This is a genomic window from Chelatococcus sp. YT9 (genome assembly GCF_018398315.1).
Lineage (GTDB): Bacteria > Pseudomonadota > Alphaproteobacteria > Rhizobiales > Beijerinckiaceae > Chelatococcus.
The window spans coordinates 2985451-3100214 of sequence record NZ_JAHBRW010000001.1; the positions used below are offsets into that span (position 1 = coordinate 2985451).

Below are 114764 nucleotides of genomic sequence, written 5' to 3' on the forward strand. Positions count from 1 at the left end.
AAGCGAATGTTCGAGCTTGGCGTCAAGGTCGCCCTCGATCTGGGATGACAGCTCCAGCAGCACATACCAGGGGTGCGGCTCGGCGAACGGATCACGCGCCCCGGGGGCGTGCCGCACCACGAGTTCGATGCCGATGCGCGGCATGATCTCGAAAGTCGTCAGGCTGGAACCGATCTCGGATTTCACCCGTGCGAGCAGCTGCACGGCGGCCTCGGGGGAGGGGATCGCACAGAACACGGTGATGCGCTGACGTGGCCGTGGGAACAGCTTGAGCACAGCGCCGGTGACGATGCCGAGGCTGCCTTCCGACCCGATGAAGAGGTTCTTCAAGTCGTAACCGGTGTTGTCCTTGCGCAACTTGCCGAGGGTATTGAGGATGCGCCCATCGGCCAGCACCACCTCGAGCCCCAGCACGAGGTCACGCGTATTGCCATAGGCGAGCACCGCCGTGCCCCCCGCGTTGGACGCAATGTTGCCGCCGATGGTGCAGGAGCCTTCCGAGGCAAGCGACAGGGGAAAGAGCCTGTCCGCCGCTTCAGCCGCTTCTTGCACCCTGAGCAACGTGACCCCGCCGTCCACCGTGATCGTATCGGTGAGGGCATCCACCTCGCGGATGCGATCGAGCCGCTGCAATGACAGCACGATTGCTGGACGCTTCGCGTCCGGCGTCTGGCCACCGACGAGGCCGGTGTTGCCGCCTTGTGGCACGACCGCGAGGCCGAGATCATTGGCGAGCCGCATGACGGCGGCGACTTCAGTCGTCGAGGCCGGTTTGACGACCGCGCGCGCCGTGCCGTGGAAGAGTCCCCGGGGTTCGTGGAGGAACGGGGCCATGTCCTCAGGCGCTGTCAGCACATAGGATGCGCCGACAACCGCCGTCAAAGCCTCGATCACACTCGCGTTGTCCATCCGCTACAGCCTCTGTTCAGCGTTTCAGCACTCCGACGATTTCCATATGCGAAGAATATCGAAACTGGTCCAGCGGTATCACACGTTGAAGGGAGAAACCTGCGGCGATCAGGGTGGACATATCCCGCGCGAAGGTCTGCGTATCGCAGGAGACGGCGATCACATGCTTCACCTTGCTGGCCGCGATTTCCCGAACCTGCGCTTCCGCACCGGCGCGGGGCGGGTCGAAGACCACTGCGTCGAAGCGGTTGAGCTCCAGCGGCAGCAGCGGGCGGCGGAAAAGGTCCCGGGCCTCCGTGGTGACGGGGCGCAGACCCTGGGCGCCACGAACCGCCTTGTCGAGCGCTTGGAGCGCGGGCGCAAACGATTCGACCGCATGGACGGTGCTGCGCTCGGCCAAGCGTAGCGCGAAGGGACCGCACCCTGCAAAGAGGTCGGCGACGCGCTTCCGGCCCTGGCAGGCTTCGCTGACGAGCCGCCCCAGTGTCTCCTCGCCCTTCGCGGTCGCTTGGAGAAAGCTGCCGGGTGGCGGCACCACGAGCGCGCGCCCCATCGCGACGCCGGGCGGCCGGCGTTCGACGATAAGCTCTCCATGCAACGCCAACCGGGCGAGATCGAGGTGCCCCGCGAGCGTGGCGAGCGCTAAGCGCTCTTTATCGCGCGCCGGCCCGAGCCCGCGCATGTCAACATCGAGTCCGCCGCTTGTTGCCGTGAGCTGGATATCGAGAGGTTTCCGGACGCCGACCGCTGCCGCGAGCGCTCTGGCGACAGCCGGGGCGCGCGCGAGGCCCGGCATGAGCACGGGACAATGGTCGATCGCGACAAGCGTATGGCTGCGTGCTGCCATGAACCCCACGGCCGCCTTGCCATCCACGAGCCGCGCATGGAATGTGACGCGCCGCCGGCCCTCTCCATGGGCGTCGATGAGGTCCTCGACCGGTGTCTCTATCCCGGCCCGTGCCAGCGCCGCGAGCAGAAGCTCTCGCTTCCATTGGCGGTAGAGTGTCTCGTCCATATGCTGGGTCGCGCAGCCGCCACAATGGGTGAAATAGGTGCATTCGGGCATGCGCCGCGCGGGCGAAGTCTCGTTCACCGCGGCCACTTCGGCGCGATCGCCGTCAATCGTGACGGACACGGATTCGCCCGGCAGCGCAAAAGGGACATGCACCGGGGCGTTCTCATGCAGGGCGACGCCGTCGCCGCGCCGCCCCAGGCGAACGATGGTGAGGCTCGTCGTCATGGCTATCTCCGGCGCGCGCCGATAAGGAATTCACGGTTGCCATCGCCGCCGGCGATCGGCGAGGGGATCAGCCCCAATACATCGAAGCCGAGCCCGCTGACAAAATCCGCGATGTCGTCACAGACGCGCGCATGGATGGCGGGATCACGCACAATGCCCTTCGCCACATGGGCGCGGCCGGCCTCGAACTGCGGTTTGACCAACGCGACGAGCGCTGCGTCATCGGCGAGAAGGGGCAGGACGGGCGGCAGCACGAGCCGGAGCGAGATGAAGCTGACGTCGGCGACAATGAAGCCGATGGAATCAGGAATCTCCGCAGGTGTGAGGCCGCGCGCATCGGTTCCTTCCAGGGAGACGACACGCGGATCTGCCGCCACGCTCGCATGTAGCTGGCCGTGACCCACGTCGACGGCATAGACCTTCAAGGCGTCCCTGCCGAGAAGGACTTCCGTGAAACCACCCGTCGAAGCGCCGATGTCGAGGCAGATCTTCCCGGTCGGCGAAAGGGCGAAGGCTTCCAGTCCCGCCTCGAGCTTCACGCCGCCCCGCGATACATAGGGATGCGGCGCGCTCGCGGTGATCGCTGCATCCGGCGCGAGGCTGTCTGAGGACTTCCGCACGGTGACGCCATCGGCGGTGACCAGGCCCGCGGCGATGGCGGCTTGGGCTCTCGCCCGCGTCTCGAAGAAGCCTCGTTCCACCAAGAGCTTGTCGGCTCTTGTCTTCTCACCGCCCATGATTGTCGCCTGTCATGATCGCTCAGGCGCGTCCTGGCGCCATGCCCGCCGTCTCGCTGGTTGGGAAGGCTCGCATCATCCACAGGAGCAGTGCAAGGCCAGGCAGGGCGGCCGCGGTCGAGATCAGGAAATAAGTCGTCCAGTCCACCTGATCGGCGAGCCAACCGCCGCCTGAGGCGAAGATGGTGCGCGTGAAGGCCATGAAGGAACTGACAAGCGCATATTGTGTCGCCGTATAGGCAACATTGCAGAGTGAGGAGAGATAGGCAACGAAGGCCGCCGTTCCCATGCCGCCGGCCAGGTTCTCGACGCTCATCGTCACGATGAAGACCGAGAGATTGGCGCCGACCATGGCCTGGACGACGAAAACGAGGTTGCTGGCCGCCTGCAGGATGCCGCAGATCAGAAGCGCGCGCATGATCCCGAGCCGCGCGACGACGACGCCCCCGATGAGGCCGCCGGCAATCGTCATGATGACGCCATAGGACTTCGAGACGAGCCCGATCTCCGCCTTGGTGAAGCCCACCGCGAGATAAAACGGGTTGGCCATCACGCCGATCAGCGCGTCGCCGTATTTGTAGAGCGCGATGAAGAGGAGGATCGCGAGCCAATGCGGCCGCTGCGCGAAATCGGCGAGCGGTGCGACGACGGCGCTGCGAATCCACCCCAGCGGATCGGCCGATAGGGAGGTTTCCTCGACGTCCGGGCGCGCCGGCTCCCGGCTTAAGAGGACGGTGATCACGCCGATCCCCATCAAGGCCGCCATCGCCGCATAGGCGGTGAACCAGCCGAAGAGCTCCGCCAGCACCAGCGCACCGCCGCCGGAGACGATCATGCCGAGGCGGTAGCCGAGCACGATATTGCCGGCGCCGGCGCCAAGTTCCTTCTCCTTCAGGCTCTCGACCCGGTAGGCGTCGATGACGATGTCCTGCGTCGCGGAGGCAAAGGCCAGCGCCACGGCCCAGCCGGCGGTTGCGAGGAGATTGTGCGCGGGATCGCTGGAGCCAAGCCCGATCATGCACAGCGCCGTCAGCGCCTGCGCGACAATCATCCAGGCGCGGCGCTGGCCGAGCAGGCCGGTGAGCACAGGAATCGGCAGACGGTCCACCAGTGGCGACCACAGCCATTTGAAGCCGTAGGCCGTCGAGGCCCAGGAGAACAAGCCGATCATGGTCATCGACACGCCGGCCTCTGCCAACCAGGCGGACAGCGTGCCGTAGACGAGCGAGAGCGGCAGGCCCGACGAGAAGCCGAGGAATAGTATCGCGATGATGCGCGGGTCCGTATAGACCGCGAGGGAGCGGAGCCACGCGTTCATGGTGTCTCGTTCATGATGGGCCATCGGGCCGTTGCGGTGCGGTTCAGAACCATTCGTTCGATCGCGCCACTATCCGCGAATATGCTTATCAGTCCGTAAGCGCGGAGCGCACATCCGTCTGTGCGAAATCATTGCCATTGTAAAGCAAGAGGGCATTGAGGGATATGGCGAGGGCGTATGACGCGCAGTCTGCCAGATTGAGCTTCGCGGGGCTGCCGGAGCCACGGCCGAAACGCGCGTAAGCCTGACTGGTTATGTCGGCCTAGCGTTCGTCGAATGCATGCTGCCTCAGTTCCGCTATGGAGAGCAAGTTCTCAAATGGATCGAGGTATCGGCGGTCAGCGCGACGCAAAAGCACCGTCCGCGTCTCATAGATCGTGACCGAGGGCGCAATCTTTTGCGATGCAGTGTGAAGTAACCCCGCGATCTGTTCCGCGTCGGGCTCGCCCAGCAGTATCGAGAGAAAGGCCGAACTATCGACGACGATCAGCATCGTTGTCTTCGTCGAGTTCGCCCCAGAGCTCGTCAAAATCGCGCTTGGTGATTTTCGGAATTGGGCCAAGCTTCCGCACGCGCTCCTGAATCTCCCGGATCGCCTGCATCTTGCGCTCGATCTCGGCCTTGCGTGCGGAACGTGCCTCCTCCTGCAGCAACAGAAGGCCTTTGCGCACCGCTTCCGTGATCGTATCGCCCGTCAGAGCCGCTACCTCGCGGGCCAGCCGCTCGGTTTCAGCAGATTTGATATTGAGGGCCATGGTTTTCTTCCTCGCGCCGGAGAGGAAGAATGGGGATCGAGGCAAGATATTTGCAAGCTAGGATGATGCGAACGCCATGAGGTTGATCGCCATCACCGCATTCTCACGCGCTGCGCGCCACCTCGGCCTGCCCAAGCGCGGCGAAGACCTGGGCGACGATGCCTGCGGCATCAAGGCCGGCATCCGCATACATCGCTTCCGGCTTGCCGTGGTCGATATAGATGTCCGGCAGCGTGAGGGTGCGTACCTTCAAGCCGCGGTCGAGCGCGCCTTCGCTGGCAAGGCTCTGCAGCACGAAGGCACCAAAGCCGCCGACCGACCCTTCCTCGATGGTAACGAGGCATTCATGTGAGCGTGCGAGCCGGCGTATCAGCTCCAGATCGAGCGGCTTTGCGAAACGCGCGTCGGCGACGGTGGTGGAGATGCCGCGCGCCTCGAGAATCTCGGCTGCCTTCAGGGAATCGGCGAGCCGCGTGCCCAGCGACAACAGCGCGACGCGCGTGCCCTCGCGCAGAACGCGCCCCTTGCCGATCGGTAGCGGGACGCCTCTGTCCGGCATATCGACGCCCACGCCGTCACCGCGCGGATAGCGGAAGGCGATCGGTCCTTCGTCATAGGCAGCGGCGGTTGCGACCATATGCACGAGTTCCGCCTCATCGGCAGCTGCCATCACCACCATGTCAGGCAGGCAGCCGAGGAAGGCGATGTCGAAGGAGCCGGCGTGGGTCGCGCCATCGGCCCCCACGAGCCCGGCGCGGTCGATAGCGAAGCGCACCGGCAGCTTCTGGATGGAGACGTCGTGGACCACCTGGTCATAGGCGCGCTGCAGGAAGGTCGAATAAATGGCGCAGAACGGCTTGTAGCCTTCCGTAGCAAGGCCCGCCGCGAAGGTCACGGCATGCTGCTCCGCGATGCCAACGTCGAAGGTCCGCGTCGGGAAGACCTGTCCGAACAGGTCGAGCCCGGTGCCTGACGGCATTGCGGCGGTAACGGCGACGATCTTCTCATCCGCGCGGGCCGCAGCAACCAGGCTCTCCGCGAAGACTTTGGTATAGGCGGGCGCGTTGCTCTTGGGCTTCGCCTGGACACCGGTGACGACGTCGAAGGTTCCGACCCCATGGTACTTGTCAGCCGAGGCCTCAGCTGGCGCGTAGCCCTTGCCCTTTTGGGTGACCACATGGACGAGAATTGGCCCGGAGGTCGCGTCGCGGGCGTTGCGCAGCACCGGCAGGAGATGGTCGAGGTTATGGCCGTCGATCGGGCCGACATAGTAAAAGCCGAGTTCTTCGAAAAGCGTGCCGCCGGTCCAGAATCCGCGTGCGAATTCCTCGGCGCGTTGCGCCTTCTCGTAGAGGAACTTCGGGAGGTGGCGGGCAAGTTGCTTGCCCACTTCACGGATGGAACGGTAAGTGCCGCCGGAGACGAGGCGCGCGAGATAGGCCGACATGGCACCGGCCGGCGGCGCGATCGACATGTCATTGTCGTTGAGGATGACGATGAGCCGCGCGTTCATAGCGCCGGCGTTGTTCATCGCTTCATAGGCCATCCCCGCTGACATGGCCCCGTCGCCTATGACGGCCACAACGTTCCGCGGCTTGCCCCCTGCCTCATTGCCGGCGGCATGGTCGAGCGTCTGGGCAACGGCCATGCCGAGACCGGCGGAAATCGAGGTCGAGGAATGGGCGGCCCCGAAGGGGTCGTATTCGCTCTCCGAGCGGCGCGTGAAGCCGGAAAGACCGCCTGGCTTGCGCAAAGTGCGGATCCGGTCGCGCCGGCCGGTCAGAATCTTGTGCGGATAGGCCTGATGGCCGACGTCCCAGATGATGCGGTCGCGCGGCGTGTCGAATACGTGATGGAGCGCGACGGTCAGTTCGACGACGCCTAATCCCGCACCGAGATGGCCGCCGGTGATCGAGACGGCGCTGATGGTTTCCTGCCGCAGCTCATCGGCGAGCTGGCGCAGCGCCGCGTCGGGCAGGCGCCTGAGGTCCTCGGGCAGGTCGATCGTGTCCAGAAGTGGGGTAGCTGCCGGCACGGCGATGGTCCTCACGCAAAAAAGAGATCGACCCGCCCGGCTGGAATGGAGGGCGATCCGGTCGGGCGGCTTTTTATGTCTCGATGTCGAGCGGCTCTGTCCCGACCGCCCGACCATCGGACGACAGGGTTATTTTCTCGATGCGCTGCTCGGCGCGCCTCAGCAAAGCCTCGCAGTGAGCCTTCAGAGCCTCGCCGCGCTCATAGATGGCGAGCGATTCCTCAAGTGCCACATCGCCGCGTTCGAGACGCGCGACGATCTGCTCTAACTCAGCCAGCGCCCGCTCGAAGGGGAGAGCGGCCAGGTCGGGCTGGTTCGCAGCGCGAGGAGATGGGTCCTTAGAAACTTCTTTGGTCATGGTGCGCGTTATCGCCCGTTTACCCCCCAAGTTGCAAGCTTGGAGCCCTTCCACCTTGTCGCCGTTCCACGCGGCATTATTGCGGCGGCGTGGGCGGCTCTGTCCTTGGCACGGGGATGTGAGGCCTGGTCCTCAGGAGAAGCTTTTGATAGGCAAGGCCGATGCCGACCAGAACAAGCCCCAGTCCGATGAAGGACAATGCCCGGAGCGCGCCTTCGAGGTTCGCCATGTCGACAAGGAACACCTTCAGCACGGCAGCAAGGATATAGGCCCCGGACAGGAGCCGGGCGAGACGAAGCCGCCACAAAAGCCCGATAGCGAGCAACAGTACGCCCATCGCGAGAAGCGCCAGCGAATAGACCCAGAGCTCCGTTTCGCTGGTCACCCGCCAAATACTGAGCACGGGGCCCTGGAACAACCGGCGGATTTCCAGCAGCATATAAAGCAGATGCAGAAAGAGGCCGAGCCCTGCCGCGGTATATACGTACCACATTGGTCGGCTCGGCCGCGCATACCAGGCCACTGCAAAGGCGGCGATCGCCGGGATGAGATAACCGAGAAGAAGCCCGTTGAAGATCGCGCCACCCGGAACGGCATCGCCCGAAAAGGCTGGGTTGTCGATGAAAGCCAGGGAACCGAAGGATATGGCCAGCGAGAAGGCGCCGAAAGCCAGCGAAGCGATGCGATAGACCGGATCTCTCCGGCGCGTATCGAAGCGCACCATCACGAGTGAAAACAGGAGGCTCGAAGTCACCATCAGCCCCGCCTCGATCAGGCTGGAGGATTCCCGCAGGATGTCACCGCCACTGAGCGCATGGCGGATCTGGAAGAAAACGAGTAGCGCCGCGAAGACGATCGAGAGGCTTTCGCAGAGCTGCGTGATGGCGTCCCGGCGATGCCTCGCTAGGATAACCGCCGCGAGGCCAAAGCTGACCGCCGGCACACCATAGCCCCAGAGCAGCCAGTTCAGGATCGGCGTGGTGCCGAGATCGCTGCCTGCGATGGCAGGGTCCCAGATGACGCGGCCGAGGACAAGGGCGCCGATCGCGCCGACGACGTAGCGCAGGGCTGGGATCCGGCAGAGCCAGCCAACCCAGGCCGTGCCCAGCGCCGCGAGCGCGAAGCTGACTGTCAGCATGCCCTTGTCGAGCGCGAAAGTGAGGCCGAGCGCAAGCGCCGCGACGGCGGCGGAAGCGAAAGCGCCTGTGCCGAGCGCCAGGACCGGCGCTTCCCCCTCCCGCGTGCGCGTCAGGCGCGCGGCATATGTGGCGGCAAGACCAAGGGCTGCCGCGACGAGCGCGAAAGGAATGCTCTTGTCGAAACCGGCGACACGCCAATAGGCGACGACGAGAAGGGCGAGCGGCCCGACAGTCGCAGCGCCCGCATAGCAGGCGATTGTCAAGAAAGGCAGGCGTGCTCCACGAAGGATACGCCAGAGGCTCGCCAGCGCCACGGCCGCGCCACTGCCGACGGCGAAGGTGAGATAAAGGCTCAAGGTCTCTGGCATGGGCACGCTGCCCGCGCCGCCCGGCAGCACGTTCTGCGGTTCGGCGAGGGCTTCCCTGGCAACAGGCCAGAAGAAGAGCCCGGCGCCGGCGATGGCCGCGGCGAGCGCGGCGGCGCCGGCGGCCGGCGCGATCCGGACCGCGGTCGCCATGTAAAGGGCGACCATGATCCCACCGAAGAGCGCGCGGGTGCCGCTGTCGAGCGACACCGTCATCGCAAGCCCCGACAAACCCGCGAAGACGATCAGCACCCCGAGGCCAAGCTTATCTGGGTAGGCGCTCTCGTCTTCCACCCCGCGGTTCGGATCCGCGACGAGAAGCAAGACGGCAAGCAAGGCTTGGAGGATGATATGCGTCAGGAGGGCCGGCGCGTGCCCGGCCGAGAAGACGAGCACGAGGAAGGCGCCCCAGAGCGCAGCGCCTAGCGTGGCCGAGACCGCGAGCCACTTCCACAGGCGCAGACGCGCAAGAGCGTACGAGGCGGCAACCGGGAAGAGGAGGTAAATCACCAGCGCCCACGGCTTGGGCTCGTCCGTGGAGACGAGCAGCGGCGATACGAGAGCCGCAAGAAGCCCGAGAGCCGCCAGCGCCGGCCCATGCAGCACCGAGGCTGTCAGCGTCGCCAGCGATACGAGGCCGAGCAGCACGAATGCGGTCGCAGGACTAATGAAGTCGTAGAGCGCATAGGATGCATAGACCGTGGCGAACGCCGACGCGGTCCCGGCGGCGGTCAGCACGCTGGGTACATGGGCCGAGGGAATACCCGCAAAGCCCTCCGCGCGTTCACGCCTGCGGAACCATTCGCCGACCGCGATCAGCGCGAGCGCGAGAAGGGCGGCTCCCGTGACGCGGACGCCCGGGCCGAAATAGCCCTGTTCGACGGAGAAACGCACAAGCAGGAAGCCACCGAGCGCCAGTGCGATGCCGCCAACCCACACAGCCCAGCGCGAGCCGAGCCGCTCCTCCAGGCCGGGCTGCGGTGGCGCCGGCACGGAGCCGGCCGTGTCGGCGGCGTCCGCACGGGCGGCCTGTGGCCATTCCGGCCCCTCAGGCTCAAGGGCGGGCTCAGGCGGGACCGCATCCGCCACCTCGTCCGGCGCCTGGGCTATTTCGTCGGCGGGCCGCTCCGGCTCTTCCGGCGTCGAGCCGGGCGATAGGGGCGCCTGCGCAGGCCCTTCGCCGAGAGCCAGAGCCTGCTCCAGGCCCTGGACCTTCTCCTCGAGCAGGCGCGTGCGCTGCTTGAGGTTCAAGGCCATTATAAAACTGGCGATCGTCATGATCGGCAAGGCCAGTATCAGGAGCGCGAGCAGTACCCATTCCATGGCTTCGTTCTACCTTTAACCCGCGATCTCGATCATGCTGTCCTGCCCCGGGTTAGCCTCGCCCGCCGAGACGTAGGCCGAGAGAAGGCCTTTCCTGCAGCACTTCGCGGCGGAAGCGGAACACGGCGGCAGGGCGCCCGGCTGTGGGTGCCATATCGCCCGTGGGCTCGACGAGCGCGGTGCCTTCCACGAAGCGTCGGAAGTTCTGCTTGTGGAGATGCCGCCCGGCAATGGCCTCCACGGTGCGCTGCAAGGCGGTAAGCGTGAAAGTCGGGGGCATCAGCTCGAAAATGAGCGGTCGGTACTTCAGCTTGGCGCGCAGCCGGCTGATGGCGGTGGCGAGAATCCGGCGGTGGTCGAAGCGCATCATCTCGCCGGCCGGCGGCAAGCTCTGGCGCGCTTCGGCGCTCGGCCGCCCGTCGCGCAACGCCTCGCCGACGAGGCCTGCCTCGTAAAGCAGTTCATAGCGGTCGAGCGCCTTTTCCTCGTCCCAGGGGATGCTCGCCGTGCCGAAGCTGAGTTTGAGCCGTTCGCGGCGGGACAAGCCGCGCCGTTCGATGTCTTCCCTGTCGGCAATGACATCGGCAGCCCATTCGTCGAGAGCGGGCAGGATCGCGGCGAGGCATTCGGGCTTGCCGCTACGCCAGTCCTCCCATGGAAAGAAGTGGTACCAGGGCAGGAGACGTGCGGTCGTTGGCACCTCACTCGCCTCCGCGCCAAGCCGGGTCAGCGCCAGATAGCCCACCGACACCTCGTGCGGCTCGCCGTCGCCGCGCCGGGCATGCCGGCCACGATCACCGAAGGTGTAGAGTTGTTCCACATAGCCCAGGCTGAAGCCGGTCTGCTCTTTCACCCAGGCCCTGAGCCCGATTTCGAAGGTGCGATGCGCCAATGGATCGAAGACGCCGAACGGCAGGCCCGGCGTCGCGTCGCCGCCGCGCGCGACGAGGATCTGTGGCACATCGCCCTTGACCACAACGATCGCGGCCGCGAGACCGATCTCGATGGCTGTTGGTGGTGACTGGGCGGCCGGCTCCATGCCTCGCTTCGCTTAGGCGTTATGCAGCGGGAGGGCGAAAGGCTCGCCCTCGAAGGCGTCGCAGCCGCGACCGATGGCATGGGTGGCGGCGACAAGCTGTCCTTCGTAGCCGAGCCGCGCGTCGGCCACCTCGATGAAGCGGATATTGGGCGTCGCGGAAGGCGAGGCGAGACGCAAGACGTTGGCTGCCTCCGCGGCATCTTGATTCGCGTTCAGGGCACAGAACGATACAAGCGCCGCCGCTGTGGAGCGGCTGATCCCCGCGAAGCAATGAATGACGAGCGGGTGTTCGCGTGGCCAGTTGTGGACGAAGGCAAGCAATGCATCCACGTGCTCGACATCCGGGAGCACGTGGCCATCAAGTGGCGCGACGATGTCACTCATGCGGATGCTGAGATGATGGTCCGCGGCGATGGCGTCCGGTGTCGCCGTGGTGATATCGCCGCTCGTCAGCGAAATGAGATGACTGGCAGAGGAGGCTGCCACGGTCTCCGAGAGGCGAGACAAGGGGCAAACGTGGATGGCAGGCATGGGTCGATCCAAACTGGTCACATTCTAAGCATGTCAGGGTGCGACCATAAGGCGATTCGTGTGTGCGGTCAGATCTCTAGAAGGAATTGATTTAGCACCATGGGGTTAAGAGGCGATGCACGCTTCTATAAAGCCGCGCTTTCGTTTCAATCAGAAGTCGCGACGCTCCCGCTATGGGGCGAGAGGCGGCTCGTTGCGCTCACGGCCTCGAAACGTGTGAGGAAACGCGCCTTCGCCTCGTCGGCGCTCCAGGGCGTGAGATAGGAGAAGACGGACTGGGGCAAGGCTGCGGGCCGGCCGAAGAATTTCAATGCTTCAGCGCGATCGAAGCCTGCAAGCTGTGTCGCTTCGAGAAAGGCCGCCTGCTGGTCGGCCCGCTTGGTGAGATCGCGCACGTCAGAGCGCAGGGTCGCAGGTAGCCCGAAGCGGAGGTGAACAGCGGCCATGAGGCGTGCTTCCACTTCGCGATAGGTGCCGCCCATGACCGTCTTGAAGGGCGAGATCATATCCCCGATGACATATTCGGCGGCATCGTGCAGCAGCACGCCGAGCTGCCACTGCGCCGCAGCGGCTGTCTTGGGCGAAACCATATGGCAGGCGATGGCCTCCACCAGGAGCGAGTGCTGGGCGACGGAATAGATATGTGGCCCGCTGGTTTGGCCGTTCCAGCGGGCAACGCGCGCGAGCCCGTGCGCGATGTCCTCGATCTCGATATCGAGGGGTGACGGGTCGAGGAGGTCGAGCCGCCTGCCGGACAGCATCCGCTGCCAGGCGCGGGTCGCCTTGCTGCCTGTCCTGTTCATGACGAGGAGCCCATAGTGGCCACTAACGGAAGCCCTCGGGCATCTGGTCGGCAAGGGCTGCACACTCGGCGTGGCGATAGCAGCCCACCAAATGGTCATTGACCATCCCGACCGCCTGCATGAAGGCATAGGTTATGGTGGGACCACAAAAGGTGAAGCCCGCCGCCTTCAGGGCTTTTGACATCCGGCGCGAGGTCTCCGTCTCCGCCTGCACCTCGTCGCGCGAGCGCAAATTGCTCTGGTGTGGCCGACCCCCGGCGATATCCCACAGAAAGCGCGCAAAACCACCGTTTTCCATGATGTCGAGCCAGGCCCGCGCGCTCTTCACCGTGCCCTCGATCTTGGCCCGGTTGCGGATGATGCGAGTGTCCGCCATCAGCGCGGCGCGCTTGGCTTCGTCGAAGCGAACGATCACCTCCGGCTCAAAGCCCGCGAAGGCCTCGCGGAAGCCCTCGCGGCGCCGGAGGATCGTGATCCATGACAATCCTGCCTGAAAGCCGTCAAGAATAAGCTTCTCGAACAGCGCCCGGTCGTCGAACTCGGGCACCCCCCATTCGGTATCATGGTAGGTGACATAAAGGGGGTCGAACCCCGGCCACCAGCAGCGCCGCTTGCCGTCAGGATGGTCGACGAGACCAATGGGCACCGTCGTGTTCGTGCTGTGATTCATGACGGCGTCCCCCCGTTTGCGGCAGTCGTGGGGAAGGACACGCGGGCGTAGGCCGGCAACGCCACCGTCAGCGGCCGTCCGTCCGCCAGCAGCGGCAGGCCAGCCGCTTGTGCGTCGACCACCCGGTCGAGCCTGAGCATCGCGAGCGCGACAGGACCCGCATGCGACCCGAGATGGCCGACCAGCTTGCCGCCCGCTTCCACCGAGGTTTGCCCCGCTGGCGCTTCGCCGTCCGCAAAGGTCGCAACCACGATGCGCGTCCGCGCGATCCCCCGATGATGCATCCGCGAAACGACTTCCTGGCCGATATAACAGCCTTTGTCGAAAACCACGCCGCCCATCTGGTCCATCATTGCCTCGTGGGGGAAGGCATCGCCGAACGCGAAATCCTGCCCGCCTTCCGGGACACCGGTGGCGATTCGATGGGCATGATAAGCAGCGGCGTCTGGAAGACCCGCGTTCCTGTAAGCCTCGCGCTCGCCGATGAAGCGGCGGCCGAGACCAGGCGCCCGGGTGTCATCGTAGGCGATCAGAGTGCCGACCGGCTCCTCCGCGCTATCCCAGCCGGCCGCGACGGCGAGCGTCTCCGAAAGATCTTCGAGGAGAACCTTGCTACGCAGTTTGTAAAGCGTGAGGCGCTTGAGGAAATCGGCGATTCCAGCCTGCGCCGTATCGAGGAAGAAGCCGCCCTCTGGAGCTGGCGTAAACAGGCCGTCAAACAGAATCTTGCCCTGGGGAGAGAGCAGAGCCCCGAGTCGGCCGACGTTTGGCTCGAGATCGTCCAAACGGCAGGTCAGGATATTCTGCAGGAAATCGAGAGCATCGGCGCCGGAGATGCGGATGACGCCGCGATCCGCCAGAAGGGCTGACGGCATGATGAACTCCTTCCGCGACTGCGCTTGACCGACGAGCACCACCCGGTGAACCGGCATGGTCGCTGACACATAGGTCTAGCGATCGGCAACCTCAAGCTTCGGAAGAAGGCGTTCTACTTCCCCGCAGCCTCTAGTGCCTCAAGCCGCTCGTGAACCCGCCGCCACGGATCCGGGTTGGCAGATTCTCTGCGAATCGGGCAACGGCTTCTTCGCCGTAAGTCGTGACCAGCTCGTGGAACGCCGTGAACAGGGCAGCGTGCGCCACGCAGTCACCGTCGAGACCGTCGAGCTGCGCCTCCGCAAAGGCCTCGCTGAGATAAGCCAGGGCAGCCCGCTTTTCCTCGCTCGTGTCCGTCATATCGAGATGGGGCTGAGAATCGTCCATGCGTAAACCGATGGGTCCTGAAGAGGGAAAAACGCAACGGATTCGAGATTACGCAGGAAGCGCTGCCGGCGCCAGCCAGTTGTTGCGAGGCAGTTAACGACACACAGGAAATCGGCGGGCGCGCCGCAAACATGTTTACCCTGATGCAGAAAAACGACAGTCGGGCAGCTTTGGGACCGGAAAAATGACGTCTTTCAGCCGCCAAAACGCGAGCTGATCGTCGTCGCAAGGCGCGCTCCCTCGTCCAGGAAACGCGTGATGGCCGCCTGTGCTGACGCGTTGCAGCGCCGGTATGTGAGGGCGTAACCGTTGAAGCCGCGGTTGTATGATCCGGCTAAGCGTTCACGCTCTGCGGCCGTGCTCGCCTCGGCGTCAATCAGCGCGCGCATCTTCTCATACCATTGCGGGGCATCATTGGCGCCGCACAGATTGCGTAGAAAGGAGAGGGCACCCAGCACCTCGGCCAGCCGCAGCATCTGCCCCTCGTAGAGAGGTCGCTCCTCCGGTGAGGACGTGGGGGTCTCTGCCGGGGCTGAGGACGCGCCGCTCTTGCCAGCGCCCTGGTCCTGCGCGTTCTTGTCCCGTGCGGCGGGAGCACTGTTGGCGGCAAGCGCGGATTCTGGCTTGGCCGTGCTGAACAACGGACCGTCATTCCGGCTTATCGCCAGGGCGGCAGGCGTCGGCAGAGCGATGAGAAGGGCTGTCGCGACAACTGCAGCAGGGCGATAGCTGCCCGATCTGCCTTGGAGCCGGGGCATCAGCTGAAGAAAGGATGGCGCATGACGTCCGTGCACTCGATCTAGCCTCGAACCTGGCGTTTCAAAGGGACTCGTCACGACGCGCCGCAAGCGGTGCGCCACGTTCAATAATGAGAGCGGCGCGAGCCACGATGTCGGGCAGCCCGGGCGTGACCGCCCGTTTCCCGAGATCATACGGATTAACCCATTCCACCGCAGCGACTTCCGCAATCGCGGCGGCTTCACCGCTCAGCCAGCTTGCCGCAAAGGCCGCCACGACGAAATGGCGTTTCACGCCCGCGCTATCGCGCTCAATGACCTCGGCATGGCCCGCAAAGCCGAGAATTGTAGCCGTAATGCCGACTTCCTCCGCAAGCTCCCGCAGCGCGGCGGCCTCCAGGGTTTCGCCAAGTTCCACGTGACCGCCCGGCAGGCTCCAGACGTCTGCCATTGGCGGATATCGCCGCGAAGCGAGCAAGACCTTGCCGCCGCGGAATACGGCAACGCTCGCCGCGAGCCGGGGAGCGGCTGGATAAAGCCGCCCGTTGCCCCGGCCTGAACCTGGATCACCGAGGGATGCGGTCATCGCGCGATCCCTTGCATGGACAGCCCGTCCTCAGACGTGCTGGCCGCCGTTGATGTGCAATTCAGCGCCGGCCACATAGGACGATGCCTCCGTACACAGAAAATAGATGGCTTTGGCCACTTCGTCCGGCGTGCCGAGCCGGCGCATCGGAATTTGACCGATGAGTTTCTCGGTGCCCGGCGACAGGATCGACGTGTCTATTTCCCCGGGCGATATTGCGTTGACACGAATGCCGAGGGGGCCGAAGTCGGCCGCCATTTCCCGCGTCAGCGCCGCGAGGGCCGCCTTTGATGTCGCGTAGGCTGAACCCGCGAACGGGTGAACACGGCTGCCCGCGATCGACGTGACGTTCACGACCGACCCGCGGGCGCGGGCCAGTTCATCGGCGAGCCCGCGTGCCAGCATGATCGGAGCAAAGAAATTCACCCGAAAAACCCGCTGCCAATCGCCGATTGAAGTTTCGAGAGCACCAAGCCGGCTGCCGCCTTCGCCCTTGGGCGAGATCGCCGCGTTGTTGACGAGAGCGTGCAGAACACCGCCCTCGGCTTTGAGACGGTTACGGATCTCGGCGATCGCGGCGGCAGTATTGTCGACATCGGCAAGATCGACCTGAATGTGATCCTCAGGTCCCATTTCCCAAGGGCATTGCTCGGGAAAGCCGTGGCGCGAGCAGGTGATGACACGCCACCCGGCGGCCGAGAAGCGCTTGACGGTAGCGTGACCGATGCCGCGACTGGCGCCGGTCAGCAGCATGATGCGCCGCGTTTGGTTGGACATCTGGGACATCGCTCTTTGCTCGCCTGCCGGCCGTGGCGGCCGCTGCTAGTCTGCTCAATCATAGAATGCGCGATATCGGCAGCGGAGGCCACCGTCAGACCATGAGGCCTTCCGCCTCAGGACCTGCATAGCGCGGCCCGGCGGTGTGTCGCCGCCGCGGCTCAGGGATAAAGCCGGTCCTTGGCCCAAGGCGCGTCTTTGGTGCTGCGGGAAAACCGGATGCGGTCATGCAGGCGGAACGGCCGATCGTGCCAGAATTCGATGGCGGTGGGCACAATCCGGAAGCCATGCCAGTGAGGAGGCCGGGGAACCGCGCCAAGGCCGAATTTTGCCGTAAAGCTCGCGACGGCCTTTTCAAGCGCGAAGCGGCTTTCAAGGGGTTGAGACTGCTTCGACGCCCAGGCGCCGATTTGGCTGCCGCGGGGCCTCGATGCGAAATATTCGTCCGACTCAGCATCCGAGACGACCTCCACGGGGCCGCGCACACGCACTTGGCGCCGCAGGCTTTTCCAGTGGAAGAGCAGCGCCGCGCGCGGATTGGCCGTGAGCTCGCGGCCCTTGGCACTCTCCTCGTTGGTGTAAAAGACAAAACCGTTGTCGTCGTGACCCTTCAACAGCACCATCCTGAGATCAGGCAAACCGTCGCTGTCAACGGTCGCAAGCGCCATTGCGTTGGGATCATTCGGCTCGCCTGCTTCCGCGTCCCTCAGCCAGGATGAAAAGAGCTGGAAAGGGTCGTTGTCGCCTGAAAAGTCACGGCTAATTAACGGTTCCAAAGCCTAAATTCCTTTGGATGTGAAGTGCGTGGAAGGGCGCGTTATGCGCAGTCTGTCAGTGCTGGATTATAAGGACAATAGCAAGCGCAGTGACGCAAGGCAGACTATAAGGCGTTCTGTACTGGTGTTCGGTGCCATCGCTTTTTCATTGATCGCCGGCGGCTGCAGCCTGTCCTTCCCCGTCGCTGGTCTGATGGACGATGATGACGTGACAGCCTCCGTGCCCACTGTAGCCCAGCAACCGTCGCCCCTGTCGCCGGAACTCACCGCGGAGGACTGGCGCCGCGCGAAGAGCGCGATGGGCGTTGCGCTCGACCCGATCGGCAACGGTGAGGAGGCACCCTGGAGCAATCCGGAGACCGCCCTGTCTGGCAGCTTTGTACCCGCGGGCCAGCCCTATGTGCACGGCGACGACGTCTGCCGCGATTTTTTTGCCGATCTCGTCTTGCAGACCGGTACGCGAAAGCTGCAAGGTAAGGCGTGCCGTCCATCGGGAGGAGAATGGTCGGTCGTTGAGGCCGGGCCCGCAAAAAAGCGGACATAAAGCCATTCGGGCGCGTAAGACGCGTTGCATTTGTGCAACAATCGCCCCATATGGGGGCCGGTGCCAGCCTTTCAGGTTGCACGGCAGTGAGGACCCATGCGCGACCCTTATGATATTCTCGGGCTCAGCAAATCGGCGACCGAGGCAGACATAAAGAAGGCGTTTCGGCGCCTGGCGAAGACGTATCATCCTGATCGCAACAAGAGCGACCCGAAGGCGCAGGAGAAATTCTCCGAACTCACGGCGGCTTACGATCTCTTGAGCGACAGCGAGAAGCGTGCGCAGTTCGACCGTGGCGAGATCGACGCCGAGGGCAAGCCCCGCTTCCAGGGCTTCGAAGGGTTCGGCGCGGGACCGCATGACGGTGGCTTCGAGAACTTCAATTTCTCGACCGGCGGCGGTCATGGATTCCGGCGCTCGACCGGTGGCTTCGATCCGCAGGATATCTTTGCGGATCTGTTTGGGGAGGCTGCGCGCTCCGGCGCGACTGGCGGTCAGCGGACACGCCGCCCGCCACGCGGCCAGGACGTCGCCGCAAGCCTGACTGTGTCGCTGGAAGATGCTGTATCCGGCGCCAAGCGCCGCATCCTCCTTCCGCCGAGCCGCGAAATCGAGGTCACAATTCCCAAGGGCATTACGGACGGCAAGGTCATTCGCCTGAAGGGCCTCGGCGAGCAGAGCCCGTTCGGTGGCGAGCCGGGCGATGCGTTGCTGACCGTCCATATTGCGCCCCATGAGCGCTTCAAGGTGGATGGGACGACCCTGCGCACGCGCCTGCCGGTCACGCTGGAGGACGCGGTGCTGGGGGCGACGGTGCGCGTGCCCACCCTGCAGGGCGCTGTCGACATGACGATCCCGCCGCGTTCGAGCGGAGGGCGTAACTTCCGCCTGCGCGGCAAGGGCCTTCCGACAAAGGATGGAGCGGGCGATCTGATCGTCACGATCGACATCGAGCTGCCGAAGGAGCCGGATCTTGAGCTCGAGAGCCTGATGCGCAAGCGCCGCGCCGCCGCAGAGCAGGCGGCCGATTGAGCGGACGCTCCTGTCTCCATCTGATGTGAGAAGGCTGCTGTTTCTCCCTCTCCCCGGCGGGGAGAGGTGAGCGCGCCGGAACGTACCCCGAACTGACCGTCGACGCCTAGAGTGGCACCTGGACACCCACTTCCAGGGTGCGTCCTGTCGGGATCTGGAAGAAGTCTGTCGCATCGGCGGCATTGCGCGCCAGATGAATGAAGAGGGCGGCCTGCCAGCGCGGGAGTTTTGACTGCGGTCCCCGGCGCAATGAGCGCCGTGACAGGAAGAACGATGTCGACATGATGTCTGTGCGCCAACCGCACGTGCGGGCGATGGCAAGGCCTTGAGGCACGTTTGGCGTTTCCGCGTAACCGAAGGTCATGGTGACCTGCGTGAAGTCGTCGTTGACGGGGGTAATCGCGATGCGTTCCGCATCCGGAACACGCGGGCGATCCGACGTCGTCACCGTCAGGATGACGTTCTTCTCATGCAGGACCTTATTATGCTTGAGATTGTGCAACAAGGCGCGAGGGGCCGTGTCCGGCTCGCCGGTCAGGAACACCGCGGTGCCCTTGACGCGATGCGGATGGCTGAGTTCGAGGAGCCGCGCCAGCTCTTCCATCGATACTTCGGAATGACGGGTCTTTTCAGAGACGACCCTCACGCCGCGCCGCCAGGTCAGCATCACGATGATGAGGCCAGCGCTGACGACGAGCGGGAAAAGACCGCCGTGGCCCATCTTGCTGAGATTGGCCGAGAGGAAGGTGACGTCCAGCACGAACAACGGTGAGAACAGGGCGACCGTGGCGAGGAAGCTCCAGCGCCAGACCCGCCACACGACGAGGAAGGCGAGCAGGGTGGTGACAACCATCGTGCCGGTCACGGCAATGCCGTAGGCGGATGCGAGGCCTGCCGAGGAGCGGAAGGCGAACACCGCGCAGAGCACGCCGACGAGCAGCATCATATTGATCCGCGGCATGTAGATCTGTCCGGCATGGCTGTCGGAGGTGTGGCTGATGGTCAGACGGGGAAGAAGGCCGAGCTGGATGGCTTGCCGGCTGAGGGAAAAGGCGCCTGTTATCACCGCTTGCGATGCGATGACGGTGGCGCCCGTCGCCATCACCACGACCGGGATGAGGGCCCACTCTGGAAAAAGAAGGAAAAACGGATCAGACGCTGCGCTTGGATCGTCCAGGACGACGGCGGCCTGCCCGAGGTAGTTGAGCGCGAGGGCTGGGAAGACAAGCCCGAGCCAGGTCAGCCGGATGGGTGCTCGGCCGAAGTGCCCGAGATCCGCATAGAGCGCTTCCGCGCCGGTGACGGCCAGGAAAACCGCGCCGAGCGTGACGAAGCCGATCGACCCGTGATCTGCCAGGAAGGCGATGCCAAAGCGCGGATCGAGCGCGGCCAGCACATCCGGATTTGAGACGAGCCCGCCAAGCCCTCCCAGCGCCAGGATCAGGAACCAGACGACCATGATCGGGCCGAACAGCGCGGCGACGCGTGCCGTACCCCGATATTGAATGGCGAAGATTGCAATCAGGAGGACGACAGTCAGCGGTAGAATATAAGGCTCAAATACCGGGGTGATGAGCTTAAGACCTTCCACGGCCGAAAGCACGGAAATCGCCGGCGTGATCACGGCGTCGCCATAGAACAGTGCCGCGCCTGTGATCCCGAGCAGGATTACGAAACCGCTGCGGGTGCCCTTCGCATGCTGCAGCAGCGCGACGAGGGACAGCGTCCCGCCTTCACCGTTGTTGTCTGCCCGCAGCAGGACGATCACGTATTTCACGGTGACGACGAGGGCGAGCGTCCACAGGATAAGCGAGAGCACGCCGAGCACCTTGCTCTCGAGGGCGCCCGGGCCGGCATGGGCCAAGGCTTCCCGAAAAGCATAAAGGGGGCTCGTGCCGATATCGCCGTAGACGACGCCCGCAGTTCCCAGCGCGAGCGCAATGAGCGACTGGGGCGACGCGCCAGCCTGGTGCGTCGGAGCGGTGCCGGCGTTGGACGTCCGACCGGCTACGGCATGAGACATGGTTGAGATACGCGATGTTGCATTGCACAATTATTATGGCGCGGGCTTATAGCATCCTCGCGGTCGACGTCCTCTGCAATAGGCGCATGACAGGTCCGAGGCCAAGCCCCTTGATTATGAACAAATCCTTGTTGCCGAGATGATGCATGACAATGGACGGTGAATGGGAGGGGAGGGCGCTCGGTGCGAATTTGTGATCGACTGTTGCAGATGGTGGCACGCTGTGAACGGCGGAGCTACCGCTAAGGCTTCCGTCGCCGACATCCCTCAGCTAATGATGCCTTGCGTTTCTGTCGACGATCGTTGATTCCTCGCCCTCCGTATCCACAACGTTTCATGGCCATGGCTGATAACACCCAAAGCACTTCGTCCATCCTTTCCGGCAAGCGCGGATTGATCATGGGGGTTGCCAACAACCGCTCGATTGCCTGGGGTATTGCCAGGGCCGCCCGTGCCCATGGTGCAGAACTTGCCCTTACGTACCAGGGTGATGCTCTGAAGAAGCGCGTGGAGCCGCTGGCGGCGGAACTCGGGGCCTTCGTTGCCGGCCATTGCGATGTCACCGATGGCGCGACCATCGACGCGGTTTTCGCAGCGATCGAGAAGGAATGGGGCAAGCTCGATTTCATCGTCCATGCCATCGCCTTCTCCGACAAGGACGAGCTGACCGGACGCTACCTGGACACCAGCGAGGAGAATTTCACAAAGTCGCTGCTCATCTCCTGCTACTCGCTGACGGCCGTGGCCCAGCGGGCAGAGAAGCTGATGACGGACGGTGGCTCCATCCTGACGCTGACCTATTACGGCGCTGAGAAGTGGATGCCCCATTATAATGTGATGGGTGTGGCCAAGGCGGCGCTCGAAGCCAGCGTCCGTTACCTCGCGGCCGATCTCGGCCCGCAGAACATCCGCGTCAACGCCATATCCGCCGGTCCGATCAAGACGCTCGCCGCCTCGGGAATTGGCGACTTCCGCTATATCCTGAAGTGGAACGAGTACAACTCACCGCTGAGACGCACGGTGACCATCGAGGAGGTCGGCGAAAGTGCCGCCTTCCTGCTCTCCGACATGGGGCGTGGCATCACCGGCGAGGTGACGCACGTGGATGCAGGATATCACGTCGTCGGCATGAAGAACCCCGACGCGCCCGATATCGTGCTCGGCAAGGATTGAGGCGTGGCTCCGACGATCTACTTCGTCCGCCATGGCGAGACGGACTGGAATGCGGAAGGACGCCTCCAGGGGCAGCGTGATACGTCGCTGAATGACCGCGGACGCCGCCAGGCGGACGAGGTCGGTCGTTTCCTGCCGGATCGGATCCCCGGGTTTGCCGAACTCGACTATGTCGCTAGTCCCCTGTCGCGCACCCGTGAGACGATGGAGCGCCTGCGGGTGGCAGCCGGGCTTTCCGCCAACGATTTCCGGAGGGACGAGCGGCTGCGGGAAGTCTCCTTCGGCATCTGGGAAGGGATGACCTGGAAGGAGGTTCGCTCCCGTGACAACGTCGGCGCTGCCGCGCGGGACAAGGACCGCTTCGGCTATGTGCCACGCAATGGCGAGAGCTACGTTATGGCGGTCGAGCGGCTGACGCCCTTCATCGCGGAGATCAAGCGGGACACCCTGGTGGTCTCACATGGCGGTGTCGCTCGCGCGCTCCTGACGATGCTGACCGATCTTTCTACCGCGGAGGCGCCCACGGTGCCGATTTGGCAGGGCCGTATCCTCGTCTTCCAGGACGGCGCTGCCCGTTGGACGCCGGAAAGCTGACCGGCGGCGAGACAGACTTCTAGAGTTGTGATGATGAAGCAGGCCGCGCCACTTTCCGCGGCCTTTTTGCTGCGCCAAGATGAACGGCGGGGATCGACTTCGTTCATGCAGTGTTCAGCCGGCCGAGCTCAAGAATGATGCACGAGCTGGTTGTATTGATCAGTCCGTATGGGTGCCCGTCACGATTCGTGATGGGTCGACTGATGTGAGGTGATGGCGCCGCCGACGCGAAGTTATCGGCAATCCCGAGAGTTTGGAAACCAGTATTCGCGTTCGCTTCCAGCGATCGGGACGCGCATTCGCGCGCCTAATCTCCGAAAAGGCCAAGTGCTATGAACAATATGTCGCCCAGCCATGCACCTGAAATAAAGGCTGAAGTCATCGATCTCCCGAGTTCGTGTCTTTTTGGAGACGAACGACCGGAATTCCTGCGCGACGAGACGCTGAGCGACATTTTTACCGGTACGGCGCGCTTGCGCGGCTATCGCATCGCCATCATCGATGGTGCAGAGGTGTGGAGCTATGGCCGCGTGGAGGCGGCCGCCAACGCGATCGCTCATGGCTTGGTGGCGCGTGGCTGCGGTCCAGGTGATGTGGTGGGTCTCTGGATGCCGCGCGGGGCCGAACTGCTCGTGGCGCAGATCGCCATCACGAAAGCGGGGGCTGCTTGGCTGCCGTTCGATGCCGATGCGCCTGTCGAGCGCATCGCGGTATGCCTCGCGGACGCGAGGGCGAAAGGCGTCCTGACCTCAGCAGATTGGAACTCGCGCCTCAAAGCGCTGGATTGCGCCGTCTGGGAGGCGGCAACAATCGCAGACACCGCAAATGCCGCGCCGCCAGAGCCGCGCCGTCGCGGCCTGACGCCCGATCATCCTGCCTATCTTATCTACACGTCCGGCTCGACGGGGACACCCAAGGGCATTGTCATAACCCACCGGAACATCTGCCATTTCCTCCGCTCGGCCAGCGACGTCTACGGAATAAATGCGGACGACGTCGTCTTCCAAGGCGCCTCCGTTGCCTTCGACCTCAGCATGGAGGAGATCTGGGTTCCCTATCTCGTCGGCGCGACCCTCTTCGTCGCGACCCGCGCGATCATGGACGATCCCGAGCGGCTTCCGGACGTGATGGCCGAGAACGGCGTCACGGTGCTCGACACCGTGCCCACGCTCCTGTCGATGCTCAGCCGCGATATTCCGAGCCTCAGGCTGATCATTCTCGGGGGTGAAGCCTGCCCGCCGTCGGTCGCAACCCGCTGGTCCGCGCCCGGCCGGCGCATCGTCAACAGTTATGGCCCGACCGAAGCGACGGTGGTGGCGACGCTCGCCGACGTCCACCCGGGTGAGGTGGTCACGATCGGCCGACCGTTGCCGAACTACAGCTGCTATATCGTCGACGAGGAGCTCAATCTGCTGCCGGTGGGCCTGCCCGGCGAGCTCCTGATCGGTGGTCCCGGTGTCGCGCAAGGATATCTTGCGCGCCCGGACCTGACAGCGCAGAAGTTCATCGCGAACCCTTTTGTCGGCAAGGACCCGGTCCTTTACCGCTCGGGCGACGCCGCGAGCATCGACGAGATGGGCCGCATTCACTTTCATGGCCGGATCGACGATCAGGTCAAGATCCGCGGCTTCCGTGTGGAGCTTGGCGAGATCGAGGCGCGGCTGGTGGCCGAACCGGGAGTGGCCCGGGCCGCGGTCGTGCTGCGGACCGATGATGATATCGAGCGCCTTGTCGGGTTTGTCGTGCAGCAGCCCGACGCTGTCATGACTGGCGCCGGTCTCCGCCTCGCGCTCGGCGCAAGCCTTCCCTCCTACATGGTGCCCTCCCATATAGAGATGGTCGGGGAATTACCGACGATGTCGTCCGGCAAGATCGACCGCAAGGTCCTGCGCGCCATGCCGCTGGCGGCCCCGACCGAGCAGCGCGACGACGTGCCGCAGAGCGAGACCGAGGCCACGCTCATGGCGGCGGCAAAGCGGGTCTTCCCGAACTCGGCGATCCCGCTTGATGCCGACTTCTTCATGGAGCTCGGCGGCCATTCCCTGATCGCTGCCCGTTTCGTGTCGGCGGTGCGCGAGACCCCCGCACTAGCTGGGCTCACCCTCAACGACGTGTATGGGCAACGTACGCTGCGCGCGATGGCGGCGGCCCTTGATATGCGCCACGGGCCGGCGGGTCCGTCCCCAACACCAGAGGACTTCAGCTTCACCCCGCCACCCCTTCTGCGCCGTTTCCTCTGTGGCCTCGCTCAGGCGGTCGTCCTGCCGTTTATTCTCGCCTTGATGACTGCGCAGTGGCTCGGTGTGTTCGTGAGCTACATGCTGATAACGGCGGCGGATGCGCCTTTCCTGGTCGATGCCTCGACATTCCTTGGCGTCTATGTGGCGATTAATATTGCCACGGTGGTGATCGTCATCACCGGCAAGTGGCTGGTGATGGGCCGCACCAAACCCGGCCATTATCCGCTGTGGGGAATCTATTATTTCCGCTGGTGGCTGACCCAGCGCCTTCTTTCGCTCGTTCACATGAAGTGGTTCCAAGGTTCGCCGATCATGCGGGTCTACCTGAGGGCGCTCGGCGCGAAAATCGGGGACGATGCGCTGATCAGCGAGTTCGAAGTTGGCGCCGTCGATCTCCTGTCGATTGGTGCCGGAGCGTCCACGGGCGGCAAGGTCAAATTTGCGAATGCAGAGGTTGTCGGCAACGAACTGATCATTGGTGAGATCACCATCGGCGAGCGGGCTTATATCGGCACCTCCTGCGTGCTCAGCCGGAATGTCCATGTAGGCGCGGGCGCTGAATTGGCCGATTTGTCATCCGTGGGCGAAGATACCGTCATCCCCGCTAATGAAAGCTGGGACGGATCTCCGGCCAGACAGATCGGAGCGGTCGATCCAGCTGCGTTGAGCAAGCCGCCGACCGCGAGTGCTTTCCGCCGTCAAGCCAATAGTGTTGCGCATCTCATCGCGCTTCTCGTCCTGCCACCCATCAGTCTCTTGCCGATCTTTCCGGCCTTCTATCTGTTCGACCGGCTGGACGAGATCTTCGGTGCGGCCGTACATGTGAACTATCTCTACTACGTGCCTCTCCTGGCCTGGCCAACGGCGATGGCGCTCATAGGCGTGACGGTGATGCTGATCGTCGCGCTTAGGTGGATCGTGCTGCCCCGTGTCACCCCGGGCACCTACTCCATCCACAGCGGCTTTTACCTCCGCAAATGGACCGTGGCGCTGGCCGCCGAGGTCACGCTGGAGACGCTCTCCTCGCTCTACGCCACCGTCTATATGCGTGGCTGGTACCGGCTCATGGGGGCGAAAATCGGCAAGGACGCGGAGATTTCGACAAATCTCGCGGGCCGTTACGACCTCACGGAGATCGGCGAAAAATGTTTTATCGCCGATGAGGTTGTGCTGGGCGATGAGGATATTCGGGACGGATGGATGACCTTGCGTCCCATCAAGACCGGCTCGCGTGTCTTTGTGGGCAACGACGCCGTGGTCCCACCCGGCGCGGTCATTCCGGAAGGCGCGTTGATCGGCATCAAGTCCAAGCCGCCGGCAAACGCGGCGATGTCGGCGGGTGATACCTGGTTCGGCAGTCCGCCGATCCGGCTCCCGGTTCGCCAGACCTTTGGTGACGTTGGCGCGACGTGGACCTATGAGCCTTCGCGCTGGCGCCGCCTCGGCCGGGGAATGTTCGAGGCGTTCCACCTCTCGTTACCGATGGCGTTGTTCATCACCTTCGGCACCTATGCGGTCGAAGTGCTCGGACCGGCAGCGCTGGAAGGACGTTACGGCACGGCGGTGATCCTTTTCGTAGCGTCGAGCGTGATGATCTCCTGCGCGATGATGCTCGTTGTCGCCGGCGTCAAATGGGCGCTGATGGGCACCTACCGTCCGGTCGTTAAACCCATGTGGTCATGGTGGGCCATGCGCACCGAGGCGACCGCCGTGATGTACTGGGGCCTCGCCGGAAAGGTGCTGCTCGATCATCTGCGCGGAACGCCATTCCTGCCGTGGGTGTTGCGCCTGTTCGGCTGCAAGATCGGCAAAGGTGTGTTCATGGACACCACCGATGTGACCGAGTTCGATTGTGTGCACGTCGGGGATTTCACCGCGATCAACGGGCTATCTGCTCTCCAGACTCATCTTTATGAGGATCGCGTGATGAAGGTGGGCTGTGTTCGCATCGGGACGGGCGTCAGCATCGGCGCGGGCTCGACGGTGCTCTACGCCACGACGGTGGGGGATTTTGCTCGGCTCGGCCCGCTTACCTTGGTCATGAAGGGCGAGGCTATCCCCGCCCACAGCGCATGGTGCGGGGCCCCGGCGGAGCCGAAGTTGGCGGCGGGGGCGCCAGCCCTGGCACAACGTCATCAGGCCGCTCTCGCGGCCTGATCCAGGTCACTTGCTTTCTCGAGACTCACGTCATTGGCAAACGTGGCGCTTGCCGTCGTAGCCAAGATACGTTCCGCTCGCCGGGTCGAATGAGCGGTATTTGGACGAGCAATAGGCAATCCAGTCCGCGTCGCCCCGAACGGTTGGCGCGGCTTGCTGCGAGGCGATCGCTCCGCCGATCAGCGCGCCAGCCGCGAGACCAGCGGCACCGGCTGCTGCAGCCGCGCCTGCGTTGTAGCCAGGTCCGTAGTAATAACCGGGCGCCGGGTAGGGGCGACCGTAATAGCGCGGCGGGGGCCCATAGCGGCGCCCGTAGTACCGCCCTGGAGGCGGTGGCCGATAGCGGGCTCCAGGAGGAGCGAAACGTGGCCCACCAGGACGCGGCCCGACATGGGGCCCACGTGGACCTCTCGGTCCGCCATGGCCGCGCCATTGGACTTCCGTAGGTGACACATCCGATGGCGCTTGCACCGGCTTGATGAACTGCGCCTGCGCCGGGGTGATGCTCGCGATGGTCCCGGCCGTAAAGGTTCCAGCGCCCACGAAGGCGCCAACGCCGATAGCCGCGAGAGCCCGCGCCAATCCTATCCGCATGCCTGTTTCCTCCTCGCGGTTGCCAAAGCCGGGTCCCTTCGGAAATGCCAGCTCCGACATGAGTGGGTATCAAGTCACCGATCTTCAACACGTTTGGCCATGATCGGCATGTGGAATGTATCGCCTGGGGTCGGCTTATTGTTCCGAAATCCCTTGGCCGCTCCCCAATTTGTTATGCGCCAAATGCACATGCGGTTTGCGGAAACACGCTTGCGATGGCTGCAAGGCACGCTTAAGTCAACGCTAGTTGATCTCGCCGCGATCTCTAGCGGCAGATGCGTGTTTGTAGTTGGGGGAATAAGTGAAAAGCTGGATGATTGCGCCGTTGCTGATCGCTGCAGCGATGGCCCCGCTCGCCGCGGTAGCCGCTGAGAAACGCGGCACCGTTCCGGCTGGCAAGACGACCACTGTGGATGCAGTCTTCGTGTTTTACGAGCAGGTCTGCCTCGGCGGCGCGGTTCCTGAGGCGCGCCTCACCAAAGCGCCCGCGCATGGCAAGGTCGCGTTCACGGTGGGCAACCGTGGTTTCAGGGATCCGAAGCACCCCTGTTATGGCAAGTCCTATCCGGGTCTCGTCGTGCAGTACACGCCCGACAAGGGTTTCCGTGGCGAGGATAGCTTTTCCTATCGCTACACCTATGATTCCGATGACGGCGGCGGCAAGAGCGGTGGCGGCAGCGAATTCTTCCTCACCGTGAAGTAAGCGTGGCTTTGGCCTCCATTTGACCCGCCGGCCCCTGCTTCGCTATGAAGCGGGGATCGAGAGGGCTCCATGTCTCACAACAGCTTCGGCCATCTGTTTCGTGTCACGACGTTCGGCGAGAGCCATGGAGCGGCTATCGGCTGCGTGGTGGACGGTTGCCCGCCACGCATCCCTCTGACCGAAGCGGATATCCAGGCGGAGCTCGATCGTCGCCGCCCGGGACAATCACGCTTCACGACGCAGCGTCGCGAACCGGATACGGTCAAGATTCTCTCCGGTGTCTTTCCTGACGAGGCCACAGGCGAACTAGTCACGACGGGTACCTCGATCGGCCTTCTCATCGAGAATGTCGACCAGCGTTCCAAGGACTATGGCGAGATCAAGGATCGCTATCGGCCTGGCCACGCCGATTTCACCTATGACGTCAAATATGGCATTCGCGACTATCGCGGCGGGGGGCGCTCCTCGGCGCGCGAGACGGCGATGCGCGTCGCGGCCGGGGCTATCGCACGGCGGGTCGTTCCCGGGCTCATAGTGCGCGGCGCGCTTGTGCAGATAGGCCCGCACCAGATCGACCGCAGCCGCTGGGACTGGGACGAGATCGGTCGTAATCCCTTCTTCTGCCCAGATGCGGACGCAGCCGCGCGTTTCGCCGACTTTCTCGATGATGTGCGCAAACGTGGCTCATCCGTGGGGGCCGTGATCGAGATTGTGGCTGAAGGCGTACCTCCAGGGCTGGGCGCGCCGATCTATGGGAAGCTCGATAGTGATCTCGCGGCGGCCTTGATGAGCATCAATGCCGTCAAGGGCGTTGAGATCGGTGATGGCTTCGCGGCAGCCGCTCTATCTGGCGAGGAGAACGCGGACGAGATGCGCGCGGGCAACGACGGGCCTGCGTTTCTGTCCAATCACGCCGGTGGCATTCTCGGCGGCATTTCAACCGGCCAGCCCGTGGTCGCCCGATTTGCGGTGAAGCCAACATCCTCAATCCTCAACGAGCGCCAGTCCGTCGATCGGTTCGGGCGCGAGGTCGACGTCATGACCAAAGGGCGGCACGATCCTTGTGTCGGCATCCGCGCGGTGCCGGTGGGCGAGGCCATGGTTGCCTGCGTGCTGGCTGACCATTTTCTGCGCCACCGCGGCCAGGTGGGGGCTACGCCCGCGTGGCCGCAGACACCCCGGGGCATTTAGTGCTGCTTAATGCCTCTTCGGTAGACGCGGCATGCGATTTTATTTGCATTAAATGTTAGCCGGCGATAGCGTCGCCTTTGATGAAATTGATCGATTGGCTCTCACTCAACGGGGTCAGCCGGGCGGAGTTTGCGCGCCGCATCGGCGTCACTCCCGCTGCAGTGACTCAGCTCTGCAATAATGAGGCGGCCTGGCTCAGCCGCGAAACCGCGCGTTTGATCATTCGCGAGACGCGGGGAGCTGTGACACCCAACGATTTCCTGGCCGATGCTCGAGGGAGCGAGGAGGCGCGCTTGCGTAACAGCGTTTTGGAAGCGATCGAGGCTTTTGGTCGTGGCGCGATGATTGTCGTGACGGATGACGATGATCGCGAAAATGAAGGCGACCTGTTCGTTGCGGCGAGCTTGTGCACCCCGGAGCAAATGGCCTTCATCGTCCGACATACCTCCGGGATCGTCTGCGCCCCGCTCGCCCAGGCTGAAGCGCGGCGGCTGCGGCTCGATCCGATGGTGACTTTCAACGACGCTCCGCTCGGCACCGCTTTCACGGTCTCCGTTGACGTGCGCGACGGCCTGACGACCGGCATTTCGGCCGAGGAACGCACCAATACGGTGCGGGCGCTCGCCAACCACAACAAGGCGCCAGATGATTTCGTGCGGCCGGGTCATGTCTTCCCGCTGATCGCGCGCGAGGGGGGCGTGCTGATGCGTTCGGGGCATACGGAGGCTTGTGTCGACATGTGCAAGCTCGCCGGCCTGCCGGCGGTCGGCGTGTTGGCCGAACTGGTGAATGACGACGGCACGGTGATGCGCGGCCAACAGGTCGCGGCGTTCTCCGAGAAACACAATCTTCTGCGCATCTCGGTGGCGGACCTGATCGCTTATCGTCGCATGCGCGAGAAGCTCGTTGATCGCGTTGCCACGTTCCCCGTGCACACGGATATCGGCGAGCTCACCGGCTATGCCTATATGACGTCGATGGATCCGGTGCAGCACTACGCTTTCGTCTACGGCGACATCAGCGACGGCCGGGAAGTTCCGACCCGCTTGCATCGTTGCGACATCCTCTCCGACGTTCTCGGTGGCGCGCGGGTGATCAACGCGGCGCTGCAGCATTTCAAGTCAGCCGGACGTGGCGTGCTCGTTTATCTGCGCGACGGCACCGCTGGCGTCCCCACCAGCCTCGCTGGCGATGCGGCTGGCCGCGCGACCTCCGAGGAGCAGCGGCTGCAGCAATGGCGTGAGATCGGGCTTGGCGCGCAGATCCTGAAGGATCTCGGCGTCTCCTCCATTCGCAATCTCGCCTCTGGTCCGCGCACCTATATCGGAATTGCCGGCTTTGGGATCGAGATCGTCTCGACCGAGCCGGTCGATGTGACGTGAAAGCCGGGAACGGCTGTATTCGCTTCCCGAGAGTGGCGCGCGGATCTACGCGAGCCGCCCTTCGCTTAGGTTTCTTCCATCAGGGCCGCGACATGGGCCGCGGCCGAGCAGGCAAGACCCTCCAGATCATAACCACCTTCAAGAACGGAAACGACGCGACCCTCGCACAGCCGCGCGGCGAGAGCCATGATCTCTCGTGTTGCCCAGACGAAATCGTCTTCGTTGAAGTTGAGGCTCGCGAGCGGATCGCGCCAATGGGCGTCAAAGCCCGCGGACAGAATGATCAGGTCCGGCTTGAATTCCGATATGCGCGGAAAAATCACCACATCGCACGCGTCCCGGAAAGCCGCGCCATCGTCGCCGGCTGCAAGCGGTACGTTCACGATCGTATCGTGCTCGCCCCTTTCCGAGCGGGCGCCAGTTCCGGGGTAGAGCGGCATTTCATGTGTTGAGCAGTACAGCACGCTAGCGTCATCCCAGAAGATGTCCTGCGTGCCGTTGCCGTGATGGACGTCCCAATCGAAGATACAGACGCGATCCAGGCCATAAACCTCCCGCGCATGGCGTGCCGCGATCGCTGCGTTGTTGAACAGGCAGAACCCCATGGCTTTTTCGCGCTCAGCGTGATGACCAGGCGGCCGGACACCGCAGAAAGCATTGCGCGTCCGCCGCCCCAGGACCTCATCCACGGCGAGCACCACGCCGCCCGCCGCAAGCACGGCGGCTTCATAGCTGTGGGGCGAAAGCGTCGTGTCTGAATCGATCTGCACGAGGCCTTCCCTGGGCGATTGCCGGGCGATAGCCTCCACATAGGCTTGGGAATGGGCGCGGGCGATGGCAGCCTCGCTTGCGCGCGGTGCCATGGCGCGCCGCAAGTTGGCGAATGGCGCGGTCGACAGGGCGGCCTCCACCGCCCTCAGACGGTCTGGCCGCTCGGGATGGCCTGCCGGTACGCGATGTTCGAGGCAGGCTGGATGGGTGATGTACAGCGTCACGCCTTCACCTCCTCGGTCAGCGCCTTGCGCCTTGGCCCGCAACCACTCCCAGAACTGAGCAGAAAAAGCCCGCAGTCGATAGCGGAACCTGGAAAGCTAGCCGCTGCAGCCGATTTTTCCCCATGCAAATGGAAGCCCTTACCATCTTCCGTTCGGATCTCGCCATTTCCGCGGCGCGGAAGACGGACTGGAGTGACCCTCCGGCCAACCTTGTCGCGATCAGGATATGCCCAGCACGCAGGCCACCCGCGTGTCTCCGGTCATTGTTTCATTAACCATAACGGTAATAGATGCCTGATAAACATAGTTGACGATTCGCGAATCGGTCGTTCGCCCCCCTTATGGAGTCGCGCCAACATGCGCCTCAAGACGTCTCTCGCAGTGCTCCTGTCAGCGTTAGCCCTTGTCGGCTGCAATTTTAAGGCGGTTCCAGATCCGTCCGTGTCCAGCCGCGACACGGAATGGATGGCACAGATGCCGCAGGCGCCGGTTGACCCGCTATTCGCGCGCTACGAGATCGATGATCCGACGGGGGAGCCTCCCGGCACCATCGTCGTCAAGCAGAAGGAGCGCCAGCTCTACTACGTGCTGCCGAACAAGCGGGCCATGCGTTATGGCGTGGCGGTCGGCGACGAGGCCTACGGTTGGACCGGCAATGCGACTGTCCAGCGCAAGGCGGAATGGCCTAACTGGAACCCCCCCGCTGAGATGAAGGCGCGATGGCCGCATGTGCGCGCGACGGCCGGCGGTCCGAACAACCCCCTCGGCGCGCGCGCGCTTTATCTTTATGACGAGAAGGGGCGCGACACCCTCTACCGGATCCACGGGACGAACGAGCCTGACAAGATTGGCCAGGCTGTGTCGTCCGGTTGCATCCGTATGCGCAATATCGACGTCATCGATCTCTACAATCGCGTCGAGCCCGGCACGCGCGTCGTGGTGCTGTAGCTCCGCGACCGTGTCGCGATGACGATGTGCCTGTGACGGCTCCACGGAGGACGGATGAGGCGCACGCCGCAGCTCGCCGAACATTCGTCCACGGGCGCAGCGCCGATCAGTTCGCGAAGCGCGAGCCGGTCTGTCCGTTCGAGCGGTTGCGCGGGGCGTCGACGCTGCGGGGTGTCGTGTTCCTCGTGACGGTGGCGGCCGCGGCCACCGCCGGAATCCCGATGGAACCGAAGGTTGGCACACGTTCGGCCTGGCGGGCTTGGTAGCTTTGCGCGGCAGGTCGGTTCTTCTCAGTATGGGTCGTCATTGTCCCGATCTTTCGTTCAAAACAGGCACGGATGGCGGCTCACGCGCCAACCGCACCATGGCGATGATCGCCGATGATGCTGACGAGGGATTGGCAGAGTTTGGGCAATCCGGAGGCGAAAGCATCCGATTTCTGATTTTTTGCATCCTATCGATAATGAATGGTTGATGGCGCTTGCGGGCGAGATCAGGGACGTCCCATTCGGCAGTTTCTTGAGCGTTACTTTTTCTTAACCTTGCGCGAGAGCAAGGTACTGACCCATTGCGGCATCATTCCTTTTCGACCATCCCGTTCACACGGCATCCATACTGCTTTGATAAAACCCTCTTCTTTGAGGTCATCTTTTGAGGTGGCTGAGCGAGGCTCGTTCTGGATATCGAGCGCTTCACGGAAGGGCGTGGCTGCGGATGAGTTTCGGTGCTTGATCACCCAGGTCAGGAGGATCAAGGTTACCGGCTGGTGTGGAGTAGAGGAATGCGACGCGTAACGTTGCAAGAGCCGGTCACATGGATGGCGCTGGCCAGTCGATGGATTGGCCTTTTCGCGGTCGTTGTGATGCTGTTCGGGATAGGGCTCCTGCGCTTCGGTCATGTTGCGCTCACGGATGCACTCGCGGTAATGACCGTCGCGCCTGCAATTGCGTTGCTGGCTGTCCTGTTGGCGCTGATTGCCTTCATCGTGATCTGGCGTGACGGAGCGCGTGGCGTGGGCGCGGCGCTGGCCGGCGTCGTGTTCGCGCTCGTGGTCCTGGTCGGGCCGGCGTACGTGCTTGTCGAGGGGCTGCGCGAGCGCCGCCCGCAGGATGTCGCCACAGATGTGAGCCGGCCGCCGGCTTTCTCCCTATCGCGCGCTGCTCTCGACGTCCGTGGTGGCGCCACGCCGTCGTTGGCCGCCGGCGTGGTGCGGCAAGCATCCATACCCGGCAAGGGTGTCGTCGGGCCGCTCGAACTCGATGTGCCGATGCCCCAGGCTTTCAATGCGGCGTTGAAGGTGGCGCGGGACCTGGGATGGGACATTGTTGAAGTCAATCCCGGCATCGGGCGCGTCGGCGTCGGCCGTATCGACGCCGTGAATTATACGCCGTTTCTAAGGTTGCCGGTGGACATCACGATTCGCTTTCTCCCACGGGCCCAAGGCGTGCGGGTCGACGTCCGCACGGTCGTACGCCACAGCATTGCCGATTTCGCGCTAGCCGTTGGTGCTGAGCGTATCGAGCAGTTCTTTGAGGCCCTGTCGGAGACGGCGGGAGACGAGGACGGCGGCGGCGCGAGCTGACACGCAAGCGCGGGGTCTAATCAGGGCGTCCTAAACCTCGCCGGGCCAATAGCGCGCGGTGAGCGTGACCGGGCCATCCGTCGCAACAAGGCGGCGCGCCACAAGATCCTCGACATGGGCGAAGACGGAGAGGGCTGCGGCAGGCAGCAGCGCCGGATTGAGCCCATCGTAAAGTCGAGGCACGATATCTGCGATGGAGGTATCTCCGCTTTTGATACGCCCCAGGATCGCGGCCTCGCGTTGCAGGCGGTGATGGATGAGTGCCCGGAGAAAACGTTGCGGATCCCGCACGGGCCCGCCGTGCCCCGGCCAGTAAATGGCTTCGGAGCGGTCTTGCAGACGTACAAGCGACGCTTTGTAGTCGGTCATCGAACCGTCTGGAGGGGCGACGATCGTCGTTGACCAGGCCATGACGTGATCGCCCGAGAAAAGCGCGTTCCCTTCGGCAAAGGCGAAAGCGAGATGATTGGCTGTATGGCCTGGCGTCGCAACTGCGGTGAGATGCCACGCGGGACCGGAAATCTCATCACCATCCAACATTTCCGCGTCCGGCCGGAAAGCGCGATCAGCACCTGACTCGGCGCGCGGCTCCTCACCCTCTGCCCAGGCTCTGGATGGCCGATGGGGCCCGCAGCCGACGATCATGGCTCCGGTTGCAGCCTGAATAACGGTGGCAGCGGGCGAGTGGTCGCGGTGGGTATGGGTGATGACGACGTGAGTGACCGTTTCGTTCCGGACTGCCGCGAGGAGGGCGTCCACATGCCGCGAATCATCTGGTCCCGGGTCTATGATGGCGACCTGGCCGCGCCCGATGACGTAGCTGCAGGTGCCTTTTCCTGTGAACGGGCTTGGGTTCGGCGCGAGAACACGCCGAATGCCGGCGGCAACCTCGATCGTGATGCCGGCTTCGGCCTCGAAGCCTCGGTCAAACGGGATATCGCTCATGGTTTCGTGCCTTGGTTGCGGCTTCCGGATCCTTCTGCGTAACCTCAAGCCTACCCATACGTCTTGGATGTCTGATCCCGCCCACGCAAGATCTACGTAACGGCCGTGATGCCGCAGGGGGCCAAACCTCCCTGTGGCGGTCTTGCTTCATTCATACCGAAATAATTCCGCTCGAGGCGCATTCGCACCATCCTGTGGCTTTGGCTGTGGTCCAGAGCAAGCTCCGCTCCGTGTCGGTCCCCCTGTCTGATCCTGCTGAACGAACTGTGGGCGGGTAGAGCCATGGAGGGCGGCCGGCACAGCCCGCCATGTCGATTGCGGATGGTGCCACGCAATCTGCGTGGATGTACGTTCTAGGTTAATCAACTCTAAGTTGCACGTGCGCCGCATGGATGGCTTGTCGCTTACGCCCTCGAAAGGCGCGGCTGATGGCGCAAGGATCAGATAATGCTCAAGATCATCAAATACACAGCTTATATCGCCCTCATCCTATGCACGATCGGTGCTGTCATTATGGCGCAGGATGCGACCGCCATTGATGCAGTGCCGCAACAGATGGCGCAGGCCCAGCCTGCCGCGAAAAAGCCTGTCGCCAAACCAAAGCCTGCCGCGCCCGCCAAGCCGCAGGCCGCGCCCGCCCCGGAGAGCGAGCCTGAGGAGGAGGAAGCAAGGACCGATGCCCCGCAGCCCGTTCAGGAGGCAGCATCCGCCCAGCCGCAAGTTCCCCTCTACACCCAACATGCCCTGCAGGCGGGGCTGCAGAATTGTGCGCCGATCGTCAACCACCTCGGCAACATGGCGGCCGATACGGACTATGCTGTCCAATCGGTCTGGAATCGCGATCGGCCGAACGGCCACATGTTCTGGCAACTGATGGGATTGAACTATACCGGCCGGCCGGGACTCAACAAAGCCAGCAGCATTCTGGTCGCATCACCGATAGGCGAGAGCCAATGCGAGGGCGTGCTGGTGCAGGTCATCCCCAGCCCGCGAAGCTGTGAGGCCATCGAGACCAGCCTTGGCAAGGAAGGGGGACGTGCACTCGATGGTCTCGTCGGTGTACGCAACGTCATGACGGTGCGCGGCGAGCGTGTCATGCTGCTGCCGTCGGCGAAGAGCTGCGTCATCGTCAGTGTCACGGGAGCCCAGTCGCAGCCGCGGTCACAGTGAATGCCGGCGCATATCCTGCCATACCCGACCTCGCTCGCCGATGGTGACTAGTGCAGGCCTGCGCACCAAGGTCTCTGAACGGAAACGGCTTTATGTGCGGCTGCAAGCGCCAGGTTGTGTCAAGAGAAATATCTATATCAGCGCGTGCATAAATGTGTTCACCTCCCGCCTTCCTTGTGCAACCTTTGTCTGGCTGGAGTGTGCGTCTCGGCACCGAGCTCCTCCTAGTGCCCCGGAGTGGGAATTCGGAGCCTGCGTTAGGCAGCTCAGCCGGAGCACCTTGGCAGTGGGCATTCTGCACAAAAGGGGTTTTCCATCTTCACTCTGTTGTTTACCGTAATCGGGATAAGCGGGTAATTGTTTTGAAATATATTTCGAATCGTCAAGTAATAATATTTCAATAAGACGACATAAATATCAGTATAAAATTAATTCATTGGTCATTTTGTTGCAAAAATAGCGATATTGGGGGTCAAATTGCGATGTCTGCAATTCTATGTGCAGCAATTGCATTGCTGTGAGTGCCGTCCGTGTCCAGATTTTCTGCCCTCTCTCGCAATTTGCGAAGTGGCGTAGCAGGGCATGTCATGAAAAATCAGGAAACAACCAGCGAAGTGGGAAAAGTACTGGAAAGAGGCTACTCTGAGTACGATCGAACATTTCGTGAGGAATTCTGTAACGATCTCCTGAGGTCGACCTTTGAAATATATCAGGGGTCTTCATTCTCAGCACAGACGCAAGTTGCATTGTTTGACGATGCGCGTGTGATCAGCGCGACGCTGACACCGGGAACGCTGACACGCAATGCCAAGCTTGTTTCATCAGAGACTACGGGCCTCGTTGCCATCAACGTGCTTCGTGGTCAGGCTAAGCTGACCAGCGACGGTCGCAGTATGACAGTTGATCCCCTGGGGGTTGCGGTCGTTCATGCCGATGTGCCGTTTCAGCTCGATATTCTGCCAGTCGGCGAGGAGACGCATATTTCGTGGATTGAGCTGTCCAGCGTCACCGATTTGCGATCGCTTATCCGCAACAAGGCCGTGATGGTCAGCTCCAATGCGTTGAGTGATTATATTTCTTTCTTTGTCGATTTCTTTATAAGATATGCAAACGGCGAGATATCGCGTTATCTTGACCTGTCTATACGTCAGAGTATCGTTGAAATGCTTCGGGCGTTCCTGCGCGACCAGGTGGCCCGGGAGGATGGCAGCAACAAGGCGCGTCTCGCAAACGAGATCATCGATTATATCAAGAACAATCTTGAGCTTCATGATCTCGGCGCAGCGAAGATATCGCGCAATTTCAATGTCTCACAACGGAAGCTCTATAAGATATTCGAGGACTCCGGTCTGTCTCTGAGGGACACAATCCTCCACTATCGACTTGAGGCGGCTCGGAAAGAGCTTGCGTCGACCGTCGAGAAAAAGATCATCAATATAGCCTTTGACAGTGGCTTTAACGACGTCTCGACATTCTACCGCAACTTCAAACGCAAATACGGCTATTCACCACGCCACACGCCGTGAATGCCGGCGCGACATCTCCGCGTCGACGGAGATGTCGCGCCTGCGTGCTGGCCTGAAGAACATGGCACAGCTTTCCTGTCATGGCAGTTCAGGCTGGCCGCGCCGGGCTATGGTGCGGACAAGCCTGCACCTCGATCGTAATGTGGGACAGGCCGGGAATGTGGCGCAGCCGCTCCTTATAGGCAGCCGGGGTCCCGGGCGCGTCGGACACGATCGTTGCGATAACGCCCGTATGGCCCGGACCCAGCCTCCAGAGATGCAGATCCGCGACGCGGTCGCCTTCGACTTCGAGGCCCGCGCGCACGCGGCCACTCAGTGCCTTGTCGGGCACAACATCCAAGAGCACGGCACCCGCCGAGCGGATGAGAGTGACCGACCACCATAGGATGACGGCCGTCCCGACGAGGCCCATCACGGGATCGAGCCAGGTCAAGCCATAGAGACTGCCGCCGATCAGTGCGACAATCGCGAGGACCGATGTCAGCGCGTCCGCCAGCACGTGCACATAAGCTGCGCGGATATTGCTGTCATGGCCATGGTCGTGATGGCCATGGTGGCTGTGATCATGATCATGGTGATGGCCATGATGATGGCCGTGATCGGTCCCGCCGTCGTGATCCCGATCGTGAAGGAGCCAGGCGCTCACCAGGTTGACCAGAAGGCCGACGACGGCGATGGGCAGCGCCTGTGCAAAATCGATCGCGACGGGTGAAACGAGCCGGAGCGCGCTCTCATAGCCAATCATCAGCGCAACCGAAGCGAGGATCATGGCGCTGGCGAAGGCCGCGAGCTCGCCGACCTTGCCGGTGCCGAACGAGAAGCGCGGATCATGAGCGTGGGTGCGCGCGAACCGGTAGGCGAGAGCCGCAATGCCGAGAGCCGCCGCGTGCGTCGACATGTGCCAGCCGTCGGCAACCAGCGCCATCGAGCCGAAGATCGTACCGCCGACGATTTCCGCAATCATCATTGCGGCTGTCAGGCCGACGACAAACCATGTCCGTCGTTCGTTGCTTTGGTGCCGTTCGCCGAGAAACACGTGCTCGTGTTGCCACTTGCCGATGGAGTGGCTGTGCATTGCGATATCCTTTCATAGCCGCCCGAGGGGCGGAGCACGCCGCGCCAGGGAGGACGGGAGCGGCGCATCCAGCAATAACCTGTCCGTTGAGAAAGCAACCATTGAATTTGATGAGAATCAATCCAAACTGGCGACTGCTCCCATAGTATCCGCCCGCTGAGCAACGGGGGATTTGTTTGCGGGGGGCGCATTGCTTCTTGAGTGACGCGCGCGTTGCGTAAGCGATTCGGCCGAATCCGCTCTGTCATGACGGGCGCCAAGCCTGTGCCGTTACGAGGAGAGTACGTGGCCGCATGGTTCACGGTCCGAGTTCGTGCAGGGCGGGCATGCGTCGTGCGGAAAAGGCTTGCCGGTGAGTTGATTGGACGTTATGTAAATTTCAGAAATTTCTGAAATAACCGTTAGTACGGAAATTCGTGATGAATCTGCCTCCTCTCGTGCAAGCCTTTGTTCTCCATTTCGGTGAGATGGGTTCGCGTTGGGGCATAAATCGGACCGTGGGGCAGGTTTACGCGCTTCTCTATGTGTCACCGCAGCCGCTCTGCGCGGATGATATCGTGGATGCGCTTGGTATTTCACGCTCGAATGTCTCGATGAGCCTGCGGGAATTGCAGGCCTGGAAGCTTGTTCTGCTCAAGCATGTTCCCAACGATCGGCGCGATTTCTTCACAACGCCGGATGATGTCTGGCAGATCCTGCGCACGCTGGCGGAGGAGCGGAAGAAGCGGGAGGTCGATCCCACCTTATCCGTGCTGCGCGAGATCCTCATGCAGCAGCCTGCCAGCGAGGCGGAACGTCACGCCCAAGCCCGGATGGCTGAGATGCATGGGCTTATTGAGCAACTCACCAACTGGTATGACGACGTGAAGCAGCTCGAAACGGCGCGTCTGGCGACGCTGTTGACCCTCGGTTCCAAGGTCACGAAGCTGCTCGAGGCAAAGGACAGGATCGTCTCACTCGGACGGACGAAGCGCTCACGGGATGAGAATGCGTCATGACCGATCTGGCTCATCCCGCCAGCCGCGGTGGCCAGCGGCGCGTATTTGCCCGGCCTCCCGGTTTCGCCAGGTCTTCGAGTTCCCTGAAAATTTCGAGACCACCGAACGCTTCGGAGCTCGACACCCACCATGAACGCGCACGCTCACGTTCTGGTATTCACGCATCCTCGCGGAGGACGGGCTATGTGCAGACCCTGTCCGCACTGCTGTGGCTGCCGCAGGCCGGCGTCATCGCGTGGTGTGTCGGCGGTATCGCCGCCGGGGCCGCCCTCATCGATGCACTCATGCCTGCCGCGCTGGTGCTCGGCATCGGCGTCCTGCGGACAGCGCTTGATGGGTGGGCGGGAAGGCTCGCCTTTCGAGGTGCGCGCGCCGAGCTCAGCCTGCTGCGAAGCGATGCGGTCGCGGCGCTGGCCGGACGTTCTCCGCTGGACAGGGAGCGTCCGGCATCTGGCCTCGCGGCCAGTATCCTTGCAGAGCAAGCCGAGGCGATCGTGCCGTTTCTTGCCCGGTTCCAGCCGGCGCGACTTAAGGCCACCATCGTGCCCCTCGTCATCGTGCTGGTGGTGCTCGCTTTTTCCTGGGTGGCCGCGCTGACGCTGCTCATCGCTGGCCCAATCATCCCCGTCTTCATGGCTTTGATCGGATGGCGCGCCAAGGCGGCGAGCGAGGCTCAGATGGTCGAGATCGGCGGCATGAACGCTTTTTTACTCGACAGACTGAGAGGGCTGACGACCATCCGCGCACTCGGCGCCGTGGATCTCACCGCCGCGAGGCTCAGGGCCCACGCGGAGGATCTGCGCAAGCGCACCATGGCCGTGCTGCGGGTGGCCTTTTTGTCGTCCGCAGTGTTGGAGTTGTTCGCGGCGCTCGGCGTTGCGATGGTGGCTGTCTATGTGGGGTTCCACCTTCTTGGGCAACTCAGCTTCGGCGCCTGGAGCGGCCGGCTGAGCCTTGCCGAAGGCCTGTTTGTCCTCCTCATCGCGCCGGCCTTTTTCGAACCGCTGCGGGACCTCTCGGCCGTCTGGCATGACCGAGCCTCCGGCGAGGCAGCGCTGGCTGCGCTCGAAGGTCTCAGGACGACCGGTGTCGGCCTTCCCGGCGCGGATGCGTCGCCGGCTGGCAATGCTCAGGATGTCAGCCAGGGCGGGCCGTCAGTGGCCGTCGAAAAGCTCGCATTCGGGCATGCCGGCGCCGGACGGCAGATGATCTTCGGCGCCACTTTTGCGGTTGCGCCGAATGAGCGGGTCGCGCTTACCGGCCGCAGCGGCGCGGGCAAATCGACCCTGCTAGCGTTGATTGCCGGGCTCGTCGCGCCTGAAGAGGGCGAGATCGTCATCGGCGGCCGTGCGCTCAACGCGGATAACGCCGCGGACCTGCGCGCGCGCATGGCGTGGATCGGCCAGCGCCCGCACATCTTTGCCGGCAGCCTTTCTGCGAATATTACCCTCGGGCGCGCTGGTCTGACACCGGCCGATGTCGATGAGGCGCTTGCTGTCGCTGCCTTGAGCGACGTCGCCGGTGCCCACGGCTCGCTTCCCCTCGGGGAGGGCGGCATTGGCCTATCCGGAGGGGAGGCGCTGCGGCTCGCCTTGGCGCGGGCGGCCGTCGATCCCACTGTCGATCTCATTCTCGTGGATGAACCGACCGCGCATCTCGATGCGGGAACCGCCGCGGTGGTCACGGAAGGGCTGTTGGCTCTCGCGGAGGGGCGCACGCTCATCGTCGCGACACACGATCCACGGCTGATGGCGCGGATGGATCGCTGCATCGACGTCGACGCGCTGGTAGCGGAGGCGCTGGCATGAGCGCGATCCTGCGCGATCTCAGGCCCGTCATCGGGCTTTTCCTGGCCGAACGCCGGCGCATGCTCATGATCGGCGCCGGCCTCGCCGCCGGCACCGTGCTTGCCGGCGTCGCGCTGCTCGGACTGTCTGGATGGTTCATCACGGCAACCGCTCTCGCGGGCCTCACGGCTGCAACGGCGATGGCCTTCGACGTCTTCGCGCCTGCAGCCGGCATCCGCTTCCTGGCGCTGCTGCGGACCGGCGCGCGCTATGGCGAGCGGCTCACCGCCCATGACGCGACGCTGTCGGTGCTGGCGGCGCTGCGGGAGCGCCTGTTCCGGGGCTGGGCGGGGCCACGGGCGGCACGGGCGCTCGCGCTGCGTCCGGCCAAGCTCCTCTTCCGTCTGACAGCGGACATCGACGCGTTGGATGGGCTTTATCTCAGGGTGCTGGTGCCGGTGGGCGCGATGGCCGCGGCGGCCCTGGGCACGGGCGTTGCCGTCGGCTTCATCGCACCCTGGCTCGGCCTCACCATCGGCGTCTGGCTTCTGGCGGCCGGGCTCGGCATTCCACTGGCGGCCGCGCACATGGCCTATCGGCCGGCTCGCCGCCGCGCGCAGGCGGTCGAGATGCTGCGCGCCGGCGCGATCGATCTCGTCGCCGGCCAGGCCGAGCTCGTGATGGCAGGCCGCCTCGAGGCGCAGCGTGATCACCTCGCGGCGATCGATGATCGCCTCACCGCAGCCGACGACAGGCTGAACCGCATCGAGACGGGGGTGACAGTCGGTTTCGGGCTCGCCTCCGCGCTGGCTCTCGCTGGCATGTTGCTCGCGGTTGCCGCTCTCGCCGAGGCAGGCACCATTGGCGCGCCGGTCGCGGCGCTCGGCATCCTTGTCGTACTGGCCGCCGTCGAGCCGTTCGGGGCGCTGCGGCGCGGCGCGCTTGAATTCGGGCGGACACTGCTTGCCGCACGACGTCTGGCGCCGCGGATCCTGCATGAGGAGATCGCGGCGCAGCCGGCGGTTGTGCCGCAGGGACTTGCCGTCCGGCTTGCTGAGGTAGACGCCCGCCACGACGGCGCGAAACGTGCCACGTTGCAGGGCATCGATCTGACCATCGCGCGGGGCGAGCGCGTCGCCATCGTAGGCGCGAGCGGCGCGGGCAAGTCGACGCTGCTCGGGCTTATCTCAGGCGAACTCCTGCCGGAGCGCGGAGAGACTGCTGCTCTGCCGCACAGCTTGATGACCCAGCGGACAGAACTGTTCCAGGATAGTCTACGCGACAACCTGCGTCTCGCCGCGCCGGGCGCGACGGACGGCGAACTCCTGCGCGTGCTCGACGCGGCCGGGCTTGGCGCCGATGTCGCGGCCCTTCCGCAGGGGCTCGACACGATCCTGGGGGAGGGGGGGCTTGGCCTGTCGGGCGGCCAGTCGCGCCGGCTTGCCCTGGCGCGGCTCTTCCTGCGCGACACGCCACTCTGGCTGCTCGACGAGCCGACCGAGGGGCTCGACGGCGCGACGGCGCGCGACGTGCTGATGCGGCTCGACCGCGAGGCCGAGCGGGATGCGATGCCCGTCCGCACGCTGGTCATTGCAACGCATATCAGGCGCGAGGCGGAAGCCGCCAACCGCGTGGTTGTCATGGAACAGGGGCAGATTATTGCCGTGCTGCACCGTAGCGAGCCGGGCTTTGAGGCCGTGCTCGCCGCCCTGCGGCCGGATTGAGATCTGCCTGGTTGAACGGCCGCCGGTGGCTCCCACACCGGTGATTTGAGAGGCCGCCGGGGGCCGGCGGAAATGAGATGGAACTCGACATCGTCTCGCTGTCACGGCTGCAGTTTGCCCTGACAGCGCTGTATCACTTTTTATTCGTACCGCTCACCTTGGGCCTCTCCGTCCTGCTTGCCATCATGGAGACGGTCTATGTCATGACCGGGCGTCCTATATGGCGGCAGATGACCAAGTTTTGGGGAACGCTTTTCGGCATCAACTTCGTGCTGGGCGTCGCCACGGGCATTGTCATGGAGTTCCAGTTCGGGATGAACTGGAGCTATTACAGCCACTATGTCGGTGACATCTTCGGCGCGCCCCTGGCGATCGAGGGCCTGATGGCCTTCTTCCTCGAGGCGACTTTCGTCGGACTGTTCTTCTTCGGTTGGGACCGCCTGTCGAAGGTCGGACATCTCATCGCGACCTATGCCGTCGCCGCGGGCTCCAATTTCTCGGCGCTCTGGATTCTCATCGCCAACGGCTGGATGCAGAACCCCGTCGGTTCACAGTTCAACCCGCAGACCATGCGGATGGAAGTTGCCGATTTCTACGAAGTGCTGTTCAACAGCGTCGCCCAGGCCAAGTTCGTGCATACGGTCTCCGCCGGCTATGTCGCCGCGTCGTTCTTCGTCCTCGGCATCTCCGCCTGGTATATCCTCAAGGGCCGGCATGTCGAACTGGCCAAGCGTTCGATGACCGTCGCGGCCTCTTTCGGTCTCGCCGCTTCGCTCTCGGTCGTCGTGCTCGGCGACGAAAGCGGCTATCTCTCCTCCGAACACCAGAAGATGAAGCTCGCCGCCATCGAGGCGATGTGGGAGACGGAGCCAGCGCCTGCAGCTTTCACCCTGTTCGGTATTCCCGATCAGGAAGCGCGCGAGACCCACTATGCCATCCGCATCCCGTGGGTCATGGGCCTCATCGGCACGCGGACGTTGACGGAAGAGATTCCCGGCATCAAGGAGCAGGTCGAACTCGCCAAGCTCCGCATTCACCAGGGCATCCAGGCCTACGACGCCTTGCAGAAGATCCGCGCGGCCGGCTCGACGACAAATATCCCGGCTGAAGTGCGGAATGCCTTCGAGGAGAACGGCACACGGCTCGGCTACGCGCTCCTCCTGAAGCGCTATGTCGACGATCCGCGCACCGCGACGCCCGAGCAGATCGACAAAGCGGCGTGGGATACGGTGCCGATGGTCGCGCCACTGTTCTGGACCTTCCGCATTATGGTCGGTCTCGGCATGTTCTTCATCCTTCTGAGCGGAACGTTCTTCGTACTCTCCGCCCTTCGGAAGCTTGACCATTACCCGTGGCTGCTGAAGGTGGCGGTCGCGTCCATCATCCTGCCGTGGATCGCCATCGAATGCGGCTGGTTCGTCGCGGAATACGGCCGCCAGCCCTGGATCATCGAGGGTGTCCTGCCGACTGCGGCCGCCGTCTCGGATCTCGGCGTGACCACGGTCCTTCTCACCATCATCGGCTTCGTGGCGATCTACACCGTCCTGCTGGTCATAGAGATGAAGCTGATGTTGCGCGCCATTCGCAAGGGACCTGAACCGGACGACGAGCCGGAAGCTCAGCTCGCGCCCGCGCAACTGGTCGCCGCGGAGTAATACCCATGATCCTGCATGAACTCATTAGCTACGACATTCTCCGCATCATCTGGTGGGTGCTGCTTGGCGTCATCCTCATCGGCTTCGCTGTCACGGATGGTTTCGACCTCGGCGTCGGCGCGCTCCTGCCTTTCGTCGCGCGTGACGATATCGAGCGACGCGTGGTGATCAATACGATCGGCCCGGTTTGGGAGGGCAACCAAGTCTGGCTGATCCTGGGAGGCGGCGCGATCTTCGCGGCTTGGCCGCAGCTCTATGCGGTATCCTTCTCAGGGTTCTACCTCGCGATGTTCGCGATCCTGTTTGCGCTCATCCTGCGCCCCGTCGGCTTCAAGTATCGCTCGAAGGTCGAGGATCCGACGTGGCGTGCCTGCTGGGATTGGGCGCTCTTCGTCGGCGGGTTCGTCCCGGCGCTGATCTTCGGCGTGGCGATCGGCAACGTGCTGCAGGGCGTGCCCTTCCGCCTCACCGACGAGCTCCGGATCTTCTACGACGGCACGTTCTTCGGCCTGCTCAACCCTTTCGCGCTGCTCTGCGGCCTGCTTTCAGTCGCCATGCTGATCATGCACGGGTCTGCGTGGATCGTGCTCAAGACCGAAGGCCCGGTCGCGCAGCGTGCACGTCGGGTCGGTGAGGTGGCCTCCCTCCTCACCATCCTGTTGTTCGCGCTCGGCGGCGTCGCGTTGTGGCTTTTCGTCGGTGGTTATCGCATCACGAGCCCTATCGACATGGTCGGACCGTCCAACCCGCTGCTCAAGACGGTGGAGAAGGGCGGCGGTTGGTTCGCCAACTACAGCGCCCATCCCTGGATGCTGATCGCGCCCGCGGCCGGTTTCATCGGTGCCATCGCCTGCTATTTCAATGCTAAGGCCGGGCGCGAGATCGGCACGCTGCTCTGGAGCAAGCTCTCCATCTTCGGGATCATCGCGACGGTTGGCGTTTCGATGTTCCCGTTCATTCTCCCCTCCTCGGTGGACCCCCGGGCAAGCCTTGCGGTTTGGGATGCCTCTTCCAGCCATCTTACGCTCTTCATCATGCTGGTCGTCACGGTGATCTTCCTGCCGATCATCCTGGCCTACACCGCCTGGGTTTACCGGGTGCTTTGGGGGAAGGTCGACGAACAGGCGATCCGCGACGAGAGCGGTCACGCGTACTGATCAAGGGGAAAGGATAGTCGCTATGTGGTACTTCTCCTGGCTTCTCGGGCTTCCCCTGGCAGCGGCCTTCGCCGTTCTCAATGCCATGTGGTACGAACTCACCGAAGACGACGCGAAGAGAAAGAAGGCAGAAAAGCCATAGTCAGGGGCGTGATGGGCGCGGGTGAGTTGCCCATCATGGCCGTCATTCCGGGGCCTCGCGCCAGCGAGGAGCCCGGAAAACCATGAACACGGAGGTTGACGGGAAGGCGCCTCGAACCCTCCGGCCGCTACTGGTTTGCCGTCGCGTTCGTGGGTTCCGAGCCCGGGCCGTTGACCCGCCCCGGAAAGACGACCTCGCGACTTGTGAGCCGGTAGAGCCCGATGACAAAAAGCCCCCCGCGGTCGACGCGGGGGGCTTTTTTATTCATGGAATGAGCGTGGGGCTCTCAGCGGGCCGCGGGCTCTGGCGCCAATGTCGTGCTCACCGCATGGACGAGGGCGGGGCGGCGCATATAGGCGACAATGGCGACGACGCCGATGACGGTTGCCCCGGCGACGTAGTGGATGGGGCCGATCGGATCGCTGACGAGCAACAGCTGCACGGCCACCGGGGTCAGCCCACCAAAGATTGCGTAGGCGACGTTGTAGGAGAACGACACCCCCGTGAAGCGCACGTTGTCCGGGAAAGCCCGCACCATGGTGTAGGGCACCACATTAATCAGCCCGGCGCCGAGGCCAGCGAGCGCCGACAGGGGGATGAGATAGCCCGTGTTGACGGCAGTGCCGAGATAGAGGGCGTATGCCGTGATGATGAAGAACGGACCGCCGGCAAGCGTCACCTTCACGAGGCCGAAGCGATCGATCAAAGCCCCGACGGCAAAGGCGGAAAGGGTGATGCCGAGCGTTGCCGCGATGCTCGCAACCAGCGTCGTGAGGGCCGGCAAGCCATGGAGGCGCTGCATCAGCGTCGGCGTCATCAGGATGACGACAACAACGATGGCGGTCAGCATCCATGTCACCAGCATCGAGACGACGACGGCCGGCCGATAGCCGCCAAGCACCTGCTTCAACGGCAGATCCTCGACGAGCGCCTTGCGGGCACGCATGGCCTCGAACACCGGCGTTTCATGAAGCCAGCGCCGCAAATACATCGCGACGAAGCCGAAAACGCCACCGACGATGAACGGCATGCGCCAGGCGAAGTCATGGATCTCCGCCGGCGTATAGATGTAATTGATGAGCGTCGCCATCAGCGAGCCGAGCAGGATGCCGCCGGTTAGGCCGCCTGTTAGCAGGCCGCAGGCGAGGCCGACGCGATTCTGTGGAACGTGCTCGGACACGAAGACCCACGCGCCGGGTGCCTCGCCCCCGATGGCCGCGCCTTGAAACACGCGCATGACAAGGAGCAGCAGAGGCGCAGCATAGCCGATGGATTCGTAAGTCGGCAGGATGCCGATGATCAAGGTGGGCAGCGCCATCATGAAGATGGACAGCGTGAACATGCGTTTCCGGCCGGTCTTGTCGCCGAAATGCGCCAGGATGATGCCGCCGAGAGGACGCGCGAGATAGCCGGCCGCGAAAATGCCGAAGGTCTGCAGCTGCTCGAGCCATTCAGGCATATCAGGAGGGAAGAACAGCTTCCCGATCACCACCGCGAAGAATACGTAGATGATGAAATCGTAGAACTCGAGTGCGCCCCCGAGCGATGCCAGAGCGAGCGTCTTGGCATCCCCTCTGGTCAGAGGTCGCGAGGAAACGGCGTCGGCCATCACAATATGTCCTGCTAAGCTATGCGATTGAAACAATGCTTCGCTACAGCACCGGCGGACGCAACGCCATGCCCGGAAAGGATAGCTCCTATCAACGCGCCGCATAAGTCATGCGCTTGGCGCATCGCGAGCGTCGCGCGGGAGACGGCGATCTCCCGGATGAATTGCACGATGTCTTGCGGGTTGCGCCAGCCTCACTTATGCCTCATGCGGGCGTGATCAGAAGGCGCCATGGTGTGTCGGCTTCCGGCTCAAATGCGCTCACGATCATGAGAGGGGGGCGCCAGACCTTGCCCATGCGTTTTGCTGAATTGGCTGAACGCGGGTGGGGCTGGGGATGCGAAAGGAGCGCCGATGATTATCGCTGTCGGGGATGACGATCGGATCGTACTTGAGGAAGCCATGGATTTTCGCGCTTTCAAGGTGTCGGTGCCGTGGGGTGAGCGCGATCTCGCGCGGCTCGCCCGCGCCTTTACCGGGATCGGTCAAGTTGATGGGACCGATCACGTCTGGATCGATCAGAGCGCCCTCAATGCTCTAGGCCCCAAGCATGATCCGGCATGGCGCGAAGGAATTGCCGGCATGATCCATTTCGCCGAAAAGCATGGTTGGGTGGAGCCGAGCAGCGGCGCTGTGCGTGCCCATGTGGAATGGACTGCTGCCTGAGAGGCCACAGGCTGTCGGCAAGATCGCGTGCGCCAGACGATCGTTACCAACTGGGAGAGGTTCACGATGAAGCTCGTACAGATCAACGAAACACTGTGGGTCGCTCCGCAGATCGATCCGGACGATTTTGCCGAATTGAAGGAACGAGGTTTTACAGCCATCGTCAATAATCGCCCCGATGAGGAAGAGCCTGGCCAGCCGACAGCGGCGGAGGCAGCCGCGACAGCCGCCTCGTTGGGCATGGCCTATAGCCACTTGCCGTTTTCAGGCTATGGCTTTGATGAAGCCCTCGTGCGCGAACATCAAGCGGCGCTTGCCGCCCAGCCCGGTCCGGCCGTGGCGCATTGCCGGTCCGGCACACGTTCCCTGACGATCTGGACCATTGGTGAGGTTCTCGACGGGCGCATGGCTATTGAGGACGTCGATGCATTTGGCCAACGCCATGGCTTCGATCTCTCCGGGGTTCATCGCTGGTTCGGGAACCGCAAGTAGCGCTAGCGGCACAGGCCGCACTCTCAGCTTCTGTTCACGCTGGATCGACGGATCAAGGCATCCGTCCCGCACGACATTGAGGATACGTGATGGGCCAACCGCAGGTAGAGGGCTTCTATGATGCCATAACGGGCTCGATCCAGTATGTCGTCAGCGACCCTGCAACGCGGGCTTGCGCGATCATCGATCCGGTTCTGGACTTCGACGAAAAGTCAGGGGCGACCGCAACACGCAACGCGGACCGGCTGCTCGACTATGTGGCGGAGCACGGCCTAAAGGTTGAGTGGATCCTCGACACGCACCCACACGCGGATCATTTCTCAGCCGCGAGCTACCTCAAGGGGAAGACGGGAGCGCCGACCGCGATCGGCGAACACGTGCGGGATGTGCAGCTGTTGTGGAAGGAGATCTACAACTGGCCGGAACTGCGCACTGACGGCTCTCAGTGGGACCGGCTTTTTGCCGAGGGCGACACGTTCTCTATCGGCAGCCTCGAGGGCAGGGTGATGTTCTCCCCCGGCCATACGCTGGCGTCGATCACCTATGTCATAGGTAGTGCCGCCTTCATCCATGACACGCTCTTTATGCCGGACAGTGGCACGGCGCGGGCCGATTTTCCGGGTGGCAGCGCAAGCGCCTTGTGGCGTTCGATCCAGGCCATTCTGGCCCTTCCGGACGAGACCAGGCTTTTTACAGGACACGATTATCAGCCCGGCGGACGCGCCGCCGCCTGGGAAAGCTCGGTCGCCACCCAGCGGTCGACCAACAGTCATATCGCCAAATGCGCTTCAGAAGCCGATTTCGTGACCTTGCGCGAGGCCCGCGATCGGACCTTGCCCATGCCGAAGCTCATTCTTCACGCGCTACAGGTCAACACAAACGGCGGACGTCTGCCTGAGCCTGAAGCCAATGGGCGGCGCTATCTCAAATTCCCGCTTGATGCGCTGCCGGGCGCAGCGTGGAGCTGAGGCGTTGCCTTCCAACCCGATCTGATAGGATTGTGAAGTGCCGCAGCTGCGGTTGCTCGTGGGAAATTCAGCGGGGCGCGCTGTCATCGCCGCGATCGTCAAGGATTTCGTCGATGAACCCATATGGGTGGCAAACGCTGCCCTGATTTCTTCAACGGCGTGCAGAATATGCAATTAAATTGCTGATATCATAGTGCGAATTCTTCTTTGGAATGGCTCGCGTCAATCCGAGCGGGTCCACAAAAAGGAGGCTTTTCGGCGATAAAAATCCCTCTGACATCCACATCGCCACAATTGATGATTTGGCATTGTCGCACGCACGGGCTATCTGTCGCGTTGAGGCAGGCGCAACTCGGCGCCCGCTGCAGAAGGACGACAAGATGGCTACCGGAACAGTTAAGTGGTTCAACGACCAAAAAGGCTATGGCTTCATTCAGCCCGACAATGGCGGCAAGGACGTGTTCGTCCATGTTAGCGCGGTGGAGCGCTCGGGCCTGAGGGGCCTTACCGAGGGTCAAAAGATTGCCTACGAGGTTGAAGCGGACCGCCGGACCGGCAAGGACGCGGCTGTCAACCTTCAGCAGGTCTGACGTCGACCATTACGGGGCCGAGCTACGCATCGGCCCCGATTCACGTTGACGGGCGGAGAACGCCGCGTTTACCGTCGTAGCTTCCTCGATTTCCTGGGCGTCTTCACGGTCGCCTGCAGCCCGGCCGCCGTATCGCATCCCACGCAGATGCCGCTCGTGGATTCCCGCGCCTTGCGGTCCCAGGTGGCGTAGCGCGCCGCCATGTCCTTTTCGGAGCGGGTGGGTCTGGTCCAATCCTCGCTAGGGGGGCGCTGCCGGGGCGATGCGGCTGTATCGGACGGGCGGGACTGGGCAAAGGCTGGCGCCGCCAAAAGCGCGACAAGCACGGCCGATGTAACTGCAAAAATGCGCGCGGGCATCATGATGCTCTCATCACATGCAGGGCATACGCCGCATTCCGGCGCGATGGCCCTCATGAAGACCTCCATGCGCATCGGCGAGCCCCCGACCTCCTCCGCGCATCGCGAACACATGGGAGGCGCTTACCTTTCTGTCAATGGGCAACGCAGCTTCGGCTCGACATGATTGAGTGAGCGACTGTCTAGCGTGGACGGCTCAGGTGTTGCCCCGCCGCCCGCTGCTGCGCTCCAGTTGGCGGGGGCTATGTGGACCTACCGTAGTCCCAGCGCACGGCGCCGCGCGCTATCGATATGTTTGGCGAGCGCGTTCGCTGCCAAAGCCGGGTCGCGCGTTTCCATGGCGGCGATCACTGCGAGATGTTCATTCATGACGGGAACGACGAGGCCGTCGATCCGTGTCAGTTCCTGCCGGATCAGTCTGATCTTGATCGAGTTCACGCGATAGGCCTTGGCGATGATCTCATTGCCCAAGGCATCGATGATCGTGTCGTGGAACCCCCAATCGACAGCTTGCGCCTCGGCAGCGAGTTCTGGGCTGGCCACACCCTCTTCGGCACGACGCAGGATATCCTCGTGCTGGGCGCGGATTGCAGCGATCGTCGCGTCAGAAGCCGTCTCAACGAAGAGCGCCATCGCCTCCTTCTCGAGAAAGAGGCGAAACTGGTAGGCATCACGGATGAGGCCGAGATCGATATGCGCAACCTGCATGCCCCGCTGCGGCACCGTCTTCACGAGGCCCTCGGCTTCGAGCCGAGGGACGAGTTCGCGGATCGCACCGAGCGTCAGGCCCGTCAGCTCGACCAGCTCCCGTTGGGAAACGAACTGGCCCGGGCGTACAGCGTTGGCAAGCAGATGCCGGGTGAAGCTATCGTAGGCAATCTCGCGCAGTTTGGGAGGTTCGCGCTCTTCGCCCGTCCTCTCCATCCGACACTCCTCTCAAGCGGCCGTTGCAGAAAAAATCCGATCGCAGCGTTCCCCGAGCTGGGCCATCTCGGCGCGCGACATTGCGGTCAACGGCGGCCGCATGGTCAACCATCCGGATTCGCCGCTGCGATGGGCAATGAGCGCTTTGATCGCTGCCATGACTGGATAGCCAAGGACCGTCTCGACCAATTGATCGACACGCTGATCGGAGCGTCCCTCCACCACAAGGGGCAATAGCGCATCTGGGCATATGTTTGCCAGCCCCGATATGGCTCCTTGGCCGCCGTTTCTAACGGCGCGAGCCAGACTGCGCTCATCACCGACCAGGATAACACGATCGCGATGCGCTTCCAGAAGCTGTTCGGTGTAAGCCCAGTCGCCGGCCGAATCCTTGACACCGATGAAGGCCTCCGGGAAAGCCCGGATGAGCCGCGTGATGAGGGATAGCGGCATCGCAACCGCGGTCACTTGGGGAATGTTGTACAGCAACATGTTCCGCGCCCGCGGCCCCAGGCGCTCCACCAGCGCGGCATACCAGCCGAACACTCCGTCTTCAGCCACATCCTTGAAGAAGTAAGGGGGCGGCACAAGGAGCGCGCGGCAGCCATGATCGAGCGCCAGGGTGGCTTGCGCGACTGCGTCAGTGACAGCCGTTGCGGCAACGCCGCCCACGATGCGATTCCCGGCGATGCCTGCCCTGGCGAGAGCGGCGAAGGTGGCCTCGCGCTCCGCCAGTCCGATTGAGGCGCCTTCGCCCGTCGTCCCGAAGAGCGTGATGCTGCTGCAGCCCCTGGCCAGACACCAGGAGGCCTGCTCCGTGAGGAGGCCGTTGTCGACCGCTCCAGAAAGCTGGAAAGGAGTTGCGAGGGCCACGGAGAGGCCGAACGGACCAGACATGATAAACAGACCCCGGATCTATTGACTGCACACTAACATGTTAGTCGGATGAAAATGTGCTTGCAAGCTCCCTCCGGCCTGATCAACAATAGATCACGCTGGTCGGCAGGGCTTGGCGGCACGGATGGCGAGCATCTGGTTTCGCCCTCGTGTTGGTCCACAGAATGGAGTGATTCCGGTCTCAACGAGGGGCGCGACTTCGCTTTCTGCGCCAGTGGGCGGACTGCGGGGGGCGCGCACCGACGGGTTTTTCGCCAAATCGATCTTGACGTGGGTGCGCTTGGCAGACTGAGGCCCAGTCTCGGCACCTCATCGTCTTCGCCGGCATCGACACTGAATTTTACAAGATGCCATAGGCCTAAAGGATGGGGTGACCAATCCACCGCCGGGTTGCAGATTGAACGAAAACGGCAGCTTGGCTACCGCGCTGGCTGCTTTGAGAGATGGGCGACGGTGCTGTTCAAAAATGCGCCGCGCCAGGGATGATATGAAAGGGGAGGAAAGCGATGTTCGACAACAGCATCTCGCGCCGCTCGGTGCTCAAAGGAAGCTTGGCGGCGGGTGCTTTGGGCCTGGCTGGAACGCCGGCCTTCGCCGATCCACAATGGAAGAAGTTTGCTGGCACGAAGCTCGAAGTCAATCTCATCAAGAGCCCGCGGGGAGAGGTCCTTGAGAAATATGCCAAGGAATTCACGGATCTCACGGGCATCGAGGTCGCCTCGGAGCAGATCCCGGAGCAGCAGCAGCGACAGAAGGCGGTTATTGAGCTGACGTCCGGCAAGCCGAGTTTCGATGTCGTGCACCTGAGCTATCACGTGCAGAAGCGGCAGTTCGAGAAGGCTGGGTGGCTTGCCGATCTCACGCCTTTCATGAAAAATCCGGACCTGACGGCGTCGGATCTGACCGAGGCCGATTTCTCCTCCGCCGGGCTGCTGTATGCCAAGGACCAGAGCGGAGCGATGCGCTCCTTGCCGTTCTCGGTGGATTACTGGATCGTCTACTGGAACAAGGATCTCTTTGAAAAGAAGGGCTTGAGCTATCCCACCAATTTCGAGGAGATGGTGAAGGCGGCCGAGGCATTGACCAGTCCCGCCGATGGCACCTATGGCTTTGTCGCCCGCGGGCTGCGCAACGCGAATGTGCCGGTGTGGGCGAGCTTCCTGCTCGGCTATGGCGGCAATTTTCTCGACGCCAGCGGCAATCTCCTCACCGACAAGCCCGAGGCCGTCGAGGGCGCCAAGCTCTACCAGCGTCTGCTCACCAAGACCGCGCCGCCCGGTGTTGCGGGCTTCAATTGGTCGGAATGTCAATCGGCTTTCCTGCAGGGCAAGGTCGGCATGTGGCTCGATGGCGTCGGCTTCGCGCCCCCGCTCGAGGATCCGACGAAGTCACGCATCGTCGGCAAGGTCGGTTACGGAGTGATGCCGGCCGGTCCGAAGCTTCAGGCTTCAGCCACTTTCGGGGACGGCATCGGCGTCGCTGCCGCCTCCACCAAGAAGGAGGCCGCGTATCTTTATTGCCAGTGGGCCGTGTCCAAACTTATGGGCGCGCGCCTTCTGCAGGCCGGTGGCGGTGTGCCGTTCCGTAACTCCATCCTCGACGACAAAGAGGTTCGCAGCGGTGTGAAAATGCCTGCGGCCTGGGTCGACGCGGTCGTCGGGTCGGCAAAAGTCAGCCGGCTCGGCCTGCCGGTGGTCATTCCGGTCACCGAGTTCCGCGACATCATCGGTACGGCGCTGACGAGCACTCTGTCGGGAGCGGATCCGGCCGCCGAGCTTGCCAAGGCGACAGAGCAGTTCAGGCCCGTGCTTGAACGCAGCGAACGCGGCTGAACCATCGGGCGGTCCGGCTGACGGCGCACGCGCTGCGCGGCCGGGTCGTTTGCGAGCATGCTCCGAAGGCTCTGGGGTGGGGTCTATTGGGCCATATCGGGGCATGCTCGCTTCAGTTTGCTCAAGGGCGGCGTGAGTGCGCGCGGACAGTTTCCAATTGGCGTAACGGCCTCGTTTAAGGCAGGGCAATCATCAACAGCATGATGCCACAAGCACAAGTGAAGCATGAGTGAGCTCACCATGAGGGAGGCTTCGGCCCCCGCCACACATCAACCCGCCAAGAGTGATTGGCGCCCCCCATCCTATTGGCCGTTCGTCTTGCCTGCGATCATCACGGTCAGTGCCGTTATCGTCTTCCCCTGGGCCTTCACCCTGTGGATGAGCCTGAACGAATGGACTGTCGGTGGCACATCGAGCTTTGTCGGGTTCGCGAATTACTTGCGCCTGCCCCGTGATCCGCGGTTCGCCGACGCCGTGGTCCACACCTTGTACTATACGGTCCTTTCGGTCCTGCTTCCGCTTCTGCTCGGCACTCTGTCGGCAGTGATCTTCCATGCCCGGTTCCCGTTGCGCGGCTTTCTGCGTGGCATCTTCGTCATGCCCATGATGGCGACCCCGGTCGCGATCGCGCTGGTGTGGACCATGATGTTCCACCCGCAGCTTGGTGTACTGAACTATCTCCTGTCCCTAGTCGGTATTCCGCCGCAGCTGTGGGTATTCGAGCCATCCACCGTCATCCCCTCGCTGGTGCTGGTGGAAACCTGGCAGTGGACACCGCTTATCATGCTCATCCTGCTCGGGGGGCTCGCGGCAATTCCGACAGAGCCTTATGAAAGTGCATTGATCGACGGTGCGAGCCGATGGCAGATGTTCTATTATATCACCTTGCCGATGATCGCTCCCTTTCTTATGGTCGCGGCCATCATCCGCACCATTGATGCCGTCAAAAGCTTCGATATCATCTATGCTATTACACAGGGTGGTCCGGGAACGGCTTCTGAAACCATAAATCTATATCTCTATAGCGTTGCATTTGCTTATTACGATATCGGCTATGGCTCTGCGATCGCGGTCGTGTTCTTCGCGCTGGTGATCGGGCTGTCGGTATTGCTGCTAGCGCTCAGGCAGCGCACGAAATGGACCGAAGTGGGAGGCGCGCTATGACACTGCGTGCCATCCTCGACAGGTTCCTCCTGATGGTTGCCGTCGCGATCATCGTGTCACCGGCCCTTTTCTTCTTCATCTGGATGCTGTCTCTCTCGCTGAAATACGAGGTCGACAACGCAGCCTATCCACCGATTCTGATCCCCGAGAATTTTGCGTGGCAGAACTACAGGTCTGTGCTTGAATCCAACCGCTTCCCGCTCTTCTTCCGCAACAGCCTGATTGTCACCGGCACGGCCACTCTGGTTGGCCTCATGGTCGGCGTGCCAGCCGGCTACGGCATCGCGCGGATGAAGGCCACGCGGTCAGCCATTGTCATCCTCATCGCGCGGATGACGCCGGGACTATCCTACCTCATCCCGCTGTTTCTGCTGTTTCAGTGGCTCGGCCTCATGGGTACGCTCTGGCCGCAGATCATCATCCATCTCGTCATCACCGTGCCGATCATCATCTGGATCATGATTGGCTATTTCGAAACGACGCCGATGGAACTCGAGGAGGCAGCCACGATCGATGGAGCCAACCGCTGGCAAGTGTTTCGCCATGTGGCGCTGCCCATCGCCAAGCCGGGCGTGACGGTCGCCTTCATTCTAGCGGTGATCTTCTCCTGGAACAATTTCGTCTTCGGGATCGTGCTTGCCGGCCGCGAGACGCGCACGCTGCCTGTGGCGGTCTACAATATGATCTCGTTCGAGCAATTAAGCTGGGGGCCTCTCGCTGCCGCCGCGCTGATCGTGACACTGCCGGTGTTATTGCTGACGATCGTTGCCCAACGACAGATCATCGCTGGATTGACCGCGGGAGCGGTGAAGGGCGGCTGACCATAGCCGACACCTGGCCCTCGAATGGTGCGGTCCATTGCCGGACCCGTTGGCTGGTAACTGCGATCTAGCCGGGGGTGAGCGCGCGTCATCCCTGGTGAGTGGCCGTCGCATGAAGGATTTGATAACAACGCATGAATGGGCGAGTGAGGCTCGTGCAAAACGGCCCTGCTGCAGCTATGATCTCTGTGGCTAACTCCTCCTGCCAGGCGTTCTCATGTCGCAGCCGGTGGTTCCCGCTCCCGAACTTTACAGGTTCGATCGTCTCTCGACCGACGATTTCGAACCTGCGACGCTTTATGAGGCGTGGCGCGCGGCCGCCTATCATTCAGTCGATCTTTTGCCACCGGACAAGGAACTCAGAGGCACCGCCAAATTCGTCCGTGGCAAGTTCGGTGTGTTCGGCAGTCATCAGGGATCCTGCTATCAAACGGTGTTTTCGCGCGAGGCGCGCAGCGCCGGGCTGGGCGAATGCATGGTCATTGCCTTGCTGGCGGAGCGTCGTGTCGCGCTGGAGGGTCCCGGTGACGCACGGATGATTGCCGAGAGCGGCTCGATGGCGCTTTATGATGTCGCGCGGCCGATGCGCTATCACTGGAGCAAGGGCAAGGATCTCTATCTTCTATTGCCGCGGCAAGCGGCCCTGGACGCCATCGGCGGCGCGCTGGATGGCTTGTCGCTTCCGCTCGAGCAGCAACGCCTTGCGCCGTTCCTGCGCACACAGATGATGAGCCTTGAAGAGCACGGCCCTTTCCTGGCGCGCAACGAATTGGCCTCCATGCTGGACGCGACGGTGGAGACGGCCCTGCTGATGCTGCGTGGGATAACGCAGCCTGTAGAAAGCGCAGCGGAATTGCTCACGAAGGGCCTCTATGCCAGCGCCATCCAATTCATGGCGGCGCATTACCCCGACCGTGACCTCGATCCGGGCATGATCGCCCATGCATTGGGATGCTCCCGCGCGACGCTTTACCGCGCCTTTTCCGAACACGATAGCACCGTGATGGATACGCTGCGTGAGCTGCGCCTTCAAAGGGCGCGCAGGACGCTGGAGGCCTCTTTCAATCTGAACGTCGGCACCGTGGCGCTGGCCTGCGGCTTTCCGGATTTGTCCGCCTTTGGCAAGTTGTTCAAGGCGCGTTTCGGCATCTCGCCCCGCGGCTGGCGGATGGAAACCGAAGGGTCTCGCGAGGCGAAGGGTAATAATAAATCTGCGGACGTTTAGTGTTCTCCGGATACTGAAAGGCTTTCAAGTCGGGTGCAGACGAAAATTATAATAATTCCAATATATTGGTTTTTGTTGCCAGTGCGAAGTAGGGCCTCTATGAGAGCGCATCCATCATGTCGGTGATGGGCGAAGAGTTCTCTTCGCGTCGTTTTCGCTTCGTACGCAAGAATGGTCATTTCACGTTTCTCCAAGCGTCTCGGCGCCATCTGCGTCATCGCTGCGCTCGCGATAGCGTGGTGGCAGGCTTCCGCCCGGGGGCTGGTCTCGACCTTCCTCTTGCCCATGCCGCATACCGTTTTGCTGACGGGTTGGGAGCTTGTCAGCGATGGCACGCTGGGCGCCCATATCGCCGTCAGCGTGGTTCGGATCATTGCAGGCTACCTCATCGCGACGGCGCTCGCGCTGCCGCTGGCGTTTCTCTTCGGAATTTCGCCCGCGGCCCAGCGGGCCTTCGAGCCGGTTCTGGAGTTTCTGCGCCAGGTGCCGCCGCTGGCCATGATGCCGCTGCTCATCCTCTGGCTCGGCATCGGCGAGACACAGAAAATCGGCATCATCGTTCTCGCCTGCTTTTTCCCCATATTCCTGGGCGCACTCGGCGGCATCGCGCAATGTGACCAAAAGCTTGTGGAGGTCGGGCGCGCTTGTGCGCTGCCGCAAGGCGCCATCCTGCGCCGCATCGTATTGCCCGCAGCCTTGCCGTCCATCGTCATAGGGCTGCGCATCGCGCTGGGGCAGGGGTGGCGCGCGCTGGTCGGAGCTGAGCTGGTCGCGTCGGCAGCGGGGCTCGGCTACATGATCGTAGACGCCGAGCAGTTGGCGCGTACCGACATCATCATAGTCGGCATCTTCGTCATCGGCGGCCTCGGCCTCCTCGCCGACTTCGGGGTCCGCCAGTTGATCGCCCGGACGGCGCCATGGTTGCGCCAGCGTACCGAGATTACCCATGCTTGAGGTGAGGGGGCTCAGCAAGCACTACAAGGTGGGCGATCGCGATGTGGTCGCCTTGGCTGACGTCGACCTGCTTCTGCCGCCCGGGAGTTTCACCGTTGTCGTCGGGCGCTCGGGCTGCGGGAAGTCGACCTTGTTACGCCTTCTCGCCGGCCTCATCAGCCCGACGGCGGGTGATATCCGGCATGCCGACGGGCATCGCCCCACAATCGGCTGCGTGTTCCAGGAGCCGCGGTTGATGCCGTGGTTGAGCGTGGCGGGCAACGCCGGCTTCGGCCTCGTTGGCAAGGTCGCGAAAGCCGATATCGCGACGCGCGTCACGGCGGCGCTTTCGCTGGTCGGTCTCACCGAGTTTCGCGATGCCTATCCCGATCAGCTCTCCGGCGGCATGGCGAGCCGCGTCGGGCTCGCGCGGGCCCTTGTGCTCGAGCCCGAACTCCTGCTCCTCGACGAGCCCTTCGCGGCGCTGGATGCTTTCACGCGGCGCAGCTTGCAGTCTGAACTCACTGACATCTGGCTGGCTCGCCGGCCCACCGTGATCTTCGTCACCCATGACGTCGAGGAAGCCCTGCTCCTCGCGGATAGAGTCGTGCATATGGACAAGGGCCGCATTATCGGGCGGCGACCGGTCCCGCTGCCCCGACCGCGTGATGCCACGGACCAGGAGCTCGTAGCGCTGCGCCGTGCGATCCTCGATGACCTCGCGGGCGATGCCTGCCGGCGGGATAGGCCGCCACTCCAAGAAGAGCCCCCACAAGATTCGCGCTTGTTCCAACAGGAGAGTATCCCGTGATCCGTCACACCCGTCGCAGCCTCATCACCACCGCGCTGGCGCTCGCCGGAGCTCTGTCGCTGACCACCGGCGGCATCCTTGGCGCGCTCGCTGCCGAGAAGCCGAAGACGGTGCGCATTACCTACGTGGCGTCGCCGTTCAACGTGCCATCCATCGTCATGCGCGCGAAGGGTTACCTGGACGAGGCCTTTGCGCCGTACGGCATTAAGGTCGAGTCCCCCGAGATCACGTCAGGCGCGCAGCAGGTCCAAGCGATTGCTGCAGGCGAGATCGACATTGCCAGCGTGCTCGGCGGATCTTCGGCGATCCTCGGGAAGGCGAACGGCGCGGATGTGCTGGTGATTGCAGCCTATAGCCGCAACCCAGAGGCCTACGCCATCCTGGCGGCGAAGGGTGGCCCCACGAAGGTGACCGAGCTCAAGGGCAAGAACGTCGCCGGCCCCAAGGGCACGGCACTGAACCAGCTTCTCGCGGCGGCGCTGATCAAGAACGGCATGACGCTGTCCGACATCAATTACATCAACATGGATCTCGGCGCGGCACGCGCGGCACTGCTCGCCGGCAAGGTCGATGCGGCGACGCTCGCCGGCAACAACGCGCTTGCGGTCGAAGAAGCCGGCGGTCACGTGATCGTCGATGGCAAGGGCCTGTTTGATCCCACCACCGTCATCGGTGTGCGCGGCACGTTCCTCAAGGAGCATCCCGAACTCGTCGAGGCTTATCTCACCGCACACCGCAAGGCGCTCGATTTCATGGCGAAGGAGCCCGAGGAGGCGCTGAAGCTCGCCGCCGCCGAGCAGAAGATCTCGCTTGAAGATGCCCGCCGGATGAATGCCTGGTACGATTTCACGCTCAAGATGAGCGACGCGGATGTGGCCAATCTCGCCGCTGACCAGGACTTCATGGTCGAGGCCGGCATGATGAAGAAGAAGATCGACATCAAGGCCGACCTCGTCGCGCCGATCGCCTTCACCGGGAAGTAAGGCCGCCATGATCGACGCTCTCTTGCTGGATTGCGAACAGACGGAGGGAGGTGTCAACCTCCTCATGAAGAGCGTCGATCCCGGGTGCCGGCTCGATGTCCTTCCTCTCTATTCACTCGCCGGCATCGACCTTCCTGCTTATCGCGGCTTGCTGATCGGCCTGCATGCCGATCAGCGTTACCTCCTGTCCCGCAAGGCGCAGCTGGAGGCCTTCCTGAGTGGCGGCGGCACCATCGTCTTCTGCGGCCATGTAGCCTACCCGTTCCTGGATGAACTTGCGCCTTACGAGGTCATCCCCGACTATACGGTGGATGATCTCGAAGTAACGCAGGCTTCGGACCATCCGGTCTGGAGGGGCGTTGATCGGCGCGATCTCACCTGGCGCCGAGGGGTCGCTGGCTTTTATGGCCGCGGCAGCAATCCACCGCCCGCCGGTGCCCGTATCATCAACACGCTTGGACCGCGTCGTCATCCCGTTGATTTTGAGACGAGGCCCGCCGTCGGCGGCCGCCTTCTGGTGCATGCCGGCGCGGATCTATGGGGCTATGCCGACAGCGGCAACAGCGCGGAGCGGATTGTGCCGCAACTGTTCGACTGGATAGCGAGCGGCGACGACGCTGAAGTGGGAAGCGCCAAGAAGGAGGCTGCGCGATGAGCTTCGCGGTCGTCGAAGGCGGGTGCTACTATCACCACGAGACTATTCATGCCGAGCGGTTTCGCGACCGGTTCGATACAGCCATCTATGCGCCGGATCTGGTCGAGGGCGATCTAGACGGCTTTAAGGCCGTCATGGTCGCTGACAGGATCAGCCCGACAATCCTGCGCGCCAAGCGGCGGCTGTTTCTGCGCTATCTCGAACAGGGCGGCACGTTGATCGTGCTTGGGGAGAACCAGGCGCACACCTGGCTGCCGGGCGTGGAGTGGACATTCAAGCCCACCAATTTCTGGTGGTGGCTCGACAAGGGAACTGATCCGGGCCACCGTATTCCAAACCCGGACCATGAGATTTTCCGTTACCTCCCGCAGCGCGCGGTGGTCTGGCATTTCCACGGATTGCTGCATCCATCGGCGGGCGCCATCCCGCTCGTGACCATCGCGCCGGAGATGGGCGGTGGACCGGATGGCACGCTGCTCTACGACCATCCAGGCGTGGGTGGCGGCAAGGGGCGGTTGGTGGTGACCACGCTCGACCCGTTCTATCACAACGGCAGCCATTTCATGCCCATGGCGACCGCATTTCTCGCCGGGTTACTTGACTGGACCGACGCGACGTTCAGGCGTTGATTGGCAGGGAAGGCGGCAAGCCATCCTTGTAGGGCGGCCCTGACTGGGCGGCATTCAGTGCAATGCCGCCCGTGTCGTTCGCCGTTACGACAGCATCAGACCTGCTTCCGAAGCGCTTGCCAGAACGCCAAGAAGGGAGAGATCGATCGGAGGCGCATCCGCCGCGAGGTCATCGGCAGGAAGCGCTTCGGGAGCCGCCCCGCTGCCCCGCCAGAATGCTTCGTGAACTATCCCTAATCCAGCAACAAGCGGAGGCTCAATTGGCGGCAGAATCTCCACAGGTTCGCCGAGGGGAGATATCAAATGAACAACCCCGTCGTCATCTGGCTGCGGGTGCGTCGTCGTTTCGGAAGAGTTGTCCGCAAAAGAATATGTCGGGACTGAGCCGCCGGTGCGGATCTCGTTCAATACGTGTGAACCCGCCAGGCTGACGCTGTCCCAGAGGTTCGCAGAGAGTTCTTTGACGCCATCCCACACGCGTGTCGTTTCCCACCTGGCGTCGTCCCACTGGGCAGAAATGCTGTCTCCTACTTTCGTAGCTGCCGAGCCAACCGCATCCCGAACAGTCGAAGCGGCCGAACTGATCCCGCCATATGCTTGGTCCCCGACCCATATGGCGCCCTGCCCGAGTTTCTTGGGAACGTAAACAATCACTTTCCCAAAATCATCGAAGAAGGCGCCAGCTGGATCGGATGCGTAGTTTGCCATGAAGATCTCCTGCGAACGGAACAATTATAATTTACAACATCGATAATTTTTATCTTGGTAATCCGTGCAAATTATAAATATAGTATGCATATATTTTTCAATTCTTTGAAGGCAGGGCCGCTTGTTGTTATGATTACGACGTTGGGCATCGTGGATGCCGGTGCGCCGCACCCAAAGCCGGCGATCTGCCATGTATCGGCTCGTTGTGAAGTTTAGCGCCGACGGCATGGAGCGAGATGTCGCCGGCGCAAGCTGTGTATTATGGGTGGTGCCAATCTGGCGCCTCGGCAGCGCCTCGCGTGCCAATGAGATCAAGATCGGCATGAAGGTGCCCGGGAGACATTTGCGCTTCGATGGCCCCGCCGGGAGGCTGCGATGTCATCGGGGATGATGGTGCATGTGTCGCATCGGGCTCCTGGTCGCCGTTGCCGCCGAGCGCGGGCAGGAGCCAGCTTCCTGTGACGACGTCCCATCCCGTTGAGACGCTCCAGCTGACGAAGTCCCAAGCCTTCCCTACAAGCCAGCCATCGAATTCCAGGAACTTCGCCATGCCGGTGCCCCAGAGACTGGCTACGGCTTTCAATCCTTCCCCAACCAAATCGTAACTCCACTGCGCGACTTCGCCCAAGCTGACGCCGAGATCTTCGAAGAATTTCGACATGAAATGCTCTCCGTGAAAATGAAGGCTTATAATTGCGGAATTATTCTCATTATTTCTTCGTGATTTCTGCAATTTCGAATATTCTCCGATGTATACTCCTGATATGTGCTGTTGTTGCGTATGATGGTAATATTTGGTATCCATTAAGACGTGAGCGGTTGCGCTCTCGTCTTGGGCCGGGGCACGGTGTTGAAAACTGTGAGATCCACCATGGGGCATGGCCGGGAGATGGAGCCTGGATTTGGCGGCATCCAGCGAAATGCCGCTTACTCGGGCTGTGACACAGCATAATGCCCGACACGGCGGCTAAACTCTTCCAATTGTATGAGAACGCACCGGTTCTCGTCGCGCTTTATGACGAGTTCGACCGTTTGCGCTATGCAAACAAGTCGTTTCGCGACACCTTTTTTCTAGACCCGGATGAGACGCCCCTATGGTCGGACCTCATGCGCCGGAATTTTCATTTGCAGCGTGGCACCGTGATCCGCCAGGAGAATTTCGAGGCTTGGCTCATCTCCACGCAATCCCGTCGCGGAAAGATCGGCTTTCGGGCTCTTGAGACAGACCTGTGGGACGGCCGTTGGCTCTGGATGACGGAGACGGTGCAGAGCGATGGATGGATGCTCTGCATCGCCAGCGATATCACCGATCTTCGTGCTGAGGAGCGCTTGGTGCGGCAAGATCGGGATCTTGCCATCAAGGCCGCCTATACCGATGAACTCACGGGCATAGCCAACCGCCGATACGTCACGGCGCGCATCGAGGACATGCTGCGCCAACCTGACCAGGACACGGGCTTTTATGGCTGCGTCGCCGTGCTTGATCTCGACAATTTCAAATATATCAACGATCGCTACGGTCACCAGGCCGGCGATATCATTCTGCGGGATCTGGCCACGCGTATCATCGGACGCGTGCGGCGTTCTGATTCTTTCGGGCGGTTCGGCGGTGAGGAGTTCGTTCTGGTCATGCCGGCTACCTCGGTTGAGGAAGCTGCCTTGATCGTGGAGCGCATGCTGGCCATCGTGCGCCTGTCACGACCGCTTCCAGGGTGGAATGACTTCAGCTACAGCTTCTCGGCTGGTATTGCGGCGGGTCGTGGGGGTGATACGCCGACCGATCTGTTCGGCCGCGCCGACAAGGCACTGTACGCGGCAAAAATGGCGGGTCGCAACCGTATCCACATCGAGAGTGACCTGTCTGACCAAGCCGTCGCGAGCTAGGACATGACCGGCGATTGTCGCGCCGGCACTTATGGCGTTGCTATCCGGCAACAGACGACCTGCGCCAGCTCGCGGATTCGTTCCGCGAATGATTCACTCGTCGCCGGTCAGAAAATGTCCGATCGCGGCAAGCGGTTGCACGCCGTCGCAGACGATCTTGAAGATCGCCAGCATCGGTACAGCCAGGATGGCGCCAGGCACCCCCCACATCCAGAACCAGAAGATCAGGGAGATGATCACCAGGACGGGATTGAGCGTAAACCGTCGCGCCAGCAGCATGGGCGTGACGATTTCACCTTCAATCACGTGGATGACGAGATAGAGGGCGGCGGGAAGCAGGGCCGCCCAGATCGGATCGAGGATCAGAAGCCCGGCCAGCAGGAATATCCCGACACCAAAGAATGGCCCCATGATCGGCACGTAATTGAGAAAGAAGGCGACGACACCCCACAGCACGGGATCGCCCAATCCACAGGCCCACATGGCAAGGCCCGTCGCCAGCCCGACCGCCACGTTCATGAGGGTGATCGTCAGAAGATAGGCGGAGATGTTCTCCTCAACACGTTGTGACAGCTCAACCGCCTGACGCTTGTCCTTGAAGCTCGGGAGAATCTCCACCGTTCGCTTTAGGAAGGTATTGCCGGACATCAGCAGGAAGAACAGGATGAGGATCGTCTCGAAAAAGCTGCCCGCGAAATGGGTTGTGCTGCTGAAAAGCACGCTGGCAATGGCCGAAGTGGATGCCGGGCTGCCACCCCCCACGCCGCCCTGCACGATACGGTCCGCCTGGTGAAGGAAAGTCCGCAGCGTCGTGATGGGCTCATCGAGAAACCGGAGACGCTCCTGAAGGCGCGGGACGCCCTCGGGAAATTTGCTGGCCCAGGCTGTGGCGGGTCCGGAAATGGCCGCGCCGATACCCACGATGGCCCCAAACACAGCCAGTATCAGGAGGAGTGCGGCGACACTGCGCGGCAGGCCCAGTTTCTCGAGCAGCCGCATGACGGGTTGAAACAGAAGCTTGAGAACGAAGGCGAGCACGATCGGCAGGATAATGTCGGCCGCGACATAAGCTGTGGTCAGAAGTGCGAGGGTTACCAGAATGACGAGGCAAACGACGACGGGATCCCTCGGCAAGACGACGGTCTCGCTGAGGTTGGGCTTTGTCGCCGTAGGGACGGTTCCGGCTGGGCTTACATCCTTGTTGTTCAGGATATCCATGCGCAAACCCATCCACTCACCATGCGTTGACAATAAGTCGCTGACGTGGGGACGGTTCCGCTGAAGTTTCGAAATCTGCCGGGTCCAGCGGGGAGGGGGGACGCTCTGGTGGAACGCGCCTGCACCCCTTTGGATGCGGTGGTCCCCAAGCCTGTCTCGTTCTCGTTTAGATAGAAATCGGTGGAAGGACGCTCAGCGGCTTCTCGCCACGAGGCCGGCAGGGCTATCGGCAGGTAGCCCCGGTCGTACTCATGACCAACCTGGGGGGATGGGTCAAACGACCGGGGCCTGCCCTCGGGGGGGAGAGGGCAAGTGCGAACCTATGGACCGATTGTTAAGCTAAAGTTGCAAAACGGGAGCCTCAACAAAAAATGAGCTCATAAAACGCGATGCCGAATGTGTTCTGTGGACTTGCTCGCTGGGCGAGGGGTTTCAATTCACTGCAATATTCCGATGCCATCACCGACCTGTGAATAAGTCTGCTCGCGCAAAAGGCGATAGCGGAGTAGCAAGCAACGGGGAGGGTGTATACTAGACGCTATACGGTCCCATTTAGGAACAACGCATTTCCAGGCCGGGACTGTCCCCGGCCCAGCTGGAGGACTGGGCCGGGGATCGGTGCCAAAATGAAGCAGAGGCGGCCACTTCAGTCTGGCCCAGGCCAGATCTGGCAAAAGCCACGCCACGCTTCGGCGGCGTAGTGTTAATGCTATATGATCGGAAACGTCAATGGCGCTGTTGGGCTCGTCCCCATCCGGCTGATGGCGCGCCTTTGGTCCGAGGGCAGTAGCTCTTAGCGCGGCGCTTTCCTGATCGATGGCACGCGTATATGGCGTGACTACACTATTCGGCGGTATGGCGAGGCGAGGCGCCTAAAGCCGAGGCGACCGCGCGGTGGCTGGCGCGCGCATCCCTTGGCGAAGTGCCGAAGCGCCGCCGGAAGGTGCGGTTGAAATAGGACAAATCGCCGAAGCCGACGGCGAATGCGATTTCGCTGATCGGGCGGGCCGTACGCTCCGTTGTCTGGAGCATGCGCATTGCTCGCTCGAGCCGGCGTTGCAGCACGAATTCAGAGAAGGTGGTTTTCTCGTCCTCGAACAACATCTGGAGATAGCGCAGACTGATGGCGTGCTTGTCCGCTACTTGGCGCGCGCTGAGGGAGCGGTCAGTCAGGCGGGCTTCAATGTCGGATTTGATGGCGCGCATGCGGTCGTCGGGCCTGTGGACGAGGCCCCGCGCCAGCGCACCGTCATGTTCCCTAGACATGATGTTGACCAGATTGCACATGAACGAGAGGACATGCTCGCGCAGCTCGGCTGTGTGTATCGGCATCAGGCCACGCATCAGCGCAGCGCCATAGTTGCCGAGCATCTGTAGCGCATCGTCCTCCGCGCTGAATACGCGCATCGCGGCCGCGGCTTCTCGCGCGCGTTCACCCACGCCATCGAGCGGCATCACAAAACAGTCGAGCCGGCTGACGCGGGTCATCAGCAACGTGCTCTGCGCCTTGTCCGTGATCAGCACCGCTTCCCGCGCTCCGACGATCGCATGGCGACCGCCGTTGCGTGTGACCAGGATCCCCTCGGCAGGGCGCAGCAACACCGCCATTTCTGGTCCGAAGACGGCGTTCATGGCGTGTTCAATCCCCGGCGCTGGCGCAAACAACGAGACAAGGCCCATGTCGGGCTCAAGCTTCAGGAGCGCGCGGGCCTGAAAAGGGGCGGGATGAGCAGCGTCAATCTCGGCATAGCGTGCTGACTTGCCTGTGACGCGCAGGTCGATGTCGAGCCGTGACGCCCCTTTTTCGATGAACCAGACCGGCTTGGTCTTCAGCGATGCCGGCGTCTGTCTCCGCCGGGTCACATCGCCAGCCACCGAGGCCGCATTGCGTCTCAGTCCGTTTGGCACTTCGCACCTGTCCAAGAAACCTGCATCCTTATCATGCAAATAACATTCTAGATTACTTCACGGAACGCGCGCAGATTTTTCTCAATAGATCTATGCGAACCTGAGTTTAGAAAAATTAAAAACTGAGGTTCAGTTCTACAAGAGTGCCGAATAAGCGCGGGGGATATCCGGTACGCTCCGCGCCGATTGATGAATACTGGGGGCCAGCGAGCGCATCATGCGTAGATTTTTGTCATCAGCCGCGATCGTTGCGGCCGCCGTCTCTCCCGCTCTGGCGCAGCAGTCTTCGGACGACGTCGTTGAGCTTGATCCGATCGTCGTCACGGGATTTCGCGCGGAGCGGTCCCTTGCCGACAGCCCTCAGTCCATACAGGTGATCGATCGCAGCCAAGTTGAGGAGCAGCTGAAGGAGGGTGGGGGCGCATCGGCTCTGCTCGCGCGCGTGGCTCCGGGATTTTCGGTGTCGAACCAGACGATCTCCGGCGCTTCTGAAACCTATCGCGGGCGCGATCTTCTGGTCCTGGTGGATGGTGTTCCGCTTAACACGCCGTTGCGTGATGTCTCCCGTATCCTCTCGCTGATCGATCTCAACGCGGTTGATCGCGCCGAGCTCGTCGCAGGCGCTTCTAGTCTCTATGGTGCCGGTGCGACGGGCGGCACGGTGAATTTCATCACCAAGAAGGCAGAGCCCGGCCGCCCCCGTTTTGTCGTCAGCAATATCCTGCGCGCCCTTACCGCCGATATCGGCAGGTCCATTGTGCCCGAGATGTCGGTCAGCGCCTCGGGCAAAGCCGAGAGCGGCATCGATTATGTCGTCGTCGGCACCGGACGGTTCGCACGCGCGACCTTCGACGGGGCGGGGCGCGAGCTTCCTTCTGATGCCATGCTCGGCCAGGGTGGCGGCGACCGTTTCGGCAGCGCCAACTTTCTTGGCAAGTTGGGGTATGACTTCGATGGCAGCAAGCGCGTTGAGCTGTCGACGAGCTACTATTACCTCAACCAGCAACCGCGCTACATGACTAATTATTCGCAACCCTTTGCCCGACCGAATTATCTTATGCCCTATGCCGGTCAAAGTGTTCTGGAAGACACCAAGTCGGCCTCGCTTCGCTACACCGACTCCGCCTTCGCGCTAGGTAGCCTGAGTGTTCTGGGCTTCTATAACGATGTGAAGAAGCGCTTTAATTACACAGAATTCGCTTTTCCGTATAATTCCCCGGTCTACTACTCGTTCGATCCGAACAGACCGACGAGTCCTTATAATCAAACTGTGCTCTATTCCAACCGCGGCGGCGTCAATCTCACCATCGATACGCCTCTCGATCAGATCTGGAACGGCGCCAAGCTGACGTGGGGTGCCGACCTGATCCACGAGAAGACGTGGCAGACCCTAACGAGCGGCCAGGACGTGTTCACGCCTCTGCGCCAGACGACGACCGCAGCCTTTGGATTGCTCCAGGTGCCGCTGACAGACAGACTCATGGTGCGCGGAGGCATGCGTTACGAGTATTTCGCGCTCGGCGTCGACGACTTCATGCGGCCAGCCGCCTATATTGGTGTGGCAGCGCGAACACCCGCCGGGTACCAGGCCTATGTGCTGCCGGAGATCCGCGTCACCGGCGGGGATTTCGACTACGCCTCACCCACCTTTAATCTCGGCGCCACATACAAGCTCACCGACACGTCAGAGCTCTATGGCGGCTTCTCGCAAGGCTTCGCGTTGCCGGATGTCGGCTCCTATACGCGCCGTGCCGGCTTGGCGACCGCCTTTGCCTGCCCTGTGGCGCAGCCGAATTGCCTCCCCGCATCCCGCGCGGTGGTGTCCTATGCGTCGATCGGGCCCGAAGCGCAGATCGTCAACAACTACGAGCTCGGAATCCGCGGCTCCGTGGGACGCTTCAAGGGCAGTCTCGCCGGTTTCGTCAGTACCTCGAAGGAAGGCGTGACCTTCGATCCGACGAGCAACAAGATCTCCCAACAGAAAGAGATCATCTGGGGCGCGGAATTCATCGGCGAATATGCGGTTTCGGACGAGCTGACGCTTGGCGGCATGTTCGGTTATCGAGAAGGCCGCTATGACAGCAACGATGATGGCCGACTGGACAGCTGGCTGCCCAACAATCGCATCGCGACACCCTACAGCGGGTCGGTTTATGCCAACTATCGCTTTGAGAACGGCATTTCCATGCGGATCGAAGGGCAGGCTTACTCCGGGCGCGATCAGCGCATCGATTTGTCGGGCGCGCGATACAAGATAAAGTCTGGAGCGACCATGAATGTAGCGCTTACGGCACCGGTGGCCGATGGCGGCGAAGCTTTCATCGCGGTCGACAACGTGTTTGACGCGACCTTGCAGAATCCGACGGCGACGTCCGTTCGCAACCTGCCCACCTATTCGCTGGGGCGCAGTGTCTCCCTGGGCTACAAGCAGACATTCTGATGGTCCGGATCGAACAGGATGGGGCGCTGATCAGCCTTCACTTCCTCCCACCCTATGCGGCAGAGGATGAGCGTCTTTATCTGGACGCGCTCGGTCGGGTCGGGCGTCACGCGCAGCGGTTCGCCTTGCTTGCGGTGTTCGGCGGCAGCGCCAGGCTGTCGCAGGCCGCTGAACGCGAACAGGCCTTGTGGTTCAAGGCCACCCGCAGCCACTTCAACAGCCTTTGCCAAGCGATCGCCTTGGTGCGGCCTGGCGCGAGTGAGAAGATGGCCACGACCTTTCGGCGGCTGTGGTCGATACCCCTTGAGGTGTTCGAGGACGAGGCCGAGGCGCGGCTGTTTCTTGCGCGCCATCTCGACCCGTTGGTCGTTGGGGGGAGCGGATGAGCAATCTCGCCAGCGATGCGGCCGAAACCCGCTCCGGGCGCTCTGCGCGTGGCGGGAGACGTGCGTCGGGCCGTCACCGGCTGTTTGTCGTGCTCGCCGGGCTTTATCTCGCCCAGTCCATCCCATCCTACCTCATCGTGGCAGCGCTGCCGCCGATCATGCGCGAGGCAGGCGTCTCGCGCAGCGCCATCGGCTACATGAGCCTGCTGTTCTTGCCGCTGGTGTTGAAATTCCTCTGGGCGCCGGTGGTCGATCGCATTCGTCCTTTCGCCCGCGCCCATAGGTCAGGCTGGGTGATCATGACTCAACTGAGCGTGATCGCCTGCATTCTCGCGCTGCTGCCGCTCGGGCCAACCCACGTGCTCGGCATCATCGCGGTCGGTGTCGTTGCGTCGCTCCTGATCTCGACCCAGGATATCGCCACGGATGGGTATGCGGCCAAATATCTGCCGCCGGAGGACCGCGCGGTTGGCAACGCCATTCAGGGTGGAGCTGTAGCTTTCGGCGTTCTGATCGGCGGCACGCTTGGTCTCGTCCTGTACCACCATGTGGGTTGGCAAGGTATGTTGCTGACCATCGTCGGCTTTTCCGTCCTGCCGCTTTTCGCTGCCTTCGCCATGCGCGAGGACGAGGAGAGACTGGCAGACCCCGGACCTCGCCCGTCGATCATGCGCTTCCTGCGTCGCCGCGACGTTCGCGATATCCTCTGGGTCGCCCTCATCTACCGCGTGAGTGAGGGCCTCGTGAAGGCCATGGAGGGTCCCTATCTCGTCGATGCCGGTGTGCCCCTCGACCAGATCGGCTATATCTCGGGAGCCTCGGCGGCAACCGCGGGGCTTGCAGGCTCCGCCATCGCGGCTTGGCTTGTGACGCGTTGCGGCACGGCCCTCACCCTCGGCCTTCTCGGTGGGCTGCGAACTGTGTGCTTCGCGCTCTTCATGTTGCATGCGCTCGGAATGGTAGCCGGCATCTGGCCGCTGTTCGGTGCCGCGGGCTTTCAGACGCTGATCCGCTATATGGAGATCGTCGCGCTCTACAGTCTCTTCATGTCGGTTACGTCCAAGGAGCAGCCTGGAACAGACTTCACGATCCTCGCCTGTGCGCAACTGATCGTCTACATGCTCGGCTCGCTCATTTCGGGCAAGCTCGCGGATCTGTTCGGCTATGGCACTCTATTCGCTGTCGCGACCGCCTTGTCGGCAGTTGCGGTGCTCGCCACGGTTCGCATGCTGACACGAATTGCCCGGAACGGCTGAAGGCTGGAGTGGCGCTTGGACCCAGAGCGCCGCATGAAAGGCCATTCCGCCGCAGCCGACGCGCTGGAACGTATTGATCCGCGCGGTGAGGCCATGCGGTCGAACCCGCCGGCCGCTCTGCCTCGGTCACCCAGTCCGAACGGGTCCAGGCCATTGCGCAGTAATGATCTGTTATAACGGCTTTATCTACGTCTGCAGCGCGTGTATTTTTCACATGGTCGGGTCAAGGTCAGACCGCACCAGCCAAACAGCGGATGCGCCCCAACTTTATAACGCTCAAAAGCATTTTCAGAGAAAGACCATCTATTGCTGTCCCCTTGGGGAGACGGTTCGTGCAAACAGCATATCTGGACGGATAGTATAACCCGCCTATAAATTCGCTTTACGAGAACGTTCGCGATTCTTCCATTGCGCATCGGAGGGTGGACTGAGCAATGCAGCGTGATCGGGCTGTGGATGTAGCTGGCGAGAAGGGCCGTGCCGATCTTCCCGAAAGCCGATCGGAGGGGAGGTGGGCTGAGCCGCATGACAGCTCCGGCGGGTTCCTGACAACCACCAACCCCTACCCGCAGGTGCTGATTGCGGCCCGTTTCTCCTTCGGCCAGATCTGGAAGGATACTGTCGACGCACCCCAACCCTGCGGCGTTCAACCGGGAAATATGGCTGGTGAGGCCCCGCGTACCGCTGGTCCGCTGGTGAAAGAAACAGGCCCACTATGAGCAAGCAGTCGCATGGCTTTCAGGCACGAAACCTCAGGCGGCGGCATCTCGCGGCGGTGGTCGGCTGTTGCCTCGCGGCATCGGCGCTAGGTCCGGCTGAGGCGGCCGAGAACGGCATCGGCTTCTACCTGCTCGGCAGCCGGGGGCCGATGGCCGGCTATGTGCCCCCGCCGGGATTTTACCTCCAGAATGATATATACTTTTATGATGGCACCATCGGCGGCGGAAGGTCTTTCCCGTCCGGCGGGCGCGTCGTCGCCAACGTAAAGGGGCAAGCGCGCGCCGACTTCGTGACCGCCACCTGGGTGACGCCCTGGCAGGTGCTCGGCGGAAATATTGCGCTCGGAGCTATTGTTCCGTTTGGTCGGGTTGGAGCGACAGCGGGCATCGAGCTCGCGGGCCCCCGTCTCGGCGGCAGCGTCGGCAGGACATTGCGCGATAGGGCCGAGATGTTTGGGGATCCGGTTGCGTCGGCGGTCCTTGGCTGGCACTCCGGCAAATTCCACTGGAACACGACATTGTTGGTCAACGTACCGATCGGCGACTATCGCGAGGGCGGGCTTGCCAACCTGGCATTCAACCGCTGGGCGGCAGATCTTTCCGGAGCGCTGACCTGGCTCGACCCCGAGCTCGGCGTCGACCTGTCCGCGACCGCCGGCTTCACGTTCAACGGCGAGAACCCTGCCACCGATTATCGCACGGGCACTGAATTCCACGTCGAGTGGGCGGCTACCAAGACGCTCACAAAAGAACTGTCCGTGGGCCTTGTGGGCTATCATTATCAGCAGGTGTCCGGCGATAGCGGCGCCGGCGCGACACTCGGCGGCTATGAAGGGCGGGTGACGGCGCTTGGCGGCACGGTGGCCTACAACTTCGAGGCGGGCAAGACGCCCATATCCACCCGCGTGAAGGTTTTCCGGGAATTCAACGTGAAGAACCGCCAGGAGGGGACGGTGGGGTTCTTCACAGTCTCCCTGCCGATCACCGCGGGGAACTGAAAGTGCCGGCGATGTCATGGCCATTGCAGGGAGCGGCGCCGTGAGCAAGCTATCCCATCGGCAGAGGCATACGACAGCGAAGCCAACTGTACCCGACACCTCGATGATCTGGATCGAAGGCGGGACCTTCCGCATGGGATCCGACCATCACTATGCGGAGGAGCGTCCCGCGCATAGCGTGACCGTCGACGGTTTCTTCATCGACGAGACGCCCGTGACCAATGCGCAGTTCCGCGCTTTCGTCGAGGCCACGGGCTATGTCACCTTTGCCGAGATCCGCCCCGATCCGAAAGATTACCCAGGCGCTCTGCCCGAGATGCTGAAAGCCGGCTCCCTCGTCTTCACGCCTCCGGACCATCCAGTCGATCTTCGTGACTGGGGCCAATGGTGGCGCTTCCGTTTCCGCGCCAATTGGCGCAAACCCTATGGGCCTGGGAGTTCCATCAGCGGAATGGATGATCATCCCGTCGTCCATGTCGCTTACCGGGATGCGGAAGCCTATGCGCGATGGGTGGGCAAGGAACTGCCCACCGAAGCCGAATGGGAGTACGCCGCCCGGGGCGGTCTCGACGGTGCCGAATTCGCTTGGGGGGATGAGTTCAATCCAGGCGAGCGCCAGATGGCGAATACCTGGCAGGGCCAGTTTCCCTTCGAAAATCTGGTGACTGACGGCTACGATCGCACCTCCCCAGTCAGAAGCTTCCCGCCGAACGGTTACGGGCTTTACGACATGATCGGCAATGTCTGGGAATGGACCGCCGACTGGTGGTCGAGCCGCCACCCGGACGACGCGCCGAAAGCCTGCTGCGTGCCCGTGAATCCGCGCGGCGGGGCCAGGGAGGCGAGCTTTGACCCACGACAGCCGCATATCGCCATTCCACGCAAGGTGTTGAAGGGCGGTTCGCATCTTTGTGCCCCAAATTATTGCCGGCGTTATCGGCCGGCGGCACGCCATGCCGAACCGATCGATACATCGACCAGCCATGTCGGCTTTCGCTGTGTGCGGCGGGCTCAGCCGGGATGATGAGGCGGCGGTGGGGTGCCGATGAGAGGGAGGGCTGAACGATGGTCACAACGGTCCGGAGTTGGAGTAGGCGCGGCTTGGTGGCGCTCGGCTTTGGCCTCGCTCTCACGTTCTCGGCGATTGGTGTTTTCGAGCCATTGCCGGCGGTGGCCCAGACAGATCCTTTGCCGTCCTGGAATGATGGCAGGACAAAGTCAGCGATCCTTGATTTCGTTCGCCGCGTGACGACCGAGGGGGGCGCGGACTTCGTCCCTATCGAAGAACGTGTCGCGACCTTTGATAATGACGGCACGCTGTGGTCCGAGCAGCCCATGTATTTCCAGGTCGCCTTCGCCATGGATCGGGTGAAGGAAATGGCTGCCACGAATCCGGCCCTGCGCGATACGCAGCCGTTCAAGGCCGTGATCGAGGGAGATCGGGCGGCTCTCGCCGCTCTTGGCGAGAAGGGCCTCCTTGACATTGTCGCACTGACCCACTCGGGCACGTCCGTCGCCGACTTTGACGCGATTGTCCGCAAATGGCTGGCAACCGCCCGGCACCCACGGTTCGACCGGCCCTATACGGAACTCGTATTCCAGCCCATGCTGGAGCTGCTGAACTATCTCCGGGCCAATGGCTTCAAGACTTTTGTCGTCTCCGGCGGCGGCATCGAATTCATGCGGCCGTGGGTGCCTGCGACTTATGGCATTCCTCCCGAGCAGATCGTCGGCTCCAGCGGCAAGACGATATTCAAGCTGAACAACGACAAGCCAGTCATCGAAAAGCTCCCGGCGGTCGAGTTCGTCGACGATGGACCGGGTAAGCCGGTGGGGATCAATCGTTTCATCGGCCGACGCCCCGTTTTTGCCGCCGGCAATTCCGACGGGGATCTCCAAATGCTGCAGTGGACCACGCTCAATACCGGGCCGCGCTTTGGATTGCTTGTCCATCACACCGACTCGGTGCGTGAATGGGCCTACGATCGTCAATCAGAGGTCGGCCGTCTCGACAAGGCACTCGATGAGGCCCCGCGGCGCGGCTGGACAGTGGTTGATATGAAGAACGACTGGAAGGTCATCTATCCATTCCAGAAATGAGGGACGGCATGACGCCTCACGACGTTGTTCTGGAATTGCAAAGACGCGTCAACGCCTCCGTGATTGGCCAGGAACGTGTCGTCGAGCGGCTTGTGATCGCGCTTCTCGCCAACGGTAATGTTCTCATCGAGGGCTTGCCGGGCCTCGCCAAGACCCGCGCCATCAAGAGCCTGTCGCAGGCACTCGAATCCGAATTCAGCCGGATTCAGTTCACGCCAGACCTCTTGCCGTCCGACGTAACGGGCGGCGAAATCTATCGTACCGACCCGGATGGGGCAGGGCGCTTCGAATTCCGCAAGGGTCCGATCTTCGGCAATCTCGTGCTGGCCGACGAGATCAACCGGGCGCCTGCCAAGGTCCAGTCGGCTCTTCTCGAGGCGATGGAGGAGCGACAGGTCACGGTGTCCGGCACTCGCTATGCTATGCCGGATCTCTTCATGGTGCTGGCGACGCAGAACCCCATCGAGCAGGAGGGCACCTATCCCTTGCCTGAGGCGCAGATGGACCGCTTCCTGATGCATGTGCGGATCGATTATCCAAGTGATGCGGACGAAGCCAAGGTCCTGCGGCTGGTGCGGGACGAACAGGCAGGAACGAGCGCGGGGCCGCCGCCTAAACTTCCGCAGGAGGCGGTTTTCGGTGCGCGCCGGGAGATCGATGCCGTCAAGACGGTGGACGCTGTCGAGAGCTACATGGTTGCCCTGATCGCGGCGACGCGCCGGCCGGCGGAATACGGCGACAAGCTCAAGGGCTGGATCGCGATCGGCGCGAGCCCGCGCGGCACGCTCGCTCTGGACCGGTCTTCGCGCGTCTACGCCTGGCTGCAAGGGCGCGATTATGTGGTGCCAGAGGATGTGCAGGCGATCGTGCACGACTGCCTGCGCCACCGCATTTCCCTCAGTTACGAGGCGAGTGCCGACGGCGTGCGAGCGGATGATGTGATCGACGAACTGGTGCGACAGGTGGCGGTTGCCGTGTGAGGAGCGCTGCGGAGACGGTGATGGTCGGGAAGACCCGCATGGACGAGGCTCGGGTCTATGTGACGCTCGATGCGCTGCTGCGCCTGCGCCACCAAGCCAAAGGCTTCAGCTTCCTGCCGCGCCAACCCGTGTACAGCCTCCTCGCCGGCCGGCACGCCTCGCGCTTGCGTGGGCGCGGCCTCGATTTCGAGGAATTGCGCCACTATGCGGAAGGCGACGACACGCGCACCATCGATTGGTCCGCCACAGCGCGGTTGGCGAGTCCCTATGTGCGCGTTTTTACCGAGGAGAGGGACCGTAGCGTTCTCCTGCTGGTGGATCAGAGGCTATCCATGTTCTTTGGTTCCCGAAGGGCCATGAAATCTGTCACCGCGGCGGAGGCGGCCGTGCTTGCGGCCTGGCGTGTCACCGCGCTGGGCGATCGGGTGGGAGCGATCATCTTTTCCGAGAATGGGGTCGCGGAAGTCCGTCCCCAAGGTCGCAATGAGGGCGTGATGCGCATTCTCGGTCCGCTCGTCCGCCATAACACGGCGCTTTCCGCCACGGACCAGCGGCCATCCGATCCAGGCCTGCTCAACGAGGCCCTGAAGCGCGCCGCAAGCTTTGCGAAGCACGACACGCTGGTTTGCCTCATCACCGACGCGGCGGGGGCTGACGCAGAAACGGTAAAACGCATTACCGAATTGACCGCCAATAACGATGTGCTCATGATCTTCGTGTCGGACCCGCTTGAGAGCACGTTGCCGGCGGTTGGCCGCGCAGTCGTCGCCGAGGGCACAGAGCAGATTGAGGTCAACACCAGCGCGGCTGGGCTGAGAGCGCGCTTTTCGACAGACTTTGCGGATCGCCGCAGCCAGATCGAGCATTTCTCCCGACGGCGCGCCATTCCGGTGCTGTCCCTCTCGACGGCCACCGATGTGAGCGGCCAATTGCGTGAGCAACTTGGACAGCGGCTCGCACCTGGACGAGCAGGTGTAAGGGCGCAGCGATGAATCCCACAACGGATCCAGCTGCTCTCGCCAATTTGCGCGACATCGTCACGCCGTCGCCGATCTCTTACTGGCCACCCACGTCGGGCTGGTGGATCCTGGCGATGGTCCTGCTGGCCTGCCTTGTGATCCTTGTTGCACGCATGATCGCGCGCTATCGGCATAATGCCTACCGGCGCGCAGCCTTGCGCGAACTGCGGGCAATCGGGCCGGCCGTGGATGCTCCGCGCGCGCAGGCGATATCTGCGGTCCTGAAGCGGGCTGCGCTCGTCGCCTTTCCGCGGGAGAACGTTGCAGCGCTGACGGGGGAGAAATGGCTGCGCTTTCTCGACCACACGGGCCGCATGGAAGCGTTCAGCACGGAGGCCGGCCGCGACTTCGTCGCGCTCTCCTGCGGCGCGCCGGTTCGCAGCGATGGCGTCGCAATAGCAACTGCCGCGGAGCGCTGGGTCAACTACCACCACCGTGGTGGCGCAGGCGGAGAAGCGCGATGCTGAGCTTCGCCTATCCATGGGTAGCGCTGCTCCTGCCGGCCCCGCTCGCCATCTATGCGCTCATGCCGCCCTGGACGCAGCGCCGCCCTGGCCTGCGCGTTCCCTTTTTCGGGAAGCTGGCCGCGTTGACCGGAGCTTCGCCCTTGCCGGGAGTGAGCGTAGGGCGTCGGGGATTTTGGCGCACCACAGCGCTCGTCCTGTGCTGGTGTCTTGCGCTCGTTGCCATGATGCGGCCGCAGTGGATCGAGCCTCCCATCCATCGTGACAAGCCCGCCCGGGACATGTTGTTGCTCGTCGACCTCTCAGGCTCGATGGACACGACGGACTTCACGGATCCGACAGGCGCGAAGATCAATCGCCTGTCCGCGGTCAAGCTGGTGCTTGATGACTTCCTCGCACGGCGGGAGGGAGACCGGATCGGCATCGTGGTCTTTGGCAATGCGCCCTTCACACTTGTTCCGTTCTCCACGGATCTTGATCTCGTTCGCCGGCTTCTGCAGGAGATGCAGGTCGGAATGGCCGGGCCACGCACGGTCTTTGGCGATGCCATTGGGCTTGGCATCAATCTCTTTGCCAAATCGACCGCGCCGGCGAAGACCATGATCGCGCTGACGGATGGCAACGATACGGCAAGCAGCGTCCCGCCCGCCGAGGCCGCGCGTGTCGCCGCCGACCGCGGTATTGTCATCCATACGGTGGCAATCGGCGATCCCACCGCAGCGGGAGAGGAGAAGCTGGATGAGGCGGCGCTGCAAGATGTCGCCCGCACGACCGGCGGCGCGTACTACCGCGCGCTGGATCGCGCCGAGCTCGCCGGTATCTATGCACGGCTTGACGCCGTAGAAACACGCAAGGTCGAAACGGTGGTCTTCCAGCCGAAGATCGATCTCTTCTGGCTGCCCCTGGCGGCGCTGACCCTCTTCTCAATGCTCGTGCAAGCACTGCGATTCCCGCCTTGGGCGGGGTGGCGGGCCGCTGCGGGAGAGCGCTCATGACGGGCGTCTTCGCAGATTTTCATTTCCTCCGGCCATGGTGGCTCACCCTTCTTGTGCCAGCCGCCATTCTGGGCTGGACGGCATGGCGGAGTGGAGACACGACGGCTCGTTGGCGGGCCGTTATCGATCCGGACCTCCTGCGCCACCTGACAGTTGGTGGCGAGGGGAGGCGCAGGATTGGTCCCGGTTTACTCCTCCTCCTGGGCTGGGTCTGTGGGATCCTCGCCGTTGCTGGTCCCACCTGGCGGCAGGTGCCGTCACCCTTCGCAGCTGCAGCCCGGCCGGCCCTGTTCGTTCTGAAGGTGACGCCCTCGATGCTCGTGTCCGACCTGCAGCCGTCACGGCTGGACCGGGCTCGCCAAAAGATGGCCGATCTCATGAAACTGCGCGAAGGCGCGCCGACCGGTCTCGTCGCCTATGCAGGTTCCGCCCATCTCGTACTGCCCCCGACCGCGGATGGGGATGTTGTTCTCAGCATGGCCGACGCTCTGGCGCCCGCCATCATGCCACGCGAGGGAGACGCGCTGGGCGAAGCCCTGGCGTTGGCGGCTCGGGTCCTCGCCGACGGCAAGGAGGGAGGATCGATCGTCGTCTTTGCCGACGCAGCGCCCACCGTGGCCCCGGTGGCGGGTACGCCCCCTGTCACGCTGTTTGCGATGCTGCCGCCCGAGCGCGCGGACGCAGCGCCCGATCTGAAGGCCGCCGCTGCGACCCTTGGTGCGGACTTTGTCACGCTCACGCTGGACAACGGCGACGTGGAGGCACTGGCTCGTTCCCTCAAGGCGCGAGGCGATGCCTATCCTCCGCCAGGCGAGGGGCAGGGATGGCAGGAGGCCGGCTTTTGGCTGACACCGATCATCGCCTTGCTTGCCCTTGGCTGGTTCCGGCGTGGCTGGGTGCTCCCATGAGAACGATCGCGCAACCTCTCGCTGCCGTCGCTCGACATGCGATCGTCTGTGCCGTGGCGGCTGGCCTCCTTGCGCTCGCCATAGCCTGGGCAATGGTTGGCTGGCCGGCGCTCTGGGCCAGTCCGGACCAGCGGGGGCGCTGGCTCTTTGAGCAGAAACGTTACGGCGATGCGGCCGAGGTGTTCATTGATCCAATGTGGCGCGGCGCCGCCTTGATGCGGGCTGGACGCTTCAAGGAGGCCGAACAGGTCTTCGTCGGCCTCGAGTCGGCGGAGGCCGCATACGACCAAGGCAACGCTCTCGTCATGCTGGGGCGCTACCACGAGGCTGTGGCCCGCTACGATCGTGCTCTCGCCTTACGCCCTGGCTGGGCCGACGCGGTCGCCAATCGCCATCTGGCGGCGCTGCGGGAGGAACGCATGAAGGCACCCGGCGGTGATGCCGGTGACCAGCGTGAGGGGGCCGATCAGATCGTCTACGACAAGGACGCCAGGAATACAGCGGGCCAGGAGACCGAGGTTAGCGCAACGGCGATGAGCGACGAGCAGGTTCGTGCGCTCTGGCTCAGGCGTGTTGCCACGAAGCCTGCCGATTTCCTGCGCGCCCGCTTCGCCAACCAATTGCAGGGCGGAGCGGCGGGGGGGAGCAGGCCTTGAGACCCGTTTGGATGCTCCTGCTCATGGGGCTGCTCCTGATGCCTCTCCGGACGGTCGCGCAGGATGCAGCCTCGTCGCCGCCCGTCATCGTACGCACAAGTCTCGATCCTCAGGATAGCGCCGTTATTGGGCAGCCTATCGCGCTCAACGTGGACGTGCTCTTCCGCGACGGGATGCCAAGGCCGCCACGGGTGACCATTCCCGAAGTTCAGGGCGCACAGGTCTTTCGCTTCGAGAGCCAGGGGACGACGCTCACAGAGCGGATCGGGAGCGAATCGTACATGGGCCAGAGGTTCACCTTTGCCGTCTTTGCGCGCAGGGGCGGGACGCTCACGATCCCACCAGCGGAGGTGGTTCTGCTCGACCGCAATGGCGATGTCAGCGGTTCTACCCAGGGCCAGGTCGTGTCCGCGACAAGCGTCGTGCCGGCGGGTGTTGACCCTTCGGGACCAGTTGTCGCGACGCGGGAACTGACCCTGAGCGAGACATGGACCCCCGACCCTCGCAGCGCTTTCAAAGCGGGCGATGCGATCCGGCGTACGATCACACGCACCGCCGCGGACGTGCCGGGCCTCGCAATGCGCGATCTCGACCTGGCACCGCCGGATGGTGTTCGTGTTTATCCGGCCGAGCCGCAGATCGACGACAGAATGAACCGCGGCATGGTCACCGGACATCGCAGCGACACCATCACCTATGTCTTCGAGCGGGCCGGCACGGCCACCTTGCCCGCTGTCGAACAGCCATGGTGGGATCTGAATGCGGCGAGCCTGAAGACCGCCACCGGCGCCGGACTAACGCTCTCCATCGCCGCCGCCCCGGGGGAGACGACAGCGGACAATATTGGTGACCATATCGCGGGTACCAAGCGGGGTTCATGGCTTGAGCTCGCAGTATTCGGCGGCGGCCTGCTGATAGTGGCTGCTTTGCTCGTCGCTGGCATAGGGCGGCTGCGCGCGTGGCTTGGCGCGAGGAGACGCCGTTTCGCCGAATCAGAGACCAAGGCGTTCCGGGATTTGATGCACGCATGCCGCGGCAATGATCCGGCCAGGATTTATCAGGCTCTTTCCATCTGGCGACAGAGATTGCCACACGGGGCTCAACCCCGATTGACCTCAGCCACCGCGGAACTCGAGCGGTCGCTGTTCGCCGACGGCGAGAGCCCCGGTTGGACGCCCGAGAAGGCAAGAATGTTGGCCGACCGTCTCTCGCGGATGCGTGGGGATATGACGGGCATTACGCGACACGGCGAGCGGATGGACCTGCCGGAACTCAATCCGCCGTGTCATTACTCCGCTTGAGCCGAGGTTTCAGCCGTCGGTCGTTTGAGATATAATTACTTTGGCACAATTGCCGGTCTACTGTGAGGGTGACCTATGACACAGGCTGGACATGCAGGAGCTTCCCCCTCTCTTGGTGCTGCCATCGGGGAAGTTCGTAGTAAATGGGGCTGGTTTGTTGCACTCGGCGCAGGATTGATCCTGCTCGGTGTCATCGCACTTGCCAATCTCTTCCTCGCGACGGTCGCAACGATCTTCTATATCGGCGCGATGATGCTGATCGGGGGTATCGTGGAGATTGTGCACGCGTTCCAGGTCAAGACCTGGGGGCGCTTCTTCTATTGGCTTCTCAGCGGGGCGTTCTATGCACTTGCTGGCGTGATTGCCTTTTATAATCCCCTGCTAGCGTCGGCCGCGCTGACATTGCTGCTTGCTGTTATGCTGGTGGTCGCGGGCATCTTCCGCATTTGGGTCGGATTTGCCGCACGCCCGGAGAGCGGCTGGGGCTGGATTGTCGCGACCGGTGTTCTTACGCTCGCCGTGGGCATTCTTGTCTACGCTGCTTGGCCCGGCAACAGTCTCGTTCTGCTGGGAGCTATTCTCGCGATTGATCTTATCTTCCAAGGCGTGGGCTTCATCAGCTTCGGCATGATGTTGCGAGCGCGGCGCTGACAACGCCCTCCATCGTGGCGCCTTTCGTCTGTCATCGGTTTAGCCATCGCTAGGCCGTCAGAATAGAGTTCGCGACGCTCCATGTGCTCCCACTTGGGGCTGCTTGAGCGCGCCCTCGAGCTGGCAGCCTCCAGCCCGCCAATCGAGAGCGCGCACTTCGCAAGGAAGTACTCCGTGTGAAGTGCCGCAATATGACGAGAGTAGGGCGGCTCGCATCGTCATTGCCGTCTGGACCAGGGACCTTGGCTTGGCGAGCAGATGAATTTGGCCGAGCCGCCGATCGATAGAAGAAGCTCAGTAAACCGGCCCCTTTCGCGTCCCGGCCGCTATTCTGCAGGAGCGCACTGACATAATCGCGATTTTCCGTTGATGTATGTCAACATCCGTGGATGCCCGTCGTGGCTATCTTCCTGGGAACGTATAGCAATGTGCACGCCGCGTGCCTGTGTACTGACGAACAGATTGGCGAAGCTGAAAAGGAGAGGTCATGGCGGCGAAGTGGGTGGACGCGGCGGTCGCCAATGAGGGGAGGTCCGATGAAGGGATCGAAGCCGGAGCGGTGCCCGAGAGCTGGTACACAAAAACAGCCGAAGAGACTTGCGCTTCGCTTCGCACCACCGCCGATGGTCTCGATCACCACGAGGCCAGACGCCGTCGCAAGATTTACGGCCCAAATCAGCTGCCGACAGCTGCCCGAACCCACCCGATCGTCCGTTTTGTGGCCCAGTTCAACAATGCGCTGATCTATTTCTTGCTCAGTGCTGCCATTGCTGCGGCACTGCTGGGCCATGTTGTTGATGGCGCCGTAATCGTGATCGTCGTGTTGGTCAACGCGGTGGTCGGGTTCGTGCAGGAAGGACGCGCCGAGCGGGCGCTCGATGCGATCCGCGACATGATTGCGCCGCATGCGACCGTCGTGCGCGAGGGCGAGCGTCATACCATCGACGCGCGGGATATCGTGCCAGGAGATGTCGTCGTCCTTGAAGCGGGTGACAAGGTACCAGCCGACATCAGGCTTTTGCGTGCGCGCGGATTAACCGCTGATGAGGCGATCCTGACAGGCGAATCCGTGCCAGCCGAGAAGCGGGAGGGAATTGTTTCCCAGGATGCGCCGTTGGGCGATCGGTTCGCAATGTTGCATTCGGGCACGCTCGTGACGACGGGGCAAGGCTTTGGCATCGCCGTGGCAACAGGCGGCCGGACGGAGATCGGTCGGATCTCCGATCTCATCGGCAGGGTCGAGACGCTGACGACCCCCCTGTTGCGCCAGATCAATGAGTTCAGCAAGCAATTCACATGGTTTGCCATCGGCATCGCAACGGCGCTGTTTGCCTTCGCCGTCCTGGCGCGCAGCTATGACTGGGTCGAGGCGTTGATGGTCGTCGTTGCACTCGCTGTCGGCGTAGTGCCGGAGGGCCTGCCGGCCGTGATCACTATCACCTTGGCCATCGGGGTACGCCGGATGGCGGCGCGCCACGCCGTCGTCCGCCGGTTGCCGGCGGTCGAGACCTTGGGTGCGACCTCGGTGATCTGTTCCGATAAGACGGGGACGCTGACCAAGAACCAGATGACGGTTCAACGCGTGGCCACGGCGCAGGGGGTGACGGAACTGTCCGGGAGCGGATATGCGCCGGAGGGGCGCCTCACGTCTGCGGATGGTGGAGACGCCATGCCGGACAGCGCGCGCGACGCCTTGATCCTCGCCGCTCTCCTCTGCAACGACGCCAGGCTTGTCGAGCAGGGCGGGCAATGGTCCGTTCTCGGCGATCCGATGGAGGGGGCCTTGGTGACCCTCGCCGCCAAGGCGGGCCTTCACGCGGAGACAAGCCGCGAGACCTGGACGAGGCTGGATGAGATTCCCTTCGATGCACAGCATCGGTTCATGGCGACCCTGCATACGGGGCCGGACGGGGAACGCTGCATTTTTGTGAAGGGTGCACCCGAACGCGTACTTGCGATGTGCATCGATCAAGCCGGTCCGGGCGACAGCCGTTCTGTCGACCTCGCCTATTGGCAACGGCGCATTGATGCCGCTGCTGCCGCTGGCGAGCGGGTTCTCGGCTTTGCAACGATGGTCCCGCCCGCCGACGTTGACAGAATGACCTTCGAGACCGTCAACTCCGGGCTGACCTTTCTTGGCATCGTCGGCTTCATCGATCCGCCGCGCGAGGAGGCAATTGCGGCGGTGGCCGAGTGCCGGCGTGCCGGTATCGCGGTCAAGATGATCACCGGCGATCACAGCGGCACGGCCGCCGCCATCGCTCGCCAGCTCGCCCTGGCCGACGATCCCAAAGCCATCGAGGGCGCCGCCCTCGATTCCCTCTCGGATGAGGAGCTTCGCACGGTCGCGGAGGAAGTCAGCGTCTTCGCGCGCACCACGCCGGAGCACAAGCTCAGGATCGTGCGTGCGCTCCAGGCCAACGAGCATATCGTTGCCATGACAGGCGATGGCGTGAATGATGCGCCGGCGCTGAAGCAGTCGGATGTCGGAGTTGCCATGGGCCGCAAGGGGACCGAGGCTGCGAAGGAAGCGGCGCAGATGGTGCTCCTCGACGACAATTTTGCCTCGATCGTAGCGGCCGTTCACGAGGGCCGCACGGTCTATGACAACATCCGCAAGGTCATTGGCTGGACGCTTCCCACCAATGGCGGCGAGACACTCTGCGTGGTTCTCGCGATCATTTTCGGCCTCGCCTTGCCGATGACACCGGTGCAGATTCTCTGGATCAACATGATCCTGACTGTAACGCTCGGCTTGGTCCTCGCCTTTGAGCCTTCCGAGCCGAACGTGATGCGGCGTCCGCCGCGCAAACGGGGCGCCCCCATCCTGTCTCAGTTCCTGGTCTGGCGGATCGTATTCGTGTCATTTCTCTTCATGTTGGGAGTATTCGGTGTGTTCTACTACGCTCTCGGGCGGGGGTATACCGAGGCGGAAGCCCGTACCATGGTCGTCAATACGGTCGTCGTGATGGAGATTTTTTATCTCTTCAACGTTCGCTACCTGCACATGTCCTCGTTCAGCTTAATCGGCGCGATGGGAACGCCGCCTGTGCTCGGAGCGATCGGGGTGATTATCGTTGCGCAGTTTGCATTCACCTACACGCCCTTCATGCATGAGCTGTTTGACAGCGCGCCGATCTCCTTCGGGGATGGCCTGTTGATCATCGCTGTCGGCGTGGTCACGATGATCGTGCTCGAGATTGAGAAGGTGATTACACGCCGGGTCTCGCCGGCTGCATCCTATACAGCATAAGCCGGCGAGGGGCCTATCGCCATGCGTCGGCGCAGGCGCCGAGAAGGGGCAGGCTATTCCTTGACTATCCGAAGATCAGGGACCTATGAACGGCCGCGCCGGCGAGGGCGCCGTCGCCAACGGCAAGGGATACCGATCCCGCTCCCCGTGCCGCGTCGCCGCAGGCGAAGACGCCTGGAATGCTCGTTGCTTTCATCGCATCCGTGCGCAGAAATGGCCCCAATGGACCCTCGTCGAGGGCGCATCCAAGATCTTCCGCCAGGGAGCTCGAGGGCTGTGTTCGGCTGGCTGTGAAGAGCCCGGCGAGCGAAAGCACCCGACCGTCGGCAAGCTCGACGTCGGCATTCCCGGTGACGCGGACGACCGGTGATCGCTCGACGGTGACGGATCGGCGATCGAGTTCCGCGAGCTGCGCGGGGCTTGGCTCGAAGGTGCCATTGGTGAGCAGTGTCGTCTGGCCCCACTCGGGGATCAATATTGCCTGGTGCATCGAAATATCGCCGACAGCCAGCACGCCAAGTGGCCCGCCATTAAGTTCAAAGCCGTGGCAGTAGGGGCAATGGAAAACGCTTTTTCCCCAGCGTTCCTGTAAGCCTGGAATCTCGGGCAAGCTGTCCGTCACGCCGAGCGCCAGCACCAGTCGGAGGGAGCGATGTTCGGTCCCGTCTTGCATCACGACAGTGAAGCCATGGCTGTCTATTGCGGCACGTTCAGCCTGTCCCTCCGTCCACACGAGGTTCGGATAAGCAACGAGTTGCTGGCGGGCTGCAGCAACAATCTCCGCCGGGGCCACCCCGTCCTGCCCCAGGAAGCCATGGGAGTGGGCCGCGAAGCGATTACGACGAACGCCTGCGTCGATCACCATGATCTTGCGCCGAGCGCGAGCGACCTGCAGCGCGGCGGCCATTCCGGCATAGCTGCCACCCACCACAATGACATCATATGACATGAGGAAGTTCCTTGTTCTGTCGGCGCGCGGCGAGACGATGCGAGAAGTCCTCGGCCAATGCGGCGAGCGTCACGCTTCCGAACCGCTGCATCAGGAGGTCTTCGGCCGCCGTGAAAGCGTCATCCAGTGCGGCGTTCACGGACTGCTCGACGAGGCATTCCGGCATTTCGTTGCGGTTGCCGATGGCGAAGATTGCAGGCTCGCCAAGCGCTTGGTGAATATCACGCAGAGACACGGCGTTGAGATCGCAGGCGATCGTCCAACCGCCGTTATGTCCTTTTTCCGAGCGCACGAACCCCGCTTCCCGCAATCCGGCCATGGTGCGTCGGACCACGACCGGATTGGCCCCCATGCATGCCGCAAGGGTCTCCGAGGTCATCGGTTTACCGTGGGCGGCCATGTGCAGGAGGGCGTGCAGGACCGAGGAAAGGCGGCTGTCTCTTTTCATGTAACTCCGTTTATTACGATATGCGCGCTGGCGCAAGTCCAACGTTCTCAGCGCGTGAGAATGAGGGCCGGCAATGGGATTGCGGCTGACTGATTTGTGAAGCCGTGGATAATGCGCGCGGCGAGAAGGTTTCTGACCAGAAGGCTCGGGATCCGCCGCCGAACTCAATCACAGACGGTTTCCGTGTTGCTCCTCGCCAGCAGACAGAGCATTCTTCGTCGTCGTGACGAGCGGCGAGAAGCATTGTTTCCCACCTGCAGGGATTACAACAGGAGGTAATCGCGATGAGTGGGCTAGATATCTTCGCGTGGATCGTCCTCATAGTTCTGGTCGCAAGTTCAGCCTTCGTGGTCATCTTCATGGCGATGCTGCCGGGAATGATTGCGAAGAGGCGTAATCATCCCTGGGCTGAGGCGGTGACGGTTGGTGGCTGGGTCACGCTCTTCTTCGGCTTCGTATTCTGGCCCATCGTGTTGATCTGGGCTTATCTCGACATGCCCACCAAAGCCAATCAGCCTTCCGCCGAGCCGGAGGTCACGCGATGATTGTTGTCCTCCTCAATACCTATCTTGCTCTGCTTTTTATTTTGGTAAAATTGAGGATCGTACCTTTTAATATGTTCTGGAAAGTCTCGCCGGTTATTGTGTTCTTGCTACTGCTCATCGGGCTGTTCATACCGATGAACTGGGGCGCGCCGCAGGGGCCGGCATTGGTGGTTCGTCAATCGGTCGCTATTGTTCCCGAGGTTGCGGGGGAGGTCGTCGAGGTTCCTGTTCAGGCCAACCAGCCGCTCAAGGCCGGTGATCTATTATTTCAGATTGATCCCGTCCCCTTCCGGGCGCAGCTCGATGCCTTATCGGCACAGCTTAAGCTCCAAGAGACCCGCCTCGCCGAAATGGCACAGTTGCAGGCCCGTGGCACGGGCCGGGCTTTCGACGTCGAGCAGCGGCAGGCGGAGGTCGATCAGCTTAAAGCGCAGCGTGTGGGCGCTGAGTGGAATCTGGAGAAAACCTCCGTCCGCGCGCCGGCCGACGGCTATGTGACCAACGTGGCCCTGCGCAAGGGAGCGCGCGTCAGCAATCTGCCCCTCTCGCCGGTGATGGCGTTCATCGATACGTCGGACACAATTATCGGCGTTGAGATCAATCAGATCGACGCGCGCTATATCGAGCCGGGGCAGCCCGTCGAGATGACCTTCAAATTTGCTCCAGGTCAGATCTACACAGGCAAGGTCGAGAGCGTTTTGCAAGCGATTGCGACAGGCCAGACGCAGGTCTCTGGTACGGCGGTCGCGCCCGTCGCCATCCAGTCCTCTCCCTTCGTGGTTCGTGTGCGGCTGGATGACCAAGCCTTCGCTGCATCGTTGCCAGCTGGGGCGACAGGCGACGCGGCGATATTCACCAGCCACGTCAAGCCCGCTCATATCATACGACAGGTGCTCCTGCGCCAGATCGCCATTCTGAACTACATCAATCCGTTCTGAGAAGCGAGCGTCCAAAATAGGCTGATGTCGGCAGGCCCGAGGTGCACGTCCATGCCGGCCTGCGGCACCGTGGCGCTTTCTTCATTCAGAAGCGGGGTGGTCCCCGACCGCCCGAAAAGATGGGGGGAGAAAGGGCGGCCGGGGTAGCCCGCCCTGGGGGGAAGGCGAGCGGCACCAATCCTATCTCGGAATGCGACGAGATCATGTCCCTGCGGAGCAACGCGGTGGACAAGATGGAGCCCTGAATGAAGCGGGGTGATAGAGCGCCGGCTCGCTGGGTGATGAGCCCGCCCTCGATCGCCATTTCCGAGGGGCGGAGGCGATCGAGGGCTCTGGCCCTCAGGGCTCACAGCATCGCAGCCTTGCGGTGCCTCGGCACCAACGGCAAGCCATAGCCCTGAGAACCTGTCACCGAACTATCCGTTATGCGTTGCAATAAGGTGTGCTTGTCTAGACCGGTGAAAACTCCTCAGAATTTCCAAAGTTTCCGTGGCGCGCCCGGGGCGCGCGTGCGCGCAGGGCGCTGGTGTTCCCCGAAATGAGGCAGGGTCCGGCGCTCAAGCTCTCCAACTCCGCGTCGCAGCCTGTGCGAACCATTAGGCCATTTCGGCGTTTAGCAACCATCCTGATCAAGGAGGCGAGGATGAATAGAGACGAAGTCAAGGGTACCGTCACCGAACTTGGAGGTCGAGCAAAGGAGGCTGTTGGGGAGGCGATCGGCAACAATCGCGTTCGGACCGACGGCATTGTCGATCAAGTTGCCGGCGCCACCCAACATGCCTATGGCGTGGCAAAAGAGCGTGTGGCAGATGTCGCCGACGCTGGGCGCGCCTATTATGACGAGGGAGTTCACGCAATCAGCCGTCGTGTGGAAGAGCAGCCGATGGGCAGCCTTCTCACTGTAGGACTCATTGGCTTCATTGTTGGCTGGCTATGCCGGGGAAGGAACTAAACCGCAGCCGCCAAGAACGATGCCGCGAACCGGTCCGTTCCATGCGCTGATCACCGGATCAGGATGTCGGCAGAGAGTAGGTTCCCCGGTCGCCCTAGGCGGATGTCTGCCTTTTGGTAAGCGACCGGGGGCCCCGGTAGGCCCCCTGAAACTGAGATGCCCCCCACAGACCCATCTCAGTTCCCTCCCAGCCCCACGAAGCACGCTAACGAACCATGCCTTGATAAAACCAGCAAGGCATATTTCGCTTGTTCGGGGTGAAAATTATGAATTTTTTCTGATCGTTATGCTGTTTCTACCTTTTGTCTGCCAGATGCTGCATTTTCTCCTGGAGTGCTGTCACAAGCAGTGAAACAGAAGGACAGCGGAGGCCCCACTCTTGACGATGCAAAGGGAAACCGACTCCCCCGTCCCGAGGAAGATTTCAGAAATGGACTGCCATGCTCAAGAACGGTCCATGCATGGTCGTGTCGTAACGGAAGGTTCCGGTGCGATTGCCGCTGTCCTTATAGTCCGTATAGAGCGCGCGGTAGCCGACGGCTGTGGAGAAGCTCTCGGTCCATTTGTAGCCGACGGAAACCAGACCCTGTGATGTCAATTGTGAGCCTACGCCGAAGCCGCCGATGTCGGCGAGCGCGTTGAGGAACCAACGATCGTTAATGCGGTATTGCAGGGCCAGACCGACGATCGGGTCGAGCCAAGCCTTGGTTTGGTCGTTCGTGAGGTTGACGAAGGGGAGGATGCCGGGTGCCAACGTCGTGTCCAGGGTGAGGCGCTGGTAGCGCAGACCTGCTGTGACGCTGAGGTCGAGGTCGGGATTGCCAAGAGGTAGGCGGTATCCCGCGATAGCGGAAGCGATCAGGAGGCGCTGCTTGAGCTTCAAGGCTGGCTCATTGGCAACCTTCAGTTTGGCATCGTCGGAGAGTTGCGCCCAGACGAGATCGGTGAGAAACATCCAATCACCGTTCTTGGCGAGGAACGCGCCCATCACCGCGCCGTCCAGATGCCTCAAGACGTCACCAAACGATGCGTCTACCTTCGCCGGCGGCAGATTGCGCACGCCTATCGTACCATTGAGCGCTGTAGCCCAGCCATAGAGCGTCGCCTGGAAAGTCCAGCCTGCCGGAACCGCCGGTGGCGGTGCGGGAAAGGAGGAGGAGGTTCCGAGGTCTGCCGCGAAGCTTGGCTGCGGCAGCAGCATCAGGCCCAGAATTCCGGCCACCTTACGCAGAGTTCTCACCACGGCATTGATCTTTCTGGCCGAAGGCCACGGCTGGCTATCGCAGTCTCAGCCTTCACTGCGACGAACACAAGAAGTCATGACCGCCGTTTCTTGTAAAGGTCATGGGCGCTCCCGTGGGTAGCGCGCGTCCATGATTTCTGTGATTTCGGCAGCGAGACCAGCGACAAGCGATTTATACTCCGCGCAGCGCTCCTCCTTAAGCGGTACATCCATCTTCTCCCAATTGCGCAGGGCCGCTTCCGCGTCGGCGAGATCGCCGCAGAGCAAACGGAAGCTTTCGCTCTGCAGAGCGAGTTCCTCAATCGCCCGGCGCCGACCAGGACAATGCTGGATAGCGGCTAGCACGCCTCGGTGCATGACATGGCCCCTCTGATCCTGCTATCTGAGCGTAGTCGCGGCCGTATGGGGAGTATGTTACGGTAGTCAACATGGCATTGCCGCGGCCGTGGCGTGGGGGAAGCTCGGGTTGTGTGTTCGTGTAAGATCATGGCAGGTGCCGAAATGACCCGTGCCGGGGACCTGCGGGACGCACACTGCGAGGAAGCGTCCCCCGCCGACGTGCGCGTCCAATGCGAGCGGATCCTGGGCAGCCCGGAGTTCAGGGCGCCCGAGAGAGCGCGCAACTTCCTGCGTTACGTCGTGGAGGAAACCCTTGCAGGCCGATCCTCACGCATCAAGGCGTTCTCCATCGCCATCGAGGTCTTCGGTCGCGACGAAACCTTCGACACGCAGAACGATCCGGTCGTGCGGATCGAGGCCGGGCGGCTACGGCGCGCCCTGGAGCGTTATTATCTGGTTGCCGGTCAGGATGATCCGGTCCTGGTCGACATCCCGAAAGGCGGATATGTCCCTGTCTTCACGCGGCGGCATGGGGGGAGCCTCACCCCAGTAACGGAGGAACTCCAGCGGTCCGATCCGCCGATCGAGGAAACGCTGCAAGCCGCGCCAGGTCGATTATCGTTCCGGTGGGCAATAGCCGCCGCGGCCGTTGGCCTTGTCCTTCTCGGCGTCGCCTATATCGCGTTCGCATCAGGCCTTTTCCGGGGTGGAGGGGCGACGGTCAATCCGGACGCCTTTCATGGCGGCCCGTCAGTGCTCGTTCGGCCTTTCGCCGATTTGGGAGGTGACGGGAACAGCGCGCTCTACGCGGCAGGCTTTACGGAAGATGTCCTCTCGCAGATCGCGCGTTTCAAGGAACTGAGAATTATTGGCAGCGCGACGTCAAGGAGCTTGCCCGCAGGAGCGGGGGTGTCCGATCTCCACCGCATGCTCGGCGTGCGCTACATTCTAGAAGGCGCGGTCAGGGTTTCTGACGGGCGTTTCAGGGTGACGGCTCGTGTGGTGGACGCGGGCACCTCCACGATCATCTGGTCCAACGCCTATGAAGAGGAGTTGCGGTCCGGGGATCTCTTCAAGATTGAAGTCGAGCTTGCGAGTAAGGTCGCGACGGCGGTCGCGCAGCCCTATGGCATCATCTTCCAGGCCGACGAGCGACGCGCGGCTCACGCGCCGCCCGACGATCTCGAAGCCTATAGCTGTACCTTGCGGTTCTATGGCTATCGGGAGGTTCTGAGCGCCGAAGCGCACGCGGCCGTCCGCAATTGCCTGGAACGTGCAGTCAACCGGCATCCGAGCTATGCCACCGCCTGGGCGATGTTATCGTATATCTATCTCGACGAGGATCGATTTGGCTTCAATACCCGACCGGGGAGCAGGCCCCTTGAACGCGCCCTGGATGCTGCCCGACGGGCCGTACGCCTCGATCCGGAAAGTGTTCGTGCACACCAGGCGTTGATGATGGCGCTTTTCTTCGTCGGCGAGCCGGAAGAGGCGTTACGCGTGGGAGCCTACGCGTACGCCTTGAATGCCAATGACACCGAACTTTTGGGCGAATACGGCAGCCGTTTAGCGCAATCCGGCGAGTGGAAACGCGGAGCGACCATTATCGAGGAGGCACTCATCCGCAACCCTGGTAACGCCGGCTACTACACCGGCATGCTCGGGTTCGCTGCCTACATGCAGGGCGACGATGCCCGCGCGATCACATTTATCCGCCGGGCGGACCTTCAGAAATTCCCCCTCTATCACGTAATTGCAGCGCTGATTTACGCGCGCGCGGGGCTAAACGAGGAAGCGGCCGCGAGCCGCAGGCAATTCCTGGCGATGCGGCCGCATTTCTTCGACGATTTGGAGGGGGAACTCGCAAAGCGCAACTTTCGCGCTGAAGACCGCCGCATTCTGACCGAGGCAGCCCGCGCCGCGGGCTTTCCCGTTCCCATGGCCTCGCAAGCGGCGAAGGGGATGCAGCATTAGCGTGAGCGCTCTAGCGAGGACGGCCGGATCGTTTTCGTGGTGAGCATTGGCTTTGGCCACACGGCTAAGGGCTGCTAGGGCCGATCTGCGCCACAGAACATACCGTATCCTACCGTCTGTAGCGGTGAGGTGCGGCTGCGGGGCTGCGGTTACGGCGTTAAAATCGATCCACTTTCGCTGGCTGACGGTTTGCCGTGCGCCGGCACGACGATCATGGCGAGATCCCGTGGCGTCAGGAGGAAACATGGAATCGCTTGCGCCGGGGGCTTGGACCGCGGACTGGTTATGGGGGCTGCCGCTCATCGTGCTGGCATCGATCGTTCACGTTCTCGGCTTGGGGACCATCGAGATCGGTATCGACAGGAGCCTCAGGCACGGAGCCCCATGGCGGCCGCGCGTCACCTTCGTGGTTGTGGTGGGATCGACCGTTCTGGCTGCCACGATATTGCATGCCATCGCAGCCATGGTCTGGGCCGGCGCCTATCTGTGGCTTGGCGCGCTTCCGGACGCGCGCTCGGCCATGCTCTATTCGATCGGCGCGATGACGACCTTTGGCCACGCCAATATCCAGTTGGCCGGCGCGTGGCAGATGCTCGGCGCGCTCGAGGCACTGAACGGCATGCTGCTATTCGGCCTCACCACGGCATTTCTCTACGCCACGATCCAGAACGTTCGCGGGGTCATCTTGCGTGAACGCGGAACAATACGCCATGGCTGAATTGTGCCCGCCTGGCTATATTCATGCCGCCTCGGGGGCGGAATGGCTGCCCTGAACATCACTAGAAGAACGGCGCCGTTTCAACGGCGTCATTTTGTGACAGCTCTGTTCAAGCTCCTGTGAGATGCTGTATCCTCGCGTAACCTACTCCCGCTCGATCCGAACTGGGATCATAAGCCTGTCGTCTCGATGCTCCTAGTATTCGTCCGCAGTCAACGTCGGCCCGGCACGTCCCAACTCGCGGAACAGCTCAAGCGATTCGCGATGAGCCGAAGCGGACAATGCTGCGTGAAGGGCATAACAACCTCAAGAAATTGGTTTCCCAGGAGGCCACCATGAAAATCTCGCGTCGCGCTGTATCCGCAGGCGGTCTGGGGCTACTTGCCGCAACCGCTCTTTCTCCGGCCCATGCTCTCGACGGCCCGATCGCCGACCTCGTAGATGGCTCGGAGGATTTCTGGCTGGCCGTGGAAGCCTATATCTACGGCTATCCCCTGGTGACGATGGAGATGACGCGGCGGGTGCTGACGAACGTCCCCGCGGTGGAAGGCACCAAGGGGCCGATGGGCCAGATCATCAAACTGCGTGAATATCCGAACGCATCGTTCAAGGACGTCACGGCCCCCAACGCCGACACTCTCTACACCACAGCCTTCGTTGACGTGGGCAAGGAACCATGGGTCCTGTCCATCCCCGCGATGGACGACCGATACTACCTGTTCCCCATGCTCGACGGCTGGACGAACGTGTTCCAGGTTCCTGGCCAACGCACCACGGGTGGCAAGGCGCAGCAGTACGCGATCACCGGGCCGGGGTGGCAAGGCACGCTTCCGGCCGGCGTCACGCAATACGTCTCGCCGACGAACCTCGTCTGGATTCTTGGCCGCATCTACTGCACAGGCACGCCGGAGGACTACAAGGCTGTTCATGCGCTCCAGGACCAGTGCAAGCTGGTGCCGCTCAGCAGCTACGGCAAGGATTGGCAGCCACCGCCCGGCGTGGTTGACCCGAGCATCGACATGAAGACGGCCGTCCGCGAACAGGTGAACCGCATGGATGCGGTCTCATATTTCACGCTGCTGAGCGATCTGCTGAAAACGAACCCCCCGTCCGAAGCGGACGCGCCCATCCTCGAGAAGATGGCGCGGATCGGGATCGTGCCGGGCCAGGACTTTGACAAAAGCAAGCTTGATGCCGCCTTCGTGAAGCGGATTCCGGAGATCGGTTTCGCGCGCATTATGATGCATTTCAAGTTCAGTGACGGCGACATCAAGGACATCAACGGCTGGGCCTACACGACCAAGACCGGCCTCTATGGAACGGATTACCTGCAGCGCGCCCTGATTGCGGCGATCGGTCTTGGCGCCAACCGCCCGCAGGACGCGATCTATCCCACGTCTCTGAAGCAACGCGACGGTCTCTTCTCTCGCTCTTATGACGGCGCGAACAAGTATGTTCTCACCTTCCCGAAGGGGCGGACCCCGCCGGTGCGTGGGTTCTGGTCCATCACCATGTATGATGAGAAGTATTTTTTCGTCGAGAATCCCATCAACCGCTATTCCATCAGCCCGAGGCAGGACCTGAAGAAGAACCCCGATGGTTCGGTCGATATCTACATCCAGAACGAATCGCCCGGCGCTGACAAGGAGGCAAACTGGCTGCCAGCCCCCAAGGGCAAGTTCATTCTGATGATGAGGCTTTACTGGCCGGACGAGAATCATCCATCGATCCTCGACGGATCATGGGTCATTCCGCCGGTCAAAAGGCTCGGCTGAGTTCTGATCGCGAGCGAAACGCTGCGCAGCAGCCGGGGATGCCCCCTGGGCGGTTCCCCGGCATGTGGAACGGTAACGTCAGTTCCGCTGGCGCCTCAAAAATGAAGCTTCGGCAATGTGCCGGAGGTACACGTAAAACGTGTACGTATAGAGTAATATTCCCAATAGGCTGAGCTGCGCCGCGGCACTTCTCAAGCCGCACGCGCCTGTTGGCGCTTCATGTCGCTAGGGCGTGCCGCGGCCGGACAGTTGCGGTCGCAGCCGTTGCGGGAATAGATCCTTTATTCTCAATCGAGTAGGTGGCGGCGACTCCGGGGGGGCCGGACGCCGCGTGAAAAGAATCTGCATCTGCTGTTGAATAAGATGCATCTGATCTCGCATCATGGCTTGCAGACCGGCGAGCGCAGGGCTATAAGACCGGCCTCGCGGCAAGCGATGTCGGAGTGTAGCGCAGTCTGGTAGCGCACCTCGTTCGGGACGAGGGGGTCGGAGGTTCGAATCCTCTCACTCCGACCATACGCCGCAAGGGTTTCAGTCCCTTCACCCCAGATCCACGGCGGACGTTACGGTGGATATTCACGGGGCCTGATCCGCCCATCTGAACGAGCGCTGTCCGGCGGTATTTTCCAGACGAGAAGACTTTGCCTTACGCCCGACCTCGCAATGGCGCTTATTGTCTGGTCGAGGAGTGATCCTGGTCGAAGCTCAGGAGCGGTTTGCTACCAGGCAACTGGCTGACGAGAGGCACAAGCGTCAACACCACGCGATGGGATCACGAGCACCGAGACACGCTGGCGTTCGCCTACCTAGGCCCGATGAAAGCCGCGCGTCGCGGCTGACAAAGAGTTGATGCGCCGGCCGCAGGCAATCCGCAGCAACGATGCAGAAAATCTGCCCAGCTTTACAGTAAGTTAGCGGGAGCCTCGGTCCTTTTCCGCTCTTGAGATGCAAATACCAACATTGAGACGCCATGCCTATTGTCGCTGGCATCCCCAACCTGACATATCACTGGCAACAGCTGATGGCCGCTTTCATGGGAAGCGGGCTTGTGATGCGTGGGGGTTTCCAGATGTCAACACAGCGTACAGAATCAGAGATCCTGTTGAGCGATGATTTCAACGGGAACGGTCCAATCGACTCAAGCAAGTGGGACTTCAATCACTGGCAGGCAAACGACAATCCAGCGTTTTACAACGGCACGAACGTCCGCCAGTCCTTGCCCGTCATGAGCGATGGGGTGATGCGCCTCCGTCTCGACACGTACCACGATGGCAATCGCGATTTTCCGCAATATGCGCCTTCGTTCCTGGGCAACGAAGCCATCTCACTTCAGAAGTTCAGCCTCGACAACGGGCCTTTGGCCTTCGAGGCGCGAATGAAATCCGACCAGACGCAGCCCGGGATTGTCATAGGGTTCTTCACCTTCGCCGGCCCGCGTGCGTCGCATGACGAGATCGATTGGGAGCTGATGTCCACGCGCTACAACGTGGCGCAGACCAATCCCTACCATAATGAAGACCTCTCCGAGGGGCACCCGAAGGACCACGATCTACCTGGTGGGCAGGGAGTTTATCATGACTATCGGATCGAGTGGTACAAGGGCGTCGTGATCTGGAAGATCGATGGGACGATTGTTCGTACCGAAACCTCGATCGTTCCTGAAAAGCCGATGAACGTGCATTTCAACATCTGGGGAGCACCGAGCGACTGGGTCGGCGTCGGCGATCCCTCGCTGACGGCAACGCGCGACCCCAACCAGAATCGCACCTTCTACGCCAGCGTCGATAGCGTCCAGGTGGAGCGTGTGGCTCAATCGGCGGGTTCGGCGGAGAGCGAGAACCTCGTCGGCACGGCCGGCGGCGAACATCTCTTTAGCGATGCGGGGAACGACGTCCTGCACGGTGCCGGCGGCGACGACGTCCTCGATGGCGGTGATGGCTACAACGCCGCGACCTACGCTGGGCGTGCGGATCATTTCGCGCTCAGCATGGATGCGGCACAACGTGCCGTCATCGTCGACGACCGCAGCGATGCCGAAGGCACCGATGTTGTCGTCAATATGCATGAGCTGCGCTTTGCCGACCAAACCATCGATCTCGTGCCGATGATCAAGGCAGCTAACGCCGATGCCGCAGACCTTGGAATGATCATCGATCTCTACACGTCGTATCTCGACCGCGCGCCCGACGCCATGGGGCTGTATTTCTGGACGAGTCTCCTGAGCGACGGGGTGGCCATTGGCGATATCGCCGAGCAGTTCTTTGCGGCGGCTGAACCAGGTCGCTTCGCCGGCAAGTCGACGGGCGAGGTCGTGGATCTGGCTTATCGCGAGATTCTAGGCCGAGCACCGGACGCCGATGGTTTCGCTTACTGGGTCGATGCCGTCGAAAGCGGCCGGTTGAATATCGAAGACGTACCGTTGGCCTTCATTCTGTCGGGGCGTTCGGGCGGGGCAGGCGCCGACGGTGCGCAACTCATCGAGAAAGCCGAGATTGCCGCCTATTTCGCCCTCGAGAAGGGGCTTGGCGATGGCGAAGGCGCCAAGGCCGTACTGGATGCGACCGACTTCGCGGCCGCCAAGGCCCTCGCGGATCTCTATGCTGCTGACGCGGCGGGCGAGAACGGCCAATTGGTGGCAAGCCTCCTCGGCACCGATGTCGCCGACTACACCTTGGCTGCCTGACAGATTGCGGCACGTCTTGAGATCAGCTGTCGCCAGCCTTCCCGGCGGGCGGCAACCTGACGGCGGAGGGCCTTCTCTTTGATCATCCCTGGTGGGCTGGTCTGCTGTGAAAGGTCGTGATGGGGCTGGAATGGCCTGTTTTTGCGTGCCACGTCTCCAGGACCCCATCGATGAACGAGCTTCCCCACTTCTCCCAACTTTACCGTGCTCGGCTGTACTTCCAGCAATCATCTGCCTTCAAATTGGTTAGTGGGTTGTATATAGCAGTACCTTGCGTTCGCCTTGTCAATTTTTGCGAGGCCGCATTCGTGCTGGTTATTTGAGGTCAACAAAACGTGGATGCGGGAGAAACTCTCATTCAAAGAGTAAAGCCTTTTCCCCACCTGCTATTTCCTCAAGACTGTTTACGACTGGCTGGATAAACTTACGCCCGAAATCTCTCGCGTCGGGCGGAGAGCGCGTCCTGCGCCGCCGGGACGGCATTCCCCGCGCGAAGGGTCATCTGATCCGAATACGCTGTCTAGATTGCTTGATGATATGGGCCCTTAAGCGCAGCAACAGCCACGAATTCTCGGACAGCCATGCTGCACGCGGGTTATCCAGATTTGAGCGCTAAGTCCACCTGCCGCCAATCCATCGCCCCATTCCCACGGTGCGCTACCGTACAAAGTGTGCAGCCGGCGAGCATTGCCTAGCAAATCCGGTCACTCTGAACGTATAGGTGATGTTGATAACCGGAGAGGCATATGACGAATGAGCAGCAGGCCCCGTCTCAGTCCTACCGCTTGTTTGTGGTTACAAATACCGGATCGCTTCTCGGCACCATCGTATTTGATCGACGCGCTGATGCGGCCGCTCTCAGTGGCACCCAGCAGGAGCACATCGCAGAAGCCTGGAAGGCAAAAGGCTCGCCGGTGCATCTGGCGCCGTCTGTCGAACTTTCCCCTATAGGGCCTTCCTAGAGATTATCCCCTCCCGCGACCTCACATCGGCTGCTGCACCATCGAGCCATTTCCGGCCGAGCCCCGTTTATGTCGTGAGTTGTGTATGCCTGAGCTTCTTGCCCGAACGCGGAACGGGGTTTTATCCAGCCTATCTCTGCCGGAAAAGGCCGTTTTGGCACCTCTTCTCGAGACGGTTGATCTTCCCAACAAAGCTGCCTTGGAGCTCGCCAACACTCCAATTGAGCATGTATACTTTCTGGAGTCTGGAATTGCATCCACTTTCACAGTGGCATCGTCACGTCAGCGGGCGGAGGCTGGACTCATTGGACGTGAAGGTCTGACCGGCTTGCCTGTCTTGCTCGGGATGGCTCAAGCCCCAAGCGAAACAATCATGCAGGTTACGGGGACTGGTTTTCGAGTCCGATCGCACGATCTGCAAGTCGTAATGCGTCATCATGAGGCGATACGGCAGAAGCTTCTCAAATTTGTGCTGGCCTTCCTGATACAAATTGGCTTTACCGCCCTTAGCAGGAGCCGTCTCAAGATCGAGGGGAGACTTGCACGGTGGATATTGATGTCAGCGGACCGCATGGATGACATCGATTTGCGGCTTACTCATGAATTTTTTGCCGATCTGATGAGCGTTAGGCGGGCGAGTATCACCGAGGCGATCCAGATGCTTGAATATAGGGGCCTGATACGCGCGGGACGACAAAGGATCGTGATACTGAATCGAACCGGCCTCCAGATGTTGACGATGGGAATTTATGGCGTCCCTGAGGCCGAATATGCTCGCCTCTTTGGCAAGAGCGTTTTCGACACCAGTTTGGCCTCGCCTGCTAAGTAGAGCAGCGCGCGACCCGTGAACTGGTGGCATGCGCTGTTGGAAGCGCGTGCGGCCCCTGAGGCGCCCGCACGCGTCCAGGATATCCTTACGCAAAAGCCGGGTGGTCCTCGGTCGAAATGCCAAGAATGCGGGTGACGAGCTGCATCGTGTCGCCGTTTTCTGCCGCGGATGCGTAGCCGTCCACGAGCGCGCGCCCCGCATAGAGATTTGGAGCGTCGAGAACGCTGCCGGCGTCGGCGCCGTCATTCAGTCCGTGCTCGAGCGCGTAATACGCGCTCAGGCTTGCCTTGGTCTTTACAATTTCGCCGTCTTGGCCAGCCTGGCCACTGGCTGACTGGATGAGAGCCAGGGCAAAATCACTGGCCGCGAGCTGGCCGGTTTCGATCATCCGAACCCAGAACTTGAGCCCATCGCTATCGGGCGCGCGGCCGAGGATGTCCATATAGGCTTGTGTGACCGCATTGGCCACAGACTGCCCTGTCGGCCGTGATCCCTCGGCTTCAGCGGAATCGTAGAAGCGCTGTGCGAGCTCGTCCAAGCTCATACCTTTGGCGTGCTCGACCGCCCAGAAAAACAGGCCGAGCGCATCAGGTGCGCGGTCGAAGTAGGCGTTGTAGAGGCTGATGATCGGCGCGAAGTCTTCCGCGTGGAGGTTCGCCGCCGCGAGCATCGATGTAAGGTCTACCGTCTGCCCATCAAACTCTGCATTTTCCACATTCGAGAGAGTATCCACGCCCTCAGCACCGGTGCGGTCTGCTACACTGAGCGTTCGCTCGCCTGAACGGGCGCTGATCGCGAAGCTGCTCGCCGCTGCCGTATACACTGCCGTGTCATTGCCCGCGCCGCCTTCGACGACATCGTTGCCGCCACCGCCTGTCAGCCTGTCATCGCCATCGCCGCCGTCGATATACTCATGAGCCGCGGTCCCCATGAGCGTATTGTGCGAGGCATCGCCCGTGACGCCAGCAATCTTCTCAACCTTCACGTCGTCGACATCAAAAAAGAAGGACTGGTTCTGGGCCTGGCTGGCGGCCGGCCGAAGGCTCGAATCGCCGGTCGGCCAGGACGCGGGTGGCGCCCAGATGTTGAAGTGCAAGGCCATCGCCTTGTCTGGTACCAAATTGGTTTCGGTACGCACAACCTGGCCATCGATCAGCCACCGCACCATGTTGGGCAGCCACTCGATCCGGTAGGTGTGGAAATCAGCCAGCGAGCCGCTAATCGGATAGGAAATGGGGTGGCCTTCGCCGAGCGGCTCGTTGTGATAGATGTTAGTCTGCATTTCATTGAAGCGGTTCGACATCGCTTCAAAGTCGATTTCGTCATGATTGCCCGGTGGGCCGGCAAAGGTGAAGAAGCCACCGATGATGCCACGTTGATCCTGTTCGTAGCGGACCCGGGCCTCGAAGGCGATTGGCCCGTTGCTGAGATCGAACAGCCGGTTGGTGATGGCCTCAGAGCCTACGAAAGACGTATGGTTGGGGTCCGTTGGATTGAAGCTGTCGAGCTGCAGGCGCATCACACCGTTTGAGGCTACGGGTAACGACTGCCGCTGCTGTGTATTGCCGTAATGGGATCCGCCACCATCCGGCGGTGTCCAAACATTGTAGTGCCATTTTGCTGAATCAACCGGTCCGTTCGTTGAGAAGTCATCGCTGAAGATGACTTCCGAACCTGTAAGCTGTGACGCCATGTTACCCCCCGTGTCCGGTTGCTCAAGCCGGAGCCATATGCAAAGCAGTTCCGGAATCTATGTCGCATGGCCTTTTTCGCTCCGGAATTGCGAGGGGCCCGAAGATATGGAATGCCCTTGTTCGTTTAGGAAACGATCAACTAAGTATCAAAAAATAATATACCGCGATCCGCTGCGTCAAAGCAAGACACGCCTTATGGTTCAAGCGTAGCGCACGCGACCCATGCGAATGGCCGCTTCGTTCCGTGAACATGCTTCCCCGCCGCATGGCGTGATAGGGTTCCGATCCGCGAAACGCTAGCCATTTCAAGCTCTAGCTGCAAAAAGACGAGGTACGAGCGCGTGCGAGCGATTGCTAGACAAGAGGAAGCCCGCATTGTGAAATCTCCGGACGGGCTGCGCACCGGATGCATAGACTACGAATACAACCTATTATGCGAGAACATTGATTTATACTGTAATCTATACTTGTGTTGCCGGTGCGTGTGTCGGACGCAACCGGCCACGCGGCGTGCCGAAGTGCTAGCGCTTCCAATGTGACTGGACAGAGGGGCCATGCCGCCGATATCGACATGGGTCGATCCACATTTTTATCGCTCGGGTGAGAAGCCGTAGTGTCCAACACATTGAGCTATATCTTTCTCCTCATAGCCATTGTCGCTGAAGTTATCGCCACCTCGGCGTTGAAGGCCTCCGACAGTTTTACCCGCCTCGGTCCGTCGCTCCTGACAGTGGCCGGCTATGCGCTGGCGTTCTACTTCTTGTCTCTGACGCTGCGTACGATGCCGACCGGCATCGCCTATGCGATCTGGTCTGGGGTGGGCATCGTGCTCATCTCAGCCGTGAGCTGGATATGGTTCAAACAGAGCCTGGATTGGCCGGCCTTGCTCGGGCTTAGTTTGATCATCGCTGGGGTCATCGTTGTGAACGTTTTCTCGCGATCGATGGGCCATTGAAGTCTGGAGGGCGCTCGCCGCTCCTTCCGGAAGGGAAGCGGCTGACGCGTCGGCAGCATGGTCCTCAAGCTCCTGATCAAGGGCCGCGGCCAGAGTGAAGAAGCGGTTGCGTACCGCCAGCGCATAAGGATTGGAGCGCTCGATCGCCTGAAATACGGCGGGAGAATCATGGCGCACCATGCCGACCGCCTGCATGATCAGATCAAAGCTGCGGGTCGTCATGCGGGTGGGTAACGGCTCCATCTTCACCAGGACCTTGGCAATGAGATGGGTGAGCCCCTGAACCACGGCAGCGTCCCGGTCGTGCGCTTCCGGGGTCGTGACAATCACATCGAGGCCGAGCACGTGGCGTAGGAACGCCGCCACCCTCAAGCCGCGACGGCCGCGGATCGGGCAGACGGCGATTTTCAAGCCAGCGACGCCATCGCGGGCACTCTGCGGACCGAAGAGAGGATGCGTCGCCACAATATCGACATTGGGTGGCAGTCCGCGTGCCATGATCTCGGCCGGGATCACCTTGACCGATCCCACGTCGAGGACGAGCGTGCCTGCGCCAAGATGCGGCGCGATACCAGCTATGGCGTCTTCCAGGGCGCTGACCGGTGTGGCAAGGACCACGATCGGGCAGCGCGCTGCCGATGCCATGTCGGTGATTTCAACGGCTGTTTGGCCCTCAAGCGGTCCGGTGGTAAAGGCCGGATCATAGGCGCGGATGCGGAAATGAACGCCGAGCTGCCGGGCCATAAGCCGGGCAAAGGCGCCGAAACCGATGATGCCAAGGAGAGGAGGCTGAACCGTATTCTGGTGGACTTGCATGGGCTGACCTCTGCAGGCGGCGTGCCAGGGAGGTCTTTGGAAACAACCGCTGGCCACGCAGCGGTTGAAAGATGACAAAGCACCTCGCCGCTAAGGAAGCGGCGCGTAGTAAAGTCCGGCAAGGGCGAGGTGTATCTTCATAGGCCGCCTCGTAGAGCATCCGCGCTGGCGCTGTCAATGGTTTATGGCGATCATTTCTGACGATCAGCTTTTGATGCATAGCCTCTCCGATTATCGCACGGCATTCCATGCAAAATGCATATGGCACAGCTTGCTGCCACGAGCGCCGCGTGCATGATGCGCATATCTGAGGCCAAGTTTCCCGTAACCCATGCATTCAGCGAGGGTTAGCGGGCGGCGTTGCGTGGAGCAAGACCCCGAACATGCCGATATGGCCAGTAGAACCGCTTCGCGTAAGCCGATGGAGATGGCATGTCCGTGACGACCACTGATTTCGCTGATGCGCGCCGGCGCCTCAAAGCAATCTTTATCGGTTCAATCGGCAATCTTGTCGAATGGTACGATTTCTATGCTTATACCGCCTTTGCGCTGTATTTCGCGCCGGCATTCTTCCCATCGAGTGATCCAGTGGTCCAGCAGCTCAACGCTGCCACCCTGTTCGCCGCGGGCTTCATCGTGCGGCCGCTGGGCGGCTGGCTCTTCGGCCATCTGGCGGACCGATACGGGCGGCGCCTGTCCTTAACAGTGTCGGTTGTCATGATGTGCTTTGGCTCGCTGATCATCGCCGCCACACCCACTTATGCGACCATCGGCTTCGCGGCGCCGGCATTGCTCGCCCTGGCGCGCATCATCGAGGGGCTTAGTCTCGGCGGTGAGTATGGTGCGAGCGCCACATACCTCAGCGAAGTCGCCGAGCCGGCTCATCGTGGATTTTACTCCAGCTTCCAGTATGTGACGCTGATCGGCGGGCAACTCACCGCCATCCTTGTCCTTCTGCTTTTGCAGAACGTCTTTCTGACTCACGAGCAGCTGGTCGCCTGGGGTTGGCGTATTCCCTTCATCATCGGAGCGTGTCTCGCCGTTTTCGCAGCGGTGATGCGGCGCGATATGCATGAGACCGAGTCATTTCTCGAAGCGCGCAAGGTCGCCCAGCGGGAGAGCTCACTACGCGGCTTGCTTCGCTACCCCCGCGAAGTCGCGATCGTCGTCGGTCTCACGGCCGGCGGTACCGCAGCCTTTTATACCTTCACGACCTATATGCAGACATTCGTGCGGCAGACGGCTGGCTTTTCGGACATCGTCACCACCTATGTCATCGCTGCGTCGCTCATCTTCGCCGCAATTCTGCAACCGCTTTACGGGGCTCTTTCCGATCGCATTGGCCGCAAGCCTCTCCTCGTCTTTTTCGGCGTCGCCGGGACGCTGGCGACCGTGCCGCTGCTCAAGATCCTGTCGCAGACCCAGTCGCCGGTCATCGCCTGCCTTTTGATCTGCGCCGCATGGGTCTTTACGGCGGGCTACACCTCGATCAATGCCATCGTGAAGGCCGAGCTCTTCCCGACGTCGATCCGCGCGACGGGCGTCGCGCTTCCCTATGCCGTCACGGTTTCGGTGTTCGGCGGGACAGCGCCGGCGATTGCTCTGTGGTTCAAGCAGATGGGCCACGAGGAGTGGTTTTACTACTATCTCGCGGGCATCATCTTCATCTCGCTGCTCGTCTATAGCCTCATGCGCGACACGAAGCATGCCTCCGCCATGGACAGACATGTGTAGGGCAGATGCGAGCTCTCCTGCACGGCCTGAAATCTGCTTCCGCCCGCCAGATTCGTGAATTATGAGTGCGCTGACCGGTGAGATCAGCGTGCGGGGTGGCGCCGATCAGGCGCGCCGAACGATCGTGGCAGGTGAAGGAGGCGACAGGTGGAACAGACATGGCGGTGGTTCGGGCCTCAGGACCCGGTGGAATTGTCCCATGCGCGGCAGGCGGGCGCGACCGGTATCGTGTCGGCGCTCCATCACATTCCCGCTGACCAGCCGTGGACCGATGAGGAGGTCGCCAAGCGCAAGGCGACCATCACGGAGGCCGGGCTCACCTGGTCCGTGGTTGAGAGTATCCCGGTCCATGATGCCATCAAGACCAACAGTGCCGATCGCAGGCGTTATATCGATGCCTGGATCGCGTCGTTGCGCGCGGTAGCGCGCGCTGGCGTGAAGACCATCTGCTACAACTTCATGCCGGTCGTCGACTGGACGCGCACGGATCTCATGTATCCCGTGCCGCTGGGTGGTTATGCGCTGCGGTTCGATATCATCGATTTCGCGGCTTATGATGTTTTCATTCTGGAACGTCCGAATGCCGAAAGCTCCTATGACCCGGAGGTGCTCGCTTCGGCCAGGGCCCGTTTTGACGCGCTGCTGCCGAGCGAGCGGGACGCTCTCGAGGGTAATGTGATTGCCGGTTTGCCTGGCGCGGATTTCCATCACGACCGCGCCGGCATGCGCCGCCTGCTTGCCGCCTATGACGGCATTACGCCGGATGACCTCCGGGCCCATCTCGTCAGTTTTCTCGCCGAAGTCGTTCCTGTCGCCGAGGAAGAAGGAGCGCGGCTCTGCATCCATCCCGATGATCCGCCATTCTCGCTCTTTGGCCTGCCCCGTGTCGTCTCGACCGCAGCTGACGCGCGCGCCATTCTCGCCGGGGTCGAGTCCAGCGCCAATGGCCTGACGTTCTGTGTCGGCTCCTACGGGGCGCGGGAGGATAACGACCTTGTCGCGATGGTTGACGAATTTGCACCGCGGATTCATTTCGCGCATCTGCGCAACGTCAAGCGCGAGGCGCCGAAGACCTTCCACGAGGCCGAGCATCTCGGCGGCTCATCCGATATGGTCGGCGTTGTCGCGGCCTTGATGAGAGAAGAGCGTCGCCGGCGGGCCGAGGGCCGCTCCGACGCCGAGATCCCGATGCGGCCCGACCACGGCCACCTGCTGATCGATGACATCGGCAAGCGCACGAACCCCGGCTACTCTTGCATCGGCCGCCTGAAGGGTCTGGCCGAGCTGCGCGGTGTCATGGCCGCCATCGATGCGGGGCATGCCTGATCGGGGCACGCGCGAAACGGTGTGAAATCTCGGCAAAGGCTTCATGGTTCTCCTTCCCGGCGGGTGAAGCCGGCCGGGAAGGGCACCGACAGCGTTGCTGTCAGCGGTTATCCTCGCCCACCTCATTGGCCCTGTCGACGCGGGCGTAGACATCCTCGATGCGCACGATGTCGTCCTCGCCGAGGTAGGGACCTGACTGAACCTCGATCAGGTTCAGCGGAACCTTGCCTGGGTTCTCCAGACGGTGCACGCAGCCGAGCGGCAGGAAGATCGATTCATTCTCCCGGAGCAGCAGTTCCTCGGCGTCCCGCGTGACGAGGGCAGTGCCATTGACCACCACCCAGTGCTCGGCACGGTGGTAATGCTTCTGCAGGGATAGCTTGGCTCCCGGCTTTACGGTGATGCGCTTGACCTGGAAGCGCTCGCCCATGTGCAGCGACTGATAATAGCCCCAGGGACGATGGACACGGGGCGTCTGAGTCGCTGCTTCGTGTCCGTCTTTCTTCAACCGTTCGACGAGAAGCTTCACGTCCTGATCGCGATCGCGACGCGTGACGAGCACGACGTCGGGGGTCGCCACGACGACCAGATCCTCAACGCCGAGCGCCGCAACGAGCTGGCCCTCGCCGCGGAGGTAGGAGCCTTGCACGTCCTCCGCGACAACGTCCCCCGCGATGACGTTGCCGGCTGCGTCCTGCGCGCCGATTTCCCATAGCGCCGACCAGCTGCCGACATCCGCCCAGCCGCAATCGGCCGGCACGACCACAGCCTTGTCGGTCTTCTCCATCACGGCATAGTCGATGGAGATCGACGGCGAGGCGCGGAAGGCGTCGTTATCGAGACGCAGGAAGTCCATATCGCTCTTGGCCCTGACGAGAGCCTCGCGGCTGGCGGCCAGGATGTCCGGCGCGAGCACGGCGAGATCGTCGAGGAAGGACTTTGCCGGAAGGAGGAAGATACCGCTGTTCCAGAAATAGTCTCCACCCGCCACATAGGCGGCGGCGGTGGTGGCATCCGGCTTCTCGCGGAAGGCGGCCACGGCGTGGGCGCCTGGCGACTGAGGCAATGCCGCGCCGATATGGATGTAGCCATAGCCGGTGGCGGGCGCCGTCGGCTTGATGCCGAACAGGACGAGCTTGCCCGCGTCGGCGGCGGCGACGCCCGTCTCCACCGCCTTCAGGAAGGCCTTGGGATCAGAGACCACGTGGTCGGCGGGCATCAGCAGGATGATGGCGTCGGGGTCTTCGTTCACGGCGATCAGGGCGGCGGTTGCCGCGGCCGGGGCCGTGTTGCGTCCGACGGGCTCCAGCACGATCGTCGCATCCTCGATGCCAAGGCCACGCAGCTGCTCGGCGATGACGAAACGATGTTCCGCATTGGCGATGACAACGGGAGCCATGAAGGTGGAGCGATCCTCCACGCGGCGCGCGGTCTCCTGCAGCATGGTCCTGTCGCTGGCAAGCGGCAGGAGCTGCTTGGGATAAGCCTCGCGGGACAGGGGCCAAAGACGGGTCCCCGTGCCGCCGGACAAGAGGACCGGCATGATGCGAGGTTTTGATAATGCCATGAAAGGGGGCGCTCCCATTTCGTTCGTCATGTCAGAAGCGGTACCATAAACCACTGACGAGTCCACGTTCGAGCGGTGCACTCTTGCCAGCAATTGTGGCGACACCGGCAATCTGCAGGGACCAGTCGTCGGCGAAATCCCAAACTGCGCCAACCTGTACTTTATGATAACGCGTCCCGCTCAATAGCCCCAGCGCGGAGCCGCTCGCAAGTGAGTTCGTTGCCAGAACGTTGAACGATTGTGCCAGCAAGAGCCATTTTGGCAGAGGCCGAATGCCGAGGGTGAGGTCAAAACGGATCTCGTCGCTGGCGGCGCCGCTGCGCAGGCGGTAGGCGGCTTGGGCGTCCACAAAGGATGGCCAGGTCCCCAGCATGAATGACTTCCCGACGAGGATGCGCGCATCGGCATATTTGTCCGTGCAGCAGACCTCCGCAGGGTTTAGCGGATTGGTGGGGCCGGGGAAGCCCGCGATGGCCTGGGCGGATACGATCCAGCCGTCAAGGTCGAGAAGGCGATAGCGGGCACCGATGTCGGTATAGCCCAGACCGGTGTACTGCGCCGGTTCGGGCCCCGCTACGCGCGTAGAAAGAAGCGACGGCGAGACGATTGCGGTTAAGCTGTCGGTAACACCGTATTCGATGAAGGCGGTGGCCTCGAACTTCCGATAGTCCGGACCACGGATGGTCCGGCCCTGCGCGTCGAAATAGCGGTCTGCCTTCAAAAAGGTGCCCGTGACGATCGCCTGGCCCTTGCCCGCCGGGAGTGTCCACGCGCCCGCCTGGGCTGTGCGGCTGGCAAACAGCAGCAACGCCACGAGGAGCGCCACCGCAAGAAACCCGGCGAGGCGCAAGACCTGTGGCCAGCCGCAGTAGTAGTCATGCGTGCCGACCCGGGAAATGGTCCGTGCTGTCGCCTTGACGTCGATCGCCCGACCAAGGGGAAGGCGCGCCGAGCTTCCAGTCGTGGTCCGACCGTTCAACCGCGCCGTTCGCTTGTTGCCCATGGTTTTCGGGCTCAGGGCACGTCAAAATGGCAGTTGCGCGATTGAGGTCGCACGGCCGCAGCCAGTAAACGCTCTGGCATCGAACAATATCTCCATGAAAAAATAAAGTTATCGGGTGGTAATGCGCCTGGAGGGGTGAAAATAACTGAGGGAAAAATTGGCGGGATGGAAACGAAAAGCGACTATTAAGACCTACATATAATGTGAGTGCCGTGCTCCGGGAAACGAACACAATTCTTATGTTGCATACGCGAAAAATATTCCAGTTTGCTGCTGATCCTTCGCGTCATAAGTGTCATCGAAGTTTCATCGCAAAGCGAATAGGTCAAGCTTAACGCAACCGCAAGTCCTGTCCAGCCCCGTGATCCGGCCGAGCAGGGGAGCGCCGGACAACCGCCACAGTTTCATGCGGACTCCGGAGGGCCGCAGCCGGTCACGCACCGGTCTACCTGGGCGAGGATCGCGAACTGGACAGGGGGCTCAAGACTTTGCATGAAAGATGGACCATGAACCAGAGCGCCCACATCATCGAAAATGCCCGGCTGGTCCTGCCGGACCAGGTGCTCGAGTCCGGGTGGCTCGCGGCCCATGATGGCGTCATCGTCGATATGGGCGAGGGCAGGGCGCCGGAACGCGGAATCGATCTAGGCGGCGATTTCTTGCTGCCGGGATTTATCGAGCTGCACACGGATCATCTCGAGAGCCATTTCCATCCGCGGCCACGCGTGCGTTGGCACCCGCTGAGCGCTGTGATGGCTTATGATGCCCAGATCATCGCCGCCGGCGTGACCACCGTGTTCGATTCTCTGCGGGCCGGCTCCGACACAGAGGGAGGCATGCCCAACAGCGATCTGTGGACGCTCGCGCAGGCGCTCGACGAAGCCCGAGACGGCGGCTATCTGCGCGCCGAACACCGCACTCATCTCCGCTGCGAGATTGCCACCCTCGACGTCATCGACGAGGTGACGCGCTTTGCCGCTCGTTTTCCGATCCATGTCATTTCCCTGATGGATCACACCCCAGGCCAGCGGCAGTTTCGCGACGTCGAGCTGTGGAAGGTTTATTTCACCGGCAAGACCGCCCGCACCGAGGCCGAGGCAAATGCGGTGGTCGAGCGGCGCCTCGCGCTTCATCATGCGAACGCCTCACGGCATCGTCGCGAACTTGTCGCTTTTGCCCAGCAGCATGGCATCGCGCTCGCGAGCCACGATGATGCGACGGATGAGCATGTCGTCGAGTCGATTGCCGACGGCGTCGCCATTGCGGAATTCCCCACGACCCGCGAGGCTGCGGTGCGATCGCATGAAGCGGGCATCCGGGTGATGATGGGGGGGCCGAACGTCGTCCGCGGCGGGTCCCACTCTGGCAATATCGCTGCGGAGGACCTGGCGCGAGAGGGCCTGCTGGACATCCTGTCATCCGACTATGTGCCAGCCAGTCTCGCCATGGCGGTGTTCATGCTCGCCGAGCGCGTCGAGCGCATCAGCCTGCCTGAGGCGGTGCGGATGGTCACGCTCAGTCCCGCGCGCGCCGCCGGCCTCGACGACAGGGGCGCGATAGCGGTCGGCCAGCGGGCTGATTGCATTCAGGTGCATCTTGCCGGCAGCGTACCGATCGTGCGGCGGGTCTGGCGGCAGGGGAGGCAGGTTGTCTAGTGGCGCGGCGCTTGGCGCGGTGACGCCATCGGTATCCCATCGGCCATTCCAGACCTCAGCTAACGCAAAGTCCCGAAGTGAAGGGACGTTCGGACCAGGCCGAAGCGGCCGAAGGTCTAAACCGTCAGTACAGGTCCATCTGCAACGGACGTGCGGCTCCGAGGGCTTGTCCCTCATGGTCGCATGATCCGGATTTTTTGTTTCGGCCCTGTGTCTGATGCGACAGGAAGGGCCAGAGCTGCGTTGCGGTTTGCGGAGCGAGTGATAATTTCGCACGCGGTACCAAGAGCCGCTGATCACCGGCCCTGATGCAGGGGAGCCTCATATGACGACATCGTTCCAGGATGGGCTTGGTAAAACCGGGCTGGCTGGTCTGATCGTGGCGCTCGGACTTGCATGTGCTCCCGCGGGCCAGGCATTTGCGCAGGCAGCCCCTCCCTCCCGGCCGGTCAATCCGCCAGCGGTGACCGCACCGGCACCGCAGCCGGCGCCAGCGCCCGCCCGCAAGACCTATAACCGGGACGATCTCGCAAGCTCCGCCGTCCGCCTCGAGGCTGAGATCAAGCGGGAGGTCGCGCCGCCCGCGACCTCGGCGCCGACGGTCCCGCCGGGTGCCCAGGCACCCCGCCCGCCGCAGCCCGACCGCCTGCGCCAGGACGCCCAGGCTGCGCTCGGCCGGGGAGATAGCGTGCGCGCGCTCGCGCTCTATGGGAATCTCATCGCCCTCCAGCCCAACAATGTCGCGGCATGGCTTGGCTATTCCGCCGCAGCGGCGCAGGCCAAGGGCGCCAATTATTCGGAGAACCAGGACTATCGACGGCGCGCCTTGGGGGCGGCCTATGCCGCTTACCAGAAGGCCACCACCGCCGCTCAGGAAGGTACCGCGCTGGCCGATCTGGGCGCGCTGTTCGCGCAATATCGTCAGTGGCGCGCGGCGATCGACACCTACCGGTCGAGCCTGGCATCCGCGGATGTTCCGGCCCGCCGCAGCATCTATGACAATCTCGTCGCGGCCCACGGCTTCCGCCTGGTCGACTACTCGACGGATTCGGATTCGGCGACGCCGCGCGCCTGCTTCCAGTTCTCGGAGCCCCTGCAGCAAGGCAAGGTTGACTTCACGCCCTATGTCGCCATCACCGGGGCAGCGAATGCGGCCGTCACGGGCGAGGGGAACCAGATTTGCGTGGATGGGCTGAAGCATGGCGAGCGCTATGCCGTCGTCATCCGCCGCGGCCTGCCTTCGGCGATCGATGGCGAGGTGCTGCAAAAGAATGCTGACTACGAGCTCTACGTGAAGGATCGCAGTCCGCAGGTGCGCTTCACCGGCCGCAACTATGTCCTCCCGCGGACTGGCCAGCAGGGCATTCCGGTCGTTTCCGTAAACACCGCGAAGATTGATATCGAAGTGCTGCGTGTCGGCGACCGTTCTCTGCTGCCGACCGTCCGTTCGGATGACTTTCTCAGTCAGATCAGCCGCTACACCGCCGATAGCTATGCGGACGACAAGGGCCAGCGGGTCTGGCGCGGCACTCTCGACGTCGCCAATACGCTCAACAAGGATGTCATCACGGCCTTCCCCGTCATGGAAGCGCTCGGCAACAAGCTGGAGCCCGGCGTCTATCTCATGACGGCGTCCGCCTCCGGCGGTCCGAAGGGTGACGGCGACTATGAGCTGAAGGCGACCCAGTGGTTCGTGGTGTCGGATCTGGGCATGACTGCCATCTCCGGCAATGGCGGCATGGATATTATGCTGCGCTCGCTTGGCAGCGCCGCCCCGCTCGACGGCGTCGAGGTCCGATTGCTCGCCCGCAATAATGATGTCCTGGCGATAGAGAAGAGCGACACGCAGGGCCGCGTGCGCTTCCCCGCAGGGCTCGCGCGCGGTACGGGCGGCCAGGCACCCGGCCTCGTCGTCGCGTCAACTGCCGCAGGGGACTACAATTTCCTCGACCTCGGCCAGAGCCCGTTCGATCTCAGTGATCGCGGTGTGAAGGGCCGGCGCGCGGCCGGTGCGCTCGACGCGATGGTGTTCACCGAGCGGGGTGTCTATCGCACCGGCGAGACCGTTTATGTCACGGCGCTGCTGCGTGACGGCAAGGGCGTAGCCGCACCCAACCTGCCGGTGACGCTGGTGGCACGGCGTCCCGATGGCGTTGAATACCGCCGTTCGTTGGTGGCTGACCAGGGTGAGGGAGGGCGCGCGTGGTCGCTGCCGATTCTGGGGGGCGCGATGCGCGGCACTTGGCGTCTGCAGGCCTTTGCCGATCCCAAGGGGCAGGCTATCGGCGAGACCAGCTTCCTCGTGGAAGATTACGTGCCTGAGCGGATCGACGTGACCCTGACGCCGAGCCAGAAAGCGCTTGCGGCCGGCGAACCCGCCAGCATCGCTGTCGATGCACGCTATCTCTATGGCGCGCCGGGCGCTGATCTTGATGTGAGCGGCGAAGTTTCGGTCACGGCCAGCGAGACACCGGCAATTCCTGGACTTGAGGGCTTCACGATCGGCCTTGCCGACGAAGAGTTCACCGCGGTGACGACCGAGATCGAGCAACATTTCACCACGAACGCGCAGGGGCGCGTGGTGGTTGAGGTGCCGATCGGCGAAATCACCGCGCCACGTCCGGTCGAGGCGAAGATCACGCTGCGTGTCGGCGAGACCGGCGGTCGAGCGGTGGAGCGCAGCGTGACGCTGCCGATCCTGCCGGAGGGCAATGTCATTGGCGCGCGCAAGCTGTTCACGGAACTGGCCGAGGGTGGCACCGCGTCCTTCGATGTTGTGATGGCGACTCCGACCGGCGAGCGCCTGTCCGGCGGCGTGCAATGGAATCTCTATCGTTTGGACCGCGACTACCAGTGGTACAACAACGACGGCCGCTGGTCCTATGAGACGGTGACGCGCACGCGCCGGATGGCGGACGGCCGTGTGAATGTGGCGGCAGGGTCTGCGGGGCGGATAGCGACGCCCGTTGGTTGGGGAACCTACCGCCTGGAACTCACCTCCACTCAGCCTGACGTGCAGCCCACCAGCGTCACCTTCAGCGTTGGCTGGGGTGGCGAGCAGACGGCGGATTCGCCCGACCGGCTGGACGTGACACTCGACAAGGCCGCCTTCAACAGCGGCGACGAGATGACAGTGACGATGCGCCCCCGTTTTGCCGGCAAGGCGACCGTCGCTGTCGTCAGCGACCATGTGCTGGAAGAGCGGCTCGTCGACGTCACGCCGGACGGCACCACAGTGAAGCTGCCGGTTGGTACGGATTGGGGCGCGGGCGCTTATCTCGTCGCCTTCGCACACAGGCCGCTCGATGAAGCGGCCAAGCGTATGCCGGGCCGGGCGTTGGGGCTTGCATGGTTCTCGGTGGACGCGGCCGCGCGCAGCCTGAACGTCGATCTCGGCGCTCCCGCCGCCATGCGACCCCGCGAGACGCTGCGCCTGCCGATCAAGGTGGCCGGCGCAGTGGCGGGCGAGAAAGCCTATGTGACGGTGGCGGCTGTCGACGTCGGCATTCTCAATCTTACGCGTTATGCCGCGCCGCGCCCCGGCGATTATTTCTTCGGCCAG

Annotated in this window: 103 protein-coding genes, 1 tRNA gene and 1 pseudogene (2 of these 105 only partly in view); 63 read left to right on the plus strand and 42 right to left on the minus strand. The window is 62.4% G+C overall.

The features are described 5' to 3' along the window. From KIO76_RS13690 to pdxH, 19 genes are all read right to left on the minus strand, one after another. Window positions 1-909: the 5' portion of an FAD-binding oxidoreductase gene (locus KIO76_RS13690; protein ID WP_213323780.1), read on the minus strand. 501 nt of this gene lie to the left of the window's left edge; 909 of the gene's 1410 nt are visible here — the first part of the coding sequence; its start codon is at window positions 907-909; its stop codon lies beyond the left edge, outside the window. Window positions 910-925: 16 nt separating this feature from the next. Next, entirely contained in the window at window positions 926-2149 is a 1224-nt protein-coding gene (locus KIO76_RS13695; RefSeq protein ID WP_213323781.1) for a class I SAM-dependent RNA methyltransferase, read from the minus strand. A gap of 2 nt (window positions 2150-2151) precedes the next feature. Further along, window positions 2152-2886: a TlyA family RNA methyltransferase gene (locus tag KIO76_RS13700; protein WP_213323782.1), complete on the minus strand. Its 735-nt coding sequence runs from the start codon at window positions 2884-2886 to the stop codon at window positions 2152-2154. Between the two features lie 22 nt (window positions 2887-2908). Further along, window positions 2909-4204: an AmpG family muropeptide MFS transporter gene (locus KIO76_RS13705; RefSeq protein ID WP_213323783.1), complete on the minus strand. Its 1296-nt coding sequence runs from the start codon at window positions 4202-4204 to the stop codon at window positions 2909-2911. A 262-nt stretch (window positions 4205-4466) separates the two neighbouring features. Then, window positions 4467-4697, minus strand: a complete 231-nt coding sequence (locus KIO76_RS13710) for a type II toxin-antitoxin system VapC family toxin (RefSeq protein ID WP_213323784.1) — start codon at window positions 4695-4697, stop codon at window positions 4467-4469. Further along, the gene (locus tag KIO76_RS13715; protein ID WP_213323785.1) at window positions 4678-4959 is read right to left on the minus strand and encodes a type II toxin-antitoxin system VapB family antitoxin; all 282 of its coding nucleotides are present in this window, start codon (window positions 4957-4959) and stop codon (window positions 4678-4680) included. The genes KIO76_RS13710 and KIO76_RS13715 overlap by 20 nt, the downstream gene beginning before the upstream one ends. Before the next feature lie 103 nt (window positions 4960-5062). Further along, window positions 5063-7000, minus strand: a complete 1938-nt coding sequence (dxs, locus tag KIO76_RS13720) for a 1-deoxy-D-xylulose-5-phosphate synthase (RefSeq protein WP_213325260.1) — start codon at window positions 6998-7000, stop codon at window positions 5063-5065. 67 nt (window positions 7001-7067) lie between these two features. Next, complete coding sequence (locus KIO76_RS13725) at window positions 7068-7352, minus strand: exodeoxyribonuclease VII small subunit (protein WP_213323786.1); 285 nt, start codon at window positions 7350-7352, stop codon at window positions 7068-7070. Between the two features lie 76 nt (window positions 7353-7428). Beyond that, window positions 7429-10179, minus strand: a complete 2751-nt coding sequence (locus KIO76_RS13730; protein ID WP_213323787.1) for a DUF2339 domain-containing protein — start codon at window positions 10177-10179, stop codon at window positions 7429-7431. Window positions 10180-10231: 52 nt separating this feature from the next. After that, window positions 10232-11218: an NUDIX hydrolase gene (locus KIO76_RS13735; protein ID WP_213323788.1), complete on the minus strand. Its 987-nt coding sequence runs from the start codon at window positions 11216-11218 to the stop codon at window positions 10232-10234. A gap of 12 nt (window positions 11219-11230) precedes the next feature. Continuing rightward, the gene (locus tag KIO76_RS13740) at window positions 11231-11749 is read right to left on the minus strand and encodes a tyrosine phosphatase family protein (RefSeq protein WP_213323789.1); all 519 of its coding nucleotides are present in this window, start codon (window positions 11747-11749) and stop codon (window positions 11231-11233) included. A 146-nt stretch (window positions 11750-11895) separates the two neighbouring features. Further along, window positions 11896-12552 (minus strand): YfbR-like 5'-deoxynucleotidase, encoded by a 657-nt coding sequence (locus KIO76_RS13745; protein WP_213323790.1) that lies wholly within the window; start codon window positions 12550-12552, stop codon window positions 11896-11898. 22 nt (window positions 12553-12574) lie between these two features. After that, the gene (locus KIO76_RS13750) at window positions 12575-13222 is read right to left on the minus strand and encodes a DNA-3-methyladenine glycosylase I (protein WP_213323791.1); all 648 of its coding nucleotides are present in this window, start codon (window positions 13220-13222) and stop codon (window positions 12575-12577) included. Beyond that, window positions 13219-14097 carry a CAF17-like 4Fe-4S cluster assembly/insertion protein YgfZ gene (ygfZ, locus tag KIO76_RS13755; RefSeq protein WP_213323792.1) on the minus strand — a complete coding sequence of 293 codons (879 nt, stop codon included), beginning with the start codon at window positions 14095-14097 and terminating at the stop codon, window positions 13219-13221. The genes KIO76_RS13750 and ygfZ overlap by 4 nt, the downstream gene beginning before the upstream one ends. Before the next feature lie 130 nt (window positions 14098-14227). After that, window positions 14228-14482, minus strand: coding sequence for a hypothetical protein (locus tag KIO76_RS13760; protein WP_213323793.1), 255 nt, complete (start codon window positions 14480-14482; stop codon window positions 14228-14230). Window positions 14483-14676: 194 nt separating this feature from the next. Beyond that, window positions 14677-15240, minus strand: coding sequence for a TIGR02301 family protein (locus tag KIO76_RS13765; protein ID WP_213323794.1), 564 nt, complete (start codon window positions 15238-15240; stop codon window positions 14677-14679). 61 nt (window positions 15241-15301) lie between these two features. Further along, complete coding sequence (locus KIO76_RS13770) at window positions 15302-15805, minus strand: NUDIX hydrolase (protein WP_213323795.1); 504 nt, start codon at window positions 15803-15805, stop codon at window positions 15302-15304. A 30-nt stretch (window positions 15806-15835) separates the two neighbouring features. After that, window positions 15836-16591: an SDR family NAD(P)-dependent oxidoreductase gene (locus KIO76_RS13775; protein WP_213323796.1), complete on the minus strand. Its 756-nt coding sequence runs from the start codon at window positions 16589-16591 to the stop codon at window positions 15836-15838. Between the two features lie 152 nt (window positions 16592-16743). Beyond that, window positions 16744-17358: a pyridoxamine 5'-phosphate oxidase gene (pdxH, locus tag KIO76_RS13780; RefSeq protein WP_213323797.1), complete on the minus strand. Its 615-nt coding sequence runs from the start codon at window positions 17356-17358 to the stop codon at window positions 16744-16746. Between the two features lie 43 nt (window positions 17359-17401). On the opposite strand from pdxH, the gene KIO76_RS13785 reads away from it, so the two are divergent. Next, window positions 17402-17902: an RT0821/Lpp0805 family surface protein gene (locus tag KIO76_RS13785; protein WP_213323798.1), complete on the plus strand. Its 501-nt coding sequence runs from the start codon at window positions 17402-17404 to the stop codon at window positions 17900-17902. A 96-nt stretch (window positions 17903-17998) separates the two neighbouring features. Further along, on the plus strand, window positions 17999-18934 hold the full coding sequence (locus KIO76_RS13790; RefSeq protein WP_213323799.1) for a DnaJ C-terminal domain-containing protein: 936 nt from the start codon (window positions 17999-18001) through the stop codon (window positions 18932-18934). Window positions 18935-19040: 106 nt separating this feature from the next. On the opposite strand, the gene KIO76_RS13795 is transcribed toward KIO76_RS13790, so the two are convergent. Continuing rightward, window positions 19041-20957 (minus strand): potassium transporter Kup, encoded by a 1917-nt coding sequence (locus KIO76_RS13795; protein WP_213323800.1) that lies wholly within the window; start codon window positions 20955-20957, stop codon window positions 19041-19043. Between the two features lie 342 nt (window positions 20958-21299). Between KIO76_RS13795 and fabI the strand changes: the two genes are divergently transcribed. The 3 genes from fabI (at window position 21300) to KIO76_RS13810 (ending at window position 27121) form a co-directional block, all read left to right on the plus strand. Continuing rightward, window positions 21300-22130 carry an enoyl-ACP reductase FabI gene (gene fabI / locus KIO76_RS13800; RefSeq protein WP_213323801.1) on the plus strand — a complete coding sequence of 277 codons (831 nt, stop codon included), beginning with the start codon at window positions 21300-21302 and terminating at the stop codon, window positions 22128-22130. Between the two features lie 3 nt (window positions 22131-22133). Next, entirely contained in the window at window positions 22134-22724 is a 591-nt protein-coding gene (locus tag KIO76_RS13805) for a histidine phosphatase family protein (protein WP_213323802.1), read from the plus strand. A gap of 341 nt (window positions 22725-23065) precedes the next feature. Then, entirely contained in the window at window positions 23066-27121 is a 4056-nt protein-coding gene (locus KIO76_RS13810; RefSeq protein ID WP_213325261.1) for a Pls/PosA family non-ribosomal peptide synthetase, read from the plus strand. A gap of 30 nt (window positions 27122-27151) precedes the next feature. Here KIO76_RS13810 and KIO76_RS31600 read toward each other — a convergent pair whose 3' ends face one another. Beyond that, entirely contained in the window at window positions 27152-27775 is a 624-nt protein-coding gene (locus KIO76_RS31600) for a BA14K family protein (RefSeq protein ID WP_349629385.1), read from the minus strand. A 253-nt stretch (window positions 27776-28028) separates the two neighbouring features. Here KIO76_RS31600 and KIO76_RS13820 point away from each other — a divergent pair, with 253 nt between their 5' ends. From KIO76_RS13820 to ribB, 3 genes are all read left to right on the plus strand, one after another. Continuing rightward, the gene (locus KIO76_RS13820) at window positions 28029-28418 is read left to right on the plus strand and encodes a hypothetical protein (RefSeq protein WP_213323803.1); all 390 of its coding nucleotides are present in this window, start codon (window positions 28029-28031) and stop codon (window positions 28416-28418) included. 69 nt (window positions 28419-28487) lie between these two features. Continuing rightward, entirely contained in the window at window positions 28488-29609 is a 1122-nt protein-coding gene (gene aroC, locus KIO76_RS13825) for a chorismate synthase (RefSeq protein ID WP_213323804.1), read from the plus strand. An 80-nt stretch (window positions 29610-29689) separates the two neighbouring features. Continuing rightward, window positions 29690-30991 carry a 3,4-dihydroxy-2-butanone-4-phosphate synthase gene (ribB, locus tag KIO76_RS13830; protein ID WP_213323805.1) on the plus strand — a complete coding sequence of 434 codons (1302 nt, stop codon included), beginning with the start codon at window positions 29690-29692 and terminating at the stop codon, window positions 30989-30991. Window positions 30992-31056: 65 nt separating this feature from the next. Here the strand turns inward: ribB and KIO76_RS13835 are convergent, their stop codons facing one another. Next, window positions 31057-31986 carry a histone deacetylase family protein gene (locus tag KIO76_RS13835; protein ID WP_213323806.1) on the minus strand — a complete coding sequence of 310 codons (930 nt, stop codon included), beginning with the start codon at window positions 31984-31986 and terminating at the stop codon, window positions 31057-31059. A gap of 357 nt (window positions 31987-32343) precedes the next feature. On the opposite strand from KIO76_RS13835, the gene KIO76_RS13840 reads away from it, so the two are divergent. Next, a complete protein-coding gene (locus KIO76_RS13840; protein ID WP_213323807.1) occupies window positions 32344-32934 on the plus strand; it encodes a L,D-transpeptidase in 591 nt (196 codons plus the stop codon). 106 nt (window positions 32935-33040) lie between these two features. On the opposite strand, the gene KIO76_RS13845 is transcribed toward KIO76_RS13840, so the two are convergent. Next, entirely contained in the window at window positions 33041-33241 is a 201-nt protein-coding gene (locus KIO76_RS13845) for a hypothetical protein (protein WP_213323808.1), read from the minus strand. A gap of 219 nt (window positions 33242-33460) precedes the next feature. Further along, window positions 33461-33832 carry a hypothetical protein gene (locus tag KIO76_RS13850; RefSeq protein WP_213323809.1) on the minus strand — a complete coding sequence of 124 codons (372 nt, stop codon included), beginning with the start codon at window positions 33830-33832 and terminating at the stop codon, window positions 33461-33463. Between the two features lie 27 nt (window positions 33833-33859). Between KIO76_RS13850 and KIO76_RS13855 the strand changes: the two genes are divergently transcribed. After that, window positions 33860-34516 (plus strand): DUF1499 domain-containing protein, encoded by a 657-nt coding sequence (locus KIO76_RS13855; RefSeq protein WP_213323810.1) that lies wholly within the window; start codon window positions 33860-33862, stop codon window positions 34514-34516. A 30-nt stretch (window positions 34517-34546) separates the two neighbouring features. On the opposite strand, the gene KIO76_RS13860 is transcribed toward KIO76_RS13855, so the two are convergent. Continuing rightward, a complete protein-coding gene (locus KIO76_RS13860; protein ID WP_213323811.1) occupies window positions 34547-35461 on the minus strand; it encodes an MBL fold metallo-hydrolase in 915 nt (304 codons plus the stop codon). Window positions 35462-35908: 447 nt separating this feature from the next. On the opposite strand from KIO76_RS13860, the gene KIO76_RS13865 reads away from it, so the two are divergent. Together KIO76_RS13865 and KIO76_RS13870 are read left to right on the plus strand one after the other, a co-directional pair. Further along, window positions 35909-36631 (plus strand): hypothetical protein, encoded by a 723-nt coding sequence (locus KIO76_RS13865; protein WP_213323812.1) that lies wholly within the window; start codon window positions 35909-35911, stop codon window positions 36629-36631. Window positions 36632-37218: 587 nt separating this feature from the next. Beyond that, a complete protein-coding gene (locus KIO76_RS13870; protein WP_213323813.1) occupies window positions 37219-38157 on the plus strand; it encodes a helix-turn-helix domain-containing protein in 939 nt (312 codons plus the stop codon). A gap of 88 nt (window positions 38158-38245) precedes the next feature. Here KIO76_RS13870 and dmeF read toward each other — a convergent pair whose 3' ends face one another. Next, window positions 38246-39232, minus strand: a complete 987-nt coding sequence (dmeF, locus tag KIO76_RS13875) for a CDF family Co(II)/Ni(II) efflux transporter DmeF (RefSeq protein WP_213323814.1) — start codon at window positions 39230-39232, stop codon at window positions 38246-38248. Between the two features lie 419 nt (window positions 39233-39651). Here dmeF and KIO76_RS13880 point away from each other — a divergent pair, with 419 nt between their 5' ends. The 6 genes from KIO76_RS13880 (at window position 39652) to cydX (ending at window position 46695) form a co-directional block, all read left to right on the plus strand. Continuing rightward, the gene (locus KIO76_RS13880) at window positions 39652-40230 is read left to right on the plus strand and encodes a GbsR/MarR family transcriptional regulator (RefSeq protein ID WP_213323815.1); all 579 of its coding nucleotides are present in this window, start codon (window positions 39652-39654) and stop codon (window positions 40228-40230) included. Then, entirely contained in the window at window positions 40227-42038 is a 1812-nt protein-coding gene (gene cydD, locus KIO76_RS13885) for a thiol reductant ABC exporter subunit CydD (RefSeq protein ID WP_213323816.1), read from the plus strand. The genes KIO76_RS13880 and cydD overlap by 4 nt, the downstream gene beginning before the upstream one ends. Next, a complete protein-coding gene (locus KIO76_RS13890) occupies window positions 42035-43741 on the plus strand; it encodes an amino acid ABC transporter ATP-binding/permease protein (RefSeq protein WP_213323817.1) in 1707 nt (568 codons plus the stop codon). Before cydD ends, KIO76_RS13890 begins: the two co-directional genes overlap by 4 nt. Window positions 43742-43818: 77 nt before the next feature. Further along, on the plus strand, window positions 43819-45396 hold the full coding sequence (locus KIO76_RS13895; RefSeq protein ID WP_213323818.1) for a cytochrome ubiquinol oxidase subunit I: 1578 nt from the start codon (window positions 43819-43821) through the stop codon (window positions 45394-45396). Between the two features lie 5 nt (window positions 45397-45401). Then, window positions 45402-46553: a cytochrome d ubiquinol oxidase subunit II gene (gene cydB, locus KIO76_RS13900; protein WP_213323819.1), complete on the plus strand. Its 1152-nt coding sequence runs from the start codon at window positions 45402-45404 to the stop codon at window positions 46551-46553. A gap of 22 nt (window positions 46554-46575) precedes the next feature. Beyond that, a complete protein-coding gene (gene cydX / locus KIO76_RS13905) occupies window positions 46576-46695 on the plus strand; it encodes a cytochrome bd-I oxidase subunit CydX (protein WP_213323820.1) in 120 nt (39 codons plus the stop codon). 286 nt (window positions 46696-46981) lie between these two features. On the opposite strand, the gene KIO76_RS13910 is transcribed toward cydX, so the two are convergent. Continuing rightward, window positions 46982-48304 carry an MFS transporter gene (locus KIO76_RS13910; RefSeq protein ID WP_213323821.1) on the minus strand — a complete coding sequence of 441 codons (1323 nt, stop codon included), beginning with the start codon at window positions 48302-48304 and terminating at the stop codon, window positions 46982-46984. A 354-nt stretch (window positions 48305-48658) separates the two neighbouring features. Here KIO76_RS13910 and KIO76_RS13915 point away from each other — a divergent pair, with 354 nt between their 5' ends. The 4 genes from KIO76_RS13915 (at window position 48659) to KIO76_RS13930 (ending at window position 51020) form a co-directional block, all read left to right on the plus strand. Further along, window positions 48659-48970 carry a hypothetical protein gene (locus KIO76_RS13915; protein ID WP_213323822.1) on the plus strand — a complete coding sequence of 104 codons (312 nt, stop codon included), beginning with the start codon at window positions 48659-48661 and terminating at the stop codon, window positions 48968-48970. Between the two features lie 66 nt (window positions 48971-49036). Continuing rightward, window positions 49037-49462: a protein tyrosine phosphatase family protein gene (locus KIO76_RS13920; RefSeq protein WP_213323823.1), complete on the plus strand. Its 426-nt coding sequence runs from the start codon at window positions 49037-49039 to the stop codon at window positions 49460-49462. Between the two features lie 89 nt (window positions 49463-49551). Beyond that, window positions 49552-50430 carry an MBL fold metallo-hydrolase gene (locus KIO76_RS13925; RefSeq protein ID WP_213323824.1) on the plus strand — a complete coding sequence of 293 codons (879 nt, stop codon included), beginning with the start codon at window positions 49552-49554 and terminating at the stop codon, window positions 50428-50430. Between the two features lie 380 nt (window positions 50431-50810). After that, window positions 50811-51020, plus strand: coding sequence for a cold-shock protein (locus KIO76_RS13930; protein ID WP_110376366.1), 210 nt, complete (start codon window positions 50811-50813; stop codon window positions 51018-51020). Between the two features lie 68 nt (window positions 51021-51088). Here the strand turns inward: KIO76_RS13930 and KIO76_RS13935 are convergent, their stop codons facing one another. From KIO76_RS13935 to KIO76_RS13945, 3 genes are all read right to left on the minus strand, one after another. Next, complete coding sequence (locus KIO76_RS13935; RefSeq protein WP_213323825.1) at window positions 51089-51382, minus strand: hypothetical protein; 294 nt, start codon at window positions 51380-51382, stop codon at window positions 51089-51091. Between the two features lie 249 nt (window positions 51383-51631). Next, a complete protein-coding gene (locus KIO76_RS13940; RefSeq protein WP_213323826.1) occupies window positions 51632-52303 on the minus strand; it encodes a GntR family transcriptional regulator in 672 nt (223 codons plus the stop codon). A gap of 12 nt (window positions 52304-52315) precedes the next feature. Then, complete coding sequence (locus tag KIO76_RS13945; protein ID WP_213323827.1) at window positions 52316-53200, minus strand: dihydrodipicolinate synthase family protein; 885 nt, start codon at window positions 53198-53200, stop codon at window positions 52316-52318. Window positions 53201-53706: 506 nt separating this feature from the next. Here KIO76_RS13945 and KIO76_RS13950 point away from each other — a divergent pair. The 9 genes from KIO76_RS13950 to KIO76_RS13990 all read left to right on the plus strand — a co-directional run bounded on the left by KIO76_RS13950 (window position 53707) and on the right by KIO76_RS13990 (window position 62253). Then, window positions 53707-55032: an ABC transporter substrate-binding protein gene (locus tag KIO76_RS13950; RefSeq protein WP_213323828.1), complete on the plus strand. Its 1326-nt coding sequence runs from the start codon at window positions 53707-53709 to the stop codon at window positions 55030-55032. 240 nt (window positions 55033-55272) lie between these two features. Beyond that, the gene (locus tag KIO76_RS13955) at window positions 55273-56196 is read left to right on the plus strand and encodes a carbohydrate ABC transporter permease (RefSeq protein ID WP_502761887.1); all 924 of its coding nucleotides are present in this window, start codon (window positions 55273-55275) and stop codon (window positions 56194-56196) included. Continuing rightward, window positions 56193-57017 (plus strand): carbohydrate ABC transporter permease, encoded by an 825-nt coding sequence (locus KIO76_RS13960; protein ID WP_213323830.1) that lies wholly within the window; start codon window positions 56193-56195, stop codon window positions 57015-57017. The genes KIO76_RS13955 and KIO76_RS13960 overlap by 4 nt, the downstream gene beginning before the upstream one ends. A gap of 217 nt (window positions 57018-57234) precedes the next feature. Beyond that, window positions 57235-58242: a helix-turn-helix transcriptional regulator gene (locus tag KIO76_RS13965; protein ID WP_213323831.1), complete on the plus strand. Its 1008-nt coding sequence runs from the start codon at window positions 57235-57237 to the stop codon at window positions 58240-58242. Between the two features lie 171 nt (window positions 58243-58413). Further along, a complete protein-coding gene (locus KIO76_RS13970) occupies window positions 58414-59196 on the plus strand; it encodes an ABC transporter permease (protein ID WP_213323832.1) in 783 nt (260 codons plus the stop codon). Continuing rightward, window positions 59189-59986, plus strand: coding sequence for an ABC transporter ATP-binding protein (locus KIO76_RS13975; protein WP_213323833.1), 798 nt, complete (start codon window positions 59189-59191; stop codon window positions 59984-59986). Before KIO76_RS13970 ends, KIO76_RS13975 begins: the two co-directional genes overlap by 8 nt. Continuing rightward, window positions 59983-60969, plus strand: a complete 987-nt coding sequence (locus KIO76_RS13980) for an ABC transporter substrate-binding protein (protein ID WP_213323834.1) — start codon at window positions 59983-59985, stop codon at window positions 60967-60969. Before KIO76_RS13975 ends, KIO76_RS13980 begins: the two co-directional genes overlap by 4 nt. Before the next feature lie 7 nt (window positions 60970-60976). Further along, window positions 60977-61624 (plus strand): hypothetical protein, encoded by a 648-nt coding sequence (locus tag KIO76_RS13985; RefSeq protein WP_213323835.1) that lies wholly within the window; start codon window positions 60977-60979, stop codon window positions 61622-61624. Then, window positions 61621-62253 (plus strand): hypothetical protein, encoded by a 633-nt coding sequence (locus KIO76_RS13990; RefSeq protein WP_213323836.1) that lies wholly within the window; start codon window positions 61621-61623, stop codon window positions 62251-62253. The genes KIO76_RS13985 and KIO76_RS13990 overlap by 4 nt, the downstream gene beginning before the upstream one ends. 84 nt (window positions 62254-62337) lie before the next feature. Here KIO76_RS13990 and KIO76_RS13995 read toward each other — a convergent pair whose 3' ends face one another. Beyond that, window positions 62338-62961, minus strand: coding sequence for a hypothetical protein (locus KIO76_RS13995; RefSeq protein WP_213323837.1), 624 nt, complete (start codon window positions 62959-62961; stop codon window positions 62338-62340). Window positions 62962-63220: 259 nt separating this feature from the next. Continuing rightward, window positions 63221-63622: a hypothetical protein gene (locus KIO76_RS14000; RefSeq protein ID WP_213323838.1), complete on the minus strand. Its 402-nt coding sequence runs from the start codon at window positions 63620-63622 to the stop codon at window positions 63221-63223. A 290-nt stretch (window positions 63623-63912) separates the two neighbouring features. Here KIO76_RS14000 and KIO76_RS14005 point away from each other — a divergent pair, with 290 nt between their 5' ends. Continuing rightward, complete coding sequence (locus KIO76_RS14005) at window positions 63913-64845, plus strand: sensor domain-containing diguanylate cyclase (RefSeq protein ID WP_213323839.1); 933 nt, start codon at window positions 63913-63915, stop codon at window positions 64843-64845. A 93-nt stretch (window positions 64846-64938) separates the two neighbouring features. Here the strand turns inward: KIO76_RS14005 and KIO76_RS14010 are convergent, their stop codons facing one another. Beyond that, window positions 64939-66063 carry an AI-2E family transporter gene (locus KIO76_RS14010; protein WP_213323840.1) on the minus strand — a complete coding sequence of 375 codons (1125 nt, stop codon included), beginning with the start codon at window positions 66061-66063 and terminating at the stop codon, window positions 64939-64941. Between the two features lie 843 nt (window positions 66064-66906). After that, window positions 66907-67986 carry a helix-turn-helix transcriptional regulator gene (locus tag KIO76_RS14015; protein WP_213323841.1) on the minus strand — a complete coding sequence of 360 codons (1080 nt, stop codon included), beginning with the start codon at window positions 67984-67986 and terminating at the stop codon, window positions 66907-66909. Window positions 67987-68188: 202 nt separating this feature from the next. On the opposite strand from KIO76_RS14015, the gene KIO76_RS14020 reads away from it, so the two are divergent. From KIO76_RS14020 to KIO76_RS14095, 16 genes are all read left to right on the plus strand, one after another. Next, window positions 68189-70411, plus strand: coding sequence for a TonB-dependent receptor (locus tag KIO76_RS14020; protein WP_213323842.1), 2223 nt, complete (start codon window positions 68189-68191; stop codon window positions 70409-70411). Beyond that, the gene (locus KIO76_RS14025; protein WP_213323843.1) at window positions 70411-70797 is read left to right on the plus strand and encodes a hypothetical protein; all 387 of its coding nucleotides are present in this window, start codon (window positions 70411-70413) and stop codon (window positions 70795-70797) included. Before KIO76_RS14020 ends, KIO76_RS14025 begins: the two co-directional genes overlap by 1 nt. Then, entirely contained in the window at window positions 70794-72053 is a 1260-nt protein-coding gene (locus KIO76_RS14030) for an MFS transporter (protein WP_213323844.1), read from the plus strand. The genes KIO76_RS14025 and KIO76_RS14030 overlap by 4 nt, the downstream gene beginning before the upstream one ends. A 434-nt stretch (window positions 72054-72487) precedes the next feature. Then, entirely contained in the window at window positions 72488-72772 is a 285-nt protein-coding gene (locus KIO76_RS14035) for a hypothetical protein (RefSeq protein ID WP_213323845.1), read from the plus strand. Continuing rightward, window positions 72769-73770, plus strand: coding sequence for a SphA family protein (locus tag KIO76_RS14040; RefSeq protein WP_213323846.1), 1002 nt, complete (start codon window positions 72769-72771; stop codon window positions 73768-73770). Before KIO76_RS14035 ends, KIO76_RS14040 begins: the two co-directional genes overlap by 4 nt. A gap of 40 nt (window positions 73771-73810) precedes the next feature. Further along, complete coding sequence (locus KIO76_RS14045; protein ID WP_502761856.1) at window positions 73811-74794, plus strand: formylglycine-generating enzyme family protein; 984 nt, start codon at window positions 73811-73813, stop codon at window positions 74792-74794. A 41-nt stretch (window positions 74795-74835) separates the two neighbouring features. Then, window positions 74836-75870, plus strand: a complete 1035-nt coding sequence (locus tag KIO76_RS14050; protein WP_213323848.1) for an HAD family hydrolase — start codon at window positions 74836-74838, stop codon at window positions 75868-75870. A gap of 8 nt (window positions 75871-75878) precedes the next feature. Then, window positions 75879-76850: an AAA family ATPase gene (locus KIO76_RS14055; protein ID WP_213323849.1), complete on the plus strand. Its 972-nt coding sequence runs from the start codon at window positions 75879-75881 to the stop codon at window positions 76848-76850. 20 nt (window positions 76851-76870) lie between these two features. After that, window positions 76871-77842, plus strand: coding sequence for a DUF58 domain-containing protein (locus tag KIO76_RS14060; protein ID WP_213323850.1), 972 nt, complete (start codon window positions 76871-76873; stop codon window positions 77840-77842). After that, complete coding sequence (locus KIO76_RS14065) at window positions 77839-78336, plus strand: DUF4381 domain-containing protein (RefSeq protein ID WP_213323851.1); 498 nt, start codon at window positions 77839-77841, stop codon at window positions 78334-78336. The genes KIO76_RS14060 and KIO76_RS14065 overlap by 4 nt, the downstream gene beginning before the upstream one ends. Further along, on the plus strand, window positions 78330-79328 hold the full coding sequence (locus tag KIO76_RS14070) for a VWA domain-containing protein (RefSeq protein ID WP_213323852.1): 999 nt from the start codon (window positions 78330-78332) through the stop codon (window positions 79326-79328). The genes KIO76_RS14065 and KIO76_RS14070 overlap by 7 nt, the downstream gene beginning before the upstream one ends. Next, window positions 79325-80236 carry a VWA domain-containing protein gene (locus tag KIO76_RS14075; RefSeq protein ID WP_213323853.1) on the plus strand — a complete coding sequence of 304 codons (912 nt, stop codon included), beginning with the start codon at window positions 79325-79327 and terminating at the stop codon, window positions 80234-80236. The genes KIO76_RS14070 and KIO76_RS14075 overlap by 4 nt, the downstream gene beginning before the upstream one ends. After that, on the plus strand, window positions 80233-80892 hold the full coding sequence (locus KIO76_RS14080) for a tetratricopeptide repeat protein (RefSeq protein WP_213323854.1): 660 nt from the start codon (window positions 80233-80235) through the stop codon (window positions 80890-80892). Before KIO76_RS14075 ends, KIO76_RS14080 begins: the two co-directional genes overlap by 4 nt. Beyond that, the gene (locus KIO76_RS14085; RefSeq protein WP_213323855.1) at window positions 80889-82193 is read left to right on the plus strand and encodes a BatD family protein; all 1305 of its coding nucleotides are present in this window, start codon (window positions 80889-80891) and stop codon (window positions 82191-82193) included. Before KIO76_RS14080 ends, KIO76_RS14085 begins: the two co-directional genes overlap by 4 nt. 75 nt (window positions 82194-82268) lie before the next feature. Further along, window positions 82269-82844 (plus strand): HdeD family acid-resistance protein, encoded by a 576-nt coding sequence (locus KIO76_RS14090; RefSeq protein WP_213323856.1) that lies wholly within the window; start codon window positions 82269-82271, stop codon window positions 82842-82844. A 487-nt stretch (window positions 82845-83331) separates the two neighbouring features. Beyond that, on the plus strand, window positions 83332-86097 hold the full coding sequence (locus KIO76_RS14095) for a cation-transporting P-type ATPase (protein WP_213323857.1): 2766 nt from the start codon (window positions 83332-83334) through the stop codon (window positions 86095-86097). Between the two features lie 64 nt (window positions 86098-86161). Here KIO76_RS14095 and KIO76_RS14100 read toward each other — a convergent pair whose 3' ends face one another. Continuing rightward, on the minus strand, window positions 86162-87046 hold the full coding sequence (locus KIO76_RS14100; protein WP_213323858.1) for an NAD(P)/FAD-dependent oxidoreductase: 885 nt from the start codon (window positions 87044-87046) through the stop codon (window positions 86162-86164). Then, window positions 87036-87494: an Rrf2 family transcriptional regulator gene (locus KIO76_RS14105; RefSeq protein ID WP_213323859.1), complete on the minus strand. Its 459-nt coding sequence runs from the start codon at window positions 87492-87494 to the stop codon at window positions 87036-87038. The genes KIO76_RS14100 and KIO76_RS14105 overlap by 11 nt, the downstream gene beginning before the upstream one ends. 284 nt (window positions 87495-87778) lie before the next feature. Between KIO76_RS14105 and KIO76_RS14110 the strand changes: the two genes are divergently transcribed. The 3 genes from KIO76_RS14110 to KIO76_RS14120 all read left to right on the plus strand — a co-directional run bounded on the left by KIO76_RS14110 (window position 87779) and on the right by KIO76_RS14120 (window position 89929). Further along, on the plus strand, window positions 87779-88039 hold the full coding sequence (locus tag KIO76_RS14110) for a DUF3302 domain-containing protein (RefSeq protein WP_213323860.1): 261 nt from the start codon (window positions 87779-87781) through the stop codon (window positions 88037-88039). After that, entirely contained in the window at window positions 88036-88977 is a 942-nt protein-coding gene (locus KIO76_RS14115) for an HlyD family secretion protein (RefSeq protein WP_213323861.1), read from the plus strand. Before KIO76_RS14110 ends, KIO76_RS14115 begins: the two co-directional genes overlap by 4 nt. Before the next feature lie 643 nt (window positions 88978-89620). Next, window positions 89621-89929 carry a CsbD family protein gene (locus KIO76_RS14120; protein WP_213323862.1) on the plus strand — a complete coding sequence of 103 codons (309 nt, stop codon included), beginning with the start codon at window positions 89621-89623 and terminating at the stop codon, window positions 89927-89929. A gap of 424 nt (window positions 89930-90353) precedes the next feature. On the opposite strand, the gene KIO76_RS14125 is transcribed toward KIO76_RS14120, so the two are convergent. Then, window positions 90354-91172 (minus strand): hypothetical protein, encoded by an 819-nt coding sequence (locus KIO76_RS14125; protein ID WP_213323863.1) that lies wholly within the window; start codon window positions 91170-91172, stop codon window positions 90354-90356. Between the two features lie 99 nt (window positions 91173-91271). Beyond that, window positions 91272-91529: a hypothetical protein gene (locus tag KIO76_RS14130; RefSeq protein ID WP_213323864.1), complete on the minus strand. Its 258-nt coding sequence runs from the start codon at window positions 91527-91529 to the stop codon at window positions 91272-91274. Between the two features lie 144 nt (window positions 91530-91673). Here KIO76_RS14130 and KIO76_RS14135 point away from each other — a divergent pair, with 144 nt between their 5' ends. The 7 genes from KIO76_RS14135 (at window position 91674) to KIO76_RS14165 (ending at window position 100452) form a co-directional block, all read left to right on the plus strand. Continuing rightward, window positions 91674-93485, plus strand: coding sequence for an adenylate cyclase (locus tag KIO76_RS14135; protein WP_213323865.1), 1812 nt, complete (start codon window positions 91674-91676; stop codon window positions 93483-93485). A 244-nt stretch (window positions 93486-93729) separates the two neighbouring features. Beyond that, a complete protein-coding gene (locus KIO76_RS14140; protein WP_213323866.1) occupies window positions 93730-94203 on the plus strand; it encodes a hypothetical protein in 474 nt (157 codons plus the stop codon). A gap of 335 nt (window positions 94204-94538) precedes the next feature. Further along, window positions 94539-95978 carry a DUF1254 domain-containing protein gene (locus KIO76_RS14145; RefSeq protein WP_213323867.1) on the plus strand — a complete coding sequence of 480 codons (1440 nt, stop codon included), beginning with the start codon at window positions 94539-94541 and terminating at the stop codon, window positions 95976-95978. 439 nt (window positions 95979-96417) lie between these two features. Beyond that, a tRNA-Pro gene (locus tag KIO76_RS14150) sits at window positions 96418-96494 on the plus strand. 454 nt (window positions 96495-96948) lie between these two features. Continuing rightward, window positions 96949-98661 (plus strand): family 16 glycosylhydrolase, encoded by a 1713-nt coding sequence (locus tag KIO76_RS14155; RefSeq protein ID WP_213323868.1) that lies wholly within the window; start codon window positions 96949-96951, stop codon window positions 98659-98661. Window positions 98662-99407: 746 nt separating this feature from the next. Next, complete coding sequence (locus tag KIO76_RS14160) at window positions 99408-99623, plus strand: hypothetical protein (protein ID WP_213323869.1); 216 nt, start codon at window positions 99408-99410, stop codon at window positions 99621-99623. 85 nt (window positions 99624-99708) lie between these two features. Continuing rightward, window positions 99709-100452, plus strand: coding sequence for a Crp/Fnr family transcriptional regulator (locus KIO76_RS14165; protein WP_213323870.1), 744 nt, complete (start codon window positions 99709-99711; stop codon window positions 100450-100452). 85 nt (window positions 100453-100537) lie between these two features. On the opposite strand, the gene KIO76_RS31365 is transcribed toward KIO76_RS14165, so the two are convergent. Next, window positions 100538-102145, minus strand: a complete 1608-nt coding sequence (locus KIO76_RS31365; RefSeq protein WP_213323871.1) for a family 16 glycosylhydrolase — start codon at window positions 102143-102145, stop codon at window positions 100538-100540. Window positions 102146-102771: 626 nt separating this feature from the next. Between KIO76_RS31365 and KIO76_RS14175 the strand changes: the two genes are divergently transcribed. Beyond that, window positions 102772-103101 carry a DMT family transporter gene (locus KIO76_RS14175; RefSeq protein WP_213325263.1) on the plus strand — a complete coding sequence of 110 codons (330 nt, stop codon included), beginning with the start codon at window positions 102772-102774 and terminating at the stop codon, window positions 103099-103101. Window positions 103102-103146: 45 nt separating this feature from the next. Here KIO76_RS14175 and KIO76_RS14180 read toward each other — a convergent pair. Then, window positions 103147-103917: pseudogene (locus tag KIO76_RS14180) on the minus strand (prephenate dehydrogenase/arogenate dehydrogenase family protein); the annotation flags it as partial. Between the two features lie 432 nt (window positions 103918-104349). Between KIO76_RS14180 and KIO76_RS14185 the strand changes: the two are divergent. Both KIO76_RS14185 and uxuA read left to right on the plus strand, forming a co-directional pair. Continuing rightward, the gene (locus KIO76_RS14185; RefSeq protein WP_213323873.1) at window positions 104350-105651 is read left to right on the plus strand and encodes an MFS transporter; all 1302 of its coding nucleotides are present in this window, start codon (window positions 104350-104352) and stop codon (window positions 105649-105651) included. A 147-nt stretch (window positions 105652-105798) separates the two neighbouring features. Continuing rightward, window positions 105799-106977: a mannonate dehydratase gene (gene uxuA, locus KIO76_RS14190; protein ID WP_213323874.1), complete on the plus strand. Its 1179-nt coding sequence runs from the start codon at window positions 105799-105801 to the stop codon at window positions 106975-106977. A 100-nt stretch (window positions 106978-107077) separates the two neighbouring features. Here uxuA and KIO76_RS14195 read toward each other — a convergent pair whose 3' ends face one another. Then, window positions 107078-108544 (minus strand): mannose-1-phosphate guanylyltransferase/mannose-6-phosphate isomerase, encoded by a 1467-nt coding sequence (locus tag KIO76_RS14195; protein ID WP_213323875.1) that lies wholly within the window; start codon window positions 108542-108544, stop codon window positions 107078-107080. A 31-nt stretch (window positions 108545-108575) separates the two neighbouring features. Further along, a complete protein-coding gene (locus tag KIO76_RS14200) occupies window positions 108576-109547 on the minus strand; it encodes a hypothetical protein (RefSeq protein WP_249729599.1) in 972 nt (323 codons plus the stop codon). Between the two features lie 506 nt (window positions 109548-110053). Between KIO76_RS14200 and KIO76_RS14205 the strand changes: the two genes are divergently transcribed. Beyond that, on the plus strand, window positions 110054-111202 hold the full coding sequence (locus tag KIO76_RS14205) for an alpha-D-ribose 1-methylphosphonate 5-triphosphate diphosphatase (protein ID WP_213323876.1): 1149 nt from the start codon (window positions 110054-110056) through the stop codon (window positions 111200-111202). A 325-nt stretch (window positions 111203-111527) separates the two neighbouring features. Further along, window positions 111528-114764, plus strand: partial view of an alpha-2-macroglobulin family protein gene (locus KIO76_RS14210; protein ID WP_213323877.1) — the 5' portion only. 2127 nt of this gene lie beyond the right edge of the window; only the first 3237 of its 5364 coding nucleotides appear in the window; the start codon lies at window positions 111528-111530; its stop codon lies off the right edge, out of view.

What these genes read in the sequence shown, in the direction of transcription:
- KIO76_RS14105 (WP_213323859.1), bottom strand. Translation starts at nt 87,494, where the DNA reads ATGAAAAGAGACAGCCGCCTTTCCTCGGTCCTGCACGCCCTCCTGCAC.
- KIO76_RS13880 (WP_213323815.1), top strand. Translation starts at nt 39,652, where the DNA reads ATGAATCTGCCTCCTCTCGTGCAAGCCTTTGTTCTCCATTTCGGTGAG.
- KIO76_RS14075 (WP_213323853.1), top strand. Translation starts at nt 79,325, where the DNA reads ATGACGGGCGTCTTCGCAGATTTTCATTTCCTCCGGCCATGGTGGCTC.
- KIO76_RS14000 (WP_213323838.1), bottom strand. Translation starts at nt 63,622, where the DNA reads ATGTCGAAATTCTTCGAAGATCTCGGCGTCAGCTTGGGCGAAGTCGCG.
- KIO76_RS14145 (WP_213323867.1), top strand. Translation starts at nt 94,539, where the DNA reads ATGAAAATCTCGCGTCGCGCTGTATCCGCAGGCGGTCTGGGGCTACTT.
- KIO76_RS13705 (WP_213323783.1), bottom strand. Translation starts at nt 4,204, where the DNA reads ATGAACGCGTGGCTCCGCTCCCTCGCGGTCTATACGGACCCGCGCATC.
- KIO76_RS13985 (WP_213323835.1), top strand. Translation starts at nt 60,977, where the DNA reads ATGATCGACGCTCTCTTGCTGGATTGCGAACAGACGGAGGGAGGTGTC.
- ribB (WP_213323805.1), top strand. Translation starts at nt 29,690, where the DNA reads ATGAAATTGATCGATTGGCTCTCACTCAACGGGGTCAGCCGGGCGGAG.
- KIO76_RS14100 (WP_213323858.1), bottom strand. Translation starts at nt 87,046, where the DNA reads ATGTCATATGATGTCATTGTGGTGGGTGGCAGCTATGCCGGAATGGCC.
- KIO76_RS13855 (WP_213323810.1), top strand. Translation starts at nt 33,860, where the DNA reads ATGACCGTCGCGCCTGCAATTGCGTTGCTGGCTGTCCTGTTGGCGCTG.
- KIO76_RS13970 (WP_213323832.1), top strand. Translation starts at nt 58,414, where the DNA reads ATGGTCATTTCACGTTTCTCCAAGCGTCTCGGCGCCATCTGCGTCATC.
- cydB (WP_213323819.1), top strand. Translation starts at nt 45,402, where the DNA reads ATGATCCTGCATGAACTCATTAGCTACGACATTCTCCGCATCATCTGG.
- KIO76_RS13775 (WP_213323796.1), bottom strand. Translation starts at nt 16,591, where the DNA reads ATGTCCCAGATGTCCAACCAAACGCGGCGCATCATGCTGCTGACCGGC.
- KIO76_RS14110 (WP_213323860.1), top strand. Translation starts at nt 87,779, where the DNA reads ATGAGTGGGCTAGATATCTTCGCGTGGATCGTCCTCATAGTTCTGGTC.
- KIO76_RS14050 (WP_213323848.1), top strand. Translation starts at nt 74,836, where the DNA reads ATGGTCACAACGGTCCGGAGTTGGAGTAGGCGCGGCTTGGTGGCGCTC.
- aroC (WP_213323804.1), top strand. Translation starts at nt 28,488, where the DNA reads ATGTCTCACAACAGCTTCGGCCATCTGTTTCGTGTCACGACGTTCGGC.
- KIO76_RS14070 (WP_213323852.1), top strand. Translation starts at nt 78,330, where the DNA reads ATGCTGAGCTTCGCCTATCCATGGGTAGCGCTGCTCCTGCCGGCCCCG.
- fabI (WP_213323801.1), top strand. Translation starts at nt 21,300, where the DNA reads ATGGCTGATAACACCCAAAGCACTTCGTCCATCCTTTCCGGCAAGCGC.
- KIO76_RS13890 (WP_213323817.1), top strand. Translation starts at nt 42,035, where the DNA reads ATGAGCGCGATCCTGCGCGATCTCAGGCCCGTCATCGGGCTTTTCCTG.
- KIO76_RS14115 (WP_213323861.1), top strand. Translation starts at nt 88,036, where the DNA reads ATGATTGTTGTCCTCCTCAATACCTATCTTGCTCTGCTTTTTATTTTG.
- KIO76_RS14135 (WP_213323865.1), top strand. Translation starts at nt 91,674, where the DNA reads ATGACCCGTGCCGGGGACCTGCGGGACGCACACTGCGAGGAAGCGTCC.
- KIO76_RS14195 (WP_213323875.1), bottom strand. Translation starts at nt 108,544, where the DNA reads ATGGCATTATCAAAACCTCGCATCATGCCGGTCCTCTTGTCCGGCGGC.
- KIO76_RS13950 (WP_213323828.1), top strand. Translation starts at nt 53,707, where the DNA reads ATGTTCGACAACAGCATCTCGCGCCGCTCGGTGCTCAAAGGAAGCTTG.
- KIO76_RS14005 (WP_213323839.1), top strand. Translation starts at nt 63,913, where the DNA reads ATGCCCGACACGGCGGCTAAACTCTTCCAATTGTATGAGAACGCACCG.
- KIO76_RS13945 (WP_213323827.1), bottom strand. Translation starts at nt 53,200, where the DNA reads ATGTCTGGTCCGTTCGGCCTCTCCGTGGCCCTCGCAACTCCTTTCCAG.
- KIO76_RS13935 (WP_213323825.1), bottom strand. Translation starts at nt 51,382, where the DNA reads ATGATGCCCGCGCGCATTTTTGCAGTTACATCGGCCGTGCTTGTCGCG.
- KIO76_RS13860 (WP_213323811.1), bottom strand. Translation starts at nt 35,461, where the DNA reads ATGAGCGATATCCCGTTTGACCGAGGCTTCGAGGCCGAAGCCGGCATC.
- KIO76_RS14090 (WP_213323856.1), top strand. Translation starts at nt 82,269, where the DNA reads ATGACACAGGCTGGACATGCAGGAGCTTCCCCCTCTCTTGGTGCTGCC.
- KIO76_RS13715 (WP_213323785.1), bottom strand. Translation starts at nt 4,959, where the DNA reads ATGGCCCTCAATATCAAATCTGCTGAAACCGAGCGGCTGGCCCGCGAG.
- KIO76_RS14140 (WP_213323866.1), top strand. Translation starts at nt 93,730, where the DNA reads ATGGAATCGCTTGCGCCGGGGGCTTGGACCGCGGACTGGTTATGGGGG.
- KIO76_RS14030 (WP_213323844.1), top strand. Translation starts at nt 70,794, where the DNA reads ATGAGCAATCTCGCCAGCGATGCGGCCGAAACCCGCTCCGGGCGCTCT.
- KIO76_RS13820 (WP_213323803.1), top strand. Translation starts at nt 28,029, where the DNA reads ATGATTGCGCCGTTGCTGATCGCTGCAGCGATGGCCCCGCTCGCCGCG.
- dmeF (WP_213323814.1), bottom strand. Translation starts at nt 39,232, where the DNA reads ATGCACAGCCACTCCATCGGCAAGTGGCAACACGAGCACGTGTTTCTC.
- KIO76_RS14205 (WP_213323876.1), top strand. Translation starts at nt 110,054, where the DNA reads ATGAACCAGAGCGCCCACATCATCGAAAATGCCCGGCTGGTCCTGCCG.
- KIO76_RS14160 (WP_213323869.1), top strand. Translation starts at nt 99,408, where the DNA reads ATGACGAATGAGCAGCAGGCCCCGTCTCAGTCCTACCGCTTGTTTGTG.
- KIO76_RS13845 (WP_213323808.1), bottom strand. Translation starts at nt 33,241, where the DNA reads ATGACGACCCATACTGAGAAGAACCGACCTGCCGCGCAAAGCTACCAA.
- cydD (WP_213323816.1), top strand. Translation starts at nt 40,227, where the DNA reads ATGACCGATCTGGCTCATCCCGCCAGCCGCGGTGGCCAGCGGCGCGTA.
- KIO76_RS13795 (WP_213323800.1), bottom strand. Translation starts at nt 20,957, where the DNA reads ATGTCTCATGCCGTAGCCGGTCGGACGTCCAACGCCGGCACCGCTCCG.
- KIO76_RS14010 (WP_213323840.1), bottom strand. Translation starts at nt 66,063, where the DNA reads ATGGATATCCTGAACAACAAGGATGTAAGCCCAGCCGGAACCGTCCCT.
- KIO76_RS13750 (WP_213323791.1), bottom strand. Translation starts at nt 13,222, where the DNA reads ATGAATCACAGCACGAACACGACGGTGCCCATTGGTCTCGTCGACCAT.
- KIO76_RS14155 (WP_213323868.1), top strand. Translation starts at nt 96,949, where the DNA reads ATGCCTATTGTCGCTGGCATCCCCAACCTGACATATCACTGGCAACAG.
- KIO76_RS13810 (WP_213325261.1), top strand. Translation starts at nt 23,066, where the DNA reads ATGTCGCCCAGCCATGCACCTGAAATAAAGGCTGAAGTCATCGATCTC.
- KIO76_RS14065 (WP_213323851.1), top strand. Translation starts at nt 77,839, where the DNA reads ATGAATCCCACAACGGATCCAGCTGCTCTCGCCAATTTGCGCGACATC.
- KIO76_RS13910 (WP_213323821.1), bottom strand. Translation starts at nt 48,304, where the DNA reads ATGGCCGACGCCGTTTCCTCGCGACCTCTGACCAGAGGGGATGCCAAG.
- KIO76_RS13745 (WP_213323790.1), bottom strand. Translation starts at nt 12,552, where the DNA reads ATGAACAGGACAGGCAGCAAGGCGACCCGCGCCTGGCAGCGGATGCTG.
- KIO76_RS13870 (WP_213323813.1), top strand. Translation starts at nt 37,219, where the DNA reads ATGAAAAATCAGGAAACAACCAGCGAAGTGGGAAAAGTACTGGAAAGA.
- KIO76_RS14025 (WP_213323843.1), top strand. Translation starts at nt 70,411, where the DNA reads ATGGTCCGGATCGAACAGGATGGGGCGCTGATCAGCCTTCACTTCCTC.
- KIO76_RS13740 (WP_213323789.1), bottom strand. Translation starts at nt 11,749, where the DNA reads ATGCCTGCCATCCACGTTTGCCCCTTGTCTCGCCTCTCGGAGACCGTG.
- KIO76_RS14020 (WP_213323842.1), top strand. Translation starts at nt 68,189, where the DNA reads ATGCGTAGATTTTTGTCATCAGCCGCGATCGTTGCGGCCGCCGTCTCT.
- KIO76_RS13840 (WP_213323807.1), top strand. Translation starts at nt 32,344, where the DNA reads ATGCGCCTCAAGACGTCTCTCGCAGTGCTCCTGTCAGCGTTAGCCCTT.
- KIO76_RS14165 (WP_213323870.1), top strand. Translation starts at nt 99,709, where the DNA reads ATGCCTGAGCTTCTTGCCCGAACGCGGAACGGGGTTTTATCCAGCCTA.
- KIO76_RS13975 (WP_213323833.1), top strand. Translation starts at nt 59,189, where the DNA reads ATGCTTGAGGTGAGGGGGCTCAGCAAGCACTACAAGGTGGGCGATCGC.
- KIO76_RS14060 (WP_213323850.1), top strand. Translation starts at nt 76,871, where the DNA reads ATGGTCGGGAAGACCCGCATGGACGAGGCTCGGGTCTATGTGACGCTC.
- KIO76_RS14035 (WP_213323845.1), top strand. Translation starts at nt 72,488, where the DNA reads ATGCAGCGTGATCGGGCTGTGGATGTAGCTGGCGAGAAGGGCCGTGCC.
- KIO76_RS13865 (WP_213323812.1), top strand. Translation starts at nt 35,909, where the DNA reads ATGCTCAAGATCATCAAATACACAGCTTATATCGCCCTCATCCTATGC.
- KIO76_RS13955 (WP_502761887.1), top strand. Translation starts at nt 55,273, where the DNA reads ATGAGGGAGGCTTCGGCCCCCGCCACACATCAACCCGCCAAGAGTGAT.
- KIO76_RS14120 (WP_213323862.1), top strand. Translation starts at nt 89,621, where the DNA reads ATGAATAGAGACGAAGTCAAGGGTACCGTCACCGAACTTGGAGGTCGA.
- KIO76_RS13735 (WP_213323788.1), bottom strand. Translation starts at nt 11,218, where the DNA reads ATGGAGCCGGCCGCCCAGTCACCACCAACAGCCATCGAGATCGGTCTC.
- KIO76_RS13760 (WP_213323793.1), bottom strand. Translation starts at nt 14,482, where the DNA reads ATGGACGATTCTCAGCCCCATCTCGATATGACGGACACGAGCGAGGAA.
- KIO76_RS13765 (WP_213323794.1), bottom strand. Translation starts at nt 15,240, where the DNA reads ATGCCCCGGCTCCAAGGCAGATCGGGCAGCTATCGCCCTGCTGCAGTT.
- KIO76_RS13790 (WP_213323799.1), top strand. Translation starts at nt 17,999, where the DNA reads ATGCGCGACCCTTATGATATTCTCGGGCTCAGCAAATCGGCGACCGAG.
- KIO76_RS13785 (WP_213323798.1), top strand. Translation starts at nt 17,402, where the DNA reads ATGCGCAGTCTGTCAGTGCTGGATTATAAGGACAATAGCAAGCGCAGT.
- KIO76_RS13940 (WP_213323826.1), bottom strand. Translation starts at nt 52,303, where the DNA reads ATGGAGAGGACGGGCGAAGAGCGCGAACCTCCCAAACTGCGCGAGATT.
- KIO76_RS14040 (WP_213323846.1), top strand. Translation starts at nt 72,769, where the DNA reads ATGAGCAAGCAGTCGCATGGCTTTCAGGCACGAAACCTCAGGCGGCGG.
- KIO76_RS13725 (WP_213323786.1), bottom strand. Translation starts at nt 7,352, where the DNA reads ATGACCAAAGAAGTTTCTAAGGACCCATCTCCTCGCGCTGCGAACCAG.
- KIO76_RS14130 (WP_213323864.1), bottom strand. Translation starts at nt 91,529, where the DNA reads ATGCACCGAGGCGTGCTAGCCGCTATCCAGCATTGTCCTGGTCGGCGC.
- cydX (WP_213323820.1), top strand. Translation starts at nt 46,576, where the DNA reads ATGTGGTACTTCTCCTGGCTTCTCGGGCTTCCCCTGGCAGCGGCCTTC.
- KIO76_RS13700 (WP_213323782.1), bottom strand. Translation starts at nt 2,886, where the DNA reads ATGGGCGGTGAGAAGACAAGAGCCGACAAGCTCTTGGTGGAACGAGGC.
- KIO76_RS13960 (WP_213323830.1), top strand. Translation starts at nt 56,193, where the DNA reads ATGACACTGCGTGCCATCCTCGACAGGTTCCTCCTGATGGTTGCCGTC.
- KIO76_RS13995 (WP_213323837.1), bottom strand. Translation starts at nt 62,961, where the DNA reads ATGGCAAACTACGCATCCGATCCAGCTGGCGCCTTCTTCGATGATTTT.
- KIO76_RS13850 (WP_213323809.1), bottom strand. Translation starts at nt 33,832, where the DNA reads ATGACCGAAGCGCAGGAGCCCTATCCCGAACAGCATCACAACGACCGC.
- KIO76_RS14080 (WP_213323854.1), top strand. Translation starts at nt 80,233, where the DNA reads ATGAGAACGATCGCGCAACCTCTCGCTGCCGTCGCTCGACATGCGATC.
- KIO76_RS13915 (WP_213323822.1), top strand. Translation starts at nt 48,659, where the DNA reads ATGATTATCGCTGTCGGGGATGACGATCGGATCGTACTTGAGGAAGCC.
- KIO76_RS13925 (WP_213323824.1), top strand. Translation starts at nt 49,552, where the DNA reads ATGGGCCAACCGCAGGTAGAGGGCTTCTATGATGCCATAACGGGCTCG.
- KIO76_RS14055 (WP_213323849.1), top strand. Translation starts at nt 75,879, where the DNA reads ATGACGCCTCACGACGTTGTTCTGGAATTGCAAAGACGCGTCAACGCC.
- KIO76_RS13930 (WP_110376366.1), top strand. Translation starts at nt 50,811, where the DNA reads ATGGCTACCGGAACAGTTAAGTGGTTCAACGACCAAAAAGGCTATGGC.
- KIO76_RS31365 (WP_213323871.1), bottom strand. Translation starts at nt 102,145, where the DNA reads ATGGCGTCACAGCTTACAGGTTCGGAAGTCATCTTCAGCGATGACTTC.
- KIO76_RS14185 (WP_213323873.1), top strand. Translation starts at nt 104,350, where the DNA reads ATGTCCGTGACGACCACTGATTTCGCTGATGCGCGCCGGCGCCTCAAA.
- KIO76_RS13730 (WP_213323787.1), bottom strand. Translation starts at nt 10,179, where the DNA reads ATGGAATGGGTACTGCTCGCGCTCCTGATACTGGCCTTGCCGATCATG.
- KIO76_RS13695 (WP_213323781.1), bottom strand. Translation starts at nt 2,149, where the DNA reads ATGACGACGAGCCTCACCATCGTTCGCCTGGGGCGGCGCGGCGACGGC.
- KIO76_RS13965 (WP_213323831.1), top strand. Translation starts at nt 57,235, where the DNA reads ATGTCGCAGCCGGTGGTTCCCGCTCCCGAACTTTACAGGTTCGATCGT.
- KIO76_RS14095 (WP_213323857.1), top strand. Translation starts at nt 83,332, where the DNA reads ATGGCGGCGAAGTGGGTGGACGCGGCGGTCGCCAATGAGGGGAGGTCC.
- KIO76_RS13710 (WP_213323784.1), bottom strand. Translation starts at nt 4,697, where the DNA reads ATGCTGATCGTCGTCGATAGTTCGGCCTTTCTCTCGATACTGCTGGGC.
- KIO76_RS14200 (WP_249729599.1), bottom strand. Translation starts at nt 109,547, where the DNA reads ATGGGCAACAAGCGAACGGCGCGGTTGAACGGTCGGACCACGACTGGA.
- KIO76_RS31600 (WP_349629385.1), bottom strand. Translation starts at nt 27,775, where the DNA reads ATGTCGGAGCTGGCATTTCCGAAGGGACCCGGCTTTGGCAACCGCGAG.
- KIO76_RS13990 (WP_213323836.1), top strand. Translation starts at nt 61,621, where the DNA reads ATGAGCTTCGCGGTCGTCGAAGGCGGGTGCTACTATCACCACGAGACT.
- ygfZ (WP_213323792.1), bottom strand. Translation starts at nt 14,097, where the DNA reads ATGCCGTCAGCCCTTCTGGCGGATCGCGGCGTCATCCGCATCTCCGGC.
- KIO76_RS13770 (WP_213323795.1), bottom strand. Translation starts at nt 15,805, where the DNA reads ATGACCGCATCCCTCGGTGATCCAGGTTCAGGCCGGGGCAACGGGCGG.
- KIO76_RS13895 (WP_213323818.1), top strand. Translation starts at nt 43,819, where the DNA reads ATGGAACTCGACATCGTCTCGCTGTCACGGCTGCAGTTTGCCCTGACA.
- KIO76_RS13920 (WP_213323823.1), top strand. Translation starts at nt 49,037, where the DNA reads ATGAAGCTCGTACAGATCAACGAAACACTGTGGGTCGCTCCGCAGATC.